The sequence below is a fragment of the Roseobacter cerasinus genome, assembly GCF_009811755.1.
GTDB lineage: Bacteria > Pseudomonadota > Alphaproteobacteria > Rhodobacterales > Rhodobacteraceae > Roseobacter > Roseobacter cerasinus.
On record NZ_BLIV01000004.1, the window covers coordinates 338775 to 441397 of the forward strand.

At 61.4% G+C, this 102623-nt stretch carries 88 protein-coding genes (1 of these 88 only partly in view); 41 read left to right on the top strand and 47 right to left on the bottom strand.

Annotated features, from left to right (window positions below; translation table 11 throughout):
• The 4 genes in view from So717_RS12605 to So717_RS12620 are tightly spaced (at most 57 nt apart) and all read right to left on the bottom strand, a layout consistent with a single transcriptional unit that may run on beyond the window.
• Nucleotides 1–242 carry the start of a carbohydrate ABC transporter permease gene (locus tag So717_RS12605; protein ID WP_159977774.1) on the bottom strand. Its footprint begins 598 nt before the window's first position, so the window shows 242 of its 840 coding nt (coding positions 1–242); its start codon is at nucleotides 240–242; its stop codon lies off the left edge, out of view.
• A gap of 7 nt (nucleotides 243–249) precedes the next feature.
• Nucleotides 250–1176: a carbohydrate ABC transporter permease gene (locus tag So717_RS12610; protein ID WP_159977776.1), complete on the bottom strand. Its 927-nt coding sequence runs from the start codon at nucleotides 1174–1176 to the stop codon at nucleotides 250–252.
• A gap of 57 nt (nucleotides 1177–1233) precedes the next feature.
• Complete coding sequence (locus tag So717_RS12615) at nucleotides 1234–2487, bottom strand: ABC transporter substrate-binding protein (protein ID WP_159977778.1); 1254 nt, start codon at nucleotides 2485–2487, stop codon at nucleotides 1234–1236.
• The gene (locus tag So717_RS12620; protein ID WP_159977780.1) at nucleotides 2484–3395 is read right to left on the bottom strand and encodes an N-acetylmuramic acid 6-phosphate etherase; all 912 of its coding nucleotides are present in this window, start codon (nucleotides 3393–3395) and stop codon (nucleotides 2484–2486) included. Before So717_RS12620 ends, So717_RS12615 begins: the two co-directional genes overlap by 4 nt.
• A 155-nt stretch (nucleotides 3396–3550) precedes the next feature.
• Here So717_RS12620 and So717_RS12625 point away from each other — a divergent pair, with 155 nt between their 5' ends.
• Genes So717_RS12625 through nagA form a run of 4 tightly spaced genes read left to right on the top strand, consistent with a single transcriptional unit; the run spans nucleotide 3551 to nucleotide 7378 of the window.
• Nucleotides 3551–4447, top strand: a complete 897-nt coding sequence (locus So717_RS12625) for a glucosamine kinase nucleotide-binding domain-containing protein (protein ID WP_159977782.1) — start codon at nucleotides 3551–3553, stop codon at nucleotides 4445–4447.
• Nucleotides 4444–5214: a GntR family transcriptional regulator gene (locus So717_RS12630; RefSeq protein ID WP_159977784.1), complete on the top strand. Its 771-nt coding sequence runs from the start codon at nucleotides 4444–4446 to the stop codon at nucleotides 5212–5214. The genes So717_RS12625 and So717_RS12630 overlap by 4 nt, the downstream gene beginning before the upstream one ends.
• Nucleotides 5211–6242, top strand: a complete 1032-nt coding sequence (locus tag So717_RS12635; protein ID WP_159977786.1) for an SIS domain-containing protein — start codon at nucleotides 5211–5213, stop codon at nucleotides 6240–6242. Before So717_RS12630 ends, So717_RS12635 begins: the two co-directional genes overlap by 4 nt.
• A complete protein-coding gene (nagA, locus tag So717_RS12640) occupies nucleotides 6239–7378 on the top strand; it encodes an N-acetylglucosamine-6-phosphate deacetylase (RefSeq protein ID WP_159977788.1) in 1140 nt (379 codons plus the stop codon). Before So717_RS12635 ends, nagA begins: the two co-directional genes overlap by 4 nt.
• Before the next feature lie 2 nt (nucleotides 7379–7380).
• Here the strand turns inward: nagA and So717_RS12645 are convergent, their stop codons facing one another.
• From So717_RS12645 to So717_RS12660, 4 genes are all read right to left on the bottom strand, one after another.
• Nucleotides 7381–8661 (bottom strand): TRAP transporter large permease, encoded by a 1281-nt coding sequence (locus tag So717_RS12645; protein WP_159977790.1) that lies wholly within the window; start codon nucleotides 8659–8661, stop codon nucleotides 7381–7383.
• 7 nt (nucleotides 8662–8668) lie between these two features.
• Complete coding sequence (locus So717_RS12650; RefSeq protein ID WP_159977792.1) at nucleotides 8669–9205, bottom strand: TRAP transporter small permease; 537 nt, start codon at nucleotides 9203–9205, stop codon at nucleotides 8669–8671.
• Between the two features lie 65 nt (nucleotides 9206–9270).
• Nucleotides 9271–10254 carry a TRAP transporter substrate-binding protein gene (locus tag So717_RS12655; RefSeq protein ID WP_159977794.1) on the bottom strand — a complete coding sequence of 328 codons (984 nt, stop codon included), beginning with the start codon at nucleotides 10252–10254 and terminating at the stop codon, nucleotides 9271–9273.
• A gap of 56 nt (nucleotides 10255–10310) precedes the next feature.
• On the bottom strand, nucleotides 10311–11081 hold the full coding sequence (locus So717_RS12660; RefSeq protein WP_159977796.1) for an SDR family NAD(P)-dependent oxidoreductase: 771 nt from the start codon (nucleotides 11079–11081) through the stop codon (nucleotides 10311–10313).
• 226 nt (nucleotides 11082–11307) lie between these two features.
• Here So717_RS12660 and So717_RS12665 point away from each other — a divergent pair, with 226 nt between their 5' ends.
• Together So717_RS12665 and So717_RS12670 are read left to right on the top strand one after the other, a co-directional pair.
• Entirely contained in the window at nucleotides 11308–11991 is a 684-nt protein-coding gene (locus So717_RS12665; protein ID WP_159977798.1) for a GntR family transcriptional regulator, read from the top strand.
• Between the two features lie 12 nt (nucleotides 11992–12003).
• Nucleotides 12004–12315: a cupin domain-containing protein gene (locus So717_RS12670; protein WP_159977800.1), complete on the top strand. Its 312-nt coding sequence runs from the start codon at nucleotides 12004–12006 to the stop codon at nucleotides 12313–12315.
• A 30-nt stretch (nucleotides 12316–12345) separates the two neighbouring features.
• On the opposite strand, the gene So717_RS12675 is transcribed toward So717_RS12670, so the two are convergent.
• The 5 genes from So717_RS12675 to So717_RS12695 form a co-directional block, all read right to left on the bottom strand.
• A complete protein-coding gene (locus So717_RS12675; protein WP_159977802.1) occupies nucleotides 12346–14544 on the bottom strand; it encodes a PAS-domain containing protein in 2199 nt (732 codons plus the stop codon).
• A 3-nt stretch (nucleotides 14545–14547) separates the two neighbouring features.
• Entirely contained in the window at nucleotides 14548–15723 is a 1176-nt protein-coding gene (locus So717_RS12680) for an FIST N-terminal domain-containing protein (RefSeq protein WP_159977804.1), read from the bottom strand.
• Between the two features lie 36 nt (nucleotides 15724–15759).
• Nucleotides 15760–16455 carry a response regulator gene (locus So717_RS12685; protein WP_159977806.1) on the bottom strand — a complete coding sequence of 232 codons (696 nt, stop codon included), beginning with the start codon at nucleotides 16453–16455 and terminating at the stop codon, nucleotides 15760–15762.
• An 84-nt stretch (nucleotides 16456–16539) separates the two neighbouring features.
• Complete coding sequence (locus So717_RS12690) at nucleotides 16540–16746, bottom strand: hypothetical protein (protein ID WP_159977808.1); 207 nt, start codon at nucleotides 16744–16746, stop codon at nucleotides 16540–16542.
• A gap of 286 nt (nucleotides 16747–17032) precedes the next feature.
• Nucleotides 17033–17659, bottom strand: coding sequence for a LysE family translocator (locus So717_RS12695; protein ID WP_159977810.1), 627 nt, complete (start codon nucleotides 17657–17659; stop codon nucleotides 17033–17035).
• Nucleotides 17660–18551: 892 nt separating this feature from the next.
• On the opposite strand from So717_RS12695, the gene So717_RS12700 reads away from it, so the two are divergent.
• Both So717_RS12700 and So717_RS12705 read left to right on the top strand, forming a co-directional pair.
• Nucleotides 18552–18875 (top strand): TraR/DksA family transcriptional regulator, encoded by a 324-nt coding sequence (locus So717_RS12700; RefSeq protein WP_159977812.1) that lies wholly within the window; start codon nucleotides 18552–18554, stop codon nucleotides 18873–18875.
• Nucleotides 18876–18885: 10 nt separating this feature from the next.
• On the top strand, nucleotides 18886–19065 hold the full coding sequence (locus So717_RS12705; protein WP_159977814.1) for a hypothetical protein: 180 nt from the start codon (nucleotides 18886–18888) through the stop codon (nucleotides 19063–19065).
• Between the two features lie 6 nt (nucleotides 19066–19071).
• Here the strand turns inward: So717_RS12705 and So717_RS12710 are convergent, their stop codons facing one another.
• The 9 genes from So717_RS12710 to So717_RS12750 form a co-directional block, all read right to left on the bottom strand.
• Nucleotides 19072–19188: an entericidin A/B family lipoprotein gene (locus tag So717_RS12710; protein WP_159977816.1), complete on the bottom strand. Its 117-nt coding sequence runs from the start codon at nucleotides 19186–19188 to the stop codon at nucleotides 19072–19074.
• Between the two features lie 116 nt (nucleotides 19189–19304).
• Nucleotides 19305–19424: an entericidin A/B family lipoprotein gene (locus tag So717_RS12715; RefSeq protein ID WP_159977818.1), complete on the bottom strand. Its 120-nt coding sequence runs from the start codon at nucleotides 19422–19424 to the stop codon at nucleotides 19305–19307.
• A gap of 117 nt (nucleotides 19425–19541) precedes the next feature.
• Nucleotides 19542–20021 carry a class I SAM-dependent methyltransferase gene (locus tag So717_RS12720; RefSeq protein WP_159977820.1) on the bottom strand — a complete coding sequence of 160 codons (480 nt, stop codon included), beginning with the start codon at nucleotides 20019–20021 and terminating at the stop codon, nucleotides 19542–19544.
• Nucleotides 20008–20778: a polysaccharide deacetylase family protein gene (locus So717_RS12725; protein ID WP_159977822.1), complete on the bottom strand. Its 771-nt coding sequence runs from the start codon at nucleotides 20776–20778 to the stop codon at nucleotides 20008–20010. Before So717_RS12725 ends, So717_RS12720 begins: the two co-directional genes overlap by 14 nt.
• Nucleotides 20768–21913: a glycosyltransferase family protein gene (locus So717_RS12730; RefSeq protein WP_159977824.1), complete on the bottom strand. Its 1146-nt coding sequence runs from the start codon at nucleotides 21911–21913 to the stop codon at nucleotides 20768–20770. The genes So717_RS12725 and So717_RS12730 overlap by 11 nt, the downstream gene beginning before the upstream one ends.
• Entirely contained in the window at nucleotides 21913–22494 is a 582-nt protein-coding gene (locus tag So717_RS12735; RefSeq protein WP_159977826.1) for a histidine phosphatase family protein, read from the bottom strand. The genes So717_RS12730 and So717_RS12735 overlap by 1 nt, the downstream gene beginning before the upstream one ends.
• Nucleotides 22491–23564, bottom strand: coding sequence for a glycosyltransferase family 4 protein (locus So717_RS12740; protein WP_238840889.1), 1074 nt, complete (start codon nucleotides 23562–23564; stop codon nucleotides 22491–22493). The genes So717_RS12735 and So717_RS12740 overlap by 4 nt, the downstream gene beginning before the upstream one ends.
• Nucleotides 23561–24808, bottom strand: a complete 1248-nt coding sequence (locus So717_RS12745; RefSeq protein WP_159977828.1) for a glycosyltransferase family 4 protein — start codon at nucleotides 24806–24808, stop codon at nucleotides 23561–23563. The genes So717_RS12740 and So717_RS12745 overlap by 4 nt, the downstream gene beginning before the upstream one ends.
• Complete coding sequence (locus So717_RS12750) at nucleotides 24805–26007, bottom strand: glycosyltransferase family protein (protein WP_159977987.1); 1203 nt, start codon at nucleotides 26005–26007, stop codon at nucleotides 24805–24807. The genes So717_RS12745 and So717_RS12750 overlap by 4 nt, the downstream gene beginning before the upstream one ends.
• Nucleotides 26008–26319: 312 nt before the next feature.
• Here So717_RS12750 and So717_RS12755 point away from each other — a divergent pair, with 312 nt between their 5' ends.
• Nucleotides 26320–28677, top strand: a complete 2358-nt coding sequence (locus tag So717_RS12755) for a mechanosensitive ion channel family protein (protein ID WP_159977830.1) — start codon at nucleotides 26320–26322, stop codon at nucleotides 28675–28677.
• 69 nt (nucleotides 28678–28746) lie between these two features.
• Here the strand turns inward: So717_RS12755 and So717_RS12760 are convergent, their stop codons facing one another.
• Both So717_RS12760 and So717_RS12765 read right to left on the bottom strand, forming a co-directional pair.
• Nucleotides 28747–29577 (bottom strand): LysR family transcriptional regulator, encoded by an 831-nt coding sequence (locus tag So717_RS12760; protein ID WP_159977832.1) that lies wholly within the window; start codon nucleotides 29575–29577, stop codon nucleotides 28747–28749.
• Between the two features lie 450 nt (nucleotides 29578–30027).
• Entirely contained in the window at nucleotides 30028–31659 is a 1632-nt protein-coding gene (locus So717_RS12765) for an ABC transporter substrate-binding protein (protein ID WP_159977834.1), read from the bottom strand.
• Between the two features lie 131 nt (nucleotides 31660–31790).
• Between So717_RS12765 and So717_RS12770 the strand changes: the two genes are divergently transcribed.
• The 3 genes from So717_RS12770 to So717_RS12780 are packed head-to-tail and all read left to right on the top strand — an operon-like array spanning nucleotide 31791 to nucleotide 36416.
• Nucleotides 31791–34199 carry a GcvT family protein gene (locus So717_RS12770; RefSeq protein ID WP_159977836.1) on the top strand — a complete coding sequence of 803 codons (2409 nt, stop codon included), beginning with the start codon at nucleotides 31791–31793 and terminating at the stop codon, nucleotides 34197–34199.
• Between the two features lie 9 nt (nucleotides 34200–34208).
• Entirely contained in the window at nucleotides 34209–35753 is a 1545-nt protein-coding gene (locus So717_RS12775; protein ID WP_159977838.1) for a trimethylamine methyltransferase family protein, read from the top strand.
• A 3-nt stretch (nucleotides 35754–35756) separates the two neighbouring features.
• The gene (locus So717_RS12780; RefSeq protein ID WP_159977840.1) at nucleotides 35757–36416 is read left to right on the top strand and encodes a TetR/AcrR family transcriptional regulator; all 660 of its coding nucleotides are present in this window, start codon (nucleotides 35757–35759) and stop codon (nucleotides 36414–36416) included.
• Nucleotides 36417–36474: 58 nt separating this feature from the next.
• Here the strand turns inward: So717_RS12780 and So717_RS12785 are convergent, their stop codons facing one another.
• From So717_RS12785 to So717_RS12800, 4 genes are read right to left on the bottom strand one after another with little or no spacing between them, the layout of a single operon-like run.
• A complete protein-coding gene (locus So717_RS12785; protein ID WP_159977842.1) occupies nucleotides 36475–37629 on the bottom strand; it encodes an ABC transporter permease in 1155 nt (384 codons plus the stop codon).
• The gene (locus So717_RS12790; protein ID WP_159977844.1) at nucleotides 37626–38654 is read right to left on the bottom strand and encodes an ABC transporter permease; all 1029 of its coding nucleotides are present in this window, start codon (nucleotides 38652–38654) and stop codon (nucleotides 37626–37628) included. Before So717_RS12790 ends, So717_RS12785 begins: the two co-directional genes overlap by 4 nt.
• Entirely contained in the window at nucleotides 38651–40570 is a 1920-nt protein-coding gene (locus tag So717_RS12795) for an ABC transporter substrate-binding protein (RefSeq protein ID WP_159977846.1), read from the bottom strand. The genes So717_RS12790 and So717_RS12795 overlap by 4 nt, the downstream gene beginning before the upstream one ends.
• Nucleotides 40563–42335, bottom strand: coding sequence for an ABC transporter ATP-binding protein (locus tag So717_RS12800; RefSeq protein ID WP_159977848.1), 1773 nt, complete (start codon nucleotides 42333–42335; stop codon nucleotides 40563–40565). The genes So717_RS12795 and So717_RS12800 overlap by 8 nt, the downstream gene beginning before the upstream one ends.
• Before the next feature lie 171 nt (nucleotides 42336–42506).
• Here So717_RS12800 and So717_RS12805 point away from each other — a divergent pair, with 171 nt between their 5' ends.
• Both So717_RS12805 and So717_RS12810 read left to right on the top strand, forming a co-directional pair.
• Complete coding sequence (locus So717_RS12805) at nucleotides 42507–42992, top strand: class I SAM-dependent methyltransferase (RefSeq protein WP_159977850.1); 486 nt, start codon at nucleotides 42507–42509, stop codon at nucleotides 42990–42992.
• A gap of 64 nt (nucleotides 42993–43056) precedes the next feature.
• The gene (locus tag So717_RS12810; protein WP_159977852.1) at nucleotides 43057–45147 is read left to right on the top strand and encodes a 3-hydroxyacyl-CoA dehydrogenase NAD-binding domain-containing protein; all 2091 of its coding nucleotides are present in this window, start codon (nucleotides 43057–43059) and stop codon (nucleotides 45145–45147) included.
• On the opposite strand, the gene rpe is transcribed toward So717_RS12810, so the two are convergent.
• On the bottom strand, nucleotides 45138–45827 hold the full coding sequence (rpe, locus tag So717_RS12815; RefSeq protein ID WP_159977854.1) for a ribulose-phosphate 3-epimerase: 690 nt from the start codon (nucleotides 45825–45827) through the stop codon (nucleotides 45138–45140). The genes So717_RS12810 and rpe overlap by 10 nt on opposite strands.
• Nucleotides 45828–45977: 150 nt before the next feature.
• Between rpe and So717_RS12820 the strand changes: the two genes are divergently transcribed.
• The 4 genes from So717_RS12820 (at nucleotide 45978) to So717_RS12835 (ending at nucleotide 49187) form a co-directional block, all read left to right on the top strand.
• Nucleotides 45978–46997, top strand: a complete 1020-nt coding sequence (locus So717_RS12820; protein WP_159977856.1) for an ABC transporter substrate-binding protein — start codon at nucleotides 45978–45980, stop codon at nucleotides 46995–46997.
• A gap of 6 nt (nucleotides 46998–47003) precedes the next feature.
• Nucleotides 47004–47771 carry an ABC transporter ATP-binding protein gene (locus tag So717_RS12825; protein ID WP_159977858.1) on the top strand — a complete coding sequence of 256 codons (768 nt, stop codon included), beginning with the start codon at nucleotides 47004–47006 and terminating at the stop codon, nucleotides 47769–47771.
• Nucleotides 47749–48558 (top strand): ABC transporter permease, encoded by an 810-nt coding sequence (locus So717_RS12830; RefSeq protein ID WP_159977860.1) that lies wholly within the window; start codon nucleotides 47749–47751, stop codon nucleotides 48556–48558. Before So717_RS12825 ends, So717_RS12830 begins: the two co-directional genes overlap by 23 nt.
• Nucleotides 48559–48650: 92 nt before the next feature.
• Nucleotides 48651–49187, top strand: a complete 537-nt coding sequence (locus So717_RS12835; protein WP_159977862.1) for a peroxiredoxin-like family protein — start codon at nucleotides 48651–48653, stop codon at nucleotides 49185–49187.
• Nucleotides 49188–49328: 141 nt separating this feature from the next.
• Here the strand turns inward: So717_RS12835 and So717_RS12840 are convergent, their stop codons facing one another.
• Nucleotides 49329–50201: a MurR/RpiR family transcriptional regulator gene (locus So717_RS12840; protein ID WP_159977864.1), complete on the bottom strand. Its 873-nt coding sequence runs from the start codon at nucleotides 50199–50201 to the stop codon at nucleotides 49329–49331.
• 142 nt (nucleotides 50202–50343) lie between these two features.
• On the opposite strand from So717_RS12840, the gene So717_RS12845 reads away from it, so the two are divergent.
• The 7 genes from So717_RS12845 to So717_RS12875 are packed head-to-tail and all read left to right on the top strand — an operon-like array spanning nucleotide 50344 to nucleotide 58002.
• Nucleotides 50344–51087 carry an N-formylglutamate amidohydrolase gene (locus So717_RS12845; protein WP_159977866.1) on the top strand — a complete coding sequence of 248 codons (744 nt, stop codon included), beginning with the start codon at nucleotides 50344–50346 and terminating at the stop codon, nucleotides 51085–51087.
• A complete protein-coding gene (locus So717_RS12850) occupies nucleotides 51084–51662 on the top strand; it encodes a TRAP transporter small permease subunit (RefSeq protein WP_159977868.1) in 579 nt (192 codons plus the stop codon). Before So717_RS12845 ends, So717_RS12850 begins: the two co-directional genes overlap by 4 nt.
• Nucleotides 51652–52974, top strand: a complete 1323-nt coding sequence (locus tag So717_RS12855; RefSeq protein ID WP_159977870.1) for a TRAP transporter large permease — start codon at nucleotides 51652–51654, stop codon at nucleotides 52972–52974. The genes So717_RS12850 and So717_RS12855 overlap by 11 nt, the downstream gene beginning before the upstream one ends.
• Nucleotides 52975–53021: 47 nt before the next feature.
• Nucleotides 53022–54056 (top strand): TRAP transporter substrate-binding protein, encoded by a 1035-nt coding sequence (locus So717_RS12860; RefSeq protein ID WP_159977872.1) that lies wholly within the window; start codon nucleotides 53022–53024, stop codon nucleotides 54054–54056.
• Between the two features lie 54 nt (nucleotides 54057–54110).
• Nucleotides 54111–55475, top strand: a complete 1365-nt coding sequence (locus So717_RS12865) for a glutamine synthetase family protein (RefSeq protein ID WP_159977874.1) — start codon at nucleotides 54111–54113, stop codon at nucleotides 55473–55475.
• A 3-nt stretch (nucleotides 55476–55478) separates the two neighbouring features.
• The gene (locus So717_RS12870; protein WP_159977876.1) at nucleotides 55479–56852 is read left to right on the top strand and encodes an aldehyde dehydrogenase family protein; all 1374 of its coding nucleotides are present in this window, start codon (nucleotides 55479–55481) and stop codon (nucleotides 56850–56852) included.
• Between the two features lie 4 nt (nucleotides 56853–56856).
• On the top strand, nucleotides 56857–58002 hold the full coding sequence (locus So717_RS12875) for an iron-containing alcohol dehydrogenase (protein WP_159977878.1): 1146 nt from the start codon (nucleotides 56857–56859) through the stop codon (nucleotides 58000–58002).
• A 3-nt stretch (nucleotides 58003–58005) separates the two neighbouring features.
• On the opposite strand, the gene So717_RS12880 is transcribed toward So717_RS12875, so the two are convergent.
• Complete coding sequence (locus So717_RS12880) at nucleotides 58006–58752, bottom strand: sulfite exporter TauE/SafE family protein (protein ID WP_159977880.1); 747 nt, start codon at nucleotides 58750–58752, stop codon at nucleotides 58006–58008.
• 577 nt (nucleotides 58753–59329) lie between these two features.
• On the opposite strand from So717_RS12880, the gene So717_RS12885 reads away from it, so the two are divergent.
• The 3 genes from So717_RS12885 to So717_RS12895 all read left to right on the top strand — a co-directional run bounded on the left by So717_RS12885 (nucleotide 59330) and on the right by So717_RS12895 (nucleotide 62816).
• Complete coding sequence (locus So717_RS12885; RefSeq protein WP_159977989.1) at nucleotides 59330–60715, top strand: cytochrome ubiquinol oxidase subunit I; 1386 nt, start codon at nucleotides 59330–59332, stop codon at nucleotides 60713–60715.
• 3 nt (nucleotides 60716–60718) lie between these two features.
• Nucleotides 60719–61729, top strand: a complete 1011-nt coding sequence (locus So717_RS12890) for a cytochrome d ubiquinol oxidase subunit II (RefSeq protein ID WP_159977882.1) — start codon at nucleotides 60719–60721, stop codon at nucleotides 61727–61729.
• A 70-nt stretch (nucleotides 61730–61799) separates the two neighbouring features.
• A complete protein-coding gene (locus So717_RS12895; protein WP_159977884.1) occupies nucleotides 61800–62816 on the top strand; it encodes an aldose epimerase family protein in 1017 nt (338 codons plus the stop codon).
• Here So717_RS12895 and gph read toward each other — a convergent pair.
• From gph to So717_RS12910, 3 genes are all read right to left on the bottom strand, one after another.
• Nucleotides 62800–63477, bottom strand: a complete 678-nt coding sequence (gene gph, locus So717_RS12900; RefSeq protein WP_159977886.1) for a phosphoglycolate phosphatase — start codon at nucleotides 63475–63477, stop codon at nucleotides 62800–62802. The two genes, So717_RS12895 and gph, sit on opposite strands and share 17 nt — an antisense overlap.
• Nucleotides 63477–65072, bottom strand: coding sequence for a gamma-glutamyltransferase family protein (locus So717_RS12905; protein WP_159977888.1), 1596 nt, complete (start codon nucleotides 65070–65072; stop codon nucleotides 63477–63479). The genes gph and So717_RS12905 overlap by 1 nt, the downstream gene beginning before the upstream one ends.
• Before the next feature lie 121 nt (nucleotides 65073–65193).
• Nucleotides 65194–66270 (bottom strand): DUF2793 domain-containing protein, encoded by a 1077-nt coding sequence (locus So717_RS12910; protein WP_159977890.1) that lies wholly within the window; start codon nucleotides 66268–66270, stop codon nucleotides 65194–65196.
• Between the two features lie 231 nt (nucleotides 66271–66501).
• Between So717_RS12910 and So717_RS12915 the strand changes: the two genes are divergently transcribed.
• Both So717_RS12915 and So717_RS12920 read left to right on the top strand, forming a co-directional pair.
• Nucleotides 66502–67014 (top strand): FecR domain-containing protein, encoded by a 513-nt coding sequence (locus tag So717_RS12915; RefSeq protein ID WP_159977891.1) that lies wholly within the window; start codon nucleotides 66502–66504, stop codon nucleotides 67012–67014.
• The gene (locus So717_RS12920) at nucleotides 67011–68813 is read left to right on the top strand and encodes a CHASE2 domain-containing protein (protein WP_159977892.1); all 1803 of its coding nucleotides are present in this window, start codon (nucleotides 67011–67013) and stop codon (nucleotides 68811–68813) included. The genes So717_RS12915 and So717_RS12920 overlap by 4 nt, the downstream gene beginning before the upstream one ends.
• Nucleotides 68814–68823: 10 nt before the next feature.
• Here the strand turns inward: So717_RS12920 and So717_RS12925 are convergent, their stop codons facing one another.
• From So717_RS12925 to So717_RS12940, 4 genes are all read right to left on the bottom strand, one after another.
• Nucleotides 68824–69603, bottom strand: coding sequence for an IclR family transcriptional regulator (locus So717_RS12925; protein ID WP_159977893.1), 780 nt, complete (start codon nucleotides 69601–69603; stop codon nucleotides 68824–68826).
• 9 nt (nucleotides 69604–69612) lie between these two features.
• Entirely contained in the window at nucleotides 69613–70971 is a 1359-nt protein-coding gene (locus tag So717_RS12930) for a TRAP transporter large permease (RefSeq protein WP_159977894.1), read from the bottom strand.
• Nucleotides 70971–71621, bottom strand: a complete 651-nt coding sequence (locus So717_RS12935) for a TRAP transporter small permease (RefSeq protein WP_438810658.1) — start codon at nucleotides 71619–71621, stop codon at nucleotides 70971–70973. The genes So717_RS12930 and So717_RS12935 overlap by 1 nt, the downstream gene beginning before the upstream one ends.
• A gap of 165 nt (nucleotides 71622–71786) precedes the next feature.
• A complete protein-coding gene (locus So717_RS12940; RefSeq protein ID WP_159977896.1) occupies nucleotides 71787–73016 on the bottom strand; it encodes a TRAP transporter substrate-binding protein in 1230 nt (409 codons plus the stop codon).
• Between the two features lie 106 nt (nucleotides 73017–73122).
• On the opposite strand from So717_RS12940, the gene So717_RS12945 reads away from it, so the two are divergent.
• The 3 genes from So717_RS12945 (at nucleotide 73123) to So717_RS22295 (ending at nucleotide 77304) form a co-directional block, all read left to right on the top strand.
• Nucleotides 73123–74715, top strand: a complete 1593-nt coding sequence (locus So717_RS12945; protein ID WP_159977897.1) for a GMC family oxidoreductase — start codon at nucleotides 73123–73125, stop codon at nucleotides 74713–74715.
• 89 nt (nucleotides 74716–74804) lie between these two features.
• Nucleotides 74805–76967: an esterase-like activity of phytase family protein gene (locus tag So717_RS12950; RefSeq protein WP_159977898.1), complete on the top strand. Its 2163-nt coding sequence runs from the start codon at nucleotides 74805–74807 to the stop codon at nucleotides 76965–76967.
• Nucleotides 76968–77097: 130 nt separating this feature from the next.
• Nucleotides 77098–77304, top strand: coding sequence for a hypothetical protein (locus So717_RS22295; RefSeq protein WP_238840893.1), 207 nt, complete (start codon nucleotides 77098–77100; stop codon nucleotides 77302–77304).
• A gap of 25 nt (nucleotides 77305–77329) precedes the next feature.
• On the opposite strand, the gene So717_RS12955 is transcribed toward So717_RS22295, so the two are convergent.
• The gene (locus So717_RS12955) at nucleotides 77330–77995 is read right to left on the bottom strand and encodes a DUF1045 domain-containing protein (RefSeq protein ID WP_159977900.1); all 666 of its coding nucleotides are present in this window, start codon (nucleotides 77993–77995) and stop codon (nucleotides 77330–77332) included.
• 154 nt (nucleotides 77996–78149) lie between these two features.
• On the opposite strand from So717_RS12955, the gene So717_RS12960 reads away from it, so the two are divergent.
• The gene (locus So717_RS12960; RefSeq protein ID WP_159977902.1) at nucleotides 78150–79112 is read left to right on the top strand and encodes an NADPH:quinone oxidoreductase family protein; all 963 of its coding nucleotides are present in this window, start codon (nucleotides 78150–78152) and stop codon (nucleotides 79110–79112) included.
• Between the two features lie 121 nt (nucleotides 79113–79233).
• On the opposite strand, the gene So717_RS12965 is transcribed toward So717_RS12960, so the two are convergent.
• On the bottom strand, nucleotides 79234–79863 hold the full coding sequence (locus So717_RS12965) for a ferric reductase-like transmembrane domain-containing protein (RefSeq protein ID WP_238840895.1): 630 nt from the start codon (nucleotides 79861–79863) through the stop codon (nucleotides 79234–79236).
• Between the two features lie 13 nt (nucleotides 79864–79876).
• Nucleotides 79877–80365: a twin-arginine translocation pathway signal gene (locus So717_RS12970; protein WP_159977904.1), complete on the bottom strand. Its 489-nt coding sequence runs from the start codon at nucleotides 80363–80365 to the stop codon at nucleotides 79877–79879.
• 421 nt (nucleotides 80366–80786) lie between these two features.
• Between So717_RS12970 and So717_RS12975 the strand changes: the two genes are divergently transcribed.
• Together So717_RS12975 and So717_RS12980 are read left to right on the top strand one after the other, a co-directional pair.
• Entirely contained in the window at nucleotides 80787–91277 is a 10491-nt protein-coding gene (locus So717_RS12975) for a cadherin-like domain-containing protein (RefSeq protein ID WP_159977906.1), read from the top strand.
• Between the two features lie 103 nt (nucleotides 91278–91380).
• Nucleotides 91381–91911 (top strand): VPLPA-CTERM sorting domain-containing protein, encoded by a 531-nt coding sequence (locus So717_RS12980; protein ID WP_159977908.1) that lies wholly within the window; start codon nucleotides 91381–91383, stop codon nucleotides 91909–91911.
• Between the two features lie 104 nt (nucleotides 91912–92015).
• Here the strand turns inward: So717_RS12980 and So717_RS12985 are convergent, their stop codons facing one another.
• The 4 genes from So717_RS12985 to zrgA are packed head-to-tail and all read right to left on the bottom strand — an operon-like array spanning nucleotide 92016 to nucleotide 95105.
• Entirely contained in the window at nucleotides 92016–92522 is a 507-nt protein-coding gene (locus So717_RS12985) for a DUF3299 domain-containing protein (protein WP_238840897.1), read from the bottom strand.
• Nucleotides 92519–93769 carry an ABC transporter permease gene (locus So717_RS12990; RefSeq protein WP_159977912.1) on the bottom strand — a complete coding sequence of 417 codons (1251 nt, stop codon included), beginning with the start codon at nucleotides 93767–93769 and terminating at the stop codon, nucleotides 92519–92521. Before So717_RS12990 ends, So717_RS12985 begins: the two co-directional genes overlap by 4 nt.
• Entirely contained in the window at nucleotides 93766–94467 is a 702-nt protein-coding gene (locus So717_RS12995) for an ABC transporter ATP-binding protein (RefSeq protein ID WP_159977914.1), read from the bottom strand. Before So717_RS12995 ends, So717_RS12990 begins: the two co-directional genes overlap by 4 nt.
• Before the next feature lie 2 nt (nucleotides 94468–94469).
• Nucleotides 94470–95105: a zinc uptake protein ZrgA gene (zrgA, locus tag So717_RS13000; RefSeq protein ID WP_159977916.1), complete on the bottom strand. Its 636-nt coding sequence runs from the start codon at nucleotides 95103–95105 to the stop codon at nucleotides 94470–94472.
• Between the two features lie 327 nt (nucleotides 95106–95432).
• Between zrgA and So717_RS13005 the strand changes: the two genes are divergently transcribed.
• Complete coding sequence (locus tag So717_RS13005; protein WP_159977918.1) at nucleotides 95433–96212, top strand: universal stress protein; 780 nt, start codon at nucleotides 95433–95435, stop codon at nucleotides 96210–96212.
• A 13-nt stretch (nucleotides 96213–96225) separates the two neighbouring features.
• Here the strand turns inward: So717_RS13005 and So717_RS13010 are convergent, their stop codons facing one another.
• Together So717_RS13010 and So717_RS13015 are read right to left on the bottom strand one after the other, a co-directional pair.
• Nucleotides 96226–97203 carry an HpcH/HpaI aldolase/citrate lyase family protein gene (locus So717_RS13010; RefSeq protein ID WP_159977920.1) on the bottom strand — a complete coding sequence of 326 codons (978 nt, stop codon included), beginning with the start codon at nucleotides 97201–97203 and terminating at the stop codon, nucleotides 96226–96228.
• 77 nt (nucleotides 97204–97280) lie between these two features.
• A complete protein-coding gene (locus So717_RS13015; RefSeq protein ID WP_238840898.1) occupies nucleotides 97281–97946 on the bottom strand; it encodes a response regulator transcription factor in 666 nt (221 codons plus the stop codon).
• A gap of 208 nt (nucleotides 97947–98154) precedes the next feature.
• Between So717_RS13015 and So717_RS13020 the strand changes: the two genes are divergently transcribed.
• From So717_RS13020 to So717_RS13035, 4 genes are read left to right on the top strand one after another with little or no spacing between them, the layout of a single operon-like run.
• Entirely contained in the window at nucleotides 98155–99402 is a 1248-nt protein-coding gene (locus So717_RS13020) for an aminotransferase class V-fold PLP-dependent enzyme (RefSeq protein WP_174239046.1), read from the top strand.
• A 28-nt stretch (nucleotides 99403–99430) separates the two neighbouring features.
• Nucleotides 99431–100630: a malate--CoA ligase subunit beta gene (locus tag So717_RS13025; RefSeq protein ID WP_159977922.1), complete on the top strand. Its 1200-nt coding sequence runs from the start codon at nucleotides 99431–99433 to the stop codon at nucleotides 100628–100630.
• Nucleotides 100627–101514: a succinate--CoA ligase subunit alpha gene (gene sucD / locus So717_RS13030; RefSeq protein ID WP_159977924.1), complete on the top strand. Its 888-nt coding sequence runs from the start codon at nucleotides 100627–100629 to the stop codon at nucleotides 101512–101514. Before So717_RS13025 ends, sucD begins: the two co-directional genes overlap by 4 nt.
• On the top strand, nucleotides 101514–102485 hold the full coding sequence (locus So717_RS13035) for a 2-hydroxyacid dehydrogenase (RefSeq protein WP_159977926.1): 972 nt from the start codon (nucleotides 101514–101516) through the stop codon (nucleotides 102483–102485). The genes sucD and So717_RS13035 overlap by 1 nt, the downstream gene beginning before the upstream one ends.
• Nucleotides 102486–102623 lie beyond the last annotated feature (138 nt).

Genomic DNA, 102623 nt, shown 5'->3' on the forward strand with positions numbered 1-102623 from the left:
GTCACGATCAGGGAGTTCTGGAAGTAGAGGAAGAAATCCCCCTGTTTCAGCACGGTCTGGTAGCCGATCAGCGAAAAGCTCTCTGCATCGGGCAGGGCGAGCGGTTCGCGAAAGATCGCGCGGCGGGACTTGAAGCTGTTGATCACGATCACAAACACCGGGAAGAGCGCGATCAACGTGTAGATCAGCAGCGCCGCATGGGCGGCGACGGTGTTGAAGGGGTTCTGGCGGGCTGCGCTCATCGGGGCCTCAGAACTGATAGCGTCGCATGCGCGACTGGATGCCAAAGAGGTAGAGGCAGACGCCCAGCAGGATGATCAGGAACATGGCAGACGCGATGGCGGAGCCCATGTGCGGATCACCCAGTTGCAGCTGGAAGCCAAAGAAGGTGCGATAGAGGAAGGTGCCGAGGATATCGGTCGAGAAATCAGGCCCAGCAAGCGCGCCCTGCGCGGCATAGATCAGATCGAAGGCGTTGAAGTTCGCCACGAAGGTCAGAATCGAGATGATGCCGATGGAGGGCAGAATGAGCGGCAGCTTGATCTTCCAGAAGGCGGAGAGGCCGGTGATGCCTTCGACCTCTGCCGCCTCCAGGATCTCTTCGGGGATCGACAGAAGGGCGGCATAGATCAGCATCATCGGGATGCCGACGAACTGCCAGACGGAGACCAGCGAGAGCGTGGTGAGCGCGTATTCTTCCTTGCCCAGCCAGGGCGCGTAGAGCGAATTGAGGCCCACCGCATCCAGCATACCGGGTGCGATGCCCCAGATGGGCGAGAGGATCAGCTTCCACGCAAAGCCCACGATCACGAAGGACAGGATGGTGGGGATGAAGATGGCGGAGCGATAGAAGGCGGCGAACCGCAGGCGCGAGTGGCTGAGGATGGCCGCCAGCGCGATCCCGATGGGGTTCTGCACCAGCATGTGGATGAGGAAGAACCACAGATTGTTGCCAAGCGCGTTCCAGAACTGGTTGGACCAGATCGCATCACCAAAGAGCCGATGGAAGTTCTGCAGGCCGACAAAGACGCGCTGCTGGTCCACCTCGGCAAAAAACGACAGCCGCAGCGTGTTAAACAGCGGGTAGATCATCACCGCCGTGTAGACCAGCACTGCGGGTGCCAGGAAAACGACAATGTGCCAGCGGAATCTAGGGCTGTTCTCGTGCTTGCGCATGAGCGGCCTTTCGGGATGGGTGAGGCGCCGGGTCGAAGCCCGGCGCGCCGCAGTGCGTTACTGCTGGGGTTCGTACCAGCTGGCCAGGCCCTTTTGCAGGCGCTGGCCGGCGTCTTCGGGGCTCTCATCGCCCTTGATCACGGCGACGGAGGCGTTCCAGGTCTCGTTCTCAAGGTTCGGCGTGCCGCGCGACAGCACCTGATAGGTGGAGCGGATCGTGCTTTCACATTCGCCGCGCCAGGAGATGAACTCCTGCGCCAGCGGATCATCCAACGTCACAGGTGCAGAGGAGAGCGGGAAGAACCCGGGCAGGGCATTGGCGAAGATCGTCGCGAACTCCGGCGAGCCCACCCAGTTGAGCAAGGTCTTGGCCGCTTCGGGGTTGTCGGTCGCCGCGTTCATACCAATGCCGATATCGGTGTGATCGGAGATATAGCAGGTGTCGCCCGCGGCCTGTACTGGCGGATAGAAGGCGCCCATCTCGAAATCTGCGAGGCCGTTGAAACCCGAGATCTCCCACGAGCCGGTCGGATAAATCGCGGCGCGGCCCAGCGTAAAGATGTTCTGGCTGTCTGGGTAGGTCTGCGCCTCATAGCCATCGCCCAGATAGTCGCCCCATTTCGCCAGTTGGCGGAAGGGCGCGACCCAGGCCTCATCGGTCAACTTCTGGTCCCCGGCGAGCAGGGCCAGGCGGCCATCCTCGCCTTTCCAGTAGTTGGGGCCGATGTTGTTGTAACCCATGGTGGCGGCTTCCCACTGATCATTGGTGCCCATGGCCATGGGGATATAGCTGCCGTCGTCCTTGATGGCGTCGAGGGCGGCAAAGAACTCCGCTTCGGTTGTGGGCTCTTCCAGCCCCAACTCGGCAAAGATGTCCTTGTTGTAGATGAAGCCGTGGATCACTGAGGCCATGGGCACGCAATACTGGATGGAGGCGTCATCCGTACTCCACCCCGATTTGGCCACGGCGGAGAAGTTCGACATGCCGTCGAGTGCGCTGATATCAGCCAGATGCCCGGCCTCAAAAAGCGCCAGCGAGGCGTCAAAGGGGCGGCATGTGATGATGTCGCCCGCCGAACCTGCTTCGAGCTTGGAGTTCAGGATGGCGTTGTATTCCGCAGGTGCAGAGGGTGTGAAGTTCAACTTGATGCCGGGGTGCGCGGCCTCGAAGGCAGGGATGATCTGATCCTGCCAGATCGCGAGGTCGTCGTTGCGCCAGCTTTCGATGGTGAGCGTGACATCCTCGGCCCAGGCTGGTCCGGCCAGCATGGTCGAGATGAGCAGTGCACCTATAGGGTTGCGTTTGGTCATTGGGGTCTCCCGTGTTGGTTTGCTTTGTTGTTTATGTCTTGCAGGCACGGTGCGAGATGGCCGTCGTGCCTGTGCAAAAGGTCATCTGCGTCCGCTTTCGTGCAGCCGCGGGCCAAAAGGACGGCCGTCTTGACCCTGCCACCCGCCCGGCGCAGCGCGTCGGTAGCCGCCGGTTCTGCCACCCCGGCGGCGGTGGCGACCATATGGGCGGCGCGGGACCTCAGTTTGGCGTTGTCGGCCACAACGTTGATCATCATGCCTTGAAAGACATGGCCAAGTTTAACCCCCATCAGGGATGACATCATGTTGAGCGCGACCTTTTGCGCCGTGCCCGCGCCAAGGCGGGTCGACCCGGCGATGACCTCCGCGCCGGTCTCAAGGCAGATCGGAATATCTGCATGGTCCAACAGCGCCGACCCGGGCGCATTCGCCAGCCCGATGACCGTCGCACCGTTCGACCCTGCGGCTTGGGCGGCTGCAATCGCATAAGGCGTAGTGCCGCTGGCGCTGAGCACAATGGCAACGTCACCCTGCTTCGTGTCTTCTCCGACCTGCCGACCTGCATCCGCGTCATCTTCTGTTGCGCCGGGCATGATCCCGTCGCCTGGCACGCCGCCTGCCATATGGATCCGGATTTGCTTGTGGGCCACTCCGAAAGTGCCGGGCAGCTCACAGGCGTCCGCAAGCGCCATCAAACCGGAACTGCCCGCCGCCGCGTAGACCAGCATACCGCCTGTGCGGATGGCCTTTGCCATGGCCTCTGCCGCGGCGTCCACCTGCGCGAGAACCGGCGTGACCGCAGCCACAGCTGCAGCCTGGCTTTCAAGTATGGCGGCCAGTGCGTCGCGTGCGTCAAGCGCATCGATCCTGACGCCTGCAGGCGCGTTTTCGGTTGTCGGCAGCGACATACGAATCCCCTTTCCATCATCCAATACCTTTTAGATACCTTTTGTCTACTATTTTTTAAGACTTGGAAATTTCCATACCTATTTCAGCAAAATTCGAGGGTTTGCGGCGCAAATTTGGTGTATTCTCCACTCAATAGGTATTATATAGGTATCTCATGAGTGATTCACACGATCTTCCCCTCATTGCCGTAGATGGCGGAGGAACCGGCTGCCGGGCGGTGGTCGGAACAGGGGCGGGTGGTGTCATGGGTCTTGCGTCAGGCGGGCCTGCCAACTCGGCTTCGGATCTGGCGGGCGCTGTGGGTAATATCATCGAAACGGTCGATCAAGCGGCACGCGAGGCGGGCCTGCCATCTGGTGCTCTGAGACAGGGTATTGCTCACATCGGAATTGCCGGGGTTCTGACCGAAGAGGACAGCGAGCGTGTGTCCAAGGCCCTGCCTTACGGCCATATCACGGTGACGGATGACCGTCCGACAACGGTTGCGGGCGCGCTGGGCGCGCAGGATGGGTTTGTGGCCTCAGTTGGCACCGGCACGATTGTCGCATCTCGGAGTGGGCCGACTTTTGACTATGTCGGCGGGTGGGGGTTTCGCGTCTCGGATCAGGCATCCGGCGCCTGGCTTGGGCGGTCTGTGCTGGAGCAGACACTGCTCTGCCATGATGGGCTTGCAGAGCACACGGCGCTGACGCGTCACGTCCTGGCCGGGTTTGACAATGACCCCAATGCGCTTGTGACCTTCAGCCTGGCGGCCCGGTCGGGCGACTATGGCACGCTGGCCCCGGACATTGTGCGCTTTGCTCAGCGGGGCGACAGCTGTGCCGTGTCGCTGTTGACCGAAGGTGCATCTTACCTGATGCGGGCGCTGGAGCGGTTGGGGTTTCTGCCCGGGGATCGGCTCTGCCTGATGGGTGGGCTGGGGCCGCACTACGCGGGGTTTCTGCCGCCGGACGCCATTGCGCACCGGGTTGAGCCCGGCGGAAGCGCGCTGGATGGGGCCTTTCAGTTCGCGCGTGAGGCTCTGGCCGAGTTGACGGAGCGCGTGCGATGACCATTGCGGAATTCCTTGAACCGGGCAAATGGCTTCGCGCTGGTGGCGGCCCGAGGTACGTGCAACTGCGGCAGCGGTTGAGCGACGGCGTCGATCAGGGGGTGCTGCGCGCGGGCAGTTCCCTGCCGCCGGAGCGGGAGATTGCGACAATCACCGACCTGTCGCGCGTCACAGTGCGCAAGGCGATCCGCGCGCTGGCAGAGGACGGGCTGATCGTGCAGCGGCAGGGCTCCGGTTCCTTCGTGGCCTCGGACATTCCGCGTATTGAACAATCGCTGTCGCGCCTGACGTCCTTCAGCGAGGATATGTCGCGGCGCGGCATGGTCTCCTCCAGCATCTGGCTGGAACGCGGGGTCTTCATGCCATCGCCCGAGGAGATCTTGGTGCTGGCGCTGTCTCGGGATGCGTCAGTCTCGCGGATCGGGCGGCTGAGAACGGCGGATGACAAGCCCATGGCGATCGAACGGGCGTCTCTGCCAACCGATGTGTTGCCGAACCCGCTGCTGGTCGAAACATCGCTTTATGACGTTCTGGAACATGCCGGGCTGCGGCCTGTCCGTGCGCTGCAGAAGATTTCTGCGGTGAACCTTGATGAGGAGACGGCCGGGCTGCTGGAGGTCGAGCCGGGCGCGGCGGGTCTGCGGATTGAACGGACGTCGTATCTGGTGGATGGGCGCGCGGTTGAGTTCACCCGGTCGATCTATCGAGGCGACGCCTACAATTTTGTGGCCGAGCTTCAGCTGGCCAAGGAGCAGGGGGCGCAATGACGGCAATGGACACCCAGATGCGGCGCGAAGTCATGGAGAGCCCCGCCGCAGTGGCGCGGCTTCTGCAGGGCGGGCGCGACGACATCTGCCGCACGGCGGAAGCCATCCGCACGCGCAAGCCTGCCTATATGGTCAGTGTCGCGCGCGGCTCTTCCGACCATGTGGCGACCTATCTCAAATACGCGTCTGAGCTCATGACGGGCACGCCCATTGCCTCTGTCGGTCCGTCCATTGCCTCGGTCTACAAGCGCAGTCTGAGCCTTGAGGGCAGCGTTTGCCTGTCGGTCTCGCAATCCGGCAAGAGCCCCGATATCGTCGAAATGGCGCGCATGGCGCGGTCGGGCGGCGCCTTGTCGGTTGCCATGACAAACGACCCGGGCAGCCCGCTGGCGCATGTGGCCGATCACACATTGGATCTGCACGCGGGGCCGGAACTGAGCGTGGCGGCCACCAAGACATTCATCAACTCTGCCGTGACAGGGCTTTGGTTGCTGGCGGAATGGGCGGAGGACGCGGCGTTGCTGCGCGCCATCGCCGAATTGCCAGAGCATCTGGAGCGGGCCGTGCGGGCGGATTGGTCGGCGGTCTGTGCCGCCATCGAGGGGCGCAATTCGGTGTTCTGCCTGGGGCGTGGCCCGTCTTATGCGATGTCGAACGAGGCGGCGCTGAAGTTCAAGGAAACCTGTCAGCTGCATGCGGAATCCTATTCGTCGGCGGAGGTGCTGCATGGCCCGGTTTCCATTGTGGACCCTGGGTTTCCGGTTCTGGCGCTTGCGGCAGCTGATGCCGCAGAAACGGCTCTGGTCTCGGTTGCGGATGAGCTGGCGGACAAGGGCGCAAAGGTGTTTATCACAAGCCCTGATGCCAGACATGCGCATGGGTTGGAGACCGTGCGCACAGGGCACCCGTTGACGGATCCGATCGCGACTATTGCCAGTTTCTATGCGATGGTCGAACAGCTTGCCGTGGCACGCGGCATCAATCCGGATGCACCGCGCCACCTCAACAAGGTCACGGAAACCGTATGAGCACGACAGCTCGCGCCTATGTCGGAGCCCGGATTCACGACGGAGAGCAACTGCACAGTGCACATGGCCTGCTGGTCGATGAAGAGGGTGCCTTTGATATCCTGCCGGAACAGGCGCTGCCGCCGGGCTGTGTTGTTGAGACGCTGGAGGGTGGTTTGATCACGCCCGGCTTCGTGGACCTGCAGGTCAATGGCGGCGGGGGTGTCATGTTCAATGACGATCAGTCCGTGGCAACGCTCAAGACGATTGCTGACGCGCACGCCCGCAGTGGCACCTACGCCATTTTGCCAACGCTGATCACCGACACGCCGGATCGGACGCGCGCGGCGATTAACGCGGTCGAGGAGGCCATCGCGGCAGACGTGCAGGGTATCGTGGGCCTTCACCTTGAGGGGCCGCACCTTTCTGTCGCGCGGAAGGGCGCGCATGATCCGTCATTGATCCGCCCCATGAGCGACGCGGATTTGCGTCTGGTGCTGGAGGCGGCGGAGCGCCTGCCCAATGTCATGATCACCGTGGCACCGGAAAACACGACAGGTGCACAGATTTCGAAATTGGCCGAGGCCGGGGTCGTCGTCTCGCTGGGCCATACGGATGCGGATGCTGCAACCTGCCATGCCGCTTTTGACGCGGGCGCGCGCTGTGTCACACATCTGTTCAATGCGATGAGCCAGATGGGCAATCGAGAGCCAGGGCTGGTTGGCGCAACACTGGCGCGAGATGACGTCCATGCCGGGCTAATCGCTGACGGCATCCATGTGCACCCCACAAGCATGCGTGTGGCGCTGGCCGCGAAGGCGGGGATATTCCTCGTCACCGACGCGATGGCAACCGCCGGATCCGAGATTGACAGGTTCCACCTGAACGGGCGTGAGGTGTTCCGGGCGGAGCGGCGTCTGACCCTCGCGGATGGCACGCTTGCCGGGGCGGATCTTGAGATCCCCCGCGCGCTTGAGGTCATGACGGAGCAGGTCGGGGATACGCTCGAAGCTGCGGTTGCGCGGACGACCTCAATCCCGGCCAGCGTGCTGCGCCAGCCGGGTGGTCTGGGCCATCTGTCAGGCAGGGGGCAAACAGCGCTCTACTTCCGCAACGGCTGGTCGTCACCTCAGGTGCTGGCCCGCGCCGCGCGCTAGGGTTATCCCAGCAGCCCCGGCAGGGTCAGTGACACGGCAGGCACAAAGGTGATCATGATCAGGGCCGCGAGGATCGCGAGGTAGAATGGCCAGATGGTGCGCACGGCGGTCTCCATCGGCAGTTTGCCGACCGCACAGCCGACAAAGAGGCAGGAGCCCACCGGCGGGGTGCAGAGGCCCAGACCAAGGTTCACCATCAGGATCATGCCGAACTGCAGCGGGTCGATGCCGAGGCTGATTGCGACGGGCAGGAAGATCGGCGTGCAGATCAGGATCAGCGCGGCCATATCCATGATCATGCCGAGAATCAGCAGCACGATATTGATCATCAGCAGGATCAGGATCGGGTTGTCCGTCAGCGTGGTCAGCAGCGTCGCGGTCTTGTCCGGCACTCGGTAGAAGGTGAGCATATAGGCAAAGGCCCCGGCGCAGGCGATCAGGATCATCACCATCGCCGTAGTGCGCACCGATTGCAGCACCGCTGTCCTGAAATTCTCCCACGTCAGGGTGCGATAGACCAGCAGCGTCACGATGAAGGCATAGATGGCCCCGAAGGCACCGGATTCCGTCACCGTGAAGATACCCGAAAGCACGCCGCCCACGATGATGACGGCGGTGAAGAGACCGGGGATAGCGCCTATAAAGCTCAGCCCAAGAGCTGTCCAGCCGGGGAAGACCTCAGCGCTATATCCGCGTTTCACGGCGACCAGATAGGCGGCGATGGCGAGGCAGGAGCACATCAGCAGCCCCGGCAGAACGCCCGCGAGGAAGAGCTTGGAGATGGAGATGCCGCCCCCCGCCGCGATGGCGAAAATGATCATATTATGGCTGGGCGGGATGATGATCCCCGCGATGGAGGAGGTGACAGTGACGTTCACGGCGTAATCCGCATCATAGCCCTTCTCTTTCATGACCGGGATCAGGATCGACCCCAGTGCCGAGATATCCGCCACGGCGGATCCTGAGATGCCGCCAAAGAGCATGGAGGAAAAGACATTCACGATGCCCAGGCCGCCCCGCACGGCCCCAACGGCGGCGGAGGCAAAGCGCACCAGCCGTGCGGCGATGCCGCCGTGGAACATCAGCTCGCCTGCAAAGATGAAGAAGGGGATGGCCATCAGCGAGAACACATTGATGCCGCTGATGATCCGCTGCACGCCGATCATCAGCGGCAGACCCTCGAACCAGAAGGCCGCCATCGCCGAGATGCCAAGCGCAAAGGCGACAGGCACGCCGATGATCACGCAGAGGGCAAAGAAGCCCAGAAGAACGAAAAGCCCCATGGCTGTGTTATCCTATGGTGTCGCGGCGCGGGTCGCGGCCCGCCATCAGCCGCATCAGATGGCCCAGCGTGAAGATCAGGATCAGCCCGCCGCCCACGGTCAGCGGCAGCGAGCGCAGACCTTCGGGCAGTTGGATCAGGGGGATCATGGACCCCCATTTGAACATTGTCAGCTTGGTCCCCTGCCAGAGCAGGAGCAACCCAAACCCCGCCAACAGCAGGTCGGTCACCACAACGAATAGGGTGCGCATCCAGCGAGGTGCGATTGTCCGAAAGGCCGCCACCGAAAGATGGGTGTTCTCATGAATGCCCACAGCGGCGCCGAGAAAGGCAATGGTCATGACCAGAAGCAGAGCCGCCTGTTCCACCCAGGTGGGTGTCGCGTTCAGAACATAGCGGCCAAAGACCAGCCATCCAAAGATGACCGTCAGGACGACAAGTGCGACGCCTGTGATCAACCGGCACAGGGCCGCAAGACCATCCAGCACAACCTCCATGCGGGACAGCAAAGATGTGTCGCCGCTTGGGATCGGGCGATCTGTCATGCGGTTTCTCCTGGTCAGAGGGGGAGACGCCCGTGCGGGGGCGGGCGTCCCCAAGGTGCCAGCGGTTACTCGGTCACCTGGATCAGGTCGACCAGCGGCCGCAGGTCAGGGTTGCCGGCGAGATAGGTCTCGTAGACCGGTGTCATCGCCGCCTGGAACGGGCCCTTGTCGGCGATCTCGTTCACGACCACGCCGCCCTCTTCAACCATCTTCCGGCTGGTGGCCTCTCGTGCGGCCCACAACTCGCGCTGCAGGTCTGCGGATTCAACAGCTGCCTCGGTCACAGCTGCCTTCATCTCGTCTGACAGACCGTTGTAGACATCCGCATTGATGCAGATGCACTCAGGGATGATCAGGTGCTGGCTGAGTGAGTAGAAGCCCGCCACCTCGAAATGCCCGGTGGATTCGTAGGAGGGCCAGTTATTTTCGGCCCCGTCCACAACGCCGGTCTTCAGCGCCTGATAGACCTCGGCAAAGGCCATGGGTGAAGGGTTGCCACCCAACTCGGCAATCATGCCGGAGTAGAGGTCATTGTTCATGACCCGCACCTTCATGCCGGTCACATCCTCGGGCGTGTTGATCGGCTTGGCCCCATTGTAGAAAGACCGCGCGCCTGCGTCATACCACGCCAGCGGCACCAGCCCCTTGGCGGCCATGCCTTCAGCGATGACCTGCCCGCCTTCGCCTTCAAGCACGCGGAACATGTGTGGCACGTCTTTGAAGATGAAGGGCAGTGAGACGACGTTGGCCTCTGCCGCAATTGGGCCAATGGGACCGAGGTTGAAGTTGCCGATCTCCAGCCCGCCGAGGCGGACCTGCTCGATGGCGTCAGGCTGGCTGCCCAGCGTGCCGCCGTGGAACATCTGCAGCGAAATCTCTCCGCCGGTCTTCTCCTCCAGAAGCTCGGCGAATTTGTCCATCGCGGTGGTGTTTGGATAGCCATCCGCGTGGATATTCCAGCCGCGCCAGTCTGCGGCATTTGCCGCGCCGCAGAGCAGTGCGACCGCGGCAACAGCGCCGACGAATGATCCTGTGAATTTAATGTACATCTGTCTTCCTCCCTAAGATGCCGGACCTTTGGCCCGAAGTGTCGGCCGGAGCCGTTCTACGAAAAGACAAGCCCTCCGTTGATGTCGATATTTGTGCCTGTGATGAACGCCGCCTCATTCGAGGCCAGATAAGCCACGAGGTTGGCCACATCCTCCGACGTGCCCTCCCGCTTGAGCGGTGTTGCGTTGGCCACGTTGCGGCGCACCTCGTCCTTGGTGAATGTGTTGTGAAAATCGGTGTCGATCATGCCGGGGCAGATGGAATTGACGCGAATGTCTGGCCCCAACTCCTTGGCGAGCCCACGCGTCATGGTCATCACAGCGCCTTTGGAGGCCGCATAGGCCACAGCGCCCGGCCCGCCGCCATCGCGTCCGGCCTGGCTGGCCAGCCCGATGATAGACCCGCCGCTCGTCATGTGGGGCAGGGCAGCTTTCACCAGCCGGAAAAACGACGTGGTGTTCAGATCCATCACATGGTTCCAATGCCCAACATCCATCTCGGCCACGGTCTTGCGGGCCACCAGCCCCCCGGTTACATGCACCAGACAGTGGATTTTTTCGCCGAATGCTGTGCGCGTGGCGTCGATCAGGGCGGTTACATCTGTGTCCGACGTCATGTCGCCTTGTTGCGCTATCGCGCGCCCACCCGCTGCGGTGATCTCTGCCACTGCGCTCTCGGCGCCTGCGGAGGAGTTGTGGTAGTTTATGGCGACAGCTGCGCCAGCTGCTGCAAGCCGCAGCGCGCAGGCGCGCCCGATGTCGCGGCCACCGCCCGTCACAATTGCCACCTGTCCATTCAGGGAGTGAGCGGGAGCGTGCTGGGTCATAACGGTCCTTTCCAGAACGTGCGGGACGGGCGTTGTGCCCAATCAGAGGCGCCGCGCACGCGCCTCGTTTCAGTCTCACCGCCGGAACACAAAGTTTTCTGTGTGGGTGGTCTTGGCTAATTTAGTCGACTAGTATACTAGTATTGTCAAGCCTTATGTTTGGCGCTTCACCTCGCATGGGGTCGGTGCGCGCGGGGCCGGATTGCAGGAATGACAAGGACAGGGCATGCACAGCATTTCCGACACACTTGAACGGCGAACCACAACCACTGACCTCGTCTTTGATCAATTGAGGCAAGAGATCGTGTCGCTGGACCTGCTGCCCGGGGCAAAGCTGTCGGAGGCAGAGATCGCGCGGCGGTTCGGCGTGTCTCGCCAGCCGGTGCGGGATGCGTTCAGCCGGTTGGAAAGCCTCGATCTGATTCTGATCCGCCCGCAGAAGGCAACGAAGGTGCGCGGGTTTTCCATGGCGGCGATTGAACATGCCCGCTTTGTGCGGCTTGCGGTGGAGCTTGAGGTGATCCGCAATGCCTGCGCCCTGTGGGACAGCGCACGGGCTGCCAAACTGCAAGCCAACCTTGACCAGCAACGCGCGGTGATCGAGGCTGGCCAGCCCGAGGCCTTTCACGCGCTCGACTATCAGTTCCACAAGCTGATCTGCGAATTGGGCGGACACCCTCGGGCCTTTGACACCATCGAAGAGTGCAAGCAGCGCATCGACCGGCTGTGTGTGCTGAGTCTGGGCCGCGCGAGCGAGGCGTCAACGCTGTTGGAAGATCACCTGGCCCTGGGCGACGCGCTGGCGGACAAGGATGAGCAGACGGCCACCGGGATTGCCCGGCAACACCTGGCTCGGCTGGACGACACAATCACTGACATCCACGCCAAACACGCCGACTTCTTTGACTAAGGGACAGGTCTTATGGCTTCTGAATTCCCCAGTATCCAGACCGGCCCGGGCGTGACCCGTCAGGTTCTGGCCGATCACCCCGAGATGATGGTGGTGTCTTTCCGCTTTGCCCAAGGGGCCGAAGGGGCGCTGCACGCGCATCCGCATGTGCAGTCGACCTATGTGAAAGCGGGCCGCTTTCGGTTCACGGTCGGGGATGACACCTTCGAGGTTGGTGCCGGAGACAGTTTCGTGATCCCGTCCGGCGCACGCCATGGCTGCCTGTGTCAGGAGGCGGGAGAGCTGATTGATTGCTTCACGCCCCGGCGGGAGGATTTCCTTTAGGCACGCCTGAACGCCCCGCAAGCCGCAGATCTATTCGGCGTTCTGCAAACTCACCAGGAAGTCGGCAATTTTTGCCCGGGAGAGCGGCTTGTGCGCCAGGGCAACACCCAAAGCCTGGCAGCGGTCATGCAGCTGTTGCGACCGGTTGGCCGAGATGATGACGATGGGCAGCGCGCCATAGCGGTCGCGCAGTGCAGGCACCAGATCGGTTCCACTGATGCCCTCGCCCAACTGATAGTCCAGCAGAAACCCATCCGGGACGACCCCAAGCTCTTTATAGAGTTCCAGCGCATCCTCGCCGCTGCGCGACTGGAGAACGTCCGACCCCAGCGCCTCGATGGTCAGCGAGATCGAATTGCGCAGAGCGGCGTCGTTCTCCACTAGCCCGACCAGCAGCCCGCGGGTGGTGGTCTTCATATCGGGCGTCTTGACGGGCGCCTGAACCGGGGTCGCTCTGCGTGAGAGCTTCAGCGACACTGAAAAGCAACTGCCGCCCCCGGGTTCGGACCGCAGATCCAGCCCGTGATCCAGCATCTTGCAGGCGCGGTCCACAATCGCGAGGCCCAGCCCAAGACCCACCTGATCGCCGCGGACTTTCTTGAGCTGCTGGAACTCCTGGAAGATCAGACTTTGATCATCAGCAGAGATGCCCGGACCCTGATCACAGACATCGATCCGTGCAACGTCACCCAGCCGTCTCACGCCCACCAGAATTTTCCTGCCGGTGGTATAGCGGATCGCATTGCTGATGATGTTCTGCAGGATCCGGTAGAGGTAGGATTGATCACTGCGCACCTTGAGCGAGGTGGGCACAAACCGCAGATCAAGGCCGCGCGCCTTGGCGAGCGGGGCAAACTCGTTGAAAAGCGTGGTGAAGACGCGGTTGAGGTCCACCGATGTCAGGTCATAGGTGGCGAGGCCCAGATCCAGCTTGGAGATATCAAGCAGCGCCGTGATGATCGATTCCGCACTTTCCAGCGCCGATGTGGTCTTGCGCAGAAGCTCATGTTCCGACCCGGACGACAGCCGGTCTTCCAGCACGGATGTATAGAGCTTGGCCGCTGACATCGGTTGCAGCAGGTCGTGCGAGGCGGCGGCGACAAAACGCGTTTTTGAGGCGTTGGCGCGTTTGGCGGCCTCCAACGCGTCGCCGAGTTCAATCGTGCGATCAGACACACGCTTTTCCAGCGTCTCGTTCAACTCGCGCAGAGCACTTGACGTCTGGCGCTCCTGCGTGATGTCGGTGAAGCTGATCACAAAGCCGCGGTCGGGCATCTCCTGCATGAACACGTCGAAGATGGCGGCATCGTTGCGCAGCACTTCGAAGGACAGGGCCTCGCGGCCACCATCGATGCGCGCCCAGTCCGACAGATCCGACTTTCCCATCGCGCCGGAGTACGTAAACAGATCCTCCAGCCGGTCGAGCAGCTCCTCGAAGTTGCCACCCCGGAAGGTTGGGCCGATGCGACGGCGCAGCAGATCCTCCATGCGGCGGTTCCAGCCGACGAGGCGGCGGTGGTGGTCAAAGATGCAGATCCCTTGTTTGATGTGGTCGAGCGTGGCGCGTAGCATCAGCGCCTGCTTATGCACCAGCTTGTCCCGCTCCTGCCGCTCCAGCCGCATGATCTCGGAGACATCCGTTTGCAGGATCACCGTGCCGCGCGTGTCGGTGCGGTGCTCACTGACCTGCATCCAGCGATTGCCCTTGAGCCGGATGTTGAACACCACGTGATCCTTGCGGTGCAGCCGCATGCGCGTCTTGCGCCAACTGGCCGGGGTTTCCTCTGCTTTCCAGTCCAGATCGGCACTGCCGCTGATCAGCGCGATGTAATCGTCAAATGCGAGGCCCGTGCTCAGCTGCCGACGCACGTCGCCAAGCGCTTCGCAAAAACGGCTGTTGTAAAGCACCAGCCGGTCGCTGTGATCAAAAAGCGCAAAGCCTTCGTTGATTGTCTCGATGGCGTCGGCGAGATTGGCGCGCGCGTCTTCGGCCTCCTGCCGGGCCAGGGCAAAGCGGGCGTTGGATTCGTGCAAAAGATCCAGCGTGCGCTCCAGATCGACCGTGCGTTGGCGCACTTGTTCTTCCAGCATCGCGGCGCGTTCGAACTGCGCATAGGCGAGGCCGGTTTGATCCGGGCTCTGCTCCACCTTGCGCATCAGCGCTTCGACGATCTGTTGGAGTTTCTCGTTCTGCCGTTCCAGGCTGTCGGAGGGGTCGATCAGGTCCATACGTCAGTCGCCGGGATCGACCAGCATCACACCGGTCATTGTGTGGTTCACATGCAGCGGCCCGATCTGCTCACCATAGGTGGAAAAGCCCACCACGCGGTTGCGCGCCATGATCTCCGACAGATCGCGGGTGGCCTGGGTCTGCTCGGCCTCGATGCGGCGCAGCACGCAATCGCAGGCAAAGATGTCCACATCCTCGCGCCCCGCCTTGATCTTCGACAGCTCTTGATCAAGGTGGCTGGTGATCTCCAGAGGCTCGGCCACATTCAGCACCATGCCCTCTTCGATAGCGGCGAAAAACACCAGCTCCCCGGCCTCATTGACCCGCTGGATCGCACGCACGTGGTGAGTGTCGCCGAGGCGCACGACCACCGGGTTGGCCGAAAAGGTGAATTCGTCCAGCTGATCGGGGTCCTTGTTGACGATGCGGGCATATTCGCGCGCGGCAGGCTCCGCGTTGATTTCTTTCACGACACGCTGTTCGGGGTCGGCTTTGGTCACGATCATGCGCCGCCCGGTGGGCTCCAGATGGTTCAGGCTGAAAACCCGGGTCTCGCAGGCGGTGCGCACAAAGGTCACCAGCGCAGACCCGGTGCTGAGCTGGTCGCCATGCGCCAGCCAGGTTTCCTCAAACCTCGTACCATCCCCCGACGAGCCGCCAAAGACCGGCCAGGAGCCCATGGCGGGGGCCACCGTGGCCGCAAGCGCGTCTTCGCGCAGCGACAGCCCATCCACCAGCATCACGCCAAAGCCGTTGGGTTTGTCGGCATGCTGATCTGCGAGGGCGGTGCGGGCTTGCACCAACCGATCAATCAGGCTTTGCGGATCCAGCGTGTCCAACTCGTCGATCACCACGGTCTCCGTGGCGAAGTGCCGAGCCGGCAGCCCGATCACGATAGAGACCTCTTCCTGCGCATAGCCGGTCCACCCGATCTGGCCGGCGGTGGTGCAGCCTGTCACCGGTGTGCGCGGAAACTGCGCCACCGCACAGCGCGCGATCATTTGCAGATCGCGCCGGTTTTCGCTGAAGACAAAGAGATGTGCCCAGTTTCTTTCTCCCAGGTGATCTCTCAGAACCGCAGCGGGGTCACAGGTCTGTGGTGTCACATGTACAGTTGTCAATAATCGCCGCGCGACCGGGTCGGACGCGGTGATGCCTTGCGCACCTTCCATTTTCATTGGGTCTTGCCTCCCTGGGCAAGAATAGGCGCAACCTTAACCTTCAGGCAAGATGGAGCTGAATTGCGCCTTCTGAGAGACCAGCACAGCCTGGGTCCGGCTGTGCACGCCGAGCTTGCGCATGATGGCGGTGACATGCGCCTTGACCGTGGTTTCCGCAATCGACAGATCAAAGGCGATCTGCTTGTTCAGCTTGCCTTCGCAGATCAGTTGCAGGATGCGCGATTGCTGTGCTGTCAGGTCAGACAGGCGCGCAACAGCATCGTTGACCGCATCTGCTTTGGGGTCGTTGAAGCTTTCCGGTTTGTAGGTCTGGCCGCTGGCGATGGCGTTGATCGCCTCTTCCAGTTTGGCGCGTGGGCTGTGTTTGGGCACAAAGCCGGAGGCCCCCGCCGCCAGAACCGACGACACCATGCGCGCATCGTCCATCGACGAGACCACCAGCACCGGTGCGTCGCCCGCAGCGCGCGTGATCTCGATCACCCCGTCGACACCCGCCACATCCGGCAGGTTCAAATCCAGCGCCACCAGACGCGGATGCGGATCTTCGGCGAGCAGCTGCAGCGCCCGCTCCATCGTGTCGGCTGTTTTGACGTTGACGCCGGGCATCACGCTGCGCAGGGTCAGCTCCAGTGCGTCGCAAAACAGCGGGTGGTCATCAACGACGAGAATCCACCCCTGATGCGCGGTCTGCGCCCAGTCCCGTGATGTCTTGAGAATATCTGTCGTCATACTGTTACCCTAACACCCTGGTCAAACCTTGGAACTATCCAAAGGTCGCATGTAAAAAGGGCGCCCGGCAAGGGATGCCCTATGTCATTTGCTGTCGCGGCGCGATCCGTTGGTGCTTGCCAATTGCTCAGGCAGCCGGACGGTCCAGAACATGCCGCCCTGGTTGAGGATGTCCAGCAGCGAATAGCGTTGGCCCCTGCGGCCCATGCGGTTGGTCAGCATGTCCCCGGTGGACGCCTGATCAGTGGCGTCCTCCCAGTCGTCGGTATGAGGTTGCGCATCTTTCCTCATGGCACGGGACAACCCGGTCGCAGCGTCGGAGGACGTGGGTCCAATCTGAATTGGCCAAAGGTCGCATGCCCGTTTTGCCGCGAAAGCCGGGGTGGTCCGGCCCGCGCCTCACGCCTGACGATGTTGCAGTGTTTTCTGCTGCTGTGCAGGCACTTGGAGGAGATGGCACCTTGCCGCCTTGGGCCAAACGCTGTCCTTGAGCCGCGCGTCCCACGGGCTCGGACCCTGTTGTCAGCCTGTGCGAGCCTGCTTCTTTAGCAGGCCGCGGTGATCGTGGACGATCTGTCTAACGCTCTTGCAGGGCCAAACGAAGACCCAATGCGCAGTAGATGCACCCGACGCATTTGTTTTGCCACCTCAGAACTGCCGGATTGCGGCGGAGAAAATTGCCGAGGCCTCCGGCCACAACGGAATAGACGATTGTGCTGAAGAAGCCGATCAGCGCAAAAACGACACCCAAAATGGTCAGTTGGACAACCACATGGCCCTTTTCAGGTGCTACAAATTGCGGAAGGAATGCCAGAAAGAAGAGCGCTGTCTTTGGGTTCAGAACCTCCGCAAGGATCGCTTGCCTGAAAGCCTGAGGGGCGGTGATTGGCACGCGCCCTTGACCCAGATCGACAGGGGATTTGTCGAAGATGGCCTTGACGCCCAGATAGACGAGATAGCCCGCTCCAAGAAACTTTACGATGGTAAAAAGCGTGGCGGAGGTCGCGATGATCGCCGAAATACCGACAACGGCCATGATCGTGTGAAGGAAATCGCCAGCGGTGATGCCGGCGCCGGTGGCAATGCCCACCGTGGTGCCGGATGTTGTGGCCCGAGCAACCGTCAGCAGGGTCGCGGGGCCGGGGATGAAGACGAACCCAAGAACAATCACGGCGTAGGTGAGCAAGATAGCCGGGTCGATCATTTTCATGCCTCCATGCATGTGTGCCGGATGAGCAAGCCACAGATCGTCTGCGCTGACAAGCATCCCGCCCGGCGCTTCGACACCGCGTGCTGGGTTCGCAGTCGTTTGCAAAACCGATACGCCAGACCGAGGTTCAAGTCTGCTGGTGGGCGGGTCGGACTGCGCAAGAGATAGATTTGCAGGAAAGCTGGCTTTGTCGCTGCGGAGGTCAGCAGGGCCGGGAAAGCAGAGTGCGAAAAACCATTGTCCTTCTGCAAGCCGTCCAAAACGCTGAAAAAATCGTGGTTTCCCCCAGCTTGTCCACAGGAGAAATCACAGTAAATTCAATTGATTATCCACAAGAAATTTCCGGCAGGCGCCACTTTTCTATTGCGCGACTCAGGTGTCGAGTTGCAACCTGTGACTACCGCAGCGACATTCACGCAATGTAGTTGAGGACGCAAAGGCCCCCGAAAGGTGGTGGCGGTTTGGGATAGATCCTTCGGGGTCAGGTCCAGGTCGCAAACCCTTTTCGGGACGCAGGTCAAATCGCGTGGGGGTGAAAGCCCCGTGGCGAAAAGGCGGCTGAGGTCGGTCGGGACCGTGTCAGGATGGCTGTCGAAGTCGGATTGGCGCAGGCGCGAACGACGGGGGTGATGCGGGGAGGTCGATCTTCGGAGAGATGTCCCGGCGGAAAGTGGCAACGCTTTTGCGCAAGCTGGGCCTGCTGTCGCCCTCTGGGGGGATGCATAGGTTCAAGAAGGCGTCAGGATGTGCTTCGGCACGGACCGGGCTCACGCTCGATCCCCTGGCGCCTTTCGCTTTTTCTCTCCCATTTCCTATCGTTGACCCATATCAAGGCGCCTTTGCGAACAACGTGGCATGTCTCTCCTCAATCAGAGGGAGATACGCAATGGACTATGCGCAGGCCAAGGAGCGATTGCTCACCCGTCGAGCTGAGTTGATCGGCCATCTCACCGAGGTCGAGCACCAGCTGGATGAACAGCCGCCTAAGGATTGGGAAGATTTCTCATCCGAACGGCAGGGCGATGAGGTTCTCGAAGCGCTCGGGCACGCCGAATTGAACGAGTTGCGCCGTATTGATGCGGCCCTCGCCCGGATCGGCGCGGGGTCCTACGGATTTTGCCTCAGGTGCGGCAACGACATTTCTGCCGCCCGCCTGGACGTGCTCCCCGAAACACCGCTGTGCAAAGGATGCGCAGCTGAAACCGCCTGAGGAGGGCAAGATGCTTCGTTTGACCGCAATTCTATATTGTTTCGTTGCCGCCACCATGGCCGGGGCCGGTGTCATTGCCGTGTTGAGCGCGGGGCTCACCGCCGCCATGCCGATCTTGATCGCTGCCGGGGCGGGCGCGCTTCTGGCCTTGCCGGTGTCCTGGCTGTTGGCCGCGCGCATTTCGGCCTGATGCGTTCTAGATCGCGTTGTCCAGAGCCTGACCTGCGTTTTGGATGTCGCGGCCGACGCCTTTGGTTGTTTCACAGGCAGCCAAAGCAAGAATGGCTGCAAGGGCGAAGGCAAGTCTGATCATGTCGATGGGTCCCTGTTGGTCGATCTCACGCGCAGGCTACACCGGTTTCAAGATGGGTTTCACGCAAAAAAGGTGGCTCAGGGCCACCTTTTCCATATGCGCCGATTGGCGGCAGATCAGCTCGCCGCGCTCTGCAACGCTTCGCCAGCGTCTTCCACATCGCGACCGACGCCTTTCGTGGTCTCGCAGGCGGCCAGTGTGATCAAAACGGCGGTCATTGCAAACAGTCTGAACATAGTCTTTCCTTTCTTACGTTTGAGAACCAACGCCCGATTGCAAAGAAGGTTCCCGCGCTCAACGCGAGGACCGGGTCAAACCTGTCGCGGGTCATTTTAGTCTGATGATGCGGGGTCCTAAGGCGCCCGATAAAACAGATACCGGTCAGGTGCGATGGCCTCTGGTCCGCGGATCTGCTCAAACCCCACCAGCGGTTGCTGGCTCACCACAAGCCCGCCGGGCACCATCAGCGGCGCGATGAGCGGAGACAGCCGCGCACCCTCAGCCACGTCCTTTTCTTTCACACCAAAGCCAAAGTCATAATGTGCCAGCACAATGCGCGCGCCGGTTTTGGCAAGCTGTATCAGCATCTCATCCGCCTCGCCTTGCAGAAAACACGCGGCGGGTGGGATGCAGGAGGGGTGGGGCTTCAGGACCCGGTCAATCACCCAGATCCGCCGATCCGGAATGCGCTCGCGCAGGTGGTCATAGGTCCGTCCGTTGCCAAGGCCCAGTTCCAGCACATCACCGGACAAGGGGGCGATTTCTTCGGCGGCCCAGTTCAGCCCATCGATCTGGGCAGTCAACCTGCGACGCATGGATTCAAGACGGCTCATGTGGGCTCCTCGCGGATGTTGGCAATGGGGTGCTGATCGCGCCGCCTTCCAGAAGCTCGGCCAGAAAGGCACGGGAAAAGGACCAGATGTCAGTGTCATGCACAAGGTGATGGGTCAGATAGCCGAAGGGTTCCGTCGTGTCCGTCACACCCTGTCGCCGCTTTGTCAGAGCGTCGACCGTCTGTGCAATAATCCGGTCTGGCATCACCAGCCCACGGCTGCCGCGCCAGTCGATGGGGTCGATGTGGGTGTTGATCTGAACTAGGCCGGGGCTGGGTTCAACGACGCAGCGGGGCGTGAAGGTTGAGACCGCGCGGTAGCCTGCCGTGGCGAGGTGCGGCAGCACGTCGGCATGCAGGCGGTTCCAAGGCGCCACGAATGTGGGGGAGAGGCGGGTACCAAACAGCGCATCAAGGCGTTCAAGACCGCGCGCCAGCAGGTCAGCCGTATCCGCGTGCAGCGCTCCGAATTCGGCCTTTTTCTGCCCTTGAGGGGCGCGGTTCTCATGAGCCCAGCCGTGCACCGTAGGCACCATATGAGGCGCCTGCATGATCGCATCCGCAAGGGTCTGATCAGCAACGGCCGGGATCACTGCAAGATGCACCGGTAAGCCAAGATGTCTGGACAGATCCGACAATTCGGCCAGCGCCGGCGTGGCCGAGACGGCGTCGTCGTCGCGCCACCAGATCGGCAGCCTCCGTTTTTCCTGCCGCCAGATCGCAAGTTCGTGGCGCAGCGGGCTCCAGTCAATCTGCATCGCGACTGTCCAGCAACTTTTGCACAATCCGGACGGTCTCAGCGGCCCCATCGAGCCCTTCGGTACGAGGTGCACGGCGTGGGGCCGCTCCCAACTTGTCGATCTGTGACAGAAGGGTAGCCCCCGACAACTCACAACTGCGCAAAACGGAGATCCCGGGCAATCGGGCCAATGCCGTCGCGCGGAGGGTCTGTTCGACCTCACCCCCCACATCAAAAGGCACCAGCACAGCGGGCGTGCCGGTCTGCAACAGATCCAGTGCGGTGTTATAGCCCGCCATGGAGACGGACACCTCCGCATGGTGCAACATCTGGCGGAAATCCGGGCGGGCGGGTTCAACCCGGGCGTTTTCCGGTGCGGTGGTCGCGAGCGTCCGGGCGCGATCCGCAGCATGACTGCCGCCCACCAGCAGTCGCCAGTTCCGCTGTGGACTGGCACGCGCGGCGTCCAGTGCTGCCTCAAAGACAGGCGCACCAACACCACCGCCGCCTGCGCTCACCAGCACCTCGCCGAAGCCTGTGCCATCGGCATGCGGCGGTGCCGGCGGAGAGGCGACAAAGCCGGTGTAGCGCAGCCGCGTTGCCAGGCGCGACTTGACCGGCCAGCTGGCCCCGAGCGGGGCGATCTCGGCATCTGAATGCACAAGTACTGCGTCATAATGCTGATCAATGATGTCGTCTGTCGCCTGCGCCTTGGCCGGTTTCGAAGGCGGTGCAAGGATATCGCGGATCGAGGCGCAAACGAGCGCGGGCTGCGGCAGGCTGCGCGCCGCCTCTACGGCGGTGAGGAACTCGTCGCGCAGCACCCGACGACCGAAAGGGAACAGCTCTGTGATCAGCACCTGTGGGGCTTCGTCTCTCAGAGTTTGGGCAATCAGCGACTGTCGCGCGTGCAGCACCTCGGCGGTGGCATCTGCGCCGCTGTCATCCAGCAGCCGGGTGAAGTTCACGCCGTCCGATTGCAGGGGAGGAAGCTGGACCAGTCTCACCCCGGTTGCATCCAGATGCGGCACAGGGCGCCCGCCGGAGAGGACAATTGCGCGATGGCCTGCAGCGGCGAACGCGCGGGCGAGTGTCAGGGCACGGGCCAGATGGCCGGTGCCAAGCAGATGGGTCACAAGGATTGCAACGGTCATCAGATGCGGCCCTCCAGACGCAGCGGCGGGTCTTCGAGGGACCAATTCTGCGCGTCGATCAAGATGACATAAAGCCGGTTGCGCTTGATCTGGAACGGGGCAGGGCCTTTGAACGCCCAACTGGTGGCGCGGGCGAGCAGCACGCGCATCACACCGATGTGGCACACGGCCAGTGTGTCTGTGGTCAGCCCCTCTATCCAAGGATGCAGGCGGTCTCGCAGATCGCCCGGGCTTTCGCCGTTGGGGGGGCGGAAATCCCAGCCCCAGTCTTCGATGTCACGAAAGCCGCTCGCGGGGTTTGCGCGCAGTTGGGTGCCCTGCTGCCCTTCCCAGTCCCCCCAGTGCATTTCGATCAGCGCCGGGTCGCACTGCGGCGCGCGCCCTGCCACCAGTTCTGCGGTGCGATACGCACGGGCTAGCGGACTTGCCCACAGGGGCGCATCGGACCAGCCATTGGGCAGGCATAACGCGGCCAGTTGTGCCTCGGCCTCCGCGTCCAGCGGCACATCTGTGCGGCCCTGAATGCGGCCCGCGCGGTTCCACGAGGTGTGACCGTGGCGTAGAAGCGCCAGCCGAATCACGCCGAAAGATCCGCAAGGGTGCTGCACAGCGTGTCGCTGGCCGATGGCAGGAGATGATGCGTGGCCACATGGGCCCGCGCATCATCTCCTGCGGCCTCCCGGGCCTGTGAATCGGCCAGCAATCTGTCAATTGCGGCAGCCAGTGCGGTGGGGCCCTCGTCGGGTGTTGGGTAGGATCCGGGCGCCAGCACATCGCGGACGCCGGGGCGATCTTGTGCAACGACGGGCAGCCCTGCCGCCTGAGCTTCAAGATAGGTCATGCCGAAAGCCTCGTTCACACCCGGCCAAAACAGAAGGCTGGCTGCGCTATAGACGCTGCGCATCTCGGCGGGGCCAAGCGCGCCGCGCATCTGCACCCTGTCGCCGAAGGGTTGCATGATCGAAGCTATGGCCGCCAGCGCAGGACCGTCGCCCGCAATGACCAGTTGCCAGTCCGGCGTTTGCAGCAGTTCCAGCGTATCGGCGATGACCTCGTAGGAGGCCAATTTGTCGCCGTGGCGCAGCATGCCTACACTGAGCATGGGTCCGGTCCGGCTGCCGAGCGGCGGCAGGTCACTGCGGGCCAGAAAGGGGCGCAGCGGCAGCACACGCTGATCGGGTGGTGCATAGGCGCGCAGCGCTTCTCCATCTCGCGCGGTCAGATGAAAGATGACATCGGCTGCGTCGCAGGCCGCTTCAGCCGCCTTTGAAAAAGCATCCCAAGGCCCGCCAAGCCGCTTGCGTGCACGGGTGGCCTCAATCTGGACATAGGGAATGCCAAGCGCGGCTGACACCGCTGGCCCCAGCAGATCTGGGGCTTTGTAATAGCAGTGATAGGTCAGCCAAACCGCCCAACCGGCCGTACGCCCGCGTTCCATGAGGCCCTGCGCCTCCGCTGTCGCAGCGGCGAAGAGCCGGTCTTGGACGGCCTTGTCACCCGCCTTGTCCCGTGTCTGCAGGGTCGAGACCAGATCCCAGGTCAGGCCTCCATGCTCCAGTGCTGCGAGGATCGCGCGGGCCATGGTGCGGTCCCCGGAGGGCACGGGATGGGTGGGTGCTTTCATCGGCGCGTAAAAGGCGACCCGTGTCACGGTGCCACCTCCAGCATGGCCCGCAGCCTCGCAAGCAGATGCGCGATGCCGGGCTGCATGCGGAACTCGGCCAGCAGCCGGTCGTAGGCTGCGGCTCCCATGCGGGCCGTGCGCGCCGGATCATCCGCCAGTTGCAAGATCGCATCGACCAGGCTTTGAGGCGCATCGTCGCTCAGCAGACCATGTGTGCCGCTGTCGATGAACTCGGGGATGGCGGAGACCGGTGTGGAGAGGATGGGCAGCTTCTGGCTTGCCGCTTCCATCAGCACATTCGGCAGCCCGTCGCGGTCACCGTCTGCGGCGATGCGGCTGGGTAGCACGAAGAGATCCGCGGCGCGCATAGCTGCGATCACCTCTGGCTGGTCGCAGGCACCGCGCCAGGTGATGCGGTCTGCCACGCCCGCCGCCTGCGCCTGCGCCTGCAACGTGTCGCCAAGCGTGCCGCCGCCGATGTGGGTCCAGTGCCAGTCCAGCTCCGGCGGCAGCAGGGCGAAGGCCGCAATCAGGCGGTCAAACCCCTTCTTCTCAACCAGCCGCCCCACGGACATCAGCGCGAGCGGATCGCCCGGCTGGCGCACCGACCGCTCCGGCGGCGGCGGGAAGCGCTCCAGATCCAGCCCGTGATACACCAGATCGACGCGCGTTGGTGTGTCTGCGAGCGACCGCAGGTGTTCAGCGCCAAAGGCGGTGCAGGTGGCTCCGAAGTCCGCTCCGAAACACGTTGGGTCCAGCTTCTCGCGCAGCTCCCACTCAGGCGAGGTCCAAATGTCCTTGGCATGTGCTGAGAAAGACCATGGCAGCCCGCGCAGGATCGCTGCATATCGCGCGACGGAGGAGGGCGTGTGCAGGAAATGCGCATAGAGGCCGGGGGCATCGGCGGGCAGTTCCCGCGCCAGAACGCAGGCCTGGCCAAAGCGGCGCAGGCGGTTCGGCGTGCGGTCGCGGGCGTAGTCCTGTCGCAACATGCGCCAGGCGCTCCGAAAGCTGGGGCGGCGCATGGCGGCGAGCACGCCGCGCAATACGCGCATGGGCTCGTCCTTGAGGTATTCGGGCAGGTAGCGCACCGGCGCTTGCAACCGATCATGCAACGGGTGGGTCTTGCGGTCCGTGGGGTGGCGCAAGGACCAGATCTCAAGCGCCAGCCCCGCCTCTTCGAGCGCGACCAGTTCCTGGGCGATGAAGGTCTCAGACAGGCGGGGCCAGCCCTTGACCACAACGGCCAACCGCGCAGAGGGCTGCATCATCTCTCGGCCAAAAGTGCCGCAGCACGCGCCACAACAACATCGAGACCGTCCAGCAACCCGTCGGCGCCAGATTGCGAAGGCTTGTTCTGAGCGGGAAGAGCGCGGATGAAATCGACCATCGTTTGCGGTGTCATACCGTCACGCGCTTCATCCAGCATGCGCACAAGGCCCAGCTCTTCGGCGCGCGACGCCCTGATCCACTGCTCCAGCCGGGGAACTGTGCGCGGCACAATCACGGCACGTTTGTCGAAGGAGAGCACCTCGCAGAAGGTGTTGTAGCCACCCATGCAGATGACACCCTCGGCGCCCGCAAAGAGCGACTCGATCCGGCTTTCAAACCCAACGGCGGTTACACGCCCGTTCAGCCGTGCCACACGCGCCTCAAATGCGTCCCGCACCTCGCCGGAGAGGAACGGACCATAGACCAGCACCGCATCCGGTTTCAGCGTGGGGTCATGCTCATAGGCCTCCAGAACCAGATCAACCATGGCCCGGCCATCGCCGCCGCCGCCCGGTGTAATCAGCACGTAAGGCGTGTCCGGTGTCTCGGCCACGTCCGTGACCTCGCGGCGCAGATAGCCTGTCCAGTGAATGCGGGCGCGGGTCTCGGCAGAGAGCGGTAGCCCTTGGGTCGGGTCGTAGACCGAACGCGGCCCGTAGACCCAGATTTGGTCGTAGAAGCGTTCGGTCGCCTCGACAGCACCTTTGCGCGCCCATTCAGCGGCGAGCGCCTTGGGCTCGTCCAGCACATCGCGCAGCCCCAGAACGCAGCGCGTGCTGCAGCGATGCGACATCCACTCCAGCGTGGGCAAAAGCTCTCCGCGAAAGCCGGTGGGCTCCTTGTCGACGATAAAGAGATCCGGCTCGTATTGTTCCACCGCCGTCTGGATCAGGCCTGCGCGTAAGCTTGTCGTTTTGTCGATGTCGAGGCCCAGCGTCTGGCTGACGTAAGTGCCATCGGGCAGCTTTGTGACACCGGGCAGGCGCACATGGTCCACCTTTTCCGGAAAGGTAAAGCGGCCCGCGACGGGAGAGCCGGTCAGGATGATCGCCGAGGCGTTCGGGTTTTGCGCAGTCAGGGCCGACGCCAGCGCGCGCGAGCGGCGCAGGTGTCCGAGCCCAAAGGTGTCGTGGCTATAAAGCATCACCCGATGCTGCTGGCTCTGCCCGGCACCGCCGTTCTTTGCCGTTGTTGGCATCGCCGCCTTCATCCGTTTCTGAACATTCATGAGGTTGTGCTGAATCCGGGTCTGAGGTGCGCGCTGCGGCTTTGTTCCACCAGAATATCAGAAACGCCGGGCCGGGCATTTTTAGTGTAAATCAGCCACATCGGCCTGTCCTTGCGTCTCGGCGGGAGGCCATCTCCCGAGGTATCTGTATCGTGTTTGGCACAAAAGCGCATCGGGTGCAAAACACGACTGATCGCCGGAGTTTGCACTGATGTGCAATTGCAATGCTGGGTGGCCTCCCCTACCGTCGTCGCGGATTGTTAACCTTTTTGGGTCGAATTTATGCGTCTCGTCCAGCTTTGCGCGCTATTGTGCTGCGTTTTCTTCTCGACAACCGTTGTAGGCACAGCACTTCAGGCCCAAGGCGTCGGCTCCCTGTTCAGTATCGGCAGCGGTGACAGCACCGAAAGCGACGACAGGATTTCAGAGATCATGAAACAGGCGGCCGAAAACGGCGTTGGCGTGGTTGTGATCGACAGCGATGGGCAATTGATCAGCACACCCCCGGCTGAGATCGTCCCGCCGGGGCCAGACGTTTCTGAAAGCTCAGGCTTGATGCAGGCGCAGGATGCCGCTGTCCAGTTCCGCGCGGCGCTCATCGAGCGGATCCTGGACCTTCCCAGTGCCTTCAACGAGGTGCTCTATATTCTGCGTGCGACGAGCCCGTCGGGCCAGATCTCCACATTCGGGGAAGTGCTGGTGTTTTCGCTGGGGCTGTTTTTTATCGGATGGCTGGTTGAGCGCTACGTTTATGGCAAACGGATCGCCATACATTGGGTGGTCGCCCGTACACGCGAAAATCCGCAGGGCTACTCTGAAAAGATGCCATGGCTGGTGTTTCGGTTCTTTCTTGGGGTCATCGGCATTCTGATCTCCATGGCGGTTGCCTATGTGCTGGGCGCGCTGATTTTCGGGCCGATCAAGGACCCTGCTGTCCAGTTCACGGCCAGCATCGTGAACGCGGGCTATTTCCTCTGCCGCTTCGCCGCCGGGTTGTGGCGCATGATCCTGTCTCCCTACATGGCGCAATACCGCATCCCCCGCATGGAAACCCGCGATGCCCGGCGCCTGCATATCTGGCTGGTGACCGTGGCCATCGTCGATATCTGCGCCATCCTCTTTGGCGTCTGGATCGGGGAGCTGGGCCTGAACTATGACGTCTATGCCTTCCTGTCCTCGCTGATGTCAGGGCTCGTCGTGCTGCTGAACATCATCATGGTGCTGGTCAATCGGGCCGCTATTTCCGATGCGATGCGCAATGGGAAACCGCATGAACAATGCAGTTGGATCACCAAGTTTCTCACCGCCAGCTGGGCGCCGCTGGTCATCATCTATGTGCTCTTTGCCTGGGTCGAGCTGACCTATGATCTGGTTCTGGGCAACCCCTCTTCGATCCCGCTGATCGCCGGGGCCTATGGCATCCTGATGACGATCATCGTGGTCTATGGTGTCATCAACTACCTGATCGAGCGCAGTTTCCAGCGTGCGCACGCCCTGCGAGAGCTCAATGAAGCGCGTGCAGAAGAAAACCTGACCGCAGAGGAACAGGCCGAGATCGAGGAGGAGGTTCGCCAGTTGCAACCGCGCCATGCGCTCAATTCCTTCGAGGCGCTGGCGCGGCGGGTTGCGGGTATCCTGGCTTTTGTCGCAGGCGTCTATGCGTTCTTTTACATTTGGGACAATGAATCCGCCCAGATGGCAGAGACTTTCGCCAACCGGCTGCTTGACGTCATGGTGATCATTTTCATCGGTTACATCGTTTATCACATCTTCCGCATCTGGATCGACAACAAGATCCGTGAAGAGCAGGGCGAGGTGGTAGAGGGTGAGTTGGGCGACGAGGGCGGCGGGTCGAGCGCCAGCCGGCTGGCAACGCTGCTGCCGCTCTTTCGTAACTTCATTCTCGTTATTCTTGTGGTCACAATTGCGCTCATCGTGTTGATGGAGATGGGCGTGAACGTCGGCCCGCTCTTCGCTGGTGCTGGTGTGATCGGTGTGGCCGTGGGCTTTGGTAGCCAGGCGCTCGTGCGCGATATCTTCTCCGGCGGTTTTTTCCTTTTCGATGATGCGTTCCGCAAGGGCGAATACCTTGATGTCGGTGGCGTGAAAGGCACAGTCGAGAAGATCTCTGTCCGCTCCTTCCAGTTGCGCCATCACCTGGGCGCGCTGCACACCATCCCCTTTGGTGAAATTCAGGTGATGACGAACTATTCGCGTGACTGGGTGATCATGAAGCTGCCGTTGCGGGTGACCTATGACACCGATGTGGAGCACGTGCGCAAGCTGATCAAGAAGCTTGGCGTGCAGCTGTTGGATGACCCGGTGATCGGCGACAACTTCATCCAGCCGCTGAAAAGCCAGGGCGTGATCGAGATGCAGGATTCTGCGATGATCATTCGCGTGAAGTTCATGACCAAGCCGGGGGATCAGTGGCTGGTGCGCAAGAAGGTCTATGAAGAGATCCGCGCGCTGTTTGAGCGGGAAGGCATCAAGTTTGCGCATAAGGAAGTCACGGTGCGGCTGGCCGATGGCAAGGTTGATGAGCTGTCCGAAGAGGACAAGAAAGCCGTGACCGCAGCAGCGCAAGCGCAGATCGAGGAAGAGCTTCTGGACGGCGAGGAGGCAGGCGACGACCGCTAGGGCGCTTTTGGCTCAAAGCTGGCCGTGTGGTGCTCTACCTGTCAGCCGAAGTATCTGGGGTGCGCTGTCCTAAGACCGCTGTTTCAGATAGCCCGCAATGGCATCGAGGGCCGCGCGGATCGGCGGCTGGTTGCGCCCCTCATGATGAGACACCAGCCACTGCTCGCTCCTTATGTCGTCGATGGGACCCGACAGCCGCACCAGCCCGTCTATCCGGTCGCCCACGAAGGTTGGCAGCACCACGCGCCCCACACCTGCGCGCGCAAGCGCCGAGGCCAGATGCGGGCTGTTCACCTTGGTCACGATCTCATCGCCGTGATGCGTCTGTATCCAGCGCGAGGAGGGGGTCAGCACCGCGTCCCATGACGGGCCGATCCAGCCGGTCACATCCTCATGCGCGGAATAGACGGCATAGTCGACCCAGCCGATCTGCTGTCGCGCGACCCAGGGCTGATCGGGGCGCCGGTTGCGAATGCCGATGTCGACCTCGCGCCGCGCAATGTCCAGATCGAGATCGCAGTACATGAATTCGGGCACCCACGCCTCGGCCGGGGTCCAATAGGCCGACAGCCGCTCCGCCAGATCAAAGGCTGTCCATGTTCCGGCCGAGATGCGCACGCAGACAGGACCCGCAGCCTGTCCTTGCCAGATGTCGATCTGACGGGCGGTGTCTTCCATGTTGCGGGTCTGTTTGGCCAGGGCCTGACCATCCGAGGTCAGCTTGTAGCCATCCGCGCCGTGCAGAAACAGCCGTCGCCCAAGTGCTGTCTCAAAGGCCTTCATCCGGCGGCTGAGGGTTGCGGCGCTTACGCCCAGCTCTTCTGCTGCGCGCATCAGGCCGCCAGTGCGCGCCACGGCAGAGAAATAGGCGAGGTCATTCCAGTCCGGTCCGGTTTTCATTTGTGAAAGTCCACCTGCGGTTACGAGGGCTGATGGGCGGCGGGCCTGCGCCTTACCTTGGTGGCAATCAAGACAGGAGATGCCCCATGATGCCTCTGATCCAGCCTCTGACTATCCCATCGCAACCCCGCACGGAATATCAAAAGGAGCGTGAAGCCTTTGCAGATATGCAAGTCGAGTTGCACGAATACAGGGCACGCGTGGCCCGTGCTCGGTTTTTAGGGCGCTGGCTGCGCCGAGCTGTCGTGCGCCTGTCTCGCTGGGCGATGCGGGTCCGGCGGCTAGGCCGTGCACAGTGATGTTCCCATCAATCTCCGGTCGTCGGGGTGAGCCGACCCGCCGCGCGCAGCGATTGGTGGGGATCTTTTTGCTGTCAGGATATGTCAGACCGACGATTTGACCCGCCGCAGTGTTTAGGGCCGCTCTGAGAGAGCGGCCCTAAGGCATTTATTATGCGTCGATCCAGACACGCTCCAGATGCATTTCGCGGAATTGGTGCCGTTCATACCCCTGTACCGCTTCGATGTGATGCAGGTATTCCGCCATCCAGAACGGCTGGATGATCGCACCGCTGGACTGCAGCATGCTTTGCAGATCGCTCATCAGTTCACGTCGCGTGTCGGCATCCGAGATACCCAAAGCCTCGCTCAGCTTGGCATCGAACTCGGGGTTCGAATGGCCGGACTCGTTCCAAGCCTCACCTGACCGATAGGCCAGCCCCAGCACCTGAACCCCAAGCGGACGCGCGCCCCAGTTTGTGGTTGAGAACGGGTATTTCGTCCAATCGTTCCAGAAGGTTGTGCCCGGGATGATCGTCCGTTTGACGTTGAACCCGGCATCCCGCAGCTGGCCCGCGATGGCATCGGTGGTCACCGTCCGCCAGTCGCCGTCGATGGAGATCAGCTCAATCTCTGTGTCTGCGTGCCCGGCTTCGTCCAGCATCGCCTTGGCCTTTACGGGATCGGGCGCGACCTTGGGCAACTCGGCATACTCGGGGTGCATCGGGCCGACATGGTGGTTCTCCCCCACTGTGCCCAGGCCGTTGATCCCCAGTTCGAGGACAATCTCATTGTCCACGGCCAGTTGCACCGCGTTGCGCACAGCCTGACTGTCAAACGGTGCGCTGTCGGGCCGCATGCGGGCGACGATGGTGGCCGCCGTGGCTTTTTCCTTTTTGACCAAGCCAAGGCTATCCAATACGTCGACGAAGTCAGAGCTGGTGATGTCGTTGACGTGGATCTCTTCGGCCTCAAACGCTGCCAGGATTGCTGCGGGGTCGGTGCCGTAGTCGATGAATTCCACGCCATCCAGGAAGACCTCTCCGCCCCACCAGCTTCCGTTTTCGCGGCGCTTGACCTCGGCCTTGCCACCGATGGAATGGCTGACCAGCTCGAAGGGGCCGGTACCAACCGGCGCTGCCACCAGTCCCACCTGCGGATCATAATCGCGGTGCACGATCAGCGCCGGGTAGTCCGACATGCCCGCAATCAGCGTGATATCAGCCTGTTCGAGGTTCAGCCGCACGGTGTGGCTGTCGACTTTTTCAATGGCGCCATCGCGCGCCTTGCCGGTTTCTTCGTCCACAAGCGATGCCATGCGCGCGGCCATGGAGTTGCCTTCGACATCCTTTTCGCACCACCGCGTGATGTTGAAGATCACGTCATCTGCGTCAAAGGCGTCGCCATTGTTCCATGTGACACCCTTGCGCACAGCCAGCGTGTAGGTCTTGGCGTCATCTGATACCTCCCAGCCGTCAAGCAGCATGGGCGTGAAGCTGAAATCCATGTCCCAGCGCACCAGAGGCTCAAGGAACTGGCGGGCGACATTGGCGGGTTCGGACCAGTCAAAGGTGCGTGGGTCCTTCAGGTCGAGCAGGCGCATGCCGATCTTGAGCACGCCGCCTTTCTTGGCGTGACCATCGGCGCGCGCCGGACGGCTTTGCCCCAGAACGCCATAGGCAAACGCCGCTGTCGCCCCAAAGGTGCTGGCCAAGGCGATGAACTCGCGGCGGTCAATCTTGCCGTCTTTTACGTCTCGGATTGCATCATCCAGCATGGGGTGATGTGTGCCAGATCTTTTCATTCGATCCTCCCTGAATCTTTTTCTGGACATTATTGTACGGATATTGAAAGCCTTTACCAATCGATGCCGCATTGCAAGGAATTTCCGGCTGAAAGGCCGTCTCTGCGGCGTCTCGGCACGGGAGGCTACCAATGAAGTCACATTATCAGGCCGTGGTGATCGGAGGCGGTGTCGTCGGCACCTCTGTGTTGTATCATCTGGCAAAGTTCGGTTGGAAAGACGTGTGCTTGATCGAGCGGGACATCCTCACATGCGGGTCCTCCTGGCACGCGGCAGGGGGGTTTCACGCCCTGAATGCGGACCCTAACATCGCTGGCCTGCAGGCCTATACCATCGATTTGCTCAGCGAAATTGAGCAGGAGTCCGGCCAGTCGGTGGGCATGCATATGACCGGGGGGATGACCCTGGCGGGTACGCCGGACCGTTGGGAATGGCTGCAATCGGCCTATCGCACGTTCCAGTCCATCGGCATTGACGACGTGCGTCTGATCACCCCCGAAGAGGCGGGGGATCTGTGCCCGATCATGTCCACGCACGGCATTTTGGGCGGCATGTGGGCTGATCGCGAGGGCTACGTCGACACTACGGGCACCGTGCATGCCTACGCGGGTGCCGCCAAGAAGTACGGCGCCGAAGTGATCGAGCACAACCGCGTGCTGGAGCTGATCCAGACGGCGGACGGGTGGGATGTGGTCACCGAGAAGGGTACGATTCACACAGAACATGTGGTCAATGCGGGCGGGCTCTGGGCCAAGCAGGTGGGCCGCATGGCGGGGATCGAATTGCCTGTCTCGCCGCTCAACCATCATTATCTGATCTCGGATACCATCCCTGAGGTGGCCGCGATGGAGCGGGAAATGCCGCTTGTCGTGGACCTCGAAGGCTTCACCTACATGCGGCAGGACCAGCAGGGGCTGCTGCTGGGGATCTACGAGGTCGACCATGACCACTGGATGATGGACGGCGCGCCGTGGGATTACGGCATGCAGTTGCAGCAGGAAGACCCCGACCGGATTGAGCGCGAACTGACCCTTGGGTTTGAGCGCTACCCCGTCCTGCAGCACACTGGCATCAAGACCTGGGTGAATGGGGCCTTCACTTTCTCACCCGACGGCAACCCGCTTGTGGGGCCGGTGCGAGGTAAGCTGGGCTATTGGTGCGCCTGTGCGGTGATGGCGGGCTATCTGCAGGGAGGTGGCGTGGGCAAATCACTGGCGGAATGGATGATCCACGGCGAGCCAGAGGCGGATGTCTTCGGCATGGATGTTGCCCGATATGGGGATTTCGCGCAGAACAAGCGCTTCATCAAGGAAACCACCGGGCAGTTTTACACCCGCCGTTTTGTCATGACCTATCCGAACGAGCAACTGCCAGCGGGTCGGCCCCTGAAGAAAGCCCCGGCCTATGATGCGATGGCAGCGGCTGGCTGCCAGTGGGGGGCAAGCTGGGGGCTAGAAGTGCCGCTTTACTTCGCCAAGACCGCGAATTTCTCGGAAACGCCCACACTCAAACGCTCCAATGCCTTCGAGATCGTGGCAGAGGAGTGCAAGGCCGTGCGCGACGCGGTAGGCCTACTCGATATCTCCGGCTTCTCGCGATACGAGGTGAGCGGTCCGGGCGCGGAGGCGTGGCTCGACCGGATGATGGCTTCGGTCCTGCCAAGGCCGGGCCGGGCGAAGCTGGCGCCGATGCTCAGCCCAGAGGGCAAGCTGAAGGGCGATCTGACTGTCTTCAACTGGGGCGATGGCACCTGGTGGATCATGGGCAGCTACTACCTACGCGAATGGCACATGCGTTGGTTCCACGACCACATGGGCGAGAATTTCAGCCTTGGCGATCTGTCGGATGATGTGGTCGGCTTCAGCCTGTCCGGCCCGAACAGCCGCAAGGTTCTGGAAAAGATCACAGACAGCCCCATCGCCGATCTGCCCTTCATGGGCTGCGGCACTTTCGACATCGGCATGTTGCGTGTGAAGGTTGGTCGGTTGTCCGTGTCGGGGGAGCTTGGCTTTGAGCTTCACTGCTCCGCAGCAGAGCACATCACGTTGCGCGAAACGCTGCTGGAGGCCGGGGCCGATCTCGGCATCCGCGAGATTGGTTTCAACGCGCTGCTTTCCCTGCGGCTGGAGAAGAGCTTTGGCATCTGGAGCGCGGAATTCACCCAGGCCTATACGCCGGGTCAAACAGGAATGGACCGGTGGATCGCCTGGGACAAGGGCGATTTCGTCGGGCGTGACGCCGCCCTTGCAGAGCGGGACAGCAACGCGCTCGCCCAAAGAATTGTGACGCTCGAAGTCGACGCCAAGGATGCCGACGCCAGTGGGTTTGAACCGGTGTGGAAAAACGGCGCGCGCGTCGGGTTTGTCACATCGGGCGGGTTTGGCCACACGATGGGCAAATCACTGGCCCTGGCCATGGTGGACCAGGCCGCCTGCGCCGAGGGCACTGACCTCACCGTGCACATTGTGGGACAAGAGCGGCCCGCCAAGGTCATTGCAAACTCACCCTACGATCCGCAGGGTCTGGCGATGCGGGGCTGAGCGGTGGCTGTGAAACAGACAGCCCGCACACGCTCCGGACGCCGTCGCGGGCGGGCAGATGGGGCCGCGCCCGAGAGTTTGCGCAAGGTGAACTACCGCCAATTGCGCAACCCGTTTCCGGCGATGGCCGTCTTCTCGGAGGATCAGGCCGAGGACATGCATCAAAGCGCGCTGTACATCCTCGAAGATCTGGGGATGCGGGTTCTTCTGCCCGAAGCCCGGGCAATCTTTGCGCAGTCGGGGGCGCGGGTGGACGGAGAGATGGTGTTTGTCGGTCGCGACATCGTGGCCGCCGCCCTTGCCAGCGCGCCCAAATCCATCCCTTGCCGGGCCGGCGCGCGCGACCGCGATGTGGTGATGGAACTGGGCAACCTCGTGTTTCAGGCGGGCGCCGGTGCGCCGCATGCAACGGATCTTGTGCGGGGGCGCAGACCGGGGTCAGCCAGCGACTACATCGAATACCTGCAGCTGACACAGCACTTCGACGTCTTCCACATGATCTCGCCGCAGGTGGAGCCGCAGGATGTACCCACGCACCTGCGTCACTATTTCACGACAGAGGCACAGCTGACCTGGTCAGACAAATTCCCCTTCACTTTCGCGCGGGGCACGCCGCAGGTGATGGACTGCTTTGAGATGATCCGCAACTATCGCGGCGTCTCGGATGATGCGTTTCGTGCGCATCCTCACACCTATACGATCATCAACACAAATTCGCCGCGCACATTGGATATCCCCATGGCGCAGGGGCTGATCGACTTCGCCCGCCATGGGCAGATGTCGATTGTCACGCCCTTCACGCTTATGGGGGCGATGGCGCCGATCACCGTTGCGGGTGCGGTCACGCTGAGCCACGCGGAGGCGCTGCTGGCGATCACCTTGACGCAACTGGTCCAGCCCGGCGCGCCGGTTTGCTATGGCACCTTCACGTCGAACGTGGATATGAAGTCCGGCGCGCCCGCCTTTGGCACGCCCTCGCATTTTCAGGCGTCGCTGGCGGCAGGGCAAATGGCCCGCAAGATCGGGTTGCCCTGGCGGTCCGCCGCCGGATCCGCGTCGAACATCAATGATGTGCAGGCGGCCAACGAAAACCAGATGGGCCTATGGGGGTGCCTGATGGCTGGCGCGACGGTGGTGATCCATGCGGCGGGCTGGCTTGAGGGCGGTTTGTCGGTGTCCTACGAAAAGCTCATCACCGATGCGGAGGTGCTCAACATGATTGCCGAGCTCTGCGCCGGGGCAGAGGCGGGACCTGAGGACATTGGTTATGACACCGCCATTGGTGAAGTGGCACCACAGGGCCACTTCTTTGCGGCCAGCCAGACCATGGCGCGGTACAACACGCAGTTCTACGAGCCCATCGTGCACGACTATGCCAATTTCGGAACCTGGTCAGAACGCGGTGCCCGTGATGCCAACACCCGCGCCACCGATGTCTGGCAGGACATTGTCGCCCGCAAAGCGCAGCCTGGGCTCGACCGGGACCGTCTGGCGGCCTTGCAGAGCTATACTGCCAAACGCACCGCCGAAGGCGGCGCACCACCCGAGAGTTGATCCATGAACACCTCCACCCAACTAGATCTCAGATGCAAAGCCCGCCATGGCAACAGCAAAGTCACCCGGGAGGAGTGGCTGACAGCTGCGCGGGACACGTTGGTCACCAAGGGGGTCAGCGACGTCAAGGTGCTGACCCTTGCCAACCAATTGGGCGTCGCCCGGTCCAGTTTTTATTGGTATTTTGCCAATCGGTCTGACCTGCTGGATGCGCTGTTGCAAGAATGGGAGCAGCGCAACACCCAGTGCATACTTGAGAAATGCGCCCTTCCGACCGACAGCATCGCGCAGTCTGTCTGCCACTTCTTCGAGTGTTTCATGGATCCGCGATTGTTTGACCAGGGGCTCGATTTTGCCGTGCGGGAGTGGTCGCGGCGCGACCCCGCCGTGCGCGAAAAAATTGACGAGGCGGATCGCCTGCGCCTTGATGCGTTGAGGGAGGTGTTCAAGGGACACGGCTACGGCGGTGATGAGGCGGATGCACGGGCGCGTATTCTGTATTTCATGCAGCTTGGCTACCATGCGCTTGATATCAACGAGAGCATGGACACCCGCGTGGCGCGGATCGACTCCTACCTGATTGGCTTCACGGGCAGGCGTGCCGCACCTGACCTGATAGAGCAGTTCAGCCACCGCGCCCGCGCGCTCGCCCAAGGAGATTGACCCGATACCGCACCCGTCGTTGGTTTCGGGGTCAACAGCCCTGCTGTCGTCTCCCAGATCAGCTTTTGTAAGGATCAAGCGACGCGCGCAGGCCGTCACCCAAAAAGTTGAAGGCCAGCACCACGAAGATGATCGGCAGCATCGGAATCGCCGTCCACGGATAGATCTCGATACTCGCAAGGTTCTGCGCGTCGTTCAGCATCACGCCCCAGCTGACCGCAGGCGCGCGCAGGCCGAGGCCCAGGAAGCTGAGCGCGGTTTCCCCAAGGATCATAGCGGGAATCGACAGCGTGGCTGAGGCGATCAGATGGCTCATGAAGTTGGGCAGCAGGTGGCGCCGGATCACCCGGCCCGGTTTGGCCCCCATCATCTCGGCCGCACGCACGTATTCCTCCTCTCTCAACGAGAGGAACTTACTTCGCACCGCCCGCGCCAGGCCTGGCCAATCGAGGATGCCGAGGATGATGGAGATGATGAAGAACACGGCCACTGGCCCCCAATTCGACGGGACAGCCGCAGAGAGCGCCAGCCAAAGCGGCAGTTCGGGCAGGGATCGCAGGATCTCGATGACCCGGTTGATCAGCCAGTCGGTCTTGCCCCCGAAATACCCCGCGATGGAGCCGAAGAAGATGCCAAGCGCAAAGGACACGGTGATGCCGATCAGACCCACGGTCAGCGACAGCTGTGCACCATAGAGGATGCGGCTGAAGACGTCACGGCCCAGCCGGTCTGAGCCCCACAGAAACACGGTGGCGCCTTCGGGCGCGCAGAACAGATGTGTGTTGGACGGGATGACCCCAAAGATGTTGTAGCTGTCGCTCTCGCAAAAGAACTTCAGCGGCATCGGCTGGCTGGTGTCTGTCTCATAGGTCCAGCGGTAGTTGACCAGATCCGCTGTGGCCTCGGTGGGGTAGACAAAGGGGCCAATAAAGCTGCCCTCATGCCAGAGGTTGATGGATTGCGGCGGGCTGTAGAGATACTCGGCGCTGCGCTCATTGGGTGTGTAGGGCGCGATGAAGCCTGCAAAGGGCAGCATCAGGTAGCTGAGCAGCAGGAAGATGCCCGAGATCAGCCCCAGCTTGTGCCGCTTGAACTTGCGCCAGACCAACACCCAGTTGGGCGCATCCATGTCAGAGCGTTCCAGTGCGGAGAGGTCCTGGTCATCCGACCAGGGGGTTTCGTCCACATAGCGGCCATCGGGCAGTTTCCTCATCCGCCGCGCGCCCCGTAGCGGATACGCGGGTCTAGCAGGACAAGCAGCAGATCCGAGATCATCGTGCCGATGAGTGTCAACAGCGCCACGAACATCAGTACAAACCCGGCGAGGAACTGATCCTGGCTTTTCAGTGCGGTCAGCAGCGATGGTCCGATCGTCTGCAAGCCCAAGACCACCGAGACAAGCACCGAGCCCGAGACCATCGCGGGCAGCAGGTTGCCGATGTCAGCCACAAACGGGTTGAAGGCCATGCGCAGCGGGTATTTGGCGAGCAGCTTGGAGGGGCCGAGGCCCTTTGCGCGGGCGGTTTCCACATAGGGTTTCGACAGCTCATCCAGCATATTGGCGCGCAGGCGCTGCATCATAGCCGCCGCTCCGGATGTGCCGATCACAAAGGTCGGCACGATGAGATGCACGAGGATGGACTTGACCTTCTCCCAGGACATCGGCGCGCCTTCGAACTCGGGCGCCATCAGCCCGCCAATGGGCAGGTCGAAGTATTTGTTGCCGTAATAAAACAGCATCAGCGCCAGCAGAAAGTTGGGCGTGGCGAGGCCCAGATACCCCACGAAGGCGGCGGTGTAATCCACCCATGTTTCGGACTTCGCAGCGGCGATCACGCCGAGTGGCAGGGCGACCATATAGACAAACAGCACCGCCGCGAGGTTCACCAGAACCGTGAGCCAGAGCGCATCGCCCACCACTTCGCTCACGGGGCGGTCAAACTCGAAGGACCAGCCAAAGTTGCCCTGGATCATCCCGTACCAGCCCTGCGGTCCGGGGGCCATGCCAACCCAGATCAGATATTGCTCCCATATGGGGCGGTCGAGCGCGTATTCCGTGCGCAGGAATTCCGCCTTGGCGACCCCTTCGGCCTGACCGGTGGCGCGCAGCTCTGCGATCTGGTTCGACAGATAGTCGCCTGGCGGCAGGTTGATAATCACGAAAATCAGGATCGACACCACCCAGAGGGTGAGCAGCATCGTGATGAACCGATAGATGGCGTAGCGGATGAACATCATTGGGTGAGCTGCTGAAACGCGTCTTCGTAGTAGAATTCGTCAATCCGGTGGATGCCGAAATGCGCGCCGGGGTCCCAGGCCCATTTCGCCTCTTCAGGCACATTGCGCAGCCGTTCGGAGACAACGATGGGCTGTGGCGCTTCGGCGAGGATGCCGATGCCAAACTGTTGCTCGGCATGAATGGTCAGCATCACGCGCCAGATTTCAGCGCGCCGCTCGGGGTCTTCGGTCTGATCCCAGCCATAGCTGAGCTCCATCAGACGTTCGGCGGCTGGCATGTCAGGTGCTTCGCCGACAGTGCCGCCAGTCTGGTAGTATTGACCCCACTTGGGCCAGGCAAAGAATTCCTGATGCGTCGGCGCGAGATATTCGGGTGGCGTGTAGGGCTGCGGCAGCCCGTTGTCCCAGCCATACCAGACAGCCGCCATGCTGAGGCCCGAATAGACCCGATTGCGCAGGATATCGCGGTCGAGCGGGCGCATGATGAGCTTGATACCGATCTCGCGCCAGGTGTCGGTCACGATGGCCAGCGCGTTTTCGACCTCCTGCCGTTCGCCCGCCGTCTCAATCACAAACTCCATGGGCCGCCCGTCCGGAAGCCTACGAATGCCCGCAGGCGTACGCTCCGTCAGCCCCATCTCATCGAGCAGCGCGTTCGCCTTGGCGGGGTAGTAGATGGACCATTTGAACAGGTTTGCGGGGTCAAAAAGCGGGCTCTTGGCAAGGGCGGTCATGCCACCTTCCTTGGCCAGGCCAAAATAAAGCGCGCGGTTGATCATGCGGCGGTCGATCCCAAGCGAGAGCGCGCGACGGAAGCGCACATCCCGGATCACATCGCGCCAAACCGGATCAGCGAAATTGAGGTTGGGGTAGATGGCGATCTGGTTGGCCGCCCCATTGGCCCAAAGCAGCGTGCGATAGCCCGCGCCATCGGTTTCGCCCTTCTTCAGAATCGAAATGTCGGGAAAGTCGAGGCCCCGCGCCTGCAAATCCACCTCGCCCGCGTTGGCCTTGGCCGCGATCAGCCCGCCACCCACAACCGTCATCTGCACCACGTCGATGTAAGGCAGCTGCACCCCGCGCTTGTCGATCCGGTGATAGTAGGGGTTGCGCACAAAGACGCGTCGGCTTGATTTGGTGCCGGAGGCATTCATCCAAGGCTGCAGGGTCGGCAAGTCCGGGTTGTCGAACTTGTACATATTGTCCCGCGCATTGTGCAGTGGGGCCCAGGAGCGCATGCGCGCTTTCTTGATGGTGCGGCGCAGGGTCTTGGGGTCGGTGAACTCGGCGTGGAACTGCTTGAGGTAATGCGCGGGCCGGTAGACATAAAGCGGGCTGGCCTGCGCCAGACGCGGCAGAAACTGCGGGTTGGGGCGCGGCCATTCAATGACAACCGTATGCGCGTCTGGAAAGCTGACGTCCGCCAGAACGCCGTCCACAAACATGCTCTGTGGTGGCCCGGCGGGGTTCAACTCCCTGTTCAGCGCCACATGCTCCCAGTAGTAGCGGAAGTCTTCGGAGGTGAAGGGGTGACCGTCCGACCAGCGGTGCCCCTTTCTCAGATGCAGGGTGAATTTGCGACCCTCTTCAACCTCAATGTCCCGGAGAATGTCTGGGTAGAGCCCATAGTCGTGGTCATAGCCCACCAGCCGCGCGTAGCCATAGACGACCATCTGGCGCACATCCTTGGAGCGGGACACAAGTGTGCGCAAAGTGCCGCCCTGCTCACCGAAGCTGCGCCCCTTTGCTTCCAGATCCACGACCAATGGATCGAGCGGCAACCGGTCTGCTACAGGAGGCAGGATGCCGTTTTGCACTTCGCTTTTCCAAAAGCTGCTTTCGGATGGAACAAGCGGTTCGGCCCGCGCCTCAAGGGCCAGGATCAAGCTTAAGACAAGGGCGAAAAATCTAACCATGACATCGTACCTTATGACCGGGCTCCACTTCCGTCAAAGCGGGGGCCGCGACCCCTTCAAACCGGAACGCCTCAGGCCAGGTCGAGGGTTTGCCGGCGCCAATGGCCACCAGTTTCAGATCAATGGGCCGGTTCACATCCGGCTCTGGCTGCGCGGCGATCAGCGCGCGGGTGTAGGGGTGGCGCGGGTTGTAAAACAGCGTGTCGGGCGGGGCCTGCTCGACCACCACCCCTTGCCGCATGACGGCCACCTCATCCGCGATCCGCGCGACGACAGCCAGATCATGGCTGATGAAGAGATAGCTCAAACCCATTCGATCCCGTATGTTTTCGAGCAGGCACAGGATCTGTTCCTGCACCGATACATCCAGCGCCGAGGTCGGCTCGTCACAGACCAGAAGAACCGGGTCCAAAGTCAGCGCGCGGGCAATCGACAGCCGCTGGCGCTGCCCGCCCGAAAACGCATGCGGATAGCGGGCTAACATCGATGGATCGAGTCCAACCCAGCGCAGCATCTCGGCGGCCTTTTCGCGGCGCTCGGCCTTGGTGCCCAATCCATGGATCTCCATCGGTTCGGTCAGAGTCTGGCCGATGCGCATGCGCGGCGACAGCGAAGAATAGGGGTCCTGAAAGACCATCTGTGCCTGCCGCTGAAAGCAGACCCGCTCCCGAAGCGACATGTCGTGGATCTTGACCACTTCGGCATCAGGGTCGTGCCGGAACAGCACTTCGCCGCCGTCATCAGGCAACTCAGCCCCAAGGGCGATCCGCGCGCAGGTGGTCTTGCCAGACCCGCTTTCGCCCACCACGGCCAAGGTCTTGCCGCGCTCCAGCGACAGGTTGACTTCGTGGCAGGCCGTGATGGTGACCGGCTTGCTCCACCCGCCTGCGCGCATGGTGTAGGTCTTGGACACATCGCGCAGGTCGAGGATCAAGTCGTTGCGCCCTTCGGCCCGGGCAGGCGCGGCCACTTCGGGGATCATGGGCGCGGCGGCAAAGAGCTTTTTGGTATAGCCATGCGCGGGTGCCCCAAGAACGGCGGGGGCCGGGCCACGCTCCACAACGCGGCCCTTGTTCATCACCACCACCTGCTCGGCCATATTCGCGACCACCCCCAGATCATGGGTGACGAGGATGACGGCCATGCCCGTCTCTTTTTGCAGATCCTTGATCAGGCCAAGCACCTGCGCCTGCGTCGTCACATCCAGTGCTGTGGTCGGTTCATCCGCGATCAGCAGCTCAGGCTTTGCCACCATGGCCATGGCGATCATGGCGCGTTGCCGCATACCGCCCGACATCTCGAAGGGGTAGGATTTCCAAACACGTGCCGGTTCGGGAAAGCCCACGCGCTCGAATGTCTCCAGCACCAGTTTTTTCGCCTGGCTCTTCGGCATGTCGCGGTGCAGGCGCAGCACTTCCGACACCTGATCGCCCAGACGGTGTAGTGGCGACAGCGAGCGCATCGGTTCCTGAAAAATCATTGAAATCCGGTTGCCGCGGATCTGGCGCATCTGCCGCCGGGATTGGGACAGCAGCTCGCAGCTTGTGCCAGCCGAAGAGAACGTGATGGCGCCACTGTGGATTTTTGCGGTGGCTGGCAAGATCTGCAACACAGCGCGGCAGGTGATGGTCTTGCCTGACCCGCTTTCGCCCACCAGCGCCAGCGTCTCGCCCGGCATCACCTCAAAAGAGACGTCGCGCACCACAGCGGGCGCTGATCCAAAGCCGATGCTCAGATCGCGTACTTCAAGAAGCGGCGCTACCACGTCGTTTTTTCTTCCCTGTTCCGCATGCGTCCCAAAAACTGTCGTCCCGCTTGATCAGTCAACGCGATTTCATTGCTCGCGTCCAGCGCACAGATGTGTGAGCGGCTTTGCACTGGCGATTCCACCTAAAAAGGGGCATCTCAATATGAAGATCTTGTAAAGGACCGACTGATGAGTCGTCTTGACCTCTTCATAAATCGCATGGTGTCGCAGCGCGCCTGTCTCGATCATGCGGCAACCCTTGTTGGGGACATGCCCGGCCCGGTGTTCGAGCTGGGGCTGGGCAACGGGCGCACTTATCATCACCTCTGCAGCCTGTTTTCGCATCGTGACATTTATGTGTTTGAGCGCGCAGTGGCCTCGCACCCCGACAGCACGCCGCCAGAGGATCGTGTGGTGCTGGGGAATGTGTTCGAGACGCTGCCGCAGGCGTTGGAACAGTTTGGCCCTACAGCGCGGCTGATCCACGCGGATCTGGGCGGACACAACGCCGAGAAAAACGATGTTTTCGCGCGCGAGATCTCACCGGCCATCACCCCTCTGCTTGCGCCCGGCGGTCTGATGGTGTCGAGCGACCGGATGTATTTCCAAGATCTCGAAGAGATGCCGCTGCCCGAGGGCGCCGTTCCCGGACGTTGCTTTATCTACCGGCGCTGAGGGGTTGCGCTTGCCCGGCAACTGAGAAACCCTGAAAGCTGTGCTCAGCAGTCGGGGGTGTTCGATGACAGATGTAGTTGCCTATGAGACCCATGGCGCCGTCGCGGTGCTGCGCCTGCAAAACCCGCCGGTGAACGCACTCAGCCATGCGGTGCGTCAGGGGGTCATGGCCGGGATGGACCGGGCCGAGGCGGACCCGGATGTGCGAGCCGTGCTGATCGTCGGTGCTGGGCGGGCGTTCATCGCAGGGGCCGATATTAAGGAATTCGGCAAAGCGCCGCTGGAGCCGCATTTGCCGGATGTGTGCAACCGCATCGAAGCCTCGCCGCTACTGGTTGTGGCATCAATGCATGGGGTCAGCCTTGGAGGCGGGCTGGAAGTGGCACTTTCCGCTCACTACCGGGTCGCACAGCCTGAGGCGCGGGTGGGGCTGCCAGAGGTGCATCTGGGCCTGATCCCCGGCGCGGGGGGCACCCAGCGTCTGCCGCGCCTGACCGGCGCAGGCCCGGCCATCGACATCATCACAAGTGGGCGCCATGTGGGCGCGCCTGAAGCGGGACAGTTGCATATCATCGACCGGATCGAGGCAGGTGATCCGCAAACCGTCGGTCTGGCCTATGCGCAGGCGCTTTTGGACAGTGGCGCGGCGCGCCGCCCCGTGAGCGAGATGGCCGCACCAGCCCCCGTCGACTGGGATGCGACCTATGCCAAGGTGCTCAGAAAAGGCCGGGGGCAGATCTCACCTGCGCAAGCGGTGCGTGCGGTTCAGGCCAGTGCGGAACTGCCGTTTGCGCAGGGTTTGGCCGAAGAACGGCGGATGTTCCGCGACCTGATGCAGACGGATCAGCGGCAAGGCATGATCCATGCATTTTTCTCCGAGCGTGCGGTGAGCAACCTGCCCGAATTGAAGGACGTTGCACCGCGCAGTGTCGAGGCGATTGGCGTGATCGGCGGCGGGACCATGGGCGCGGGCATCGCGACCTCCGCCTTGCTGGCGGGCCTGCATGTGGTGCTGGTCGAACGCGGGCAGACGGCGGCGGACGCCGCCCGCGCGCGGATTGCGGACAACCTGGAGGGCGCGCTGGCTCGCGGCAAGATCACGCAAGAGCAGCACGACGGAATGTTGCGCCAAGCACTGGTGGTGGCGACCGACTACGCCGCGCTCTCGGACGTTGATGTGGTGATCGAGGCGGTGTTCGAAGATATGGCCGTCAAGGAGGCCGTCTTTGCCGAGCTTGATGCGGTCTGCAAACCCGGTGCCGTGCTGGCCACCAACACCTCCTATCTTGATATCAACGAGATCGCGGCCAAGACATCCCGGCCAGCGGATGTGATTGGCCTGCATTTCTTTTCACCCGCCCATGTGATGAAGCTTTTGGAGGTTGTTGTGCCCGACCAGGCGACGCCCCAGGTTGTGGCTACAGGCTTTGCGCTTGGCAAACGCATGGGCAAGGTCGCGGTTCGGTCCGGCGTGTGTGATGGGTTCATCGGCAACCGGATCATGCGGGCCTATCGCACCGCAGCGGATCACATGGTGCTCGAAGGGGCTACCCCGTTCGAGATTGATGACGCGTTGACCGCCTTTGGCTTCGCCATGGGGCCGTTTGCCGTTTCTGACCTGGCCGGTCTCGACATCGCCTGGGCCATGCGCAAACGCCTCGCATCCACGCGTGACCCAGCTGAACGGGTTGGGCGCTACCCTGATGCGCTCTGCGAGGCGGGGCACTTCGGGCGCAAGACCGGCAGGGGCTTCTATGTCTATGAAAACGGTGCCGTTGTGCCCAACCCGGAAGTGATGGAGCGTGTGACCGCTGAGCGCACGGAACGCGGTATCACCCCCCGCAGTTTCTCACCCGAAGACATCCAGCGCCGCTATATGGCGGCGATGGTCAACGAGGCGGCGAAGATTGTGGGCGAAGGCATCGCCCGGCGTCCGTTGGACGTCGATATGGTGCTGCTCTTTGGCTATGGGTTTCCGCGCTATCACGGCGGGCCACTGAAATGGGCAGATTTGCAGGGTGTCGGCAGCGTGCTGGCCGATATCGAAACCTACGCGCAGGAAGACGACTTCTTCTGGCGACCTGCTCCGCTCTTGAAGCAATTGGTCGCGGACGGGCGCAGTTTTGATGATCTGAACAAAGCCGCTCAGACGTAGGTGCCTGCCGCCGCCGCGCGGATGGCACGGATGTTCTCGCCGTAAGGCGCGGGGTTGCTGACTGACCCCCCCCGGAACACGGCGGAGCCTGCGACCAGCACGTCCGCACCCGCTTGGGCCACCAGTGGCGCGGTCGTTGGGTCAACACCACCGTCGATCTCAATATGCACCGGCCGGTCGCCAATCATCTCGCGCAAGGTGCGGATCTTGGCGCTCATATCAATGAACTTCTGCCCGCCGAAACCGGGGTTCACTGTCATCACGCAAATGAGGTCCACACTGTCGAGCAGCTCTGACACCGCACTGGCTGGCGTGCCGGGGTTCAGCGCCACACCGGCCTTGGCACCTGCGCCGCGAATAGCCTGCAAGGTCCGGTGAATATGCGGGCCTGCTTCCACATGCGCTGTGATCACGTCGGCTCCGGCCTTGGCGAACGCGTCGATATAGGGATCGATGGGCGCGATCATCAGGTGCACGTCCATCACGCCTCTGATATGCGGCCGGATCGCGGCGCAGGTGGCGGGGCCGAAGGTGATGTTGGGCACAAAATGCCCGTCCATCACGTCCACATGCACCCAATCTGCGCCCTGCGCTTCAATCGCCTCACATTCCGCGCCAAAATTGGCGAAATCGGCGGCAAGAATCGACGGCGCGATCTTGATGGAACGGTCGAAGGACATGCGCGAACCCCTGCTGCGAATGGTGTCATCCGGGCTATACCGGGGCGCGCCTCTATGAGGCAAGGGCGTATCACCGCTTGCAGCCCGGTGTCCTTAGGTTAAGTTCCGCGCAATGGCCCTCGCGGGCCTTTGGGACAGAGGGAGAGACAGATGACGGGTTTCAATCGCCGCCAGGCTTTGGGTGCATTGGGTGCTGCGACCGCAGTGGGGCTCGGCGCTCCGGCCTATGCTGCAGGCCGTAAGATCACTGTTGGCGCGCTGCGCTTCACCAGCCATTCGGGCAGTTTCATCGCGTTCGAGCGCGGCTACTTTGCCGAAGCCGGTCTGGAGGTGGAACTGAAGTTCTTTCAGGCGGCGCAACCGATGGCCGTGGCGATTGCCAGTGGCGATGTGGATTATGCCGTAACCGCCGTTTCGGGTGGCTTGGTGTCGCTGGCCGACAAAGGTGCGATCAAGGTGATCGGTGGCGCATTGTCGGAAGAGCCGGGGATCGACGGCCAGAAGATCCTCGCCAGTGATGCGGCCTTCCAAGCGGGGCTGACATCACCTGCCGCGCTGGATGGCAAGCGCTTTGGCATGTCCACCGCAGGCTCGTCGTTCCACTACATGGGCTCCAAGGTTGCTGCCGCGGAGGGGGCATCGCTCTCCTTCAAGCCACTGCAAAAGGTGGGCGCCATCATCGGCGCGTTGAAGTCCGGGCAGATCGACGCCTGGTCGATTGTGCCGCATATTGCCAAGCCGCTCGCGGCTTCGGGGGCCGTGCACATCATCGGTGACATTGCGGATTACTTGCCCGACTATCAGGTGACGACGGTCTTTACCTCCGCTGGCAATGCCGCTGACGAACGCAGCATGACAGAGGACTATCTGGCCGCCTACGCGCGCGGTGTGGCTGACTACAACGCCACCATGATCGCGCAGGAGAGCGGGCAGGACGGCATCGACGCCATGGTCGATCTGATCCACACATACGTCTACACCGACCGCCCGCGCGAGAAGGCGGCGCCATCGATCATCAATGGCACGATGCGTCTGAACGAAGGGGCGGCGCTGAACGTCGCCTCGGTGCGGGACCAGTTGCAGTGGTTCCAATCCGAAGGGCTGGTGGATGCCGGCATCACGCTCGATACTCTGCTCGATACGTCCTACGTCGAGACGGTCGGCAGCTGACGCAAGATGGAACTGCGCCTCTCCGGGGTTGGTCACAGCTATGCGGGCCGCGAGGTTCTGCGCGGCGTGGATCTGGAGGTGCCCGAAGGGCAGATCGTCTGCATTGTCGGGCCGTCCGGCTGTGGTAAGTCAACCCTGCTTCGCATGATGGGCGGGCTGGAAGTGCCTGCCGAGGGGGAGGTCTTGCAGGTCGGGCACTCGCCGGAGGGCTGCCTCAACCCGTTGACCTTCATCTTTCAGGACTTTGCGCTGCTGCCGTGGCGGAGCGTGGCGGGCAATGTCTCGCTGGTGCTGGAGGACCATCCCATCGCGCGCGCAGAGCGACGCGAGATGGTTGCGGATGTCTTGGCGCGCACGCGACTGACCGAGTTCGTCGATGCGCTGCCACGGCAGCTCTCGGGCGGAATGAAACAGCGGGTTGCGATTGCAAGGGCGCTTGTGGTGCGGCCCGCTGTCATGCTGATGGACGAACCACTCTCCGCGCTGGACAGTCAGACGCGGGAATTGCTGATGGATGATCTGGTCAACCTGTGGGTAAGGCAGCCCTTCACAGCGGTTTATGTGACTCACAATCTGGCTGAGGCGGTTCGGCTTGGTCATCGCATTGTTGTTCTGTCGCGGCGTCCCGGAGAGGTGCGAGAGGTGATTCAGTTGGACAAACCTCTGGCGGAGCGGGGCTACGGCGATGCTGAACTGGAGGCGCAGCAGAAACATTTGTGGGATCTGATGCGGGCTGAGGCTGCGGCGGCGGATGCGGAGCTTGTCGGTGGATAAACCTGAGCAAAAAGTTGCGTTTAGAGGGGGTGGATTTACATTTCAAAGCCGCAGATGGGTTGGGTTTTTGGTCTTTATTATGCTGCTTTTGCTGGCGGAATGGGGCACGCGCAGCGGTGTTATTTCACCCTTGACGCTCCCCAAGCCGACAGATGTTTTCCAAATATTTGTAGAGCTTTATAGCTCGGGGCTCTTGTTCCAGCATCTGATCCCGTCACTGTTGCGGCTGCTGGTTGGGGCTGCGCTGGGTGCATCCCTTGGAATTGCTGTGGGGCTATTGATCGGATTGTTCTCTTTTGTGCGGGCCGGTTTGCTGCCTTTGGTGGCGGCGATCTTCCCTATTCCGAAAATCGCGCTGCTGCCGCTGTTTGTGATCTGGTTCGGTATTGATGAGGGCAGCAAATACGCGTTGATTGCCTTTGGCACCTTTACCCCCACGGTGGTGGCCACTTTTGCGGCTGTGGATAACGTCGACCGCACGTTGATCCGCATGGGGCAGAGCTTTGGCCTCAGCTGGGTGAGCATTGTGCGCAAGATCGTGCTGCCGGGGGCGATGCCGGGTATCCTTGCGGGGCTGCGGATCAGCCTGGCCATTGCGATCATCCTGCTTGTGGCGGCAGAGATGCTTGGCGCAGAGTTCGGGATCGGGGCTTACATTCTGCAGGCCGGGTCGCTTTATGATCTGGAACGGCTTTTTGCGGGTGTGGTGATCCTGTCGGTGCTGGGCGTTCTGGTCAGCGCGGTGATCGGGGCTGTTGAACGCCGTTTGCTGGATTGGCGGACCTGAGTCCGCGCACAAGGAAACGTGATCTGGCCGAACTGGCACGTAAGGCCTGTTCATGAGACGAAACGTTGTATTGCCACTGAAGGAGACCTGTCATGCTGATGCCCCGCCAGAAAACCCCGGATCTGATCCTGCCACTGCTTGGAGGCGGGACGTTCGATCTGTCGAAGGATGGATCCGAGCGCGGCACGGTTGTCTGTTTTTATCGAGGTCTACACTGCCCGCTGTGTGCGACCTATCTGGCAGAATTAGAGACGCAGACCCCAAAATTTGTCGAGCGCGGCGTCAAGACCGTTGCGATCAGCACCGACGGGGAAGAGCGGACACAAGCCATGGCCGAGAAGATTTCGGCAAAAGAGTTGCGTTTTGGGTATGACCTGTCGCTGAGTACCGCAAAAGAGTGGGGTCTCTATATCTCGACGTCGCGTGGCAAATCCTCAATCGGGCTCGAAGAGCCGGCGCTGTTTTCCGAGCCGGGCCTGTTTATGGTGACGCCACAACAGACGCTCTATTACGGGTCTGTGCAGACGATGCCCTTTGTGCGCCCGCATTTCTCGGAGCTTGTCGGGGCGCTCGATTTTGCAATTACCAACGAGTACCCGGCGCGTGGCGAATACGAGGGCGCTGTTTAAACGCGCGGCTGCGCCGCATGACATGTCCCGGGCCGCTCCTTTCAGGAGCCGCCCGGTGTTGGCACCTGGATCTAGGTCTTAGCGTGAGGCGGTGACCTTCTCCTGTTGCGGGTAGGTTTGATAACCAGCGCTTGGTCGGGCTCAGGTGAATTTGCGGAACAGTTTGGTCTGGTCGAACATGTCCTCCAGCGTTTGCATGCGGTCGCGGGTGTCGGGCCAGGAGAGGTCTTGCACCGCTGCGATCAGCGTCTCCACCAGCAGCAGGGTCGTGGCGGCGGAGTCCCAGGCGGAGGGCACCACGATCCGGCTGGAGAAACAGATATCTGCCAGGCTGTGAATGGGTGAGCGCCACTGGTCGGTAAAGAGGATGATGCGGGCGCCCCGGCTGCGCGCCATTTCGGCCAGTTTCAAGGTGTTGCTTTCGTAGCGGCGCACATCGAAGATCACGAAGGTATCTCCCTCTTTCACGTCGAGCAAGTAGTGCGGCCAGGCGTTGGAGGTGGACTGGATGTGGATCACATCACCGCGGATCATTTGCATGTGCAGGAAGAGGTACTCGGCCATTGTGTGGGTGATGCGGCCCCCAACGATGTGCAATCTTGAGGTTGTGTCGGCCAGTTGGGTGCAGGCGGTATCGAAATCGCCAGTGTCGATCTGGCCGAGCGATTGGCGGATGTTGCCGATCACAGCTTCGGTGAAGCGGTTGAGCATATGCTCTTCGGGCGCACCTTCGGCCCAGGTGTCGTGTTTGGCGATCGGGCCGGACAGCTGCGCCTTGAGTTCTTCCCGCAGATCGGCCTGAAAATCAGGGTACCCTTTGAACCCGAGCTTTTGCACCATCCGCGCGACTGTTGGGGTCGAAACATCTGCATCCTGCGCCAGCGCGGCGATGGGGCCGAGACCAGAGGCGGGGTAATTCTCCAGGATAGTATCTGCGAGTTGCCGTTCTGCCCGGGTCAGTTTGTCCAACTGAGCCTGGATGCGGTCTGCGATGGTTAATGTGGCCTCATCCACGTCAGGCGCCTTCTTTTTGATGGATTTTATTACAGCTAAGTTTTATCTGAATGTGTGGTTACATTATTTTGTTGACAGAATCCTGATCCGGCAAGCACTTTGTTTGTGACCGGGGGGCGAAATGTCAGGTTACGGATCGGAAATGACGACAGGGGATGTGGTGCGGGTGTTGCACCCAGCTGGGGCATCCGGCGTCGTTTTGGTTTGTGAGCACGCCAGTTATCATATGCCGTCTGCGTTGCAAGCGCTTGGGCTTCCGGAAGACATGCGACGCGGCCATGCTGCCTGGGACCCCGGCGCGCTGGGGGTGGCGGAGGGGCTGTCAGAGCGGCTCGACGCGCCTTTGGTGGCAAGCACGGTCTCTCGTTTGATTTATGACTGTAATCGCCCGCCAGAGGCCCCATCGGCGATTTTGGAGCGCAGCGAGGGGCGCGAGATACCTGGAAACATCGGGTTGGACTATCGCACCCGTGCGGACCGGGTGGCGCGGTACTATCTGCCGTTCGAGGCGCGTGTGCGCGCCGCGATGGATGCGGTGCAGGCGCAGGTTCTTGTCACTGTGCATAGCTTTACCCCGGTGTTCATGGGCAAGCGGCGTGCAGTGGAGGTCGGGGTTTTGCATGACAAGGACACGCGTCTGGCCGATGCCATGTTGGCGCGTGCGGCTCGGCACACACCTCTGCGTGTGCAGCGGAATGCGCCTTACGGTCCGCACGATGGGGTGATGCATACGTTGCGGATGCATGGCCTCACGCGCGGAATCCCAAATGTCATGATCGAGGTCCGCAACGATCTGATCGCGACCTCGGAGGCACAGGCCGAGATGGCGCAGATGCTGGCCGGCTGGATCCGCGAGAGCATTGGTGCCTTGGAGGTGGCGGCATGAGGCGGATAGCCTCTGTCTACGTGCGCTGGGTCGATGCGGTGAATTACCGGATCGGGCGGGTGATGATGTATGGCATGTTCGTGATGATGGGCATCCTGCTTTGGTCCTCGATCTCGAAGACGTTCTTTCTGCCGACGCTCTGGACGCTGGAAATGGCGCAGTTCGCCATGGTCGCTTATTACATCACCGGCGGGCCTTACGCGATGCAGCTGGGGGCCAATGTGCGGATGGATCTGTTCTATCATGACTGGTCGGTGCGCAAGAAAGCGTGGTTCGACGCGTTTACGGTGCTTTTGCTGATCTTTTATTTGGGCGTCCTGCTCTACGGCGCTTTGGGGTCGACGGCCTATTCGCTGGGCTATTGGGGGCAGGAGCCGCTGAGCTTTTTCGCTGGGCTTCTGGTGGGCGCGGAGGAAGTCGGGCGGCTGGAGCGCTCCAGCACCGCCTGGCGGCCTTACATCTGGCCGATCAAGGCGGTGATGATCGCGGGCTTTTTCTTGATGCTGTTGCAGGCGATTTCCGAGCTGATCAAAGACATTGCGACGATCGGGGAGGTCGATCTCAATGTCGTATGAGCTGATCGCCATCCTGATGTTTGCCTCGATGATGCTGATGCTGATGACCGGGCAACGGGTCTTTGGCGCGATAGGAGGTGTGGCCGCACTTGCGGCGATCCTGCTCTGGGATCCGGGCGGGTCGAACATCCCCTTCTCGGCGGCGATGAAGCTGATGAAATGGTACCCTTTGTTGACGTTGCCGATGTTCATTTTCATGGGCTACGTGTTGTCGGAATCAAAGATCGCCGATGACCTTTATCGCATGTTCCACGTCTGGATGGGGCCGGTTTCGGGTGGCTTGGCGATTGGGACCATTGGGTTGATGGTGCTGGTCTCGGCCATGAATGGCTTGAGCGTGGCGGGCATGGCCATCGGTGCGACCATCGCGCTGCCGGAGCTTTTGCGGCGCGGCTATGACAAGCGGATGGTCACGGGAGTGATACAGGCGGGGTCCAGTTTGGGCATTCTTGTGCCGCCCTCGGTCGTTCTGGTGCTTTACGCAATGATCGCACGACAGCCGGTCGGGCAGCTGTGGCTGGCGGGTATCCTGCCGGGGCTGATGATGGCGGCGGCCTTCATTCTCTATATCTATCTGCGGTGTAAGGCGAACCCGGCGCTTGGCCCCGTGCTGCCCGCCGCAGAGCGCACGGTGCCGCTGGCCGAAAAGCTGCGCTTGCTGCGTGCAGGGCTGCTCCCCATCGTGATTTTTGCCGCGATGATGGTGCCATTCGTAAACGGCTGGACCTCACTTGTCGAAAGCTCCGCCATCGGCGCGCTGACGGCGTTCATGGCGGCAGTTTTGAAAGGCCGGATGAACCGCGAGGTCTTTGAAGTCTCGGTGCGGCAGACGCTCGCGATCTCCTGCATGTTCATGTGGATAATTCTCGCAGCTCTCGGGTTTGGTGCGGTTTTTGACGGATTGGGTGCGGTTAAAGCCATCGATCAGCTCTTTACGGAACAGCTGGGCCTGAACCCCTGGATGATCCTGATCCTGATGCAGCTGTCGTTTCTGCTGATGGGCACCTTCCTTGATGACACTGCGATGCTGGTCATCGTCGCGCCGCTTTACGTCCCGCTGGTGGCTGCGCTTGGGTTCGATCTGATCTGGTACGGCGTGCTCTACACAATCACCACGCAGATCGCCTATATGACGCCGCCCTTCGGCTATAACCTCTTTCTGATGCGCGCGATGGCACCGCCAGAGATCACGCTCAAGGACATTTACGGCTCGATCCTGCCCTTCGTGATCGTGATGATCGGCTGTCTGGCCCTGATCATGACCTTCCCGCAGATCGCCCTGTGGCTGCCAGACTATGTTTACGGAAAATAACCAAGACCCCGCAGACGGGGCGTTCAACGCAACAAGGAGTTACGACCATGACAACAAGACGTAAGTTTATCACCAGTGCCGCCGTGGGCGCGGCTGCGGCCCCGCTGGCCGCCCCGGCGCTGGCGCAAGGCACGATCAAATGGCGGATGCAGACCTATGCGGGCCCCGCGCTCGCCGAGCATGTGATCAAACCCGCCATCGACAGCTTCAACAAGATTGCGGGCGACCGCATGCAGATCGAGCTGTTTTTTGCCGACCAATTGGTGCCCACAGGTGAGCTCTTCCGCGCGATGCAGAACGGCACCATCGACGCGGTGCAGTCCGACGACGACTCCATGGCGTCACCCACAGAAGTCACTGTCTTCGGCGGTTACTTCCCCTTCGCCTCGCGCTACTCGCTCGACGTGCCAGTGCTTTTCAACCAGTACGGCCTGAACGAGATCTGGGATCAGGAATACTCCGCCGTTGGTGTGAAACACATCAGCGCAGGCGCCTGGGACCCGTGCCATTTCGCCACCAAAGACCCGATCAACAGCCTCGAAGACCTCAAAGGCAAGCGCGTCTTCACCTTCCCAACAGCGGGTCGCTTCCTGACGCAATTCGGCGTGGTGCCGGTGACCCTGCCGTGGGAAGATATCGAAGTGGCTGTGCAGACGGGCGAGCTCGACGGCATCGCCTGGTCTGGCATCACCGAAGACTACACCGTCGGCTGGGCGGATGTGACCAACTACTTCCTGACCAACAACATCTCCGGCGCCTGGGCGGGCTCGTTCTTTGCAAATATGGAAAGCTACAACGCGCTGCCCGATGACCTGAAAGAGCTGCTGAAAGTCTGCATGGACCAGTCGCACTACTATCGCCAGTGGTGGTACTGGGGCGGAGAGGCCAACCTGCGCGTGAACGGCACGAAGATGGAACTGACCTCGATCCCCGATGCAGAATGGCAGCAGGTCGAGGACGCAGCGCTCAAGTTCTGGGACGAGATCGCAGCAGAGTCCGAGACCAAGGCGAAGGTCGTCGAGATCTTCAAGCAGTACAACGCCGATATGGTCAAGGCCGGACGGCCCTACCGCTACGGTTAAGCACAGAGGGGGCGGTGTGTGCCGCCCCCGACCCTTTTGCAAACGGAAATCCCCATGGCTGGCACATTGAGCTTTGAGCAGTTGAAATCGCAGGTCACGGAGGGCGGGGTCGACACGGTTCTGGTCTGCTTTGTGGACATGCAGGGCCGGCTGATGGGCAAACGCTTTCACGCGGCGAATTTCGTTGAGCATTCCCATGCTGAGACCCATTGCTGCAACTATCTGCTGGCCACCGATCTGGAGATGGCCACACCCGATGGCTATGCCAGCACCTCGTGGCGGGCGGGCTATGGCGACTATGTGATGCGGCCGGATCTGAGCACGATCCGACCCATACCCTGGCTGGAGGGCACGGCGATGGTGCTCTGCGATATCCTCGACCACCACACGCACGCGCCGGTGCCGCATGACCCGCGCGCGGTGCTGAAACGTCAGGTGGCGCGGCTGGCCGAGATGGGCTTTGACGCGATGATGGCGACGGAGCTGGAGTTCTTCCTCTTCGAGAAGAGCTATGATGAGATCCGCAAATCGGGCTTCCGCGATCTGGCGCCGATCAGCGGGTACAATGAGGACTACCACATCCTGCAGACCACCAAGGAAGAAGGGATCATGCGCCCGCTGCGCAACCACCTCTACGCCGCTGGCATCCCTGTCGAGAACACCAAGGGGGAGGCCGAGACCGGGCAGGAGGAATTGAACATCCGCTATGCCGCAGCACTCGACTGCGCCGATCATCACACCATCGCCAAACACGCGGTAAAGGAGGTCGCCTGGCAGCAGGGCCATGCCGCGAGCTTCCTACCGAAATGGGCAGCGGACAAGGTGGGCAGTTCCTCCCATGTGCACCAATCGCTCTGGCAGGGCGCCGCGCCAGCGTTTTACGACGCAGCTGATGCCCTGGGCATGTCGCAGCTGATGAAACACTACATGGCCGGGCTGATCGCCTATGCGCCCGACTATACGTTTTTTCTGGCGCCTTACGTGAACAGCTACAAACGCTTCGCCAAGGGCACCTTTGCGCCGACCAAAACCGTCTGGTCCGTGGACAACCGCACGGCGGGCTTCCGGCTCTGCGGTTATGGCACGAAGGGCGTGCGCGTGGAATGCCGGATCGGCGGGTCTGACCTCAACCCCTATCTCGCGCAAGCCGCCATGCTGGCCGCGGGCATCAAGGGCATCGAGGACAAGCTGGAGCTGGCCCCGCCCACCAAGGGCGACGTCTATGAAGATGCCAAGGCTGCCGACATCCCGCAGACTCTGCGCGCGGCGACGGAGACCTTGCGCGGCTCCTCCATGCTGCGCGCGGCGATGGGGGACGACGTGATCGACCACTACACCCGCTGCGCCGAATGGGAGCAGGAAGAATTTGACCGTGTCGTAACCGATTGGGAAATCGCGCGCGGCTTTGAAAGGGCCTGAGCCATGACCATCACCTGTATCTCGCCCATCGACGGGTCGGTCTATGCAACACGTGCTGTTCTGACCGAATTTGAGGCTGCAGAGGCGGTTGCCAAAGGCCAGGCGGCACAGGCAGCCTGGGCCGCGCGCCCTTTGCAAGAGCGGATCGACCTTGTGCTGAAAGGCGTCGCCAACGTGGGCGCGATGAACGATGAGATCGTGCCAGAACTCGCTTGGCAGATGGGTCGCCCGGTCCGCTACGGCGGTGAGTTCGGCGGCTTTGACGAACGCGCGCGGCATATGGCACGCATTGCAGAGGACGCGCTGGCCCCTCTCATAGTCGAGGACAGCGATGCGTTTCAGCGCAAGATCAAGCGGGTGCCGCATGGGCTGGTGCTGGTCGTGGCTCCTTGGAACTATCCCTATATGACGGCCATCAACACTGTGGCCCCGGCGCTGATCGCGGGCAATGCGGTGATGCTGAAACACGCCAGCCAGACGCCGCTGGTGGGCGAACGCATGGCACAGGCGTTCCACGCGGCGGGCGTGCCAGAGGACGTGTTTCAGAACGTGTTTCTGGACCACAAGACCACCTCGGCCTTGATCGCTGATCGCGCCTTTGGCTTTGTGAATTTCACCGGCTCGGTCGGTGGCGGGCGTGCCATGGAGGCGGCGGCCTCGGGCACCTTCACCGGGTTGGGTCTGGAACTGGGTGGGAAAGACCCCGGCTATGTCATGGAGGATGCCGATGTCGAGGCGGCGGCAGACACGCTGATCGACGGGGCCATGTTCAACTCCGGCCAGTGCTGCTGCGGGATCGAGCGGATCTACGTGGCGGAACCGCTGTTCCAGTCCTTTGTGGATAAGGCTGTCTCAATCGTCGAATCCTACAAGCTGGGCAATCCGCTCAACGCGGACACAACCCTCGGCCCGATGGCACAGGTCCGCTTTGCCGATGAGGTGCGCGCGCAGACGGCAGAGGCTTTAGAGGCGGGCGCCAAGGCGCTGATCAACAAGTCGCTTTTCCCGCAAGATGGCGGTGCATATCTGATGCCGCAGGTCTTGGTGGATGTGGACCACTCCATGCGCGTGATGCGGGACGAGAGCTTTGGCCCGGTTGTGGGTATCATGCCCGTCAAAGATGACGCCGAAGCGATCCGGCTGATGAATGACAGCGCCTATGGGCTGACCGCCTCGCTTTGGACACCCAACACCGCGCGGGCCGAAGCCATTGGCGACGCCATCGAGACGGGCACCGTGTTTATGAACCGCGCCGACTATCTTGATCCGGCCTTGTGCTGGACCGGATGCAAGGATACCGGACGGGGTGGGGGGCTGTCGGTGATTGGCTATCACAATCTGACGCGCCCGAAATCGTACCATCTGAAGAAGGCCTGAGCCGATGACATTGACTGCCAATTGGTCCTACCCCACCGCCATCCGCTTTGGCGCGGGCCGTATCTCGGAGATCGCGGAGGCCTGCGCCGCCGCTGGGATCACCAAGCCGCTGTTGGTGACCGACAAGGGGCTGGCCGATCTGCCGATCACGCAGAACACGCTGGAGTTGCTGACGGCTGCGGGTCTGGGCCGCGCGATGTTCTCGGATGTGGATCCGAACCCGACCGAGAAGAACGCAGAAGAGGGTGTCCGGATGTACCGCGACGGCGGGCATGATGGTGTGGTGGCCTTCGGCGGGGGCTCGGGGCTTGATCTCGGCAAGGTCATCGCCTTCATGGCCGGGCAAACGCGGCCTCTTTGGGATTTCGAGGATATCGGCGACTGGTGGACACGCGCAGACGCGGATGCCATTGCGCCCATCGTCGCGGTGCCGACCACGGCTGGAACTGGCTCGGAAGTGGGGCGTGCCAGCGTGATCACCAACTCCGAAACCCATGAGAAGAAGATCATCTTCCACCCCAAGATCCTGCCGTCCGTAGTGATCTGCGACCCGGAACTGACCGTGGGCATGCCGCCCGCGATCACCGCAGGCACCGGCATGGACGCCTTTGCCCATTGTCTGGAGGCCTATTGCTCACCGCATTATCACCCGATGTCGCAGGGTATCGCGCTAGAGGGTATGAAGCTGGTTAAAGACAACCTTCTAACTGCCTATGAAGATGGAATAAATCTGGAAGCGCGGGCGCATATGATGTCAGCGGCGGCTATGGGGGCCACCGCTTTCCAGAAAGGCCTCGGCGCCATTCACGCACTCTCGCATCCCATCGGGGCGGTGCATCACACGCATCACGGCACCACAAACGCGGTTGTGATGCAGCAGGTGCTGATGTTCAACCGGCCAAAAGTGCGCAAACATCTCGCGCGCGCGGCGAACTATCTCAGCATTGCGGGAGGCTTCGATGGCTTTCATGCCTTTGTGGGGGAATTGAACGCAAAGTTGAATATTCCAAAGAATCTGACAGAGCTTGGTGTAAAAGATCCCCAGATTGATCAGCTTGTAGCATCTGCTTTGCAGGACCCGAGTGTCGGTGGGAATCCGGTGAAGATGACTGTGAAGAACACCACCGAGCTTTTGGAAACCTGCTTCTGAGGTTCAGCCGTACCAGATCGCCCGGCGCAGCAGGTTCAACCCCATCAGCACGAAGACGATGAGAATTGCAGTGCGAAACCCCTCGCCGGTGAGGCGATTTCGGAAGATCTCGCCCAAACTGAACCCGATCAGGGTCGGGATCAGCATGGCCGCGGAAAGACCGGCCAGTGGCCCGGTCAGGAAGCCCAACTGGATGTAGGCGAGACAGAGCGGCAGGCTGCCCACAAAAATCAGAAAGCCGCTGGCGCGCACGAACTCGTCCTTGTCGACCTGCTTGGTTGCCAGATACATCGCCAATGGCGCGCCCCAGCCTGCAGTCATACCGCCAACAACGCCAGCAAAGAGGGCAAAGCCGACCTGCGCACCTTTATCATACCGCGCGGCGAGCGGTGGCACGAGGCCGCGCCAGGAGACAGCGACAAAGAGCAGGATCACCAGCCCAAGGAAGGCCAGCAGCGCCCGGTCGCCAGTGTTCTGCGTCGCAAAAGCGGTGACAGCGACCCCGGCAAGCAGCACGCCCGCGAAGAGCGCATAGCGGCGCGCGGCGCGTTTCAACTGACCGGCGCGCAGCAGTTGCCAGGCGTTGGAGCCGATCATGGGAAACAGGACCAATGCGATGGCTGTCCGCGGGTCAAGAAACAGGGTCATGAGCGCAATGGCTGCGGTCGGCATGCCGATCCCGGCCAGCCCTTTGACAGCACCAGCAAAGGAAAACGCGGCGCAAGCGACAATGAGGGTTGTGTGGTCCAAAAAAACGGGTCCTGCCGGTACGCCAATCGCGCGAAAGGTCATGCGAAACCTTGCGCGTGTCAATTGCCAGGCCGGCTGGTGGACCAAACTAGAGCCGCCTCAAGAGGGCAAACCTACGTTGAGCCGGCCTGCCCAAGAGGCTGCTGCACTCTGCCGCAGGGGCGGTAAATCCACCTGCTTAGGGGCGGGCAACGACGCCTGGAGTCCGTTCAAGACATGCGGTCATCCAGCCAATGCGGAGGTTGGACATGTAGGCGTGTTCGCCAAGTTGGGTGCAGCAGTGGAGGTGGATAATGATATGATAAGTATAGGAAATAATGCGTTTGGGTATAACTTGAGAAAGCGTCATTGAGTTTTCGTCGTGCTCCCCAGACCAGCGCTTGATGACTCTGCGGGACGAAACAACCGTATACCGAGAACCGCGCATGATCGGGTGTTCAGCTGAAACACAACCTCCTCGCGGGGACTGGGGGCCTGCGCGTTTCGTCGCATGGCCCCTGACGATCAGATATTTGGAAATTATCTGATCGTTAGCAAAGCACGGGTGGGGTTGCAGACGCAAAGTGAGGGTGAACCATTGGACACGCTGATCCTCTCGCGCATCCAGTTTGGCGCGAATATTTCTTTTCATATTCTTTTCCCGACGATCACGATCGCTCTGGGTTGGGCACTTTTGTTCTTCAGGCTGCGGTTCAACGCGACCGGAGAGCGGAAGTGGATGGATGTCTATGTGTTCTGGGTGAAGATCTTTGCACTGTCCTTCGCGATGGGCGTGGTCTCGGGCATCACCATGTCATTCCAGTTTGGAACCAACTGGCCCGGGTTCATGGAGACCGTGGGCAATGTGGCTGGGCCGCTCTTGGCCTATGAAGTCATGACAGCCTTCTTCCTTGAGGCGGTTTTCCTTGGGATCATGCTGTTCGGCGCCTCGCGGGTGAAGCCCTGGGTGCACACGCTTGCCACTTTCCTCGTGGCCTTCGGCACGACCATGTCGGCCTTCTGGATCCTCGTGCTGAATTCCTGGATGCACACCCCGCAGGGGTATGAACTGCGCGACGGCATCGTGCATGCCACCGACTGGTTTGCCATCATCTTCAACCCGTCAATGCCGTACCGGCTGGTGCATATGCTGCTCGCATCGGGCCTGACCGTTGCTTTCCTGGTCGCTGGCATTTCCGCGTTGCGGTTGCTGTGGGGGGATCGGGCTGAGAGTGTGAAAACCACGCTGCGCTTTGGCATCATCACCGGCGCCGCGCTGATCCCGCTGCAAATCCTGGCGGGTGACTTCCACGGGCTGAACACGCTGGAGCATCAACCGGCGAAGGTGGCTGCGATGGAGGGCAATTGGGAGACCGGGCCGAACATTCCACTGCTGCTCTTTGCGGTGCCGGACGGAGACGCGCGGCAGAACAATTTCGAGATCGGTGTGCCAAGCGGTGCATCGATCATCCTCAAGCACAAGCCGTCTGGCGTTGTGCCCGGTCTGAACGATTTTGTGGCCGAGGATGGGACAGCGCTGCACCCGCCGGTGGCGCCCGTCTTCTACAGTTTCCGTATCATGGTGGGCACGGGCATGGCGATGCTGGTTCTGTCGTGGGGCGGGCTCTACCTGCTGCGCCGCTATGGGGCGGGCGACATGCCGACGGTGCCGCTGGTGGGCTTTGCCGCGATGAGTTTCAGCGGGTGGATTGCCACGCTGGCCGGGTGGTACACCACCGAGATCGGGCGGCAGCCCTGGCTTGTGCAAGGAGTGCTCAGCACCAAGGACGCGGTCAGCGATGTGCCCGCTGGTATGGTGATGGGCACGCTGATCGGCTATCTTGCGATCTACGCGGCGCTGACCATCGCTTATATTTCGGTGATTACCTACCTGGCGCGCAAGGCGTCGCGAGGCGAGCCGCTCTCCACCCGCCGTTATCCGCGCAGTGGCGAGGCCGAAGTCGCCGTGATCCCGGGGGAATAGCAGATGGAAACCTTTGGCGATCCGGCAGTTTGGCTGCCATGGACCTTCGCGGCCCTCATGGGGCTTTCGATCCTCATCTATGTGATTCTGGACGGTTTTGACCTGGGCGTCGGGCTGTTGATGCCCCTGGCCGATGATGCGGAGAAAGACCTGCTGGTGGCCTCCATCGGCCCGTTCTGGGATGCAAATGAAACCTGGCTGGTGCTGGCTATCGGCCTGCTGCTCGTCGCGTTTCCACCCGCTCATGGGATCATCCTGACTGCGCTCTACTTCCCGGTCTTCGTGATGTTGGTGGGCCTGATCCTGCGCGGCGTCTCGTTTGAATTCCGCGCAAAGGCGCCCATCGCTCAGAAGCCACGGTGGAACCTCGCCTTCTTTCTGGGGTCGCTGCTGGCCGCGATGAGCCAAGGTTTCATGCTCGGCATGTACGTCATGGGCCTCACTTGGACGGTTAGCCACGTGGCCTTCGCGCTGCTGACGGCGGTCTTCCTGACGGTCGGCTACAGCTTCATCGGCGCGGCGTGGTTGATTGCAAAGACGGGCGGCGACCTGCAAGCCCGGGCTGTGGGCTGGGCGCGCGGGGGCATCTGGGGGCTGATCTTTGGCATTGGCGGGATCTCTCTGGCCACGCCGTTCGTCAGCCCCCGTATCTTCGACAAATGGTTCAGCCTTCCGGAGTTCTTCTATCTCTCGCCAATGCCGCTCTTGTCGCTGGCGCTGGTCGGCTATCTCTGGTGGCAGATCCGCCATCTGCCGCGCCCCGACGACCGCCGCGCCTGGGGGCCGTTTGCCGCCGCCATGGCACTTTTTACGCTGGCCTTTGGGGGGATGGCATATTCCTTCTACCCCTATGTCGTGCCGGAGCAGATCACGATCTACGACGCTGCTGCAGCACCCGAAAGCCTGTCTATCATTCTGATCGGCACGCTCTTCGTGCTGCCCGCGATCCTTGGCTACACAGCGCTGTCTTACTACATCTTCCGTGGCAAGGCGACTGAGCTGCGCTACGACTGAATTCGCTTTCGCTCACCAGGGTTGCGGCCTAGCATCACCCCGGCGAGCGAAACAGGCGGATCAGGCGGACGTGCAGAAAGAGACATTCGGGGCGCTGCAAGGGGAGCCGGTCGAGGCGGTGCGCTTGCGTGGGGGAGGACTTGAAGCGCGGCTGATCACCTATGGCGCGCGGCTGACGGAGCTCTGGGTGCCTGATGCTAAAGGTGATTTAGCGGATGTGGTTCTCGGGTACGGCAATCTCGACGGCTACGTGCAGAGCGGCGCTTTTGCTGGTGCAACCTGCGGTCAATACGCCAACCGGGTGGCGGGTGGCCGTTGCATGATCGCGGGAAAGCCACTTCAACTGGACCGCAACGAAGGCGGCAACCATCTGCACGGTGGCACCGCCGGGTTTGACCGCAAGCTGTGGCACATCGCGGCGCTAGAGGAGCACAGTGTCACATTTGTGGCCTCCACAGGAGACGGTGAAATGGGCTTTCCGGGCCACTCCAACCTGTGTGTTCGCTACAGCTTGACCGGCACGGGGATGCTGGAGATCGAGATGACGGCTGATACTGATGCGCCGACACTGATCAATATGGCGCATCATTCCTATTTCAATCTCTCGGGGCAGGGCGGCGATGATGTGCTGGATCATCAGCTTCAGATTGCCGCTCCGTTTTACACGCCCGTCGACGGTGAGAACCTGGCGACGGGCGAGATCGTTGCGGTGGCTGAGACCCCTTTTGACTTTCAGGAGCTGAAACCCATAGGGCGAGATATCGGCACCTTGGGTGGCGGCTATGACCACAACTGGTGTTTGACCGGGGCGACGCCAGCGGCCTGCCTCTTTGATCCCATATCAGGTCGCCGGATGACGCTCGACACCAATCAACTTGGCTTGCAGGTCTATACCGGCGGCGGGTTTGACGGGACCGAACGCGGGAAAGCGGGGCAGCCCTTGGGCCGCTTCGCTGGTGTGGCGCTGGAGACGCAGGTGTTTCCCTGTTCGCCAAACTTCGCTCATTTCCCGAACTGTATTCTGCAGCCCGGCGAGATCTATCGCCACGACATGCGTCTGACCTTCACCGCTAATCTGCCGGTATGAGGTCGGAAAAAAGCTGTGGGTCGGCCCAGTTGTTGAACCGCCGCGCGCAGGTCTCCCCGGACAGATCCCTGCTAAGATAGCCTTCGGTGTAGAGCCAGAAATCGACGCCAGCGGCGCGCGCTGTCTCGAAATCAATGGCGCTGTCTCCCACATAGATGGTCTGCTCTGGTGTCGCAGACAGCCGGGCCATCGTGGCGTGCAGCGGTGCCGGATCGGGTTTGCGGGGCTGATCGGGTGTCGCCCCGATGATCACATCGAAGAAGGGCGACAACCCCATCTCGTCACAGATATGGCGGGCGGGTCCCTCGGGCTTGTTGGTGCAGATGCCGAGCGACAGCTCCGCGCTGCGTAACCATTCAAGCTGGGGCAGCACGCCGTCATATAGTGCGGTCAGTGCCACGCCATTGACGGCATAGGCATCGAGAAAGCGCGCGAGCGTTGTGCGATGCAGATCGGCCGTTGAGCCTCCGGTTGCGGCGAGACCGCGCTGCACCAGCTTTTCTACACCATTGCCCACAAATGAGATCGTTGTCGCCAGATCGACGGGCCCACGCCCCAGTGGCTCCAGCGCGGCGTTGAGTGCGGCTTGCAGATCGGGGGCGCTGTGGATCAGCGTGCCGTCGAGATCAAAGATCACGCATGTTTTGCGGGGTGGGGTCATCAGTATCCCACCGCCGCGCCATCCTTGCGGGGGTCTGACCCCGCAACATAGCCCCGCCCAAGCAGGCGGTGGATCAGCTGCGCACCGCCAAAGCCAAAGGCGTTTTCCGGTGCTTCAAGCGACAGCTGGTGGCCCATCGCCCGCAACGCGTCCAGCGTTGCGGCGGGCAATGTGTCTTCGCAGGCGACGCCCAGCCCGTCGGTGACGCGCCAGCGTGGTGCATCGGCGGCCATCTGTGGATCTTGCCCGAAGAGCTGTGTGCGCAACACCATCTGAACATGCCCTTGGGCCTGCATGGGGCCACCCATCACGCCAAAGCTCATCCTTGGGCCGTTGGCAGCCATCAGAAACCCCGGGATGATGGTATGAAATGGGCGTTTGCCGGGAGCGACATAATTCTGATGTTTGGGGTCAAGGCTGAACCCGGCGCCTCGGTTCTGCAGGGCGATGCCGGTGCCGGGCACAACGACACCCGAACCAAAACCGGCATAGTTGGACTGGATGAAAGAGACCATCATGCCGGACGCATCCGCTGCGCTCAGATAGACCGTGCCGCCGTGTTTGGGTGCGCCGGACTGGAAGTTGGTTGCGCGCGCGGGGTCGATCAGCCGGGCGCGGTCGGCCAGATAGCCGTCGTCCAGCAGATCCTCCACGGTCACGTCCGTCATGTGATCGAGATCGGCGACATAGCTTTCCGCATCGCGTAGCGCCAGTTTCATCGCCTCGATTTGCAGGTGAAGGGCGCTCGGGTCGTCTGCATCCATGTCCCGAATGTTGGTATGGGCTAGAATACCCAACCCCATCAGCGCCGCGATGCCCTGACCGTTGGGCGGTATCTCGTGCAGGGTGACATCGTCAAAGGCCTTGCTGATCGTTCCGCACCAGTCCGCGGCATGGGCGGCCATGTCGGCTTCGGTCAGGGCTGCTCCATGTGTCTTTGCGAAGGCTGCGATTTCAGCGGCAAGCTCTCCGGTGTAGAAGGCCGCGCCGCGCGTCTCGGCGATCAGGCGCAGGGTCCGCGCATGGCCGGGGCTGCGAAAGTACTCCCCTGCGGCGGGCGCACGCCCACCCGGCAGAAACGTTTCGGCAAAGCCAGGCTGGTTGCGCAACTGATCCGCCGCACGCCGCCAGAGCGTGGCGATCACTGGAGTGACGGGAAAGCCCTCTTCGGCATAGCGGATTGCGGGCTCAAAAAGGCTCGCAAAATCGAGCTTGCCAAAGCGCTCTGACAGCGCGACCCAGGAGGAAACTGCGCCGGGCACGGTCACGCTTTCCCATCCATGGAAGGGCATCTTGTCGAGGCCCGCAAAGCGCTCTGGGGTCCATGCTGTCGGGGCGCGGCCAGAGGCATTCAAACCGTGCAACTCCTGCCCGTCCCAGAGGATCGCAAAAGCATCTGAGCCCAGGCCATTGCCCGTGGGCTCAACCACCGTCAACGTGATTGCGGCGGCAAGAGCTGCGTCGACCGCATTGCCTCCGCGCGATAGCATGCTGAGGCCCGCCTGTGCAGCCAGAGGGTGCGAAGTGGTCACGATATTGTCCGCCGCCACGGCAGAGCGGCGGGACGGGTAGGGATGCTGGGCGCGCAGCTGCATGGTGCAAAGCTCTCCGGGTGGCAAAGGCGGGCACCGCGTGTCTGCGCAGGCCCGCCGGATCAGCTGCGATCTGATCGCCCCCGGCGCAAATGGTCAAGCGGTCGATGACCTCAAAATGAGATCAGCCGACTTTGAAGCCCCAGAAACTTGTCCGACCCGCCATGAAATACCCGTCGACGCCCCGCAGCCGCCCTTGCAGCTCGACCGTGTCGCCCGCCGACAGCAGCGCCATGGTCTGGGTCTGCAGGTTGGTTCGTTCAGAGACATGTGGCCCTGTCACCTCGGCCAGTGACCCGGCCAGCACATCTGTGCCATTCAACAGCAAGCGGGCACCCAATTGCGCCTGATCGGAGGTGTTTTCCTTGAACGTCAGCGCAGCACCAAAGAGGTAGCTGCCCGCCACCGGGGCGACAAACTGGTTGCTGCCGGCGTCCAGCACACCCTGATCGTTGAACTCGGCCGCGTTGATGGCGATTGTCGTCCAGACGTTCGGCGCTGTGTAATTGTCGAAATTCGTGACGCCCTTGAAGCGCGGCAGGTTCGGCTGCGCGACCACACCGGTGGCCGCATCGACCACAAGCCCATCGCGGAAATCCGTGCCATTGGCGGAGGTGGCCAGGCGCAGGTTGTCACTGCCAAAGAGACCAAAGAGCGCCCTTGTGCCGAAATCCTGCTGGAAGACAAAGCCCGCGTCCCCGCCGCTCGTTTCCTTGTTCACGGTGGAGATCATGTTGCCGTCGCCACCGTCTGCGGCATAGAGCGCTGTCCAGAGAGCCCCGTTCAGCTTAGCCGAGAACGGTGCCGAGGGCAGGGAACTCATACCGATCCCGAAGGCTGCGATATCCTGCAGGTCGTCGCTGTCCAGATCCATCCAATCGGAGCCGTCATGCACCACCAAGGCATCCCGTCCGGTGACATAGGCGCGCCAGCCGGGCTTAGGGGTAAAATACTGCCACAGGCCGTTCTCGAACATCGTCAGCTGCCCGCCATGTCCGGCCCAAGCGCCGGTCGGAGCGTCGCCCACGATGTGCCGATCCCCCTCGGTCGGGGTGGCGGGCGGTACGGTCTGGTCATCCGTCAGCACGGCGAGCTGCGTCAACACGTCCAGGATGCGCAGCGCCTCATTATGCGTGACATGCTTTTGCGCCTGACTGGGCTGGATGAACGGCAAAGACAGGCAGTTTGATGTATCGGCCATCGGAATTCCCATGCGAAGAAAGTTGCGTTGGCAAACCTGGGCGAAAGCCGTTGCATCGGACTTAAGGGACCGCGCGCTGTCTTTGCGGGGCAGTGATCTGCTGCGCATCGTGGCTTTAGCCCGGCGGCGTTTGATGGTATTTGCATCGCATGTTGCGGGAATAAAGCGCATGGTTGTCCCGTAATGAGAGCAGTGCCATGGCTAAAGTCTGCTGCGAGGGTGTCATCTGATATGCGTCTGTTTCCAAAAATCATTCTGGCCTTGATCGTTCTGGCTCCCGCGGTCTCTGCGCAGTCACAGCGGCCCGCAAATTGCGAGATTGCGACGGTGCAGGATCCGGAGCGTCAGGTGCTGTCCTGCGCGTTTGGTGTGACAATCGAACTCGATGCGGCGGCGCAGATGGGGTTTCTTGGGGTCACAGATGGCGGCGCACCGGATGTGATTGAGCTGGACAGCGGCGCGGTGCTGCTGGAGGTTGCACCCGGAGAGGCGCGCCCGCAAATCAGAACCCCCCACGCGATCGCGGCGGTCCGCGGCACCATCTATGTCGTTGAGGTCGAAGGTGATAAAACGTCGGTCTTTGTGATCGAGGGTGAAGTCGCTGTTACGCAACGGGATGCAAACGGTGCTGATGTGATCCTGCGGGCGGGTGACGGGGTGGATGTGCGCGATGGCGCCGCACTTGAGGCCCGACCCTGGCCTGCGGAGCGGGCCGCAGGGTTGCTGGCGCGCTTCGGCAGATGAGCACAGCCTACCGGGCGCTGCTGCCCGGGACGTTCGTTCTCCTGTTGGCGGGTATTTGGGCCGTCACCATGTCTTTGCCACATGTGTCGGCACGTGCAAGCTGGCTGGATGGGCTGGAATCCACCCTGCTGGATGTGCGGTTTCGGGTGTCTGGTCCGGTGGTGCCGATGCCAGAGGTTGCCATTGTCGTGGTCGACGATGCCACGCTTGGCAAGGTGGATCTGGCCGCGAAGCCGGGCCGCGTTCTGATTGCCGAGACCGTTGATGCCATTGCCGCTGCACAGCCAAAGGTGATTGGGCTCGATATCATCTTTGCTGATCCGGGCGCGCCTGAGGCTGATGCGCGGCTGGCGGCATCCTTAGCCCGCGCGCCGACGGTGATCGCCGCCGGTGCGCGTTTTGCCGAAGAGGGATCCGCCTCCGACGTGCCGCGTCCAAACGCCGTGCTGCGCCCCCAACCCAGGCTTGCCACAGCTTCGGATGTCGCTTTGGTCAACCTGTCGACCGATGTCAGAGGTGTGCCGCGCCATGTCCCGTTGGTCTTTGCGACCGAGCGCGGGGTCGAGCCGTCCTTTGCGCTGACCATCGCGTCCCGGTTCCAGAGCGAAGAGCCGCAGATCGCCGCGCATCAGCTTGATCTCGGGCCTATCTCGGTGCCGCTGGATGTTGGTCTGACCATGCCCATCCGCCTCGTCGGCGCGGAAGGGCAGGTGCCAACCTACTCAGCGGCGGATGTGCTGCGTGGGCAGGTCAATGACGCACTGCGGGGCCGCGCCGTGATCCTGGGTTACACGGCCACGGGGTTCGGCGACCGCTTCCCAACGCCTTTTGACGACACTGTACCGGGGGTCGAAATCCTTGCGGGTGTGGTGTCACAGATGCTCGGCGGCGCAACACTTCGACGTGACGCGGAGACCCGCAGGCTGGACGCGGCGGCGGGCTTTGGCCTTGCGCTGGTGTCGAGCCTGCTGGTGCTCGCTCTGCCGTTGTCGCGGGGGGTGCCAATCGCTCTTTGCCTGATCTTCGGGTGGGGCGCTGTGGTCTTCGGGGCCTTCGGTCAGGGCGTTTGGCTCAGCGCGGCCCTGCCTTTGATGGCAAGCGCTGTGCCGGTCGTCTGTGCTGCAATTCTGCGGTACTATACCGAACGATGCAGAGCTGCGCGGGGTGCTGAGGCTCTGGCCGCTTTCAAGCAGTTTCAATCCCCCGCCCTGGCTGAGTTGATCGCAGATGATCCGTCCTTTCTGCAGACACCAACGCCTCGGTCGCTTGTCATCTTCTTTGTTGATCTGAGCAGTTTTACGGGCCTCTCGGAACGTTTGGGGCCAGCCCGCACACAAGACCTGTTGAAGGGGTTTCACCAGATCACCGCCAGCGCGGTGGAGGATGAGGATGGCGTTGTCCTGAACTACATGGGGGATGGGGTGCTGGCTGTCTTCGGGATGGTCGGGGCAGGTGAGGCCAGCGCCGATCGGGCCTTGCGCACCTCCTTTGCGCTGCTGGAGGGTGTGGCTGCTTTGAGCGGGCCCGACTATGACGTCGGGTGTCGGATCGGGCTGCACTATGGCGCGGTGATCCTGTCGCGTCAGGGTGGAGATCGGCATCAGCAGGTCTCGGTCGCGGGGGACAGCGTCAACCTGGCCAGCCGCTTGCTGGAGATCGCCAAGGCAGAAGGTGCTGCGATTGCCGCAACAGAGGATTTTGTGGGTAGGACCACCACTGCGCCGCCGCCTGCAACCGTGAAATCCGTGCCGGTGCGAGGGCGCGATGGGGGCGCACAGGTGCATTTCTGGATAGGCTGACGTGCCAGTCCTAGCTGTTGATCAGCGCGCTGAGTTCGTCTGCCGCCCCGCGCAGGGTGTCGATGTGGCGGCTTAGGGAGGCAAGGTCATGGCGCTGCAGCGGCGTATGCACGGACAGGGTCGAGACCAGCCGCTTTCGGTCATCCAGGATTGGCACCGCAATGGCGACCATGTCTTCCATGAACTCCTGATTGTCGGTGGAATACCCGCGCTTGCGGGTGGCCTCGATCTCGGCCTTAAGCGCGGCCTTGTCGGTGATCGTGTGCGGCGCGTGGCTCTCGAAGGTCGCCGCCGAGAGATACCTGTCGAAATAGGCACTTCTGAGCGAGGACAGATACATCTTGCCGCTTGCCGTGCAATAAAACGGCACTTGGGTGCCAACCGGCAGTTGGATGCGCAGCGGCCAATGGGTTTCGACCCGGTCCAGATAGGTCATCCCGTCGCGGTCTGGCGTGGCGATGTTGCAGGTTTCACCGATCTTCTCAGCCACGCTGCGCAGGATGGTCAGCCGGACGGTGCGTATGCGCTGCGCGGATGCGGTATGCATCGAGAGTTGTCGCAAACGAGGGCCGGGCCCGTAGGACCGGCCGTCGATATCTCTTTGCAGAAAGCCTTCCGCTTCTGCGGTGTTGAACAGCCGGTGCAGCGTGGGTTTGGGAAGGTTCAGCGTGTCCTTCAGCGCTGTTGGCGTGACGGGCACACCTGCCTTTGCCACTTCCTCAAGCAGGACCAGCAACCGCAAGTTGGTTGGGATCTGGCCCTGCTGTTGGTCTGCTAAATCGTCCGGCATGCTCTCTCGTTATCTGTTTGGCAACAGCATCAGTGCCAGATCCGGGACGAGGGCCACGAGGAACCAGACTGCCAGGAGCGACACAAGATACATTGTGGAGTACCGCAGAAGCCGGAAATAGGGAACACCCGTCACCCCGGAGGCCACATAAAGGTTAAGACCGTAGGGTGGTGTGATGAAACCGATGGAGGCCCCGACGAGGAAGATCACCGAGAAGTGGATCGGATCGACACCCACTGATCCCGCGATGGGTGCGAGGATTGGGGCGAGGATGATCGTCACCGGCAGTGATTCCAAAACCATGCCCGAGACAAACACGATCAGCATCGCTGTGGCCAGAACGGCGTAGTAGCCGCCCATGGAGATCACGAAATCTCCGATCACCTGCTGCGCACCCAGAAGCGAGAGGATCTGCTGCATCACGACCGAAATCGCGATCAGCGGCGCCAGAATGCCGGTGATCTGTGCAGACCGAACCACGATGCCCGGGATCTGCGGGATGGTGAACCCTTCCACCAGCAGCATCTCGGCGTAGCTTTTCTCTTCCCAGGTGCGGCCTTCCTTAATGCGGAAGAGATGGCTCAGCGCCCAGCTGACCAACCCTGCAATCACACAGAAGCCCACGGTCACGCCCGCCGCTTCGGTGGGGGAAAACTTACCGGTGTAGATGCCCCAGAGCACCAAACCGATGGCGAAGAAGCCGAGCCAGGCGCCGAATGCGGTTTTCAGCACGCGGTTCAGTTGCAGCGGAATGATGTAGCCCCAGCCGTTGGCGCGGCAGATCACCCAGCAGGCGAACTGCATGCCAAAGACCATCAGCGCGCCGGGGATGATGCCCGCAACGAAGAGGTCCGAGATGGGCAGGTTCATCAGGAAGCCGTAGACAATGAAGATGATCGACGGCGGGATGATGATACCGACGGTGCCGCCCGCAGCCGCTGTGGCGGCTGAGAAGCGCTCGTCATAGCCACCCTTGACCATTTCGGGGTGCAGCATCGAGCCGATGGTGGCCGTGGTGGCCGAGTTAGAGCCTGAGATCGCCGCAAAAAGGCCGCAGGCACCGAGCGATGCCATCGCCAGACCACCACGGAGCCAGCCGAGGCAGGCGTAGGCATAGTCAGACAATCGTCGTGCGATGCCGGATTTGTTGATCAAATCCCCGGTCAGGATGAAGAGCGGCATCGCCAGCAGGGCAAAGCCCTTGTTGAAGACGTTCATGAGCTCTGCGCCCATGTTGTCAAGCGTGAGGCCCAGCACAAAGGAGCAGCCGATCACCCAATAGGCGATGACCAACAGCACCGGCACGCCCAGCATGAAGAGGCCCGTGACCCCCAGTGAAATCAGTGTGATGAGTGTACCGTCGGCCATTATGCATCCCCCCCGATAACGGCTTGTTCGATCAGAGGCTCGCCCGACCGGTATCTGCGCATGTCTTCTGCGATGTTCTGGAACGCCCGCCCGGCCATCAGCACGGCAGCGATGGGCGCGGTGATCAGGAACCACCATTGCATGGTGTTGTCTGTGCCCAGAACGATCTGGAAGTTGGCCGCCGAGTTCGCTGTCAGACGGCATGTCGTTACAAAGAGGATCAGCGCAAAGCCGAACCAGAGGAGGAAATCGAGCCACAGACAGGCGATCTGCCCCCCCCTTGGCATTTTGGTGCGAAATTCTGAGAAGCTTAGGTGCGTCCGCAATCGGATGTTATAGGAGGCGCCAAACCAGGCCATGACCATGAAGAGGAATGGCGGAATGGTGGTCGACCACGGCTGCTGGTTGTTGAAGACAAAACGGTCCACAACACCCCAGAAAATGATGAAGGCGATGGCGAGGTAGGAATAGACCATCACCGTCCGCTCAAGGTGGCGTTCGATGAATGGCACGTGGCGGTAGATCATGGAAACAAGGTAGCCGCCGATGATAAGCGCGATGACACCGAGATACCATTTGGCGTCCGAGCGTAGGGCATTGGTGATCTCGAAGCTGTCTTGCGAAGCAAGCGCCGACAAGATCGTCCCCATATCCGATAAAATAGACAAACCTTGTTCCTCCCAAAAAGGTTTGGTCCGCGCTCAACGTTTTGCTGAAAAAGCCCGGGCACGCCCTAGGCGGCGATGGCCGGCTTCATGCGGACAAAATGGCCGGCCCCTGCATGAGGGACCGGCTGTTTGCACGATGTGCGTGAGTTACGCTTTCCACCAGCGACGCGGCTCGACGTTTTCGGCCAGGGTGTGCGGGTTCTTGCGAACCTCGTTGTAGATGTCCTGATAGGTGTCGATGCCACCGGACCAGCCGTTGATCCGCTCGCGCCACTGCTCCCACAGCTGCGGCTGGAACTCGGGCGAGCACATTTCTTCGGCTTTCTTGCGCTCCGCATCCGAAAGCATCGCCATGCGCACGTTGTTCTCGGCAAAGATCGTGCCGGGCAGCTGCGGGTCGGTTGCACCCACGGTGTTGACCAGCGCCGCTTCGTTGGCCGCTTGTACATGCACCTGAGACAGGTAGGCCGATTCCATCACCGCATCCTGCAGTTCGCCGCCGAGGCTGTCGAAGACAGAGGCCGACATGGCGGTGTGCTCTGTGCCGCAGAAGAAGCGCAGGTCGACCGACTGGCTGACCACTGGTGACATGTTGGCATAGGCCACGGCGGAGGCCCATGTTTCCGCACCGTCGATCAGGCCCTGTTTCAGACCGTCGAGGGTTTCTTCCCAGGCGATCGGCACCGGGTTCAGACCCAGAGCCTGCATCGCGATCCGGCCCAGCTGCGTGCCCGTCACGCGGTTCTTGGTGCCGTTGAGGGTTTCGATGTTGGTGACGGTCTCGCGATCCTGCCAGGCCAGACCCAGCTGGATGCCACGCAGTTCGGCATGGCTGAAGAGGAACTTCAGACCGTGGCGCTTCTCGAACGGCTCGCGCAGGATGCGCTGCGATTCCGGGCTGTACATAAAGTAGTACTGATCCGCGCGCGTGCGGAACATATAGGCGTAGTCGAGCACGTTCAGATAGGGCGCGCCGCCTGCAGAGTTCTGGGTGGAGGCGGCATAGACGTCCACAATACCCTGCTGGGTCTTCTCAACACAGCTCAGCTGGTTGCAGATCTGGTTGTTGCCGATGAATTCGAGACGAATCTCTCCGTCTGTGCGGCTTTCAAGGTCACGTGCGAACTCCAGAACGCCTGCGCGCTCGATAAGCAGGTTTTGCGGGTTGAAGCCGGCCGCGCCGATTTTCAACGTGAACTTGGCATCTTTTGCGAAACGCTTTTCATATGTGGATTCAGCAGCTTGCGCCAGGTTCGACAGGCTCATCGCGCCGCCGAATGAGCCCGCAGCCAGCAGCGTGGAGCTGAGACCATAGCGGCCCGCGACGCGAAATAAATCCCGGCGCGACAGATGTTTGATATTGTTCTGGATTTTCATGACTTCCTCCCTGAATGTCATTTATTGAGACTAGCAGTCCCAAAAAACACTAGTATGTTTCATTCTTTTTGCATAGACTTTTTTTGTAGCGGCCAGGGAGGGCAAAGTGGAAGCTGATTTCATCGTCGTCGGAGCGGGGTCGGCAGGCTGTGTGCTTGCAAACCGTCTCAGTGCCAACCCAGCCAACACCGTCATTCTGTTGGAAGCGGGCGGGCGTGACCTGAATCCGTGGATCCACATTCCCGTTGGCTACTTTAAGACCATACACAATCCTTCCGTTGACTGGTGCTACAAGACCGAGCCGGACCCCGGGTTGAATGGACGCTCAATTGAATGGCCACGCGGCAAGGTTCTGGGTGGGTCATCATCCTTGAACGGCCTCCTCTACGTTCGCGGTCAACCACAAGACTATGACCGTTGGCGGCAAATGGGCAATACCGGATGGGGCTGGGACGACGTTTTACCTCTCTTTAAGCGTGCCGAGAACAATGAGCGCGGGGCCGATGATTTCCATGGCGATCAAGGGCCTTTGTCGGTTTCCAACATGCGCATCCAGCGCCCGATCACAGATGCGTGGGTCGCGGCGGCGCAGGCGGCAGGCTACAAATTCAACCCGGATTACAATGGCGCGGATCAGGAAGGCGTCGGCTTTTTCCAACTGACGGCGCGCAACGGGCGGCGCTGCAGTTCTGCTGTTGCGTATCTCAATCCGGTCAAGAAGCGGCCCAATCTGCAGATCATCACCCATGCGCAAGTGGACAAGGTCGAGATTTCCGACGGCCGGGCCACCGGCGTCAGTTACCGGGATCGTGGCGGTACGCTGCAAACCATCACCGCCCGGCGCGAGATTGTGCTGTGCGGTGGGGCCATCAACTCGCCGCAACTGCTGATGCTGTCCGGTATCGGCGAGGGCGAGCAACTGTCCGAGCACGGTATTGAGGTGAAGAAAGACCTCAAAGGCGTGGGTAAGAACATGCAGGACCATCTGCAGGCGCGCCTCGTCTATAAATGCAATGAGCCAACGCTGAATGACGAGGTCTCCAGTCTCTTTGGGCAGGCCAAGATCGGGTTGAAATACCTGATGTTCCGCGCCGGGCCCATGACGATGGCGGCGAGCCTGGCCACTGGCTTTCTGAAAACCCGCGAAGATATGGAAACACCGGATATTCAGTTCCATGTACAGCCGCTTTCGGCAGAGAACCCGGGCAAAGGGGCCGACAAGTTCTCCGCCTTCACCATGTCGGTCTGTCAGCTGCGCCCGGAAAGCAAGGGAGAGATCCGGCTGCAATCCGCAAAGCCGCGGGAGTATCCTAAGATCATTCCCAACTATCTCTCGACCGAAACCGATTGCCGGACCGTGGTGGCCGGGGTGAACATCGCACGCAAGATCGCGCGCCATGCGCCGCTGACCTCGAAAATCTCCGAGGAATATCGCCCGCATGCGAGCCTTGATATGGATGACTATGAGGCAACGCTCGACTGGGCGCGCAACAACACCGCGTCGATCTATCACCCGACGGGCACCTGCAAGATGGGATCGGATACAGACGCGGTGGTCGATGCGGAGCTGAAGGTTCATGGCATTCAGGGGCTGCGGGTGGCGGATTGCTCGATCATGCCCGAGATTGTGTCGGGCAACACCAATGCGCCTGCGATCATGATCGGGGAGAAGGCCTCGGATCTGATCCTCGCGCCCTGAGAGAGTTCACAAAACTGATACAAAACTGTCACACGCCCGTGTCTTGAGCCTGCGCCTTTGCGTGCATCTCAAGACCACGGAGCTCTTCAATGACCAAATCCTTGCTGCTGACCAGCACGCTTCTGGCGACTGCTGCGATGACACCTGCTTTTGCAGAGATGAATTTCAACCGCATCGCCTCCTTCCCTGTGACGTCCAATTTCGAGGGCGCAGCGCCTGACGAGACCTCGGCCGAGATCATCGACGCAACTGCGGACGGCATGACGCTGGTCTACACCGACAGCCCCGCAGGCGTGATTGGTGTGGTCGATATTACCGACCCCGCGGCCCCGAAGCCCAAAGGCACCCTTGGCGTCGACGGTGAGCCAACAGCCGTGTCAATCATTGGCACCACCGCCTTTGTTGGTGTGAACACCTCCGAGAGCTATACCGACCCTTCAGGTTTCGTGAAGGCGGTGAACCTGTCAGACATGAGCATCACCGCGACCTGCGATCTGGGCGGCCAGCCGGACAGCACCGCGCGCGCCAAGGATGGGTCTTTCATCGCGATTGCCATTGAGAACGAGCGCGACGAGGATCTGGGCGACGGGCGTGTGCCGCAGATGCCAGCGGGCGATCTCGTCATGATCGACGTGGCGGACGGTACGCTCGATTGTGGCACCCTGCGCCGCGCCAGCCTCACCGGTCTGGCCGATGTGGCGGGCGAAGATCCAGAGCCTGAGTTTGTAGACATCAACGGCCTCGGTGAGGTCGTCGTGACCTTGCAGGAAAACAACCACATTGCCGTTGTCGCCAAAGATGGCACGCTGGTCTCACATTTCTCCGCTGGGAGTGTCGATCTGGAAGGCATCGACACCATCGACGAGCGTGCCGCCCTGATCTTCGATCAAAGTCAGCCGGGTCGTGTTCGGGAACCCGATGGTGTGCAATGGATCGATGATGATCACTTCGCCATCGCCAATGAGGGCGACATGGATGGCGGGTCGCGCGGCATGACCATCTTCCACAAGGATGGTACGCTGGTCTGGGAAAGCGGCGCGACGCTGGAACATGCCATCGTGCAGATCGGCCACTACCCGGACAAACGCTCCGACGCGAAGGGTGTTGAGCCCGAGGGCATGGAATTCGGCGTCTTCGATGGCACGCCTTATGTCTTTGTGATGGCGGAACGTGCCTCGGTTGTGGCGGTCTATGATGTGAGTGATCCCACGGCGCCGGTGCTGAAACAATTGCTGCCCTCGGGCATCTCGCCCGAAGGGGCCGTGGCGATCCCCGAGCGGGGGCTTTTGGCGACAGCCAATGAATTCGACGGTCTGGAAGATGGCGCGGCGCGCGCGCATGTGATGCTTTATCAATACGCCGAAGGCCTCGCCTCCTACCCGCATCTGACATCCGCCGGGATGGAAGGCCCCACGGGCTGGGGCGCGATCTCCGGCATGGTCGCGGATGCTGACGGCATGATCTATGCTGTGTCTGACAGCTTCTATGGCTACCAGCCGCGCATCTTCAAGATTGACCCCTCCAGCACGCCCGCGCGGATCGTCGAGGCCATCGACGTGACCCGCAATGGGCTGCCTGCACAGAAGATCGACATGGAGGGCATTGCGCTCGACGGTGAAGGTGGCTTCTGGGTTGCCTCCGAAGGCCGCACGGACCGGGTGATCCCGCATGCGCTCTATCATGTGGGCGCCGACGGACAGATCGAGGATGAGATCGGCCTGCCGCCGGAGCTGATGGCGGTGGAGAAACGCTTTGGCTTTGAAGGCATCACAAAGGTGGGCGACACGCTCTGGATGCCGGTGCAGCGGGAATGGAAGGACGATCCGAAAGACCACGTGAAACTTGTGGCCTACAATCTGGAGACCGAAGAATGGGGCGCTGTGCTCTATCCCAAGGCTGCGGCAGACAAAGGCTGGGTCGGGCTGAGCGAGATGACCGTGCATGGCGATCAGGTCTACATCGTGGAGCGCGACAACCAGCATGGGTTGGAGGCCGTGACCAAGAAGATCTATGCGGTGCCGCTGGCTGAGATGGCGCCCGCCGCGCTCGGGCAAGAGCTTCCGGTCGTCAGCAAGACGCTGGTGCGTGACCTCATCCCGGATCTGACGTCAACCGGCGGCTATGTACTCGACAAGGTCGAAGGGCTGGCGATCACCGCCGATGGCACGGCCTGGGTGTCGACCGACAATGACGGCGTCGATGACCATTCTGGCGAGACCATGTTCTTCAGCATCGGTAAAGTCGGACAATAAACCAGCCCAATCCCCGGGCACCCGAGAACGCTCCACAATTTTCCTGTGGAGCGTTTTCATTCCGCACATGACAGAGCCGTGATCGCTCCGGTACTCTTTACGCAGGGAATCGCAGGGGCCTGGGGGCATCATGGTGCAAGACTCGCTAACCGAAACATCGTTTCGTAAAAACGTTCTGAATTTGGAGGAAGGCGATATCGCCGCTTTTGTCCGCAAATGTGTGAAGGACCGGTCTTTGAGCAAGGTGGTCGGCCATCTGAACAACGACATGTTGTTCGGCACACATAAAGAACGCCGGGAAGCGGAAGAAGCGCTGCACCGGCTCGGTTTTCTTTGACCGCTGACCGGCGCGGTCTGAGGTTTTAGGCCGCTGTCAGCGCGTAGCGCTGCAATTCTTCAAACATTCCGTCTTGCCGCTCACCCACCAGCGTCAGGCTGTCGATCACGAAGGGGCGCGGGGGGATATCCCCAAAATGCACATTGGCATCGGCCAGCACCTTGCCCGTCATCTCGCGTGGCAGCGGGCCGGTCAGTGTCATGTGGAATTTGAACGCCTCCATCACGTAAGGATAGCCCCAGCGGGTCAGGTTTGCCTCTTGCTCCGGGGTCAGCCTGGATTGACGGCGGCGCGCCAGGTCCGCTTCGGTCGGTGGCGCGCGGAAACTGTCGAGGGTTTTGACCACCGTGGCTGCCAGCCGGGCCAGGTCCCGCACATCGCCTGTGGGGGTCAGGGCGAGGAAGCTGCCAATCTGCGACAGGGTCAGGCCGTCCAAGGCCACGGGAGCCAGCTGCCCACTCAAATCGTCAAGCGCTGCGTGCAGCCCTTCGGGCGTTTTGCCCTCCGCCAAATGGAACGGTGGTTTGACGGTCCCGTGAAAGCCGTATTTGCGCGGTCGTTTGGTCACCGTGTCGTCGGGCTCACCCACCGGCGCGCCCGTGGCGATATCCCAGCCCAGCCAGGTGGCGCCCGCCAGCGCGAAGGCGCCGGGCTTTGGCGTAAAATAGACCCCGTATCGCGTGTAGTTCATGCGCACACACCTCTCATTTGGCCGCTCAGTCGCAGGCGGGGATAACATGAGCATGACGGTGGCTGCCATATCCTCCCGACAGTGGCCCGCATTCAGCTTGCACATCCCCGCAGGCTCTGGCCTGATCTGCGCAAGCAAACTGAGAGGGCAGATCATGCGCGCAATGCAAGTCACCGAGCTGGGCCAACCGCTGAGCCTGCGGGAGGTGCCGACGCCCGAGCCGGGGCTGGGGCAGGTGCAGGTCAAGGTGCATACCTGTGGGCTGAACTTCGGGGATCTGCTGGTGATCAAGGGCACCTATCAGGAAAAGCCGCAACTGCCCGCGACCATCGGGATGGAGCTCTGCGGCACCATCACGGCAGTCGGGGAGGGTGTGACAGATTTCGCCAGGGGCCAGCGCGTGGCGGCTTACTGCGGCTTTGGCGCGCTGGCGGACTATGCGGCGATCCCGGCGGCGGTCTGCGTGCCGATCCCCGATAAGATGCCGGCGGAGGACGCCGCCGCCTTCCTCATAACCTACGGCACCAGTCACGTGGCGCTTGACTACAAGGCGCATCTGCAACCGGGTGAGCGGCTCTTGGTCTTGGGCGCCTCAGGCGGTGTCGGGCTGACGGCGGTTGAGCTGGGCAAGCTGATGGGCGCCGAGGTCATTGCCGTGGCGCGTGGCGCGGCCAAGCTGGACGTCGCACGCGCGATGGGGGCCGATCATCTGATCGACTCCGATACGGATGACATCCGCAGCATGGTCAAAGAGTTGGGTGGCGCGGATGTGGTCTATGACCCAATTGGCGGGGATCAGTTCAAGGCTGCGCTGCGGGCGTGCAATCCGGAAGCGCGGCTCATACCCCTCGGTTTTGCCAGCGGGGAGGTGCCGCAGATCCCGGCGAACCATCTGCTGGTGAAGAATCTCACAGTGATCGGCTTCTACTGGGGCGGATACACACGGGTGAACCCCAAGGTGCTGACCGACAGTTTCAAAGTGCTGACGGAGTGGTATGTGCAAGGCAAGATCAAACCGCATGTGAGCCACGTGCTGCCGCTGGAACAGGCAAACGAGGCGCTTGATCTGCTGCGCGCCCGCAAGGCCACCGGCAAAGTTGTGGTGTCCATTAACTAGAGCGTCTGACGAAATACCTGAAATGTCGCATATCACGTAATGCGTTGAGATCTATGATTTCAGGCAGCGTCATGTGAGCCAGGTTTTTCGCATGACGCTTTAGGGGCGCCGTCCAATCGGCTTAGCGAACCGTTTTGTCGGCGGGTTTTGCGGCGGCGTGGCCGTATTGTGATCTGATGCGCCAAACAGCCGCGAGCGCAGCAACCAATGTGGCGGTGCAAAGCGCACTCTTCGAGGCAGTTTCCATCGTGCCGTCGATCAGCACCGCATGTAGCACCGTGCCGAGCACGACGAGCGCGGCGAACGTCATGTGAAGATACCGCCAGTGGCGTGGGCGCAGAGGCAGCCTGCCGCGCAGCGCGGCCAGGGCGAGAGCGGCAAATGCCGTCCACATGGCCAGCACGCCCCAGATAGAAAAGGGCGTGGGGGAGGCCAAGAGCAGCGCGTCGATCATATCGGGTGGGCTTGTGATCCACAGGCCCGCCACATGCACGAGGATCGCGACAATCAACGAAAGCCCAAAGACCCGGTGCATCCGTCGGGCCCGCGCCCTGGACAAGCCGGGCAGAAGCCCCGCCGCCAAAAGTGGTTGCAGCAGGAGCAGCACGAGGCCTGCGACACCGGCAAAGCCAGCGAGGATGTAGATCGGATCGCGCCAGGCCAGCAGCGGGCTATTGGCAGCGGCGACGAGAGGCACAATCGAGACAAGTGCCACGACAACCCACATCAATATGCTGCGCGTGCGGCCCACGGCCTACCAGCGGCTAGACCGGTTGGAGGACGAAATGCGCCTCCAGACTGGTCTGAGAAGGGCTGTCCATCAATGGCCGCAAGAAAACCGTCTCGTAGTCACCGCTGTCGTAAGCCAGATGTCCATGCGCCTGCCCGAATGCTGGGACGATCTGGGGCATTTCGAGGCGGAAGATGCCATCCGCATCCGTCAAAGTGGCTCCATGGCTGCGGGCGTCCCGCTCATGCCCTTCGGTGGTATGTGCCCAGATCTGAATGCGCTGGTTGGCCAGCGGCGCGCCGTCTCCCGCGCGGCGGACGGTGCCCGTCATCCAAAACCCGCCACCGCCGATCCGTTCGATGATCGGTGCCTCGGGGCGGTAGTTGTTGGATCCGCCGCGCATCGAGGGGGTGGCGGCAACGGTCTGTGCAAATGCAGGTCGCAGAAGGCCTGCCGCGCCAAGTGCGAGGGCCGATCCTGTGGCGGCAAGCAGGCGCCGCCGATGGAATGAAGATGTGGTCATTGGCAACGTCTCCCTTCGGTGTCTGTCAACTGCTCGGTGGCGCGGTTTGCCATCTTGCCATCAAGGTAGTGAGTTTTGCGTGAAATCCCAACCATAGGTGGAATGGCGTCTTGCAATAGGCGATCAAAATTTCCTGAAGCTGCGGGGCAGGCGTGGTGATCCAGCGCGACAGCTCTGGCTCGGGTTCAAGGGCGCAAAGCGGTCGGTTTGCGTGTTTCGGTGGACGGTGAAACCTGCCTCATAAATTTACATTAAAAATCAGATATTTGCATGGTATCGCACGAGCGTCATAACAACTTCGTAAATTTTTCGTTGCATTGGCCAAGTTAGATTTCTTAGTCTTTCAGCAAGAGTCCGCCGATTTGGGGCGGGTGAATTTTGCCGTTTTATTAGGCGTTAATGATTTGGCTTGGGGGCTGATATGGCGAATTTAACGAACGCAGACCGCGTGGTGAATGGGCTTGTTACGGATCTGATTGGGACTGCAAACGACGACGTCATCACCATCAGCTCAGGTTTCTTACTTGGTGGCACAACGACGGGCTTGATCGATGGCCTTGGTGGCAATGACATCCTCCAGCTGGCGTCCTCCGTCCTGACAGACGTCACCATCGCCAACATCGAAGCCACCGAGCTGACCAACACTGGACAGAATCGGATCGAAGCCGATCAGATTGCCAATCTCGGCGTGCTGACCCTGACCGGCAGTGCTGCCACCAACTTCGGGTCGATCCGGCTTGAAGGCGATGACGGTGATGTGGCGGATTTCTCCGGTCTGGTTTTGACCGACGGGCAGGAACTCGCGGTCTCCAATTTCTTTGGCACAGGCCAGATGATCGTGGCGGATTTCTCGGGTGCCAGCTTCTCCGGGTCCGCGTTCATCGACTACGATGGTAACAATGCCAACGACGATGTCACCGGCGGCAGCGGCAACGATCAGATCAATGGCAATGGTGGCGACGATACCCTGCGCGGTGGTCTGGGTGACGACTCCCTCAGCGGTGGGTCAGGTGCCAACCAACTGTTCGGGCAGGGCGGCAACGATACGCTGATTTCAAACACCACTGCAAACGGATCTTCCCTCGACGGTGGGGCGGACAACGACCGCATCGAAGTCAGCTCCACCCTCAACAATGCCACCATCGAAGGTGGTACGGGCAACGATACGCTGTCCTTGGTCAGCGCCAATCTGACGGGCACAACGATCTCCGGTATCGAGAATACGGAGCTGGCTAACAATGGCCAGATGCGGATCGACGCGGAGCAAATCATCAATCTGGGCGCCATTTCACTGACCGGGGCTGCGGTGACCAATGGCGGCTTTATCCGGCTGGAAGGGAGCGACGGCGATACAGCGGACTTCTCCAACCTCACACTGCAGGATGGAGAAGAGCTGGACGTCGACAACTTCTTCGGCACGGGCCAGAGCATCATCGCGGACTTCTCTGGAGCCACCTTCAACGGCGATAGCTTCATCGACTATGATGGCAACAATGCCGACGACGATATCACCGGCGGCACCGGTGATGACGAAATCAACGGCAACAATGGGGATGACACCCTGCGCGGTGGTCTCGGTGACGACTCTATCAATGGTGGCGCCGGTGCAAATCAGCTGTTTGGAGAAGGTGGCAACGACACGCTGATCTCCTCAAGCAATGCCAACGGCTCCTCTCTGGACGGTGGCGCGGACGACGACCGCATCGAAGTCAGCTCCACCCTCAACAACGCCACCATCGAAGGGGGCGCGGGCAATGATACCCTGTCCCTTGTCAGCGCCAATCTGATCGGCACAACGATCTCCGGCATTGAGAACACCGAACTGGCCAACAATGGCCAGATGCGGATTGATGCAGAGCAGATCGCCAATCTGGGTGCCATTTCGCTGACCGGGGCTGCTGTCACCTTCGGCGGCTTCATCCGCCTGGAAGGCCAATCCGGCGACATGGCTGACTTCTCCAATCTCACGCTACAAGATGGCGAAGAGCTGGACGTCGATAATAACTTTGGCACCGGCCAGACCATCATCGCTGACTTCTCGGGCGCGACCTTCAACGGCGATAGCTTCATCGACTACGACGGCAACAACGCCGACGACGACATCACCGGGGGCACCGGTGATGACGAGATGAACGGCAACAACGGCGATGACACGCTGCGCGGTGGTCTGGGGGACGATTCTCTCAATGGCGGTGCGGGGGCCAACCAATTGCTCGGGCAGGGTGGCAACGACACGCTGATTGCGAACAGCAACGGCAGTGGCTCGTCCTTGGATGGCGGGGCTGAAAATGACCGGATCGAAGTCACCTCAACCCTACAGAACTCTACCATCGAAGGTGGGGCGGGCAATGACACCCTGGCGCTGGCCAGTGCCAATCTGGCGGGCACAACAATCTCCGGTATCGAGAACACGGAGCTTACGAACAGCGGTATCCAGTCCATCGATGCCGATCAGATTGCCAATCTTGGCGCGATCAGCCTGACCAGCAGCGCGATCACCTTCGGTGGGTCTATTCGTCTGCTCGGTCAGTCCGGCGATGCGGCGGATTTCTCAGGCGTCACGCTACTGAACGACGAGGAGTTGAACGTCAGCACCTCGCTGGCGACGGGCGTGACCATTTCTGCCGATTTCTCGGGCGGCACATTCAATGGCAACAGCTTCATCGATTTCGATGGCAGCAACTCGAATGAAAGCGTCGTCGGCGGCAGCGGCGATGACGAGCTGACCGGCAACAACGGCGACGACACACTGGAAGGCGGAGCCGGAAACGACACCCTGGACGGTGGAACCGGCAACAACACCCTGCGCGGCGGGCTGGGCAACGACAGCCTTGTTCTGACCACTTCCTCCGGTCTGGCTGATGGCGGTGAAGATGATGACATCATCGATATCAACAGCACGTTTACGGGAAGCGCCGTTGTGGGCGGCCTCGGGACGGATACTCTCGAACTGATTGGGGTCAACCTGAGCGGGACAACTTTCTCAGGCATCGAGCAGACCTTTATCGAGAACAGTGGTGTCGTCACAATTGATGCCAATCAGGTCGAGAACCTTGGCGCGATTGATCTGACGCTCAGTGCAATCACCTTTGGTGCGACCATTCGCCTGGACGACTCCGCAAGCCAGACCGCTGATTTCAGCAGCCTGACCCTGGATGCAGGGGAGCGGATCAACATCGACTTTCTTGCGCAACCTCCAGGCTCCGAAGCGACGGTTGACCTGAGCCTCGCCACTTTTGGCGCAGGCAGCGGCGCCAATGTCGGGTCCTTCACCGGCAATATCGACATGACCGTCCTGAGCGGCAGCGGTGATGACACGCTGCGGGGCAACGCGGGCGATGACAGCCTGGTCGGCAATGCGGGCAATGACAGCCTGGTGAGCGGCTCCGGTAACAACACCCTGCAAGGCGGGACCGGGAACGATACGCTGCAAGTGAACAGCAGCTCGACCGGTTTGCTGGACGGGGGTGCCAACGACGACTTCTTTGATCTCAATGGCCAGTTCATCAATGGCGTCATCATCGGCGGCTCGGGCAACGATACGGTTGACATCATCGGGTCGAACTACTCAGGCACGAGTTTTGCGGGCATTGAGCAGACGCAGCTTTCCAACAGCGGCTCGGTCCAAGTTGATGCGGCGCAAGTCGCAAATCTGGGTGATATCACGCTTATCAACACCGCAAGCACCATTCGCGGGTTCTTCACCCTGAATGCGTTGGACGGCAATACGGCGGATTTCTCTAACCTGACCTTGCAGACGGATGAAAGCCTGCTGATCACCTTGGTCAATCAGGTTGCCTCCACCACGGTTGACCTCACGGGCGCGACGGTCAACGGGACGGGCGAGATCGAGGTTCAGGGCAATTCACAGGCTAACCTGACTGCTCTGGGCAGTGCTGCGGACGACGTTCTGATCGGCTCCAGCGGCGATGACAGCCTTGTGGGCAACGGCGGCGGTGATTTTATCAGGGGCGGAACCGGTCAGAACACGCTGGAGGGAGGTATCGGAAACGATACCCTCATACACGACGGTCAGGGGGCCAGCGAACTCGATGGTGGTGCAGACAACGACCTGATCGACCTCAACACCAGCCTTCAGAACGGCTCCGTCGACGGTGGTATGGGCACCGACACGCTGGAGCTGATCGGGTCCACCTACTCGGGCACCACCTTCGCGGGCATCGAGGTCGCCGAGATCGCCAACAACGGTACGGTCACGATTGATGCCGCGCAGGTGGCCAATCTGGGCGATATTTCGCTGACCGGGGCTGCGGCGACAAATGGTTCCACGTTCAGCTTGTCGAATGCCGATGGCCAAATCGCGGATTTCAGCGGGCTGACGCTTTTGGCGGGTGAACGCCTGACGGTGAATTTCACCGGGCTGACGACCGGGGGCAGCACGACCGTCGATGTCTCGGGGGCGACCTTCGACGCGACCTCTGAAGTGATCATGAACGGGTCCAACGGGGATGAACTCTTCATCGCCAGCAGCGCGCTTGAGGACATCCGGGGCAACAGCGGCGTCGATACGGTCTCCTATCAGGCGTCCACCGTTGGGGTGAACGTCGATCTGGCAGCGCAGAGCGTGTCGGGCGGGTTCGCCGCAGGGGACACTATTTTCGGCATCGAGAATGTCATTGGATCCGCCGAGGATGACACGGTCACCTCAAGCCGCTTCGACAATGACTTCGATGGCGGCGACGGCACGGACGTTTTTATCCTCTCCGGCAATTTTGCGGACTACACCGTGGAGACCGTCGGGGCCGTGACAACGATCACGGACAACCGGAACATCTTCAACGATGACGGCGTCGATACGGTTCGAAATGTTGAGATTCTGCGCTTTGCGGATCAGGACGTTGTCATTGGTGTCGTGGACACGCCCACCATCTCTATCATCGCAGATACCGCGGATCTTGACGAAGGCGATGCGGGCACAACCAACTTCACCTTCACGGTCAACCGTGTGGGCAACACCAGTGGCACGTCCAGCGTTGATTTTGCGGTCTCGGGCAATGGCCTCGCCAATTCGGCGGAGGCGTCGGACTTTGCAGGAGGGGTGTTCCCAACCGGCACGGTCACCTTCAACCCGGGCGAGGACACCGCAACGATCACGATTGAGGTGCAGGGTGACACCACCTTCGAGAGTGACGAGATCTTCGAAGTCACGCTCAGCAACCCCACCAATGCCGATATCTTGACGGCGGAGGCGAGCGGTACGATCAGTAACGACGATGTATCGGGATCGGAACTTGGTGTGACCATGTTGTTGCGGCCCGGTCTCGGCAGTAACAGCAATGCGCTGGCCTTTGATGCGGCGGCCAACGAGCTTTTTGTGCTGAACTCTTCGAACGTCATCACCGTGGTCGATGCCGACACCGGCCTGACCGTGCGGACCTTCAATGTGACGGGCGGATCCTCCTCTTTCGATCTTCAGATCGCACCCGAAGCGCTGACCATGGACGGCGTTGCGGTTCCGGCAGGCAGCCTGCTGGCCTTTGTCGGCACAAGCGGCGATATTCTGGCGCTGGATCCTGCCGATGGCACCGTGTTGGCAACCCTCGACACGAATCTACCTGCCGCTGGCCAGATCGTCGGTGGCACATACAACCCGGTGACAGACACGTTCTTCACCATCAACTTCACCAATCAGGAAGTTGCGGAAGTCGACCCGGCCACTGGGGCGATCCTGTCGACATTCGATCTCAACGATGTCCTGCCAAGCAATCTTGTCAATTTCGGCGACGTGGAGGCCGATCCGACGACTGGTGATCTGATCTTTGTCGGCAGCAGCCGCAATGAGCTTGTGCGGATGACGCCAACAGGCGATTTGCTGGACATCATATCGCTTCCGCCAGGCGTGAATGCGCTCAGCGGTCTCGCTGTGGCCAGCCCCAGTGAGGCCTGGGTGGTCAGGACGCCCGGAGACATCTTCAAGCTCAGCCTGACCGATCCCGGCGCGCCTTTCGTCAGCCTGAGCCGGGCTCAGAGCGCGCGTAACGAGGGAGATGCGGGCGGAACGACCTTCAGCTTCTTTGTGAGCCTGTCAGAAGCGGCCGCTGGCGCGACCAGCATCGATTTTGAGGTGCGCCCTGTGGGCACAACCGCCACGGTCGAGGCTGACGATTTCGTGGGCGGCGTGTTCCCAACCGGCACGGTGACTTTCCAGCCGGGCGATACCGGGGACACCATCGAAATTCAGGTGCAGGGTGACACCGTCTTTGAAGAGAACGAGACCTTCGAAATCGTTCTGACCGGCGGCACCGGTCTTGTCCTGCCGCTTGGCCCGTCTGTGCTGACCCAGCAGAGCACGATCACAAACGACGATGTCTCGACCACGCCTGCGACCGTCTTCAGCACCTTTGACCCAACCGAGATCACCGGGCAGCTTGTGGGTCTGGCGCATGATGGCGATGCTGGCGAAGTCTTTGCCTATGGCGCAAATGATGCCGTGATCAACGTCTATGCGGAGGATGGCACCTTCCTGCGCGCGATCACCAACCCCAATATCTCGTCTTACGGCGATCTGGATGTTGCGCCGCAGGCCTTCATGCTGAATGGCACCAATGTGCCAGCAGGCAGCCTGCTTTACAGCAACGGGTCGGATACCGTCGTAGAGGTCTTCGCGCTTGACCCGTCTGACGGGACTGTGATTGCCAGCGTGGCGACCGGCCTGCCAGCTGGTCGCGGGATCGGCATGACGTTCAATCCCTTCACTGGCAATCTGATCCTTCTGGACTTCGCGACCGATGATCTGATTGAGATCAACCCGGCGGATGGCTCAATTCTGAGCACGCTGGACCTCAACCAGTTTGGGTTCATCACCAGCTTTGGTGACGTGGATATTGACCCAACCAATGGCGATATTCTTGTGGTCGGCTCGCCGGAGACAACGATCCTGCGTCTCAGCCCTACCTTCGAGGTATTGGACGAGATCAGCCTGCCAGCCGCGGTGCCGAACAACCTGTCCGGCCTTGCAATGATCGACGGAAACTCCGCCTTCGTGTCCGAAGTATCGGGCGAGATCACGCGGCTGCAATTCTTCGACCCGGCCACCTTCCCGACGGCGGTGGATGATACCATCGTCACGGATGAAGACACCGTGGGCATGGTCAATGTGATCACCGGCCCCGGTGCCGATACGGATCCAGAGGGTGATCCGCTGACTGTCATCGATGCGCGGGATCAGAACGGGGTGAACATCCTGCTGGGCACCGACGATTCAATTGCCGGTGGCGGCACGATCAACATCTCCGCCAATGGCGATGTGAGCTATGATCCGACCGGAACCTTCCAGTTCCTCGACGATGGCGAAAGCCGCGATCTCTTCATCACCTACACTGTCTCCGATGGAAACGGCGGCACGGATGAGGGACGGCTGGATATCACGATCAACGGTGAGAACGACGCTCCCACCATCCAGGCCACACAGACCCGCAATATCTTCGAGAACAACACCGGAGTGGGCTTTGTCGGCGGCAGCGATGTGGACGGCGACGCGCTGATCTGGAGCATCTCGGGCGGGGCCGATGCGGCACTCTTCGATATCAACAGCAGCAACGGAAACCTGACCTTCCTCGCGCCACCAGACTTCGAAGCACCGGGCGATGATGATGGCGACAATAGTTATGAAGTCGAGGTCAGCGTTACGGACGGGGATGAGACCACGACGTCGCTGCTCACCGTCAACGTGCTCAACGTGGTCGAAGACCGCACCATCTCCATCGGCAACGTCTCCCTCAGCGAGGGCGACGCAGGCACCACCATCTTCAGCTTCAATATCTCTCTGAACGAAGCCGCGATCAGCGATGTGACCTTCGACGCGGTGATCACGCCAGTGGATGCCGACGCCAATGACTTCGCGCCCGGCACCCAGCTGAACACGGGCATTCCGCTGACCATCTCAGCGGGGCAGCTCTCCACCACCTTCGAGGTTGAGATCCAGGGTGACACGCTGGCGGAACTGTCCGAGACCTTCAATGTCACGCTGGAGAATATCGTTGGCGCGGATGCGGGCGATGTCTCGGGCATTGGCGTCATCGTGAATGATGATGGCAGCAATACCCCACCTGCTGCCGTCAATGATACGCCGACGACGGACGAAGACGAAGCGGTCAGCGGCAATGTGCTCGATAATGACACCGACGACGATGGCGATGATCTGGATGTGACCCTGATCGCGGATGTGTCGGACGGTGTGCTGGAGCTGAATGAGGAAACCGGTGCCTTCACCTACACGCCGAATGCCGATTTCAATGGGCAGGACAGCTTTGTCTATGAGGTCTCCGACGGCAATGGCGGCACTGATCAGGCGACGGTGACCATCACGGTGAACCCGGTCAATGATGACCCGACCGCAAATGATGACACAGGCTTTGCCACCGGTTTCGAAACAGCGCTCGACATCAACCAGGGCGCACTGACCGCCAATGACGACGATGGCGACCCCGAAGTGGTGCAGCCGCTCACGGTGGACTCCGTGACCGCGATTTCCGGCGGTACGGTCAGTCTGCTTGCAGGTGTGATCACCTTCACCCCCGCCGCAGGTTTCACCGGCACCGCGCAGTTCAGCTATGATCTGGATGACGGCAACGGCGGCACCGACACGGCAACCGTCAGCGTCGATGTGGGGGAACAGCCCAACCGCGCACCAGTTGCGGTCGACGATGCGGATGAGGCGACCGAAGATAGCGGTGTTACCTTCAATCTGTTGGACAACGACAGCGACCCGGACAGCGACCCAATCGAGGTGAACGAGGTGCGCGACTCCGCGGACAACGTGATCCCCTTCGATGTGGAAACTGACCTGCCCGAAGGCGGCACGGTGATTGTCTCGCGTGACGGCACAGTTGTCTTCGACCCGGATGGAGACTTTGAGGCTTTGGGTGATAACCCGGCGCCCGAGGCTCCCGAAGCGGAGGTGCAGCTCAGCTACACGGCTGTGGAAGACACCGATGATGCGCTGGTCAGCAACTCGGCTGACGTGACCATCGGGGTGCGGGGTATCAATGATGCACCGGTGGCGGCTGACTTCGAGGTCACGACCGATGAAGACGTGGCCATTGCGATCCCGGTTCTGGCGAATGTGACCGATGCCGAAGGCGATGATCTCGACATCGAGTTTGACATCGACCCGGCGGTTGGTTCGATTGTCTTTGACGATGGGCAATTCATCTTCACACCTGCAGAGGATGTGAACGGTGACTTCGACATCACCTACACGGCAACCGACCCTTCGGGTGCGGTGTCGAATGAGGGCACGATCAGTCTTGTGATCGACGCGGTGAATGATGACCCGATTGCCAATGATGACACGGGTCTTTCGACTGACTTCAACACACCGCTGACCATCCAACCTGCGACGCTGCTCACCAATGACGACGATGGCGACCCGGAGGTGGATCAACCCCTCTCGATCCAGAGCGTCACAGCGATCTCAGGCGGGACGGTGCAGTTGGTCAATGGCGATGTGGTCTTCACACCGACCAGTGGCTTCAACGGCACGGCGCAGTTCAGCTATGTGCTAAGCGATGGCAACGGCGGCACCGATACGGCGACCGTCAGCGTCGATGTGGGCGAACAGCCGAACCGCGCGCCAGTGGCCGAGGATGACGAAGCCGCGACGGATGAGGACACCTCCGTCACGTTCAATCTGCTGGGCAACGATGACGACCCCGATGGCGATCCAATCGAGGTCAATGAAGTCCGCGACTCCGCGGATAACGTGATCCCCTTCGACGTGGAAACCGATGTCCCGGAAGGCGGCACCGTGATCGTGTCACGTGACGGCACGGTGGTGTTCAACCCGGATGGTGATTTCGAGGGCCTGCCTGACAACCCGGCGCCGCAAGATCCAGAAGCGGAGGTGCAACTGACCTACACGGTCATCGAAGACACCGATGAAGCGCTCCTCAGCGACCCGGCCACCGTCACCATCGGGGTGCGCGGCGTGAATGACGCGCCTGTTGCGGGTGTTGTTGAGGCGAGTGTCAGCGAGGATGACGGGGCGCTCAGCGTGAACCTGCTGGAGGGTGCGTTGGACGTGGATGGGGGTGCGTTGAGTGTCATTGGCGCCTCCGTGATCGCCAGCGACGGGCGGGATCTGTCGGGCATCGCGTCGGTGGTGGGCAACAGTCTCAACCTCACGCCTGCGGGCAATTTCGAGGATCTGAACGTGGGCGAGAGCGTCGAGTTGACTGTGACCTACAGCATCTTTGATGGCAGTGACGCCACGCCAACAACGGCGACGGTCACGGTGAACGGCGTGAACGACGCACCCGAGCTTGACCCGGCAGGACCCTTCCAGGTCATCGAGAACACCACCGACGTTGCGGACCTCTCGGCCACGGATGTGGATGACACCGATCTGATCTTCTCGATCACGGGCGGGGATGATTCGGCACTCTTCGACATCACCGATGATGGCGGGCTCAGCTTCAAATCCGCGCCTGATTTCGAGGCACCGGGCGACGTTGGCGGCGACAATACCTATCAAGTCGAGGTCACTGTTTCCGACGGCGACAAGACCGACAGCCAGCTTGTCACGGTCGAGGTCACCAATGATCCGAGCGATGATGAGACCGGCCTGCCAGTGGTCGAAGGCACCTCCGGCTTCGACTATCTGATCGGCACCGCAGAGGATGAGATCATCCAGACCAAGGGTGGCCCCATTGACTTTGCCTTTGGTGGCGGCGGCGCGGATGTCTTTGAATTTGCGGATGAATTGTCCAATGGCGTGGTCGAGACGGACTACATCCTCGACTTCTTTGAGGACGATACGCTGGAGCTGAACGGGGGTGAGATCACTGGCGTCTCGGTCTTTGCTGGCACCACCTATCTGACCGTCGGCGAGGACGGAGACATGATCATCCTGCAGGGCTATCAGGACGACAATCTGTTCAATCTGGCCTGATAGGATGTGACAATGGTTAACGTGGGATTTATCATGTTGAGGTTCACCGCGAGGACACATGCGCGGCGCGCCGTGACGGACAGGGACTAAGGGGATAGAAGGTATGCATTTTTTCAAGCAACTCATCGCAGCGGCGGCCATCAGCCTTGGCGGCATGGCCTCTGCGGCCACGATCACGGACAACGATCCGACGCTGACACTGGGCGCCCAGATCGATAGCTTTGCGGGGGCGCAATTTGTGCCGATTGGGCCATCGATCATCGTGCCGCCACAGCTGCCGCTGCCGCCAAAGACACTCTTGCTCGCGGGCACGCCGTTTTCGCTGTTTTACGCGGATCCAGCCTCGAACACGGAGATTGCGGGCACGCAGATCACCATGGCCGAAGGACCGGGGTTTCTCGAAGTGCTCTTCGATGTGGTGGACCCTGACACGGTGGTCCCAACCGGAGAGCTGGTGCTGGCGGAGTTCATCTTTGACGCTCCGACGGGTACGTTACCGCCTATCATAGGCACGCTGACCCTCTTTGAGGTAGATCGTGAGGCGGTGGACGTGATCCCGCTGCCCGCGGGCCTGCCGCTCTTGCTCACAGGTCTTGCCGGCATCGCACTCCTGCGGAGACGCAATCGCGCCTGAACCGCAGGCAGATTACAAATGAAAGGCGTGGCCATGGAGCCGCGCCTTTTTTGCGTTTCATCAGCAAAGAGTAAGACGCTCAAAGAGCGGTCACCCGCTTGGCGTCACCACTCGTAGAGTTCCATGACATCTGCAGCGACCGTATAACCGGTGTCCGCCAGTTCGGTGCTCTGCATCTCGGTGCGCAGCGTACCCGTGACCCAGACCGCATCCCAAAGGTTGCCGCCAAGCCACGGCGTCTTGGAGGTCACGAAGATCAGCTGATTGGGCGGTGGCGGCGGCACGTGAATGCAGGCGCCGACATAGGGCACAAGCATGAATTCCGAAACACCGTTCGATCCAAGCTCCATCGGAATGATGTAGCCGGGCATGCGCACATAGGCACCGTCCAGTGCTTCGTTCAGCTTTGTGGCGTTCTCGTCGTAGATCGGGTTCCAGGTGTCGTTGACCACATCGATCTCACCTTCGCCGATGATTTCCCCGTAAGGAACCCCTGGCGGGATCAGATCGTCCCAGGCCACGTTGCGAGGTGCGGTTGCGCGCACCGGTCCAGTCAGGGCCAGGCCCGCCAGCCCGCTCATGATCATATGTCTGCGTGTCAGGATCATCATTGCCGCACCATCATACCATCGGCGAGCGACAGGCGATAGGCCCGTATGGCGGGTAGCAAGCTCACAATTGCGCCAGCAGCCACAACGCTGGCCAGCATGCCGATGTCGCGTGTCGAAGGTGCCTCGATCGGCAGCCAGAGGCCAAAGGCGCTGTCGACCATGGGCTGCGCGATGATCAGACCGCCATAAAGCAGCGCCAGTCCAAGCGCGGCCCCGGCGGTGGCGGTCAGCACCGCCTCGCAGACCAACAGGCTCAGAATCGTCCGCGGCCGTGCACCCATGGCCCGCAGGATGGCCATTTCCCGTCGTCGCTCATTCAGGCTTGAGAAGATCGTTGCCATCAGGCCGATCAATGCTGTGATCACCACCATGGCCGAGACTGCCAACAGTGCCGTTTCCGCAACCCCGACAATGCTCCAAAGCTCCTGGAGGGCAACGCCCGGCAGCACCGCCAGTAACGGCTCCTGCCCGTAGTCGTTGATGGCCCGTTGCAGCGCAAAGGTCTGCAGCGGGCTCTTCACACCGACGAGCGCCGCCGTCACCGCCTTTGGCGTGAGGTCCATCTGTCGGATCCGCTCTACCGGCGTGGGTTCACCGGGCGTGCGCGCGCCATTGCGCCAGTCGACGTGGATGGCCTCGATGGCCTCCATGCTGACGATGACTGTCCGGTCCACTGGCGTGCCGGTCTTTTCCAGCACACCGGCGATGCGGAAGGGCTGGTCCTTATGCTCCACAAAAGAGGCAATGCCGTGGGCCACGACGATGGGATCCCCGACACTGTACCCCAGAGTCGCGGCCACGTCAGAGCCGATCACCGCGTCGAACAGATCATCCATCACCACCCCGTCCTGCATGGCAAGGCTGCGCCGGTCGCGGTATTTGTAGCGGTCAAAGAATGCGGCGGTGGTGCCCATGACCCGAAACTGGCGGTGGCTGTCACCCAGCGATATCGGCACGATCCAGTCCACCTCGGGGCGGGCGGCGATCTCCTCATAGCTTTGCCACGTGACGTTGTTCGTCGCGTTGCCGATGCGAAAGACCGAGTAAAGCAACAACTGAACCGAACCGGACCGCGCACCCACAATCAAATCGGTGCCCGAGATTGTATCGGCAAAGCTATCCTTCGCACCGGTGCGGACTTTTTCCACCCCCAGAAACAGCGCAACTGACATGGCGATGGCGAGGACCGTCATGCCAACGGTCACGACCCGCGCGACGAGTGAGCCAAGGGCCAGCCTGAGGATCACGCGGCCTGCCTTTCGACCGTCGCGATCTCGTCCATATGCAAGACCCGGTCAAAGCGGCTCGACAGGCGGGCGTCATGACTGACCATCAGCAGGGTCATGGCGTGAGCCTCTACCTGTTCGAACAGCAGATCGAGGAAGGCGGTCTGGCTTCCTGCATCCAGGGCCGAGGTTGGCTCGTCCGCGATGAGCAGCGGAGGCCGACCGATCAGCGCGCGGGCCACCGCAACCCGCTGCTGCTGACCCACGCTCAGCTCTGCGGCGCGGGCCGCCACAATGGCTGACGGCAGGCTGAGCGCGCGGCAGAGGTCGGTGGCGGTCTCCCGGGTTGCTCCGGCGCGCGTCCGGCGGTTTGGGGCAAAGCGCAGCGGCAGCAGAATATTGTCGAGGACCGAGGCAAAGGGCAGCAAGTTGAATTGTTGAAAGATCACGCCCACATGCTCTGCCCTAAAGCCATCGCGCCGACCGCTTGAGAGATCGGACAGGTCGGTGCCCATGACCCGGACTTCACCGCTTTCGGCCACAACCGTGCCGCAGACCAGCGACAGCAGTGTTGACTTGCCTGATCCGCTGTCGCCCAGAAGCAGCACTTTCTCGCCCTGTGCGATGATGACCTCCGGGATCTGAAGCGAAAAAGGCGCACGCCCCCGCCATCGGAACCGAACATCGCGGAGCGACAGGGCTGGGGCGTCGTCGGTCACGTTCAGAACATGCCACGCAGATCGAGGACCGGGTCACTGCGGGTGACCTCAAAGGCCTGCGCCCCGGCGGAGGACACCATCTGGACCTCAAGCTCCCGCGCGTTCTCAAACACGTCGAAATAGGCGAAGGTGATCGAAGAGATCTGCTCGGGTGTTTCACAGGTCAGGCTGTAGGACGCGTGAAATTCGCTGTGGCTGGCCGCCTCCGCATGGTCTTTGTGGTCCTCATGGGTATGGTCATCTTGGGCATGCGTGTCATGCTTATCGGCATGGCCGTGATCATGATTGTGCTCATGGGCGTGGGCCTCATGATCGTGGTCGTCATGATCGCCGTGCAGCTCGGCGCTGGCCTTGGTCACGCTGCATCCGGCGTCTGCGGGAAAGAGGAACAGGTCCAAGGGTTTGCTTAATGTTGCGACGGCGGCGTTGATCGCTGCGCGGTCGGCGCCGGTCGAGGCGTCATGCTCGAAACCCACGATATCAGCCCCGGGTGCGCGAAACTCCAGAACAACGGTCTTGTCTTCGAACGCAATATCGAGGGCGCCGACACCATGTTCATGGGCGTCGAGCCCCCGGGTGCTTTCTGCAAGGGCGGGTGAGGCGAGAAGCATGAAGAGAATGGGCAGGTTGCGGTGCATGATGTCTCCTTATCTGGGTTTTGGTTCAGGCGGTGCAAGAGCGGGGGTCTCGACGCATGTCGAAATCGGCGTATCCGATCCGACAGAGGCATTGTCCGAAATGTTACGTTATGAAGTAACATTCAGCAATGCTCCCCGGCGAAAATACGCGGATGGCTGAGCGGGCGTTTAGGGGTTCGCTGGCGCACAGTCGTTGCGGGGAGCCATCAGGCGGGGTTGCAACCCCTCGGACTGACGAAAATCAGCAGTCTGCGTCTTGTGCGGTCTCGATCCCTCCCCACATCAAGATCAGCGCAGGACATCAGGACTTTGGAGGAGAACGAACCCGTGAAAAACATCGTCGTCGCAAGTGACTTGTCAGAGCGCTCGGGCCCCGCCGTGCGGCGGGCCGTTGATTTGGCACGGAGCAATGCGGCCAAGCTGACCGTTGTACATGTGGTGGATGCCGCCATGCCCGAACGTATGGCCGAACAAGTCCAGCAAGAAGCGCGCACACTTCTGACGCGGGAGGTCACGGCAGCAGTTGATGGGCACACGGTGGCGTATGATATCGTCGTTCCCATTGGCGATGCCATTGCAGAGATCAACGACCTGCTGCGCAGTGTCGAGGCGGAGCTTCTGGTCGTGGGTCTTCATCGCCGGCGTATCTTCCTCGATCATATCAAAGAGACAACGATGGAGCATCTGGTCCGCGCCAGCCATGTGCCGGTGCTGCTTGTCGCGCGCGAGGCGGAGGCATCTTATGCGCGTGTACTGGCGGGCGTCGACCTGTCAGCCGTCTGCGCGGCAGGTCTGCACCGGATCAATGAGATCGCCCCAAAAGCCGAGGTTGCAGTCTTTCACGCGCATGAGGTGTCCTTCCGGAAAGAGGCGGAGCGGGATTATGCCACCTGGCAGGCCATGCATGCGCTGCCGGATGATCTGCCTGAGCCGATTTATGTTGAGGCTCGACCGGGCGAGGCGCTGCAAGACGTCATGGCGAAAGAAGACTACGATCTCGTGGTGATTGGAGCGCACACACGCTCCAACGCAGGCCGGTATATTCTGGGTGGTTTTTCGTCCGCGCTGATCCGAAACCCACCGTGCGACCTGTTGCTCGCACGGTAGGCTAAAAGGGGTCTCAGCCGCCCGAGATCTGCTTTGCTTTCTCCACCAGAACCTCGGCCTGACGGATCGAGGCATAGTCGATCAAGCGGCCGTCGAGGCTGACGGCCCCTTTGCCGGCCGCTTCGGCCTCGGCCATCGCATCGAGAATCCGCTTGGCTTTTGTGATCTCGGCCTCGGACGGGCTCATCACCTCATTGGCCAGAGCGATCTGGCTTGGGTGAATGGCCCATTTGCCTTCGCATCCAAGTACCGCCGCGCGATACGCGGCGGCCTTGTAACCGTCTGCATCCTGAAAGTCACCAAACGGCCCGTCGATCGGGCGCAGCCCGTTGGCCCGCGCCGCGACAACCATCCGCGCCAGCGCGTAGTGCCACATGTCACCCCAGTGGGTCGCGCGGTTGCCATCGGCATCTGGGTCCGTAAGCACGGAGTAGTCCTTGTTCACACCGCCGATGATGGTCGTGCGCGCCCGGGTCGAGGCGGCATAGTCGGCGACACCGAAATGCAGGCTCTCATTGCGCTTGGAGGCCGCGGCGATCTCGGTGATGTTTTGCATGCCCAAGGCGGTCTCGATGATGTGCTCAAAGCCGATGCGCTTGCTGTAGCCCTTGGCGTCTTCGATTTGCGTCACCATCATATCGACCGCGTAGACATCCGCCGCTGTGCCGACCTTGGGGATCATGATCAGATCAAGCCGTTCGCCCGCCTGTTCGACCACATCCACCACATCACGGTACATGTAATGCGTGTCCAGCCCGTTGATGCGCACGGACATGGATTTGCTGCCCCAGTCGATCTCGTTCAGACCCTTGATGATGTTCTTGCGGGCCTGTTCCTTTTCATCGGGCGCCACCGCGTCCTCCAGATCAAGGAAGATCACATCGACATCAGATTGCGCCGCTTTTTCAAACATTTGCGGCTGGCTTCCCGGCACGGCAAGCTCGGAACGGTTCAGGCGCCCGGGCGCCTGCTCAACGGGGTGGAACGACATGACGTAGCCTTTCTGAGAGTCACAATATTGCGTGAAAAAGGCTTCGGGCGCAGGAATATGTCAAGCGGAATTTGGGTCTATTTCGGTATACCGTCGGCCCGCTCCCCTTCGAGTGCCAACCGCGACGAGTAGTAGAACGCAATCGCCTGCGCGCGGTTCCTGACGCTCAGCTTGTCATAGAGGTTCGAGAGGTGGAATTTCACTGTGTTCACGGTGATGCCCAGCTCGGTCGACAGCTCGCGGTTGGTCAGACCTTTGGAGAGCGCCGTCAGCATCGCGCGTTCCTTGCGCGACAGCGTGTGGATCGGGTCGCTGTTCAGGTCGCGCACGTCGAGAAAGGGGAACACCATCTTGCCGGCGGCCACATCCACACAGGTTTCCAACAGCGTTTCAGGGTCGCTTGAGCGCGCAGCGAAGGCCGCAGCACCCGCAGTCATCGATAGCCGCGGTAGATCGCCTGTGTCGTCAGCATAGACCACGATGCGCGGGGCCGTGGCTTGATCACGCAGCACCTCGATCAGCTTTGCGCCGCCCAAGACGGGCAGGTTCCAGTCGATCACGCCGACCTGAACGGGCACCCGCATCACGGTGCCCAGGAACCCTTCGGCGGTAGAAGCGGTGGCGATAAGAGAGAATCGCGGATCCCGCTCGATGATCTCGGACAGCGCGGTCAAAACCAGCGGATTGCCATCGGCGAGCATAATCCCGATTGGAACGCCAGTTTGGTTAACATTTTGATTCATAATCTATATTCTCAAAAAACCACCCATTCAGGTGGGCGTTTTATTGTATACCACGGCATAATATAACGTTTGGGTAGGTTTTTTCCTATCCTATTAGATACCCATTTGTACACCTATCGAGCGTTTTCATCTCTCCCGCGACATTATCTAACCAAATGCGAGGTCTTTGAGACAATTTTCTATACACCAACCCGACTGGAGAAGATGAATGACCAACGTGATCTCTTTACCGCAACTCGACATCCCCACGACCATCGCCGCCGGTCCCGGACCGGGCAACACGGACGTGCGGGTGCTGGCACGCTATGCCGGGGCTGGTTTGGCGGATCACATGCATCCGGACGTGCTGCGCGGGATGGTGGAGTGCAAGCAGATGCTGCGCGAGGTCATGGGTACCACGAACTTGCACACCTTTGGCGTGGCCGGGACGGGGTGGAGCGGGCTAGACATGATGTTCTCGGCCGTGATGCCGGGCGACAAGGTAGTTGTGTTCGTGAACGGTACTTTCTCGGGCATCGATGGCCTTACTGTGCGGATGAAGGCGGCCACAGCGGAAGAGCTGGCAGAAAACGCGCTCGATCCGCAAGCGGCGAGCGTGACGATCATCGACATCCCGCACGGCCAGAGTGTGACAGCGGAAATCGTCGAGGCGGCGCTCAGCGAGCACAAGCCCAAGTGGGCGGCCATGGCGCATTGGGAGACCGGTTCGGGCCGTGTGAACGACATCGAAGGCTTCAGCGCGGCCTGCGTGCGCCACGATGTGATGGGTCTGGTGGATGCGGTCTCCAGCCTGGGTGTTGGCGACTTCCGGATTGATGACTATCCCGGTGTGCACGGCTGGGCCTCCTGCCCGCAGAAAGGCATCTGCTGCTTGCCACTGACCTACGCGCCCGTGTCTTTCACCGACCGCTATATTGAGACGTTGAAGGCCACCGGCACGCGGACCTTCTGTCACCACCCGATACTGGAAGCCCGGCACTGGGGCATCATTGACGGCGCCGATGTCGAGCGCGGCACGTACCACCGCACGCACTCAGCCTATGCGGTCTCCGCCTTCCACGAAGCCTTGCGGATCTGCCTGCAGCAGACCATCGCGCAGCGCGCTGCTGACTACAGCTTCCACGAAGCGGCGCTCCGCTCGGCGGTTGAGGCGATGGGCTGCGAGGTCACCTCGGACATGCCGTCGCTTGTCGTGCTGAACCTGCCGGGGGCTCTGGCGGGGCGCGAAATGGAACTGGTGCAGCACTGCCGTGCACAGAACTTTGGCATCTGGCCAACCCTGTCGGAGCCAGTACAGGTGCGCATCGGCATTCTGAACCTGCTCAACGAACGTGCCATCACCGATATCGTCAGCCGCTTTGGCGCTGCAATTCGCGAACTGGGCGGCAGCTTTGATCAAAACGCCGTCGATGCCGCTTTGCAAAGTCATTATGGCCGGGCCGTGGCCGCCGAATAATCCTGTCGATCCTGGGGAGGACAAGCACATGGACATTCATGAATATCAGGCCAAGGAGGTGCTGGCCGGTTTCGGCGTGACCGTGCCGGACGGTGCGCTCGCCTACAGCCCTGAGCAGGCGGCTTATCGCGCGCGTGAGCTGGGCGGCGACCGTTGGGTCGTCAAGGCGCAGGTGCACGCAGGCGGGCGTGGCAAGGCAGGTGGCGTCAAGGTCTGTGACAGTGACGTTGCCATTCTGGATGCATCCGAGGCGATGTTTGGCATGAAGCTTGTCACCCATCAGACGGGCCCTGAAGGGAAGGGAGTCTACCGCGTCTATGTGGAAGCCGCGATGCCGATCAGCCGTGAGATTTATCTCGGTCTGGTGCTGGATCGAACCACGCAGCGGGTGATGATCGTGGCCTCCGCCGAAGGTGGGATGGAGATTGAGGACATCTCGGCAGATAAGCCCGACAGCATCGTCCGCGCCACTGTCGAGCCTGCCGTCGGGTTGCGCGAATTCCAATGTCGCCAGATTGCCTTCAAACTGGGGATCGACCCCGCGCAGACCCAGCAGATGGTGCGCACGCTCCAGGGGTGTTACCGCGCCTTCACCGAACTTGACGCCACGATGGTTGAGATCAATCCGCTGGTGGTCACCGAAGATGGTCGCATTGTGGCCCTTGATGCGAAGATGACCTTCGATGACAATGCGCTCTTCCGGCATCCGCAGATCAGTGAACTGCGTGATAAGAGCCAGGAGGACCCGCGCGAAGCCCGTGCCGCGGATCGTGGTCTCAACTACGTGGGCTTGGATGGCAACATTGGCTGCATCGTGAACGGCGCCGGGCTCGCCATGGCCACGATGGATACCATCAAGCTGGCAGGCGGAGAGCCCGCCAACTTTCTTGATATCGGCGGTGGGGCCACGCCGGAGCGTGTGGCCAAGGCCTTCCGTCTGGTGCTGTCTGATCAGAAGGTCGAGGCGATTCTTGTGAACATCTTCGCCGGGATCAACCGCTGTGACTGGGTGGCCGAAGGCGTCGTCCAGGCGTTGCGGGAGGTCGAGGTGAACATGCCCGTGATTGTCCGGCTTGCGGGCACAAATGTGGAAGAGGGTCAGAAGATCCTTGCGCGCTCCGGGCTTCCGATCATCCGCGCCACAACACTGAGCGAGGCGGCAGAGCGCACGGTTGGGGCGTGGAAAAACGAACTGTCGCAGGGGATCAAGATAAGGGCGATGTCATGAGCATTCTGTTGGACGAAAACACCCGCGTTCTGGTGCAGGGCATCACCGGCAAGATGGCCCGGTTCCACACTAAGGACATGCTCGCCTACGGCACGCGCGTTGTCGGCGGTGTGGTGCCGGGCAAGGGCGGCGAGACCGTTGAAGGTGTACCGGTCTTTGACACGGTTGAAGAGGCCGTGGCCGAAACCGGTGCCGATGCTTCGCTGGTCTTTGTGCCGCCGCCATTCGCCGCAGACAGCATCATGGAAGCGGCGGATGCGGGCATTCGATATTGTGTCTGCATCACCGACGGCATTCCTGCACAGGATATGATCCGCGTGAAACGCTATATGTACCGCTACCCCAAGGGTCGTCGCATGGTGCTGACCGGGCCAAATTGCGCAGGCACAATCAGTCCGGGCAAGGCGATGCTGGGCATCATGCCGGGGCATATCTATCTCAAAGGATCTGTGGGGATTGTGGGCCGCTCAGGCACGCTGGGCTATGAGGCAGCCAGCCAACTCAAAGAGCGTGGAATCGGTGTCTCCACCTCCGTGGGTATTGGCGGTGACCCGATCAACGGCTCTTCCTTCCGGGACATCCTCGCGCGGTTCGAGCTGGATGAGGAAACGGAGGTCATCGCGATGATCGGCGAGATCGGCGGGCCACAGGAAGCGGAAGCGGCGGAATATATCCGCGATCACGTGACCAAGCCCGTTGTGGCCTATGTCGCGGGTCTGACAGCCCCCAAGGGACGCACCATGGGTCACGCGGGGGCGATCATTTCGGCCTTTGGCGAAAGTGCGTCCGAGAAGGTGGAAATCCTCTCCGCCGCGGGTGTGACCGTAGCCGAGAGCCCATCTTCTATTGGTGCAACAATCGAAAAAGTGATGGAGGCAGCGTGATGGCCAAGCCTAGCGTTCTTGTCACCCGTCGTTGGCCCGCTGCTGTCGAACAGAAGCTCGCCGCTGACTATGATGTCGCTTTCAATCGCAGCGACCGGCCTCTGAGCGCAGGCGATTTCCGCGAAGCGATCCAGCGCTATGATGCGGTGCTGCCCACCGTGACCGATCAGATCGGGCCGGAGGCGCTCGAGGTTGAGCGCCCGCAGACCAAGATCCTCGCCAACTATGGCGTCGGCTATCGGCACATCGATGTCGACGTGGCTAAAAGCTGCGGGATCGCGGTGACCAACACGCCCGATGTGCTGTCGGAATGCACGGCGGATCTGGCAATGACTCTCCTACTGATGGTGGCGCGTCGTGCCAGCGAAGGTGAGCGCGAGATGCGCGCCGGGCAGTGGCTAGGCTGGCGCCCGACGCATCTGCTTGGCACCAAGGTGTCCGGTAAGACACTGGGCATCGTCGGTTTCGGTCGGATCGGGCAGGAGATGGCGCGGCGTGCGCATTTCGGATTTGGCATGCAGATTGTGGTCTACAGCCGCTCCCCCGTGCCGTCGGATGTGCTACGCCAGTTTGGTGCGACACAAGTCCCAACGCTGGACGCGCTGTTGCCGCAGTGTGATTTTATTTCGCTGCATTGTCCGGGTGGCGCGCAGAACGCAAAGATGATCGGTGCGCGGCAACTCGACCTGATGAAGCCCGACGCCTATCTGATCAACACAGCACGTGGCGAGGTCGTGGATGAGCATGCTTTGGCGCAAGCACTGATGTTCGATCTGATTGGCGGTGCCGCTCTTGATGTGTTCGAACGCGAACCTGCCGTGCACCCGATGCTGGCCCAATGCGATAACCTTGTGATGCTGCCCCACATGGGCAGTGCGACGCGCGAAGCCCGGCAGGCCATGGGCCTGCGCGTGCTCGACAACCTCAACGATTTCTTTCAAGGCAAGACGCCACGCGACCGCGTGGCCTGACAGGAGACACTCCCATGAACGCCCCGCACCGTGCCCCTGGTTTTTTTACACAGTCTTTGTCTGAGAGTGATCCTGAGATCTTCGATGCTGTGACCCGGGAGCTTGGCCGTCAGCGTGACGAGATCGAGCTGATCGCCT

Excerpts from the sequence above, each read along its gene's own strand:
- So717_RS12610 (WP_159977776.1), bottom strand. The coding sequence starts at position 1,176 with ATGCGCAAGCACGAGAACAGCCCTAGATTCCGCTGGCACATTGTCGTT.
- So717_RS12615 (WP_159977778.1), bottom strand. The coding sequence starts at position 2,487 with ATGACCAAACGCAACCCTATAGGTGCACTGCTCATCTCGACCATGCTG.
- So717_RS12620 (WP_159977780.1), bottom strand. The coding sequence starts at position 3,395 with ATGTCGCTGCCGACAACCGAAAACGCGCCTGCAGGCGTCAGGATCGAT.
- So717_RS12625 (WP_159977782.1), top strand. The coding sequence starts at position 3,551 with ATGAGTGATTCACACGATCTTCCCCTCATTGCCGTAGATGGCGGAGGA.
- So717_RS12630 (WP_159977784.1), top strand. The coding sequence starts at position 4,444 with ATGACCATTGCGGAATTCCTTGAACCGGGCAAATGGCTTCGCGCTGGT.
- So717_RS12635 (WP_159977786.1), top strand. The coding sequence starts at position 5,211 with ATGACGGCAATGGACACCCAGATGCGGCGCGAAGTCATGGAGAGCCCC.
- nagA (WP_159977788.1), top strand. The coding sequence starts at position 6,239 with ATGAGCACGACAGCTCGCGCCTATGTCGGAGCCCGGATTCACGACGGA.
- So717_RS12645 (WP_159977790.1), bottom strand. The coding sequence starts at position 8,661 with ATGGGGCTTTTCGTTCTTCTGGGCTTCTTTGCCCTCTGCGTGATCATC.
- So717_RS12650 (WP_159977792.1), bottom strand. The coding sequence starts at position 9,205 with ATGACAGATCGCCCGATCCCAAGCGGCGACACATCTTTGCTGTCCCGC.
- So717_RS12655 (WP_159977794.1), bottom strand. The coding sequence starts at position 10,254 with ATGTACATTAAATTCACAGGATCATTCGTCGGCGCTGTTGCCGCGGTC.
- So717_RS12660 (WP_159977796.1), bottom strand. The coding sequence starts at position 11,081 with ATGACCCAGCACGCTCCCGCTCACTCCCTGAATGGACAGGTGGCAATT.
- So717_RS12665 (WP_159977798.1), top strand. The coding sequence starts at position 11,308 with ATGCACAGCATTTCCGACACACTTGAACGGCGAACCACAACCACTGAC.
- So717_RS12670 (WP_159977800.1), top strand. The coding sequence starts at position 12,004 with ATGGCTTCTGAATTCCCCAGTATCCAGACCGGCCCGGGCGTGACCCGT.
- So717_RS12675 (WP_159977802.1), bottom strand. The coding sequence starts at position 14,544 with ATGGACCTGATCGACCCCTCCGACAGCCTGGAACGGCAGAACGAGAAA.
- So717_RS12680 (WP_159977804.1), bottom strand. The coding sequence starts at position 15,723 with ATGAAAATGGAAGGTGCGCAAGGCATCACCGCGTCCGACCCGGTCGCG.
- So717_RS12685 (WP_159977806.1), bottom strand. The coding sequence starts at position 16,455 with ATGACGACAGATATTCTCAAGACATCACGGGACTGGGCGCAGACCGCG.
- So717_RS12690 (WP_159977808.1), bottom strand. The coding sequence starts at position 16,746 with ATGAGGAAAGATGCGCAACCTCATACCGACGACTGGGAGGACGCCACT.
- So717_RS12695 (WP_159977810.1), bottom strand. The coding sequence starts at position 17,659 with ATGATCGACCCGGCTATCTTGCTCACCTACGCCGTGATTGTTCTTGGG.
- So717_RS12700 (WP_159977812.1), top strand. The coding sequence starts at position 18,552 with ATGGACTATGCGCAGGCCAAGGAGCGATTGCTCACCCGTCGAGCTGAG.
- So717_RS12705 (WP_159977814.1), top strand. The coding sequence starts at position 18,886 with ATGCTTCGTTTGACCGCAATTCTATATTGTTTCGTTGCCGCCACCATG.
- So717_RS12710 (WP_159977816.1), bottom strand. The coding sequence starts at position 19,188 with ATGATCAGACTTGCCTTCGCCCTTGCAGCCATTCTTGCTTTGGCTGCC.
- So717_RS12715 (WP_159977818.1), bottom strand. The coding sequence starts at position 19,424 with ATGTTCAGACTGTTTGCAATGACCGCCGTTTTGATCACACTGGCCGCC.
- So717_RS12720 (WP_159977820.1), bottom strand. The coding sequence starts at position 20,021 with ATGAGCCGTCTTGAATCCATGCGTCGCAGGTTGACTGCCCAGATCGAT.
- So717_RS12725 (WP_159977822.1), bottom strand. The coding sequence starts at position 20,778 with ATGCAGATTGACTGGAGCCCGCTGCGCCACGAACTTGCGATCTGGCGG.
- So717_RS12730 (WP_159977824.1), bottom strand. The coding sequence starts at position 21,913 with ATGACCGTTGCAATCCTTGTGACCCATCTGCTTGGCACCGGCCATCTG.
- So717_RS12745 (WP_159977828.1), bottom strand. The coding sequence starts at position 24,808 with ATGATGCAGCCCTCTGCGCGGTTGGCCGTTGTGGTCAAGGGCTGGCCC.
- So717_RS12750 (WP_159977987.1), bottom strand. The coding sequence starts at position 26,007 with ATGCCAACAACGGCAAAGAACGGCGGTGCCGGGCAGAGCCAGCAGCAT.
- So717_RS12755 (WP_159977830.1), top strand. The coding sequence starts at position 26,320 with ATGCGTCTCGTCCAGCTTTGCGCGCTATTGTGCTGCGTTTTCTTCTCG.
- So717_RS12760 (WP_159977832.1), bottom strand. The coding sequence starts at position 29,577 with ATGAAAACCGGACCGGACTGGAATGACCTCGCCTATTTCTCTGCCGTG.
- So717_RS12765 (WP_159977834.1), bottom strand. The coding sequence starts at position 31,659 with ATGAAAAGATCTGGCACACATCACCCCATGCTGGATGATGCAATCCGA.
- So717_RS12770 (WP_159977836.1), top strand. The coding sequence starts at position 31,791 with ATGAAGTCACATTATCAGGCCGTGGTGATCGGAGGCGGTGTCGTCGGC.
- So717_RS12780 (WP_159977840.1), top strand. The coding sequence starts at position 35,757 with ATGAACACCTCCACCCAACTAGATCTCAGATGCAAAGCCCGCCATGGC.
- So717_RS12785 (WP_159977842.1), bottom strand. The coding sequence starts at position 37,629 with ATGAGGAAACTGCCCGATGGCCGCTATGTGGACGAAACCCCCTGGTCG.
- So717_RS12790 (WP_159977844.1), bottom strand. The coding sequence starts at position 38,654 with ATGATGTTCATCCGCTACGCCATCTATCGGTTCATCACGATGCTGCTC.
- So717_RS12795 (WP_159977846.1), bottom strand. The coding sequence starts at position 40,570 with ATGGTTAGATTTTTCGCCCTTGTCTTAAGCTTGATCCTGGCCCTTGAG.
- So717_RS12805 (WP_159977850.1), top strand. The coding sequence starts at position 42,507 with ATGAGTCGTCTTGACCTCTTCATAAATCGCATGGTGTCGCAGCGCGCC.
- So717_RS12810 (WP_159977852.1), top strand. The coding sequence starts at position 43,057 with ATGACAGATGTAGTTGCCTATGAGACCCATGGCGCCGTCGCGGTGCTG.
- rpe (WP_159977854.1), bottom strand. The coding sequence starts at position 45,827 with ATGTCCTTCGACCGTTCCATCAAGATCGCGCCGTCGATTCTTGCCGCC.
- So717_RS12820 (WP_159977856.1), top strand. The coding sequence starts at position 45,978 with ATGACGGGTTTCAATCGCCGCCAGGCTTTGGGTGCATTGGGTGCTGCG.
- So717_RS12825 (WP_159977858.1), top strand. The coding sequence starts at position 47,004 with ATGGAACTGCGCCTCTCCGGGGTTGGTCACAGCTATGCGGGCCGCGAG.
- So717_RS12830 (WP_159977860.1), top strand. The coding sequence starts at position 47,749 with ATGCGGAGCTTGTCGGTGGATAAACCTGAGCAAAAAGTTGCGTTTAGA.
- So717_RS12835 (WP_159977862.1), top strand. The coding sequence starts at position 48,651 with ATGCTGATGCCCCGCCAGAAAACCCCGGATCTGATCCTGCCACTGCTT.
- So717_RS12845 (WP_159977866.1), top strand. The coding sequence starts at position 50,344 with ATGACGACAGGGGATGTGGTGCGGGTGTTGCACCCAGCTGGGGCATCC.
- So717_RS12850 (WP_159977868.1), top strand. The coding sequence starts at position 51,084 with ATGAGGCGGATAGCCTCTGTCTACGTGCGCTGGGTCGATGCGGTGAAT.
- So717_RS12855 (WP_159977870.1), top strand. The coding sequence starts at position 51,652 with ATGTCGTATGAGCTGATCGCCATCCTGATGTTTGCCTCGATGATGCTG.
- So717_RS12860 (WP_159977872.1), top strand. The coding sequence starts at position 53,022 with ATGACAACAAGACGTAAGTTTATCACCAGTGCCGCCGTGGGCGCGGCT.
- So717_RS12865 (WP_159977874.1), top strand. The coding sequence starts at position 54,111 with ATGGCTGGCACATTGAGCTTTGAGCAGTTGAAATCGCAGGTCACGGAG.
- So717_RS12870 (WP_159977876.1), top strand. The coding sequence starts at position 55,479 with ATGACCATCACCTGTATCTCGCCCATCGACGGGTCGGTCTATGCAACA.
- So717_RS12875 (WP_159977878.1), top strand. The coding sequence starts at position 56,857 with ATGACATTGACTGCCAATTGGTCCTACCCCACCGCCATCCGCTTTGGC.
- So717_RS12890 (WP_159977882.1), top strand. The coding sequence starts at position 60,719 with ATGGAAACCTTTGGCGATCCGGCAGTTTGGCTGCCATGGACCTTCGCG.
- gph (WP_159977886.1), bottom strand. The coding sequence starts at position 63,477 with ATGACCCCACCCCGCAAAACATGCGTGATCTTTGATCTCGACGGCACG.
- So717_RS12905 (WP_159977888.1), bottom strand. The coding sequence starts at position 65,072 with ATGCAGCTGCGCGCCCAGCATCCCTACCCGTCCCGCCGCTCTGCCGTG.
- So717_RS12910 (WP_159977890.1), bottom strand. The coding sequence starts at position 66,270 with ATGGCCGATACATCAAACTGCCTGTCTTTGCCGTTCATCCAGCCCAGT.
- So717_RS12915 (WP_159977891.1), top strand. The coding sequence starts at position 66,502 with ATGCGTCTGTTTCCAAAAATCATTCTGGCCTTGATCGTTCTGGCTCCC.
- So717_RS12920 (WP_159977892.1), top strand. The coding sequence starts at position 67,011 with ATGAGCACAGCCTACCGGGCGCTGCTGCCCGGGACGTTCGTTCTCCTG.
- So717_RS12925 (WP_159977893.1), bottom strand. The coding sequence starts at position 69,603 with ATGCCGGACGATTTAGCAGACCAACAGCAGGGCCAGATCCCAACCAAC.
- So717_RS12930 (WP_159977894.1), bottom strand. The coding sequence starts at position 70,971 with ATGGCCGACGGTACACTCATCACACTGATTTCACTGGGGGTCACGGGC.
- So717_RS12935 (WP_438810658.1), bottom strand. The coding sequence starts at position 71,621 with ATGGGGACGATCTTGTCGGCGCTTGCTTCGCAAGACAGCTTCGAGATC.
- So717_RS12940 (WP_159977896.1), bottom strand. The coding sequence starts at position 73,016 with ATGAAAATCCAGAACAATATCAAACATCTGTCGCGCCGGGATTTATTT.
- So717_RS12950 (WP_159977898.1), top strand. The coding sequence starts at position 74,805 with ATGACCAAATCCTTGCTGCTGACCAGCACGCTTCTGGCGACTGCTGCG.
- So717_RS22295 (WP_238840893.1), top strand. The coding sequence starts at position 77,098 with ATGGTGCAAGACTCGCTAACCGAAACATCGTTTCGTAAAAACGTTCTG.
- So717_RS12955 (WP_159977900.1), bottom strand. The coding sequence starts at position 77,995 with ATGAACTACACGCGATACGGGGTCTATTTTACGCCAAAGCCCGGCGCC.
- So717_RS12960 (WP_159977902.1), top strand. The coding sequence starts at position 78,150 with ATGCGCGCAATGCAAGTCACCGAGCTGGGCCAACCGCTGAGCCTGCGG.
- So717_RS12970 (WP_159977904.1), bottom strand. The coding sequence starts at position 80,365 with ATGACCACATCTTCATTCCATCGGCGGCGCCTGCTTGCCGCCACAGGA.
- So717_RS12975 (WP_159977906.1), top strand. The coding sequence starts at position 80,787 with ATGGCGAATTTAACGAACGCAGACCGCGTGGTGAATGGGCTTGTTACG.
- So717_RS12980 (WP_159977908.1), top strand. The coding sequence starts at position 91,381 with ATGCATTTTTTCAAGCAACTCATCGCAGCGGCGGCCATCAGCCTTGGC.
- So717_RS12985 (WP_238840897.1), bottom strand. The coding sequence starts at position 92,522 with ATGATGATCCTGACACGCAGACATATGATCATGAGCGGGCTGGCGGGC.
- zrgA (WP_159977916.1), bottom strand. The coding sequence starts at position 95,105 with ATGCACCGCAACCTGCCCATTCTCTTCATGCTTCTCGCCTCACCCGCC.
- So717_RS13010 (WP_159977920.1), bottom strand. The coding sequence starts at position 97,203 with ATGTCGTTCCACCCCGTTGAGCAGGCGCCCGGGCGCCTGAACCGTTCC.
- So717_RS13015 (WP_238840898.1), bottom strand. The coding sequence starts at position 97,946 with ATGAATCAAAATGTTAACCAAACTGGCGTTCCAATCGGGATTATGCTC.
- So717_RS13020 (WP_174239046.1), top strand. The coding sequence starts at position 98,155 with ATGACCAACGTGATCTCTTTACCGCAACTCGACATCCCCACGACCATC.
- So717_RS13025 (WP_159977922.1), top strand. The coding sequence starts at position 99,431 with ATGGACATTCATGAATATCAGGCCAAGGAGGTGCTGGCCGGTTTCGGC.
- sucD (WP_159977924.1), top strand. The coding sequence starts at position 100,627 with ATGAGCATTCTGTTGGACGAAAACACCCGCGTTCTGGTGCAGGGCATC.
- So717_RS13035 (WP_159977926.1), top strand. The coding sequence starts at position 101,514 with ATGGCCAAGCCTAGCGTTCTTGTCACCCGTCGTTGGCCCGCTGCTGTC.